This window comes from Dasania sp. GY-MA-18, assembly GCF_024734385.1.
Lineage (GTDB): Bacteria > Pseudomonadota > Gammaproteobacteria > Pseudomonadales > Dasaniaceae > Dasania > Dasania phycosphaerae.
Map to the genome: position 1 here is coordinate 1 of NZ_JANHAP010000009.1, position 115343 is coordinate 115343.

Annotated in this window: 114 protein-coding genes and 1 pseudogene (1 of these 115 running past the window's edge); 82 read left to right on the top strand and 33 right to left on the bottom strand. The window is 46.3% G+C overall.

Annotation, left to right across the window (positions count from 1 at the left end):
• The 16 genes and pseudogenes from NO559_RS11380 to NO559_RS11460 form a co-directional block, all read left to right on the top strand.
• The coding region (locus NO559_RS11380; RefSeq protein ID WP_258331962.1) for a cytochrome c at positions 1-503 on the top strand (503 nt) is incomplete at its 5' end.
• A 55-nt stretch (positions 504-558) separates the two neighbouring features.
• Positions 559-909: a hypothetical protein gene (locus NO559_RS11385; protein ID WP_258331963.1), complete on the top strand. Its 351-nt coding sequence runs from the start codon at positions 559-561 to the stop codon at positions 907-909.
• Positions 910-1003: 94 nt separating this feature from the next.
• Entirely contained in the window at positions 1004-2371 is a 1368-nt protein-coding gene (locus tag NO559_RS11390) for a TolC family protein (RefSeq protein ID WP_258331964.1), read from the top strand.
• On the top strand, positions 2364-3908 hold the full coding sequence (locus tag NO559_RS11395) for an efflux RND transporter periplasmic adaptor subunit (protein ID WP_258331965.1): 1545 nt from the start codon (positions 2364-2366) through the stop codon (positions 3906-3908). The genes NO559_RS11390 and NO559_RS11395 overlap by 8 nt, the downstream gene beginning before the upstream one ends.
• Positions 3901-7107 carry an efflux RND transporter permease subunit gene (locus NO559_RS11400; protein WP_258331966.1) on the top strand — a complete coding sequence of 1069 codons (3207 nt, stop codon included), beginning with the start codon at positions 3901-3903 and terminating at the stop codon, positions 7105-7107. The genes NO559_RS11395 and NO559_RS11400 overlap by 8 nt, the downstream gene beginning before the upstream one ends.
• 254 nt (positions 7108-7361) lie before the next feature.
• On the top strand, positions 7362-7697 hold the full coding sequence (locus tag NO559_RS11405) for a hypothetical protein (RefSeq protein WP_258331967.1): 336 nt from the start codon (positions 7362-7364) through the stop codon (positions 7695-7697).
• Positions 7698-7929: 232 nt separating this feature from the next.
• Positions 7930-8790 carry a hypothetical protein gene (locus NO559_RS11410; RefSeq protein WP_258331968.1) on the top strand — a complete coding sequence of 287 codons (861 nt, stop codon included), beginning with the start codon at positions 7930-7932 and terminating at the stop codon, positions 8788-8790.
• Positions 8787-10748, top strand: a complete 1962-nt coding sequence (locus NO559_RS11415) for a 2Fe-2S iron-sulfur cluster-binding protein (RefSeq protein WP_258331969.1) — start codon at positions 8787-8789, stop codon at positions 10746-10748. The genes NO559_RS11410 and NO559_RS11415 overlap by 4 nt, the downstream gene beginning before the upstream one ends.
• Positions 10749-10752: 4 nt before the next feature.
• Positions 10753-11508 (top strand): hypothetical protein, encoded by a 756-nt coding sequence (locus NO559_RS11420; protein WP_258331970.1) that lies wholly within the window; start codon positions 10753-10755, stop codon positions 11506-11508.
• A complete protein-coding gene (locus tag NO559_RS11425) occupies positions 11505-12299 on the top strand; it encodes a cytochrome C (protein WP_258331971.1) in 795 nt (264 codons plus the stop codon). The genes NO559_RS11420 and NO559_RS11425 overlap by 4 nt, the downstream gene beginning before the upstream one ends.
• A gap of 15 nt (positions 12300-12314) precedes the next feature.
• Positions 12315-13538: a hypothetical protein gene (locus NO559_RS11430; RefSeq protein WP_258331972.1), complete on the top strand. Its 1224-nt coding sequence runs from the start codon at positions 12315-12317 to the stop codon at positions 13536-13538.
• A 15-nt stretch (positions 13539-13553) separates the two neighbouring features.
• Positions 13554-14153 (top strand): HyaD/HybD family hydrogenase maturation endopeptidase, encoded by a 600-nt coding sequence (locus tag NO559_RS11435; RefSeq protein WP_258331973.1) that lies wholly within the window; start codon positions 13554-13556, stop codon positions 14151-14153.
• Entirely contained in the window at positions 14150-14605 is a 456-nt protein-coding gene (locus tag NO559_RS11440; protein ID WP_258331974.1) for a hydrogenase expression/formation protein, read from the top strand. The genes NO559_RS11435 and NO559_RS11440 overlap by 4 nt, the downstream gene beginning before the upstream one ends.
• A gap of 9 nt (positions 14606-14614) precedes the next feature.
• A complete protein-coding gene (locus NO559_RS11445; protein ID WP_258331975.1) occupies positions 14615-14872 on the top strand; it encodes a twin-arginine translocation signal domain-containing protein in 258 nt (85 codons plus the stop codon).
• The gene (locus NO559_RS11450) at positions 14873-15607 is read left to right on the top strand and encodes a hydrogenase small subunit (protein WP_258332158.1); all 735 of its coding nucleotides are present in this window, start codon (positions 14873-14875) and stop codon (positions 15605-15607) included. It abuts the gene before it with no gap.
• A 112-nt stretch (positions 15608-15719) separates the two neighbouring features.
• Positions 15720-16964: pseudogene (locus NO559_RS11460) on the top strand (nickel-dependent hydrogenase large subunit); the annotation flags it as partial.
• Positions 16965-17192: 228 nt separating this feature from the next.
• On the opposite strand, the gene NO559_RS11465 reads toward NO559_RS11460, so the two are convergent.
• On the bottom strand, positions 17193-18206 hold the full coding sequence (locus NO559_RS11465) for an IS110 family transposase (RefSeq protein WP_258331976.1): 1014 nt from the start codon (positions 18204-18206) through the stop codon (positions 17193-17195).
• A gap of 40 nt (positions 18207-18246) precedes the next feature.
• On the opposite strand from NO559_RS11465, the gene NO559_RS11470 reads away from it, so the two are divergent.
• The 10 genes from NO559_RS11470 (at position 18247) to NO559_RS11510 (ending at position 27787) form a co-directional block, all read left to right on the top strand.
• Entirely contained in the window at positions 18247-18888 is a 642-nt protein-coding gene (locus NO559_RS11470; protein WP_258332159.1) for a nickel-dependent hydrogenase large subunit, read from the top strand.
• A 271-nt stretch (positions 18889-19159) separates the two neighbouring features.
• Entirely contained in the window at positions 19160-19387 is a 228-nt protein-coding gene (locus NO559_RS11475) for a HypC/HybG/HupF family hydrogenase formation chaperone (RefSeq protein ID WP_258331977.1), read from the top strand.
• On the top strand, positions 19380-19769 hold the full coding sequence (locus NO559_RS17040) for a hydrogenase maturation nickel metallochaperone HypA (protein ID WP_268905126.1): 390 nt from the start codon (positions 19380-19382) through the stop codon (positions 19767-19769). Before NO559_RS11475 ends, NO559_RS17040 begins: the two co-directional genes overlap by 8 nt.
• Positions 19762-20544, top strand: coding sequence for a hydrogenase nickel incorporation protein HypB (gene hypB, locus NO559_RS11480; protein WP_258331978.1), 783 nt, complete (start codon positions 19762-19764; stop codon positions 20542-20544). Before NO559_RS17040 ends, hypB begins: the two co-directional genes overlap by 8 nt.
• Complete coding sequence (gene hypD, locus NO559_RS11485; RefSeq protein ID WP_258331979.1) at positions 20525-21649, top strand: hydrogenase formation protein HypD; 1125 nt, start codon at positions 20525-20527, stop codon at positions 21647-21649. Before hypB ends, hypD begins: the two co-directional genes overlap by 20 nt.
• A 1-nt stretch (position 21650) precedes the next feature.
• Positions 21651-23993, top strand: a complete 2343-nt coding sequence (gene hypF / locus NO559_RS11490) for a carbamoyltransferase HypF (protein ID WP_258331980.1) — start codon at positions 21651-21653, stop codon at positions 23991-23993.
• Entirely contained in the window at positions 23990-25006 is a 1017-nt protein-coding gene (gene hypE / locus NO559_RS11495) for a hydrogenase expression/formation protein HypE (RefSeq protein ID WP_258331981.1), read from the top strand. The genes hypF and hypE overlap by 4 nt, the downstream gene beginning before the upstream one ends.
• A 121-nt stretch (positions 25007-25127) precedes the next feature.
• On the top strand, positions 25128-26492 hold the full coding sequence (gdhA, locus tag NO559_RS11500; protein ID WP_258331982.1) for an NADP-specific glutamate dehydrogenase: 1365 nt from the start codon (positions 25128-25130) through the stop codon (positions 26490-26492).
• A 115-nt stretch (positions 26493-26607) separates the two neighbouring features.
• The gene (locus NO559_RS11505; RefSeq protein WP_258331983.1) at positions 26608-26862 is read left to right on the top strand and encodes a DUF5676 family membrane protein; all 255 of its coding nucleotides are present in this window, start codon (positions 26608-26610) and stop codon (positions 26860-26862) included.
• A 376-nt stretch (positions 26863-27238) separates the two neighbouring features.
• Entirely contained in the window at positions 27239-27787 is a 549-nt protein-coding gene (locus tag NO559_RS11510; protein WP_258332160.1) for a class I SAM-dependent methyltransferase, read from the top strand.
• 173 nt (positions 27788-27960) lie between these two features.
• Here the strand turns inward: NO559_RS11510 and NO559_RS16990 are convergent, their stop codons facing one another.
• The 4 genes from NO559_RS16990 to merR are packed head-to-tail and all read right to left on the bottom strand — an operon-like array spanning position 27961 to position 29302.
• Positions 27961-28176, bottom strand: a complete 216-nt coding sequence (locus tag NO559_RS16990) for a GDCCVxC domain-containing (seleno)protein (RefSeq protein ID WP_309149069.1) — start codon at positions 28174-28176, stop codon at positions 27961-27963.
• A complete protein-coding gene (gene merP, locus NO559_RS11515) occupies positions 28173-28457 on the bottom strand; it encodes a mercury resistance system periplasmic binding protein MerP (RefSeq protein WP_258331984.1) in 285 nt (94 codons plus the stop codon). The genes NO559_RS16990 and merP overlap by 4 nt, the downstream gene beginning before the upstream one ends.
• A 12-nt stretch (positions 28458-28469) precedes the next feature.
• Positions 28470-28820: a mercuric transporter MerT family protein gene (locus tag NO559_RS11520; protein ID WP_258331985.1), complete on the bottom strand. Its 351-nt coding sequence runs from the start codon at positions 28818-28820 to the stop codon at positions 28470-28472.
• Between the two features lie 44 nt (positions 28821-28864).
• Positions 28865-29302, bottom strand: coding sequence for an Hg(II)-responsive transcriptional regulator (gene merR / locus NO559_RS11525; protein WP_258331986.1), 438 nt, complete (start codon positions 29300-29302; stop codon positions 28865-28867).
• A gap of 672 nt (positions 29303-29974) precedes the next feature.
• Between merR and NO559_RS11530 the strand changes: the two genes are divergently transcribed.
• The 4 genes from NO559_RS11530 to NO559_RS11545 all read left to right on the top strand — a co-directional run bounded on the left by NO559_RS11530 (position 29975) and on the right by NO559_RS11545 (position 32192).
• A complete protein-coding gene (locus tag NO559_RS11530; protein ID WP_258331987.1) occupies positions 29975-30253 on the top strand; it encodes a type II toxin-antitoxin system RelE/ParE family toxin in 279 nt (92 codons plus the stop codon).
• 9 nt (positions 30254-30262) lie between these two features.
• Positions 30263-30550: a HigA family addiction module antitoxin gene (locus NO559_RS11535; protein ID WP_258331988.1), complete on the top strand. Its 288-nt coding sequence runs from the start codon at positions 30263-30265 to the stop codon at positions 30548-30550.
• Between the two features lie 144 nt (positions 30551-30694).
• The gene (locus NO559_RS11540) at positions 30695-31354 is read left to right on the top strand and encodes a hypothetical protein (RefSeq protein WP_258331989.1); all 660 of its coding nucleotides are present in this window, start codon (positions 30695-30697) and stop codon (positions 31352-31354) included.
• Between the two features lie 286 nt (positions 31355-31640).
• Complete coding sequence (locus NO559_RS11545; protein WP_258331990.1) at positions 31641-32192, top strand: PEP-CTERM sorting domain-containing protein; 552 nt, start codon at positions 31641-31643, stop codon at positions 32190-32192.
• Between the two features lie 74 nt (positions 32193-32266).
• Here NO559_RS11545 and NO559_RS11550 read toward each other — a convergent pair whose 3' ends face one another.
• The 3 genes from NO559_RS11550 to NO559_RS11560 form a co-directional block, all read right to left on the bottom strand.
• Complete coding sequence (locus NO559_RS11550; protein WP_258331991.1) at positions 32267-34150, bottom strand: aminotransferase class I/II-fold pyridoxal phosphate-dependent enzyme; 1884 nt, start codon at positions 34148-34150, stop codon at positions 32267-32269.
• A gap of 154 nt (positions 34151-34304) precedes the next feature.
• Positions 34305-35762: a diaminopimelate decarboxylase gene (lysA, locus tag NO559_RS11555; protein ID WP_258331992.1), complete on the bottom strand. Its 1458-nt coding sequence runs from the start codon at positions 35760-35762 to the stop codon at positions 34305-34307.
• A gap of 175 nt (positions 35763-35937) precedes the next feature.
• Positions 35938-36834, bottom strand: a complete 897-nt coding sequence (locus NO559_RS11560) for a LysR substrate-binding domain-containing protein (protein WP_258331993.1) — start codon at positions 36832-36834, stop codon at positions 35938-35940.
• A gap of 314 nt (positions 36835-37148) precedes the next feature.
• Between NO559_RS11560 and NO559_RS11565 the strand changes: the two genes are divergently transcribed.
• The 11 genes from NO559_RS11565 (at position 37149) to NO559_RS11615 (ending at position 55263) form a co-directional block, all read left to right on the top strand.
• The gene (locus tag NO559_RS11565; protein WP_258331994.1) at positions 37149-39554 is read left to right on the top strand and encodes a TonB-dependent receptor; all 2406 of its coding nucleotides are present in this window, start codon (positions 37149-37151) and stop codon (positions 39552-39554) included.
• Between the two features lie 224 nt (positions 39555-39778).
• A complete protein-coding gene (nhaC, locus tag NO559_RS11570) occupies positions 39779-41287 on the top strand; it encodes a Na+/H+ antiporter NhaC (protein WP_258331995.1) in 1509 nt (502 codons plus the stop codon).
• Positions 41288-41461: 174 nt separating this feature from the next.
• A complete protein-coding gene (locus tag NO559_RS11575) occupies positions 41462-43066 on the top strand; it encodes an ABC-F family ATPase (protein WP_258331996.1) in 1605 nt (534 codons plus the stop codon).
• A 431-nt stretch (positions 43067-43497) separates the two neighbouring features.
• Positions 43498-44055, top strand: a complete 558-nt coding sequence (locus tag NO559_RS11580; RefSeq protein ID WP_258331997.1) for a hypothetical protein — start codon at positions 43498-43500, stop codon at positions 44053-44055.
• Between the two features lie 74 nt (positions 44056-44129).
• Entirely contained in the window at positions 44130-44753 is a 624-nt protein-coding gene (locus NO559_RS11585) for a hypothetical protein (RefSeq protein ID WP_258331998.1), read from the top strand.
• A gap of 227 nt (positions 44754-44980) precedes the next feature.
• Positions 44981-48355, top strand: a complete 3375-nt coding sequence (locus NO559_RS11590) for a DUF2126 domain-containing protein (RefSeq protein ID WP_258331999.1) — start codon at positions 44981-44983, stop codon at positions 48353-48355.
• Positions 48356-48527: 172 nt separating this feature from the next.
• Complete coding sequence (locus NO559_RS11595; RefSeq protein ID WP_258332000.1) at positions 48528-51092, top strand: circularly permuted type 2 ATP-grasp protein; 2565 nt, start codon at positions 48528-48530, stop codon at positions 51090-51092.
• Positions 51089-51988 carry a transglutaminase family protein gene (locus tag NO559_RS11600; protein ID WP_258332001.1) on the top strand — a complete coding sequence of 300 codons (900 nt, stop codon included), beginning with the start codon at positions 51089-51091 and terminating at the stop codon, positions 51986-51988. Before NO559_RS11595 ends, NO559_RS11600 begins: the two co-directional genes overlap by 4 nt.
• A 1-nt stretch (position 51989) precedes the next feature.
• On the top strand, positions 51990-53441 hold the full coding sequence (locus NO559_RS11605) for a circularly permuted type 2 ATP-grasp protein (protein WP_258332002.1): 1452 nt from the start codon (positions 51990-51992) through the stop codon (positions 53439-53441).
• A gap of 3 nt (positions 53442-53444) precedes the next feature.
• The gene (locus tag NO559_RS11610) at positions 53445-54404 is read left to right on the top strand and encodes an alpha-E domain-containing protein (protein WP_258332003.1); all 960 of its coding nucleotides are present in this window, start codon (positions 53445-53447) and stop codon (positions 54402-54404) included.
• Positions 54405-54465: 61 nt separating this feature from the next.
• Complete coding sequence (locus NO559_RS11615; RefSeq protein WP_258332004.1) at positions 54466-55263, top strand: transglutaminase family protein; 798 nt, start codon at positions 54466-54468, stop codon at positions 55261-55263.
• A gap of 599 nt (positions 55264-55862) precedes the next feature.
• On the opposite strand, the gene NO559_RS11620 is transcribed toward NO559_RS11615, so the two are convergent.
• From NO559_RS11620 to norR, 4 genes are all read right to left on the bottom strand, one after another.
• On the bottom strand, positions 55863-56735 hold the full coding sequence (locus NO559_RS11620; protein WP_258332005.1) for a DMT family transporter: 873 nt from the start codon (positions 56733-56735) through the stop codon (positions 55863-55865).
• Positions 56732-57187, bottom strand: coding sequence for a GNAT family N-acetyltransferase (locus NO559_RS11625; RefSeq protein ID WP_258332006.1), 456 nt, complete (start codon positions 57185-57187; stop codon positions 56732-56734). The genes NO559_RS11620 and NO559_RS11625 overlap by 4 nt, the downstream gene beginning before the upstream one ends.
• A gap of 72 nt (positions 57188-57259) precedes the next feature.
• Positions 57260-57823 (bottom strand): Crp/Fnr family transcriptional regulator, encoded by a 564-nt coding sequence (locus NO559_RS11630; protein ID WP_258332007.1) that lies wholly within the window; start codon positions 57821-57823, stop codon positions 57260-57262.
• Positions 57824-57827: 4 nt separating this feature from the next.
• The gene (norR, locus tag NO559_RS11635) at positions 57828-59402 is read right to left on the bottom strand and encodes a nitric oxide reductase transcriptional regulator NorR (RefSeq protein WP_258332008.1); all 1575 of its coding nucleotides are present in this window, start codon (positions 59400-59402) and stop codon (positions 57828-57830) included.
• 173 nt (positions 59403-59575) lie between these two features.
• On the opposite strand from norR, the gene hmpA reads away from it, so the two are divergent.
• Positions 59576-60760, top strand: a complete 1185-nt coding sequence (gene hmpA / locus NO559_RS11640) for an NO-inducible flavohemoprotein (protein WP_258332009.1) — start codon at positions 59576-59578, stop codon at positions 60758-60760.
• A gap of 81 nt (positions 60761-60841) precedes the next feature.
• A complete protein-coding gene (locus tag NO559_RS11645; RefSeq protein ID WP_258332010.1) occupies positions 60842-61123 on the top strand; it encodes a DUF1971 domain-containing protein in 282 nt (93 codons plus the stop codon).
• Positions 61124-61797: 674 nt separating this feature from the next.
• Here the strand turns inward: NO559_RS11645 and NO559_RS11650 are convergent.
• The 3 genes from NO559_RS11650 to NO559_RS11660 are packed head-to-tail and all read right to left on the bottom strand — an operon-like array spanning position 61798 to position 67621.
• Positions 61798-65448 (bottom strand): ATP-binding protein, encoded by a 3651-nt coding sequence (locus NO559_RS11650; RefSeq protein WP_258332011.1) that lies wholly within the window; start codon positions 65446-65448, stop codon positions 61798-61800.
• Positions 65438-66127, bottom strand: coding sequence for a DUF4194 domain-containing protein (locus NO559_RS11655; protein WP_258332012.1), 690 nt, complete (start codon positions 66125-66127; stop codon positions 65438-65440). Before NO559_RS11655 ends, NO559_RS11650 begins: the two co-directional genes overlap by 11 nt.
• A 21-nt stretch (positions 66128-66148) precedes the next feature.
• Complete coding sequence (locus NO559_RS11660; protein WP_258332013.1) at positions 66149-67621, bottom strand: Wadjet anti-phage system protein JetA family protein; 1473 nt, start codon at positions 67619-67621, stop codon at positions 66149-66151.
• 253 nt (positions 67622-67874) lie between these two features.
• Here NO559_RS11660 and NO559_RS11665 point away from each other — a divergent pair, with 253 nt between their 5' ends.
• Positions 67875-68711 carry a M48 family metallopeptidase gene (locus tag NO559_RS11665; protein ID WP_258332014.1) on the top strand — a complete coding sequence of 279 codons (837 nt, stop codon included), beginning with the start codon at positions 67875-67877 and terminating at the stop codon, positions 68709-68711.
• A gap of 89 nt (positions 68712-68800) precedes the next feature.
• On the opposite strand, the gene NO559_RS11670 is transcribed toward NO559_RS11665, so the two are convergent.
• Positions 68801-69313 carry a DUF3087 domain-containing protein gene (locus NO559_RS11670; protein WP_258332015.1) on the bottom strand — a complete coding sequence of 171 codons (513 nt, stop codon included), beginning with the start codon at positions 69311-69313 and terminating at the stop codon, positions 68801-68803.
• A 120-nt stretch (positions 69314-69433) separates the two neighbouring features.
• On the opposite strand from NO559_RS11670, the gene NO559_RS11675 reads away from it, so the two are divergent.
• The 4 genes from NO559_RS11675 to NO559_RS11690 all read left to right on the top strand — a co-directional run bounded on the left by NO559_RS11675 (position 69434) and on the right by NO559_RS11690 (position 73055).
• On the top strand, positions 69434-69967 hold the full coding sequence (locus NO559_RS11675; RefSeq protein ID WP_258332016.1) for a hypothetical protein: 534 nt from the start codon (positions 69434-69436) through the stop codon (positions 69965-69967).
• A complete protein-coding gene (locus tag NO559_RS11680; protein ID WP_258332017.1) occupies positions 69964-70656 on the top strand; it encodes a hypothetical protein in 693 nt (230 codons plus the stop codon). The genes NO559_RS11675 and NO559_RS11680 overlap by 4 nt, the downstream gene beginning before the upstream one ends.
• Before the next feature lie 93 nt (positions 70657-70749).
• The gene (locus tag NO559_RS11685) at positions 70750-72552 is read left to right on the top strand and encodes a DEAD/DEAH box helicase (RefSeq protein ID WP_258332018.1); all 1803 of its coding nucleotides are present in this window, start codon (positions 70750-70752) and stop codon (positions 72550-72552) included.
• A gap of 131 nt (positions 72553-72683) precedes the next feature.
• Positions 72684-73055, top strand: coding sequence for a cupin domain-containing protein (locus NO559_RS11690; protein ID WP_258332019.1), 372 nt, complete (start codon positions 72684-72686; stop codon positions 73053-73055).
• 49 nt (positions 73056-73104) lie between these two features.
• Here the strand turns inward: NO559_RS11690 and NO559_RS11695 are convergent, their stop codons facing one another.
• On the bottom strand, positions 73105-73416 hold the full coding sequence (locus tag NO559_RS11695) for a hypothetical protein (RefSeq protein WP_258332020.1): 312 nt from the start codon (positions 73414-73416) through the stop codon (positions 73105-73107).
• A 257-nt stretch (positions 73417-73673) separates the two neighbouring features.
• On the opposite strand from NO559_RS11695, the gene NO559_RS11700 reads away from it, so the two are divergent.
• On the top strand, positions 73674-75104 hold the full coding sequence (locus NO559_RS11700; RefSeq protein ID WP_258332021.1) for a DEAD/DEAH box helicase: 1431 nt from the start codon (positions 73674-73676) through the stop codon (positions 75102-75104).
• A gap of 699 nt (positions 75105-75803) precedes the next feature.
• Here the strand turns inward: NO559_RS11700 and NO559_RS11705 are convergent.
• Positions 75804-77246: a nitrogen regulation protein NR(II) gene (locus NO559_RS11705; RefSeq protein WP_258332022.1), complete on the bottom strand. Its 1443-nt coding sequence runs from the start codon at positions 77244-77246 to the stop codon at positions 75804-75806.
• 171 nt (positions 77247-77417) lie between these two features.
• Here NO559_RS11705 and trxC point away from each other — a divergent pair, with 171 nt between their 5' ends.
• The 4 genes from trxC to NO559_RS11725 all read left to right on the top strand — a co-directional run bounded on the left by trxC (position 77418) and on the right by NO559_RS11725 (position 80684).
• Positions 77418-77855, top strand: coding sequence for a thioredoxin TrxC (gene trxC, locus NO559_RS11710; RefSeq protein ID WP_258332023.1), 438 nt, complete (start codon positions 77418-77420; stop codon positions 77853-77855).
• Positions 77856-77977: 122 nt separating this feature from the next.
• Complete coding sequence (locus tag NO559_RS11715; RefSeq protein WP_258332024.1) at positions 77978-79138, top strand: hypothetical protein; 1161 nt, start codon at positions 77978-77980, stop codon at positions 79136-79138.
• 51 nt (positions 79139-79189) lie between these two features.
• Positions 79190-79945 carry a hypothetical protein gene (locus tag NO559_RS11720; RefSeq protein WP_258332025.1) on the top strand — a complete coding sequence of 252 codons (756 nt, stop codon included), beginning with the start codon at positions 79190-79192 and terminating at the stop codon, positions 79943-79945.
• Between the two features lie 67 nt (positions 79946-80012).
• The gene (locus NO559_RS11725) at positions 80013-80684 is read left to right on the top strand and encodes a lipopolysaccharide assembly protein LapB (protein WP_258332026.1); all 672 of its coding nucleotides are present in this window, start codon (positions 80013-80015) and stop codon (positions 80682-80684) included.
• Positions 80685-80709: 25 nt separating this feature from the next.
• Here NO559_RS11725 and NO559_RS11730 read toward each other — a convergent pair whose 3' ends face one another.
• Positions 80710-81663: a DUF1853 family protein gene (locus NO559_RS11730; RefSeq protein WP_258332027.1), complete on the bottom strand. Its 954-nt coding sequence runs from the start codon at positions 81661-81663 to the stop codon at positions 80710-80712.
• A 289-nt stretch (positions 81664-81952) separates the two neighbouring features.
• Here NO559_RS11730 and NO559_RS11735 point away from each other — a divergent pair, with 289 nt between their 5' ends.
• Complete coding sequence (locus tag NO559_RS11735; RefSeq protein WP_258332029.1) at positions 81953-82348, top strand: DUF4124 domain-containing protein; 396 nt, start codon at positions 81953-81955, stop codon at positions 82346-82348.
• Positions 82349-82358: 10 nt separating this feature from the next.
• Here the strand turns inward: NO559_RS11735 and NO559_RS11740 are convergent, their stop codons facing one another.
• A complete protein-coding gene (locus NO559_RS11740) occupies positions 82359-82661 on the bottom strand; it encodes a helix-turn-helix transcriptional regulator (protein ID WP_258332031.1) in 303 nt (100 codons plus the stop codon).
• A 509-nt stretch (positions 82662-83170) separates the two neighbouring features.
• Between NO559_RS11740 and csrA the strand changes: the two genes are divergently transcribed.
• Positions 83171-83368, top strand: a complete 198-nt coding sequence (csrA, locus tag NO559_RS11745) for a carbon storage regulator CsrA (protein ID WP_258332032.1) — start codon at positions 83171-83173, stop codon at positions 83366-83368.
• A 91-nt stretch (positions 83369-83459) separates the two neighbouring features.
• Here csrA and NO559_RS11750 read toward each other — a convergent pair whose 3' ends face one another.
• Entirely contained in the window at positions 83460-83858 is a 399-nt protein-coding gene (locus NO559_RS11750; protein WP_258332033.1) for a DUF3127 domain-containing protein, read from the bottom strand.
• An 869-nt stretch (positions 83859-84727) separates the two neighbouring features.
• On the opposite strand from NO559_RS11750, the gene NO559_RS11755 reads away from it, so the two are divergent.
• The 11 genes from NO559_RS11755 (at position 84728) to NO559_RS11805 (ending at position 90484) form a co-directional block, all read left to right on the top strand.
• Entirely contained in the window at positions 84728-84940 is a 213-nt protein-coding gene (locus NO559_RS11755) for a hypothetical protein (protein WP_309149070.1), read from the top strand.
• 163 nt (positions 84941-85103) lie between these two features.
• On the top strand, positions 85104-85442 hold the full coding sequence (locus tag NO559_RS11760; protein WP_258332034.1) for a YggL family protein: 339 nt from the start codon (positions 85104-85106) through the stop codon (positions 85440-85442).
• 70 nt (positions 85443-85512) lie between these two features.
• Entirely contained in the window at positions 85513-86016 is a 504-nt protein-coding gene (locus tag NO559_RS11765; RefSeq protein WP_258332035.1) for a M48 family metallopeptidase, read from the top strand.
• A gap of 40 nt (positions 86017-86056) precedes the next feature.
• A complete protein-coding gene (locus tag NO559_RS11770; protein ID WP_258332037.1) occupies positions 86057-86671 on the top strand; it encodes a PolC-type DNA polymerase III in 615 nt (204 codons plus the stop codon).
• A gap of 78 nt (positions 86672-86749) precedes the next feature.
• Entirely contained in the window at positions 86750-87373 is a 624-nt protein-coding gene (locus tag NO559_RS11775; protein ID WP_258332038.1) for a hemolysin III family protein, read from the top strand.
• A 25-nt stretch (positions 87374-87398) separates the two neighbouring features.
• Complete coding sequence (locus NO559_RS11780; protein ID WP_258332039.1) at positions 87399-88154, top strand: DUF4197 domain-containing protein; 756 nt, start codon at positions 87399-87401, stop codon at positions 88152-88154.
• A 192-nt stretch (positions 88155-88346) separates the two neighbouring features.
• The gene (locus NO559_RS11785; RefSeq protein ID WP_258332040.1) at positions 88347-88637 is read left to right on the top strand and encodes a hypothetical protein; all 291 of its coding nucleotides are present in this window, start codon (positions 88347-88349) and stop codon (positions 88635-88637) included.
• Positions 88638-88684: 47 nt separating this feature from the next.
• The gene (locus tag NO559_RS11790) at positions 88685-89038 is read left to right on the top strand and encodes a hypothetical protein (RefSeq protein ID WP_258332041.1); all 354 of its coding nucleotides are present in this window, start codon (positions 88685-88687) and stop codon (positions 89036-89038) included.
• Positions 89039-89042: 4 nt separating this feature from the next.
• The gene (locus tag NO559_RS11795) at positions 89043-89603 is read left to right on the top strand and encodes a CBS domain-containing protein (RefSeq protein ID WP_258332042.1); all 561 of its coding nucleotides are present in this window, start codon (positions 89043-89045) and stop codon (positions 89601-89603) included.
• A gap of 19 nt (positions 89604-89622) precedes the next feature.
• A complete protein-coding gene (locus NO559_RS11800; protein ID WP_258332043.1) occupies positions 89623-89928 on the top strand; it encodes a cytochrome c in 306 nt (101 codons plus the stop codon).
• A 181-nt stretch (positions 89929-90109) separates the two neighbouring features.
• Positions 90110-90484, top strand: coding sequence for a hypothetical protein (locus NO559_RS11805; RefSeq protein WP_258332044.1), 375 nt, complete (start codon positions 90110-90112; stop codon positions 90482-90484).
• Positions 90485-90581: 97 nt separating this feature from the next.
• Here NO559_RS11805 and NO559_RS11810 read toward each other — a convergent pair whose 3' ends face one another.
• The 4 genes from NO559_RS11810 to NO559_RS11825 all read right to left on the bottom strand — a co-directional run bounded on the left by NO559_RS11810 (position 90582) and on the right by NO559_RS11825 (position 95238).
• Positions 90582-93110: a TonB-dependent siderophore receptor gene (locus NO559_RS11810; protein ID WP_258332045.1), complete on the bottom strand. Its 2529-nt coding sequence runs from the start codon at positions 93108-93110 to the stop codon at positions 90582-90584.
• A 354-nt stretch (positions 93111-93464) separates the two neighbouring features.
• Entirely contained in the window at positions 93465-93773 is a 309-nt protein-coding gene (locus NO559_RS11815) for an AzlD domain-containing protein (RefSeq protein WP_258332047.1), read from the bottom strand.
• Entirely contained in the window at positions 93766-94494 is a 729-nt protein-coding gene (locus NO559_RS11820) for an AzlC family ABC transporter permease (protein ID WP_258332048.1), read from the bottom strand. The genes NO559_RS11815 and NO559_RS11820 overlap by 8 nt, the downstream gene beginning before the upstream one ends.
• 6 nt (positions 94495-94500) lie before the next feature.
• Positions 94501-95238: an HAD family hydrolase gene (locus tag NO559_RS11825; RefSeq protein WP_258332049.1), complete on the bottom strand. Its 738-nt coding sequence runs from the start codon at positions 95236-95238 to the stop codon at positions 94501-94503.
• A 408-nt stretch (positions 95239-95646) separates the two neighbouring features.
• Between NO559_RS11825 and recA the strand changes: the two genes are divergently transcribed.
• Both recA and NO559_RS11835 read left to right on the top strand, forming a co-directional pair.
• Positions 95647-96711, top strand: coding sequence for a recombinase RecA (gene recA, locus NO559_RS11830; RefSeq protein ID WP_258332050.1), 1065 nt, complete (start codon positions 95647-95649; stop codon positions 96709-96711).
• 36 nt (positions 96712-96747) lie between these two features.
• Entirely contained in the window at positions 96748-97308 is a 561-nt protein-coding gene (locus NO559_RS11835; RefSeq protein WP_258332051.1) for a regulatory protein RecX, read from the top strand.
• On the opposite strand, the gene NO559_RS11840 is transcribed toward NO559_RS11835, so the two are convergent.
• The gene (locus NO559_RS11840; RefSeq protein WP_258332052.1) at positions 97305-97559 is read right to left on the bottom strand and encodes a hypothetical protein; all 255 of its coding nucleotides are present in this window, start codon (positions 97557-97559) and stop codon (positions 97305-97307) included. The genes NO559_RS11835 and NO559_RS11840 overlap by 4 nt on opposite strands.
• A gap of 320 nt (positions 97560-97879) precedes the next feature.
• Between NO559_RS11840 and NO559_RS11850 the strand changes: the two genes are divergently transcribed.
• The 6 genes from NO559_RS11850 to NO559_RS11870 all read left to right on the top strand — a co-directional run bounded on the left by NO559_RS11850 (position 97880) and on the right by NO559_RS11870 (position 103461).
• Positions 97880-99175: a hypothetical protein gene (locus NO559_RS11850; protein WP_375542739.1), complete on the top strand. Its 1296-nt coding sequence runs from the start codon at positions 97880-97882 to the stop codon at positions 99173-99175.
• Positions 99172-99660 (top strand): hypothetical protein, encoded by a 489-nt coding sequence (locus NO559_RS11855; RefSeq protein WP_258332053.1) that lies wholly within the window; start codon positions 99172-99174, stop codon positions 99658-99660. The genes NO559_RS11850 and NO559_RS11855 overlap by 4 nt, the downstream gene beginning before the upstream one ends.
• Positions 99661-99732: 72 nt before the next feature.
• Positions 99733-100956, top strand: a complete 1224-nt coding sequence (locus tag NO559_RS11860) for a site-specific integrase (RefSeq protein ID WP_258332054.1) — start codon at positions 99733-99735, stop codon at positions 100954-100956.
• Entirely contained in the window at positions 100953-101300 is a 348-nt protein-coding gene (locus NO559_RS11865) for a RecX family transcriptional regulator (RefSeq protein WP_268904979.1), read from the top strand. The genes NO559_RS11860 and NO559_RS11865 overlap by 4 nt, the downstream gene beginning before the upstream one ends.
• A 5-nt stretch (positions 101301-101305) precedes the next feature.
• Positions 101306-101446 (top strand): hypothetical protein, encoded by a 141-nt coding sequence (locus NO559_RS16995; protein ID WP_309149071.1) that lies wholly within the window; start codon positions 101306-101308, stop codon positions 101444-101446.
• Positions 101447-102564: 1118 nt separating this feature from the next.
• Positions 102565-103461 carry a LysR family transcriptional regulator gene (locus NO559_RS11870; protein ID WP_258332055.1) on the top strand — a complete coding sequence of 299 codons (897 nt, stop codon included), beginning with the start codon at positions 102565-102567 and terminating at the stop codon, positions 103459-103461.
• Here the strand turns inward: NO559_RS11870 and NO559_RS11875 are convergent.
• The 7 genes from NO559_RS11875 to NO559_RS11905 are packed head-to-tail and all read right to left on the bottom strand — an operon-like array spanning position 103458 to position 109727.
• Complete coding sequence (locus NO559_RS11875; protein ID WP_258332057.1) at positions 103458-104159, bottom strand: L-threonylcarbamoyladenylate synthase; 702 nt, start codon at positions 104157-104159, stop codon at positions 103458-103460. The genes NO559_RS11870 and NO559_RS11875 overlap by 4 nt on opposite strands.
• A complete protein-coding gene (locus NO559_RS11880; RefSeq protein ID WP_258332058.1) occupies positions 104146-104805 on the bottom strand; it encodes a Sua5/YciO/YrdC/YwlC family protein in 660 nt (219 codons plus the stop codon). Before NO559_RS11880 ends, NO559_RS11875 begins: the two co-directional genes overlap by 14 nt.
• Positions 104798-105403, bottom strand: a complete 606-nt coding sequence (gene leuD, locus NO559_RS11885; RefSeq protein WP_309149072.1) for a 3-isopropylmalate dehydratase small subunit — start codon at positions 105401-105403, stop codon at positions 104798-104800. Before leuD ends, NO559_RS11880 begins: the two co-directional genes overlap by 8 nt.
• Positions 105404-105410: 7 nt before the next feature.
• The gene (locus NO559_RS11890) at positions 105411-106760 is read right to left on the bottom strand and encodes a 3-isopropylmalate dehydratase large subunit (protein ID WP_258332059.1); all 1350 of its coding nucleotides are present in this window, start codon (positions 106758-106760) and stop codon (positions 105411-105413) included.
• Between the two features lie 11 nt (positions 106761-106771).
• Positions 106772-107914: an amidohydrolase family protein gene (locus NO559_RS11895; protein ID WP_258332060.1), complete on the bottom strand. Its 1143-nt coding sequence runs from the start codon at positions 107912-107914 to the stop codon at positions 106772-106774.
• The gene (locus NO559_RS11900; protein ID WP_258332062.1) at positions 107911-108627 is read right to left on the bottom strand and encodes a TenA family transcriptional regulator; all 717 of its coding nucleotides are present in this window, start codon (positions 108625-108627) and stop codon (positions 107911-107913) included. Before NO559_RS11900 ends, NO559_RS11895 begins: the two co-directional genes overlap by 4 nt.
• An 11-nt stretch (positions 108628-108638) precedes the next feature.
• The gene (locus tag NO559_RS11905) at positions 108639-109727 is read right to left on the bottom strand and encodes a LeuA family protein (RefSeq protein WP_258332064.1); all 1089 of its coding nucleotides are present in this window, start codon (positions 109725-109727) and stop codon (positions 108639-108641) included.
• A gap of 173 nt (positions 109728-109900) precedes the next feature.
• On the opposite strand from NO559_RS11905, the gene NO559_RS11910 reads away from it, so the two are divergent.
• The 8 genes in view from NO559_RS11910 to NO559_RS11940 are tightly spaced (at most 11 nt apart) and all read left to right on the top strand, a layout consistent with a single transcriptional unit that may run on beyond the window.
• A complete protein-coding gene (locus tag NO559_RS11910) occupies positions 109901-111037 on the top strand; it encodes a citrate/2-methylcitrate synthase (RefSeq protein WP_258332065.1) in 1137 nt (378 codons plus the stop codon).
• 9 nt (positions 111038-111046) lie between these two features.
• A complete protein-coding gene (locus NO559_RS11915) occupies positions 111047-112204 on the top strand; it encodes an MFS transporter (protein ID WP_258332066.1) in 1158 nt (385 codons plus the stop codon).
• Positions 112201-112797, top strand: coding sequence for a nitroreductase family protein (locus tag NO559_RS11920; RefSeq protein WP_258332067.1), 597 nt, complete (start codon positions 112201-112203; stop codon positions 112795-112797). Before NO559_RS11915 ends, NO559_RS11920 begins: the two co-directional genes overlap by 4 nt.
• Entirely contained in the window at positions 112781-113041 is a 261-nt protein-coding gene (locus NO559_RS17045) for a transposase (RefSeq protein WP_375542740.1), read from the top strand. The genes NO559_RS11920 and NO559_RS17045 overlap by 17 nt, the downstream gene beginning before the upstream one ends.
• Positions 113025-113723: a hypothetical protein gene (locus NO559_RS11925; protein ID WP_258332068.1), complete on the top strand. Its 699-nt coding sequence runs from the start codon at positions 113025-113027 to the stop codon at positions 113721-113723. Before NO559_RS17045 ends, NO559_RS11925 begins: the two co-directional genes overlap by 17 nt.
• 9 nt (positions 113724-113732) lie before the next feature.
• The gene (locus NO559_RS11930) at positions 113733-114596 is read left to right on the top strand and encodes a phosphate/phosphite/phosphonate ABC transporter substrate-binding protein (RefSeq protein ID WP_258332069.1); all 864 of its coding nucleotides are present in this window, start codon (positions 113733-113735) and stop codon (positions 114594-114596) included.
• An 11-nt stretch (positions 114597-114607) separates the two neighbouring features.
• Complete coding sequence (locus NO559_RS11935) at positions 114608-115339, top strand: phosphonate ABC transporter ATP-binding protein (protein ID WP_258332071.1); 732 nt, start codon at positions 114608-114610, stop codon at positions 115337-115339.
• A protein-coding gene (locus tag NO559_RS11940; RefSeq protein ID WP_258332075.1) for an ABC transporter permease crosses the window boundary here: on the top strand, positions 115266-115343 show its 5' portion. Its footprint extends 1047 nt past the window's final position; the window shows 78 of its 1125 coding nt (coding positions 1-78); its start codon is at positions 115266-115268; its stop codon lies beyond the right edge, outside the window. Before NO559_RS11935 ends, NO559_RS11940 begins: the two co-directional genes overlap by 74 nt.

Here is a 115343-nt window from a genome sequence, read left to right on the forward strand (position 1 = left end):
GGGATTTTGCCCAAGGTAGTAAGGCATGGTCCGAAAACTGTGCGCGTTGCCACAACATGCGTAGTCCCTCTGACCTTCGCGATGATCAGTGGGTTACAACTGTGTTCCATATGAGAGTGAGAGCAGGACTTACTGGGCAGGAGACACGCGATATTCTGACTTTTTTACAAGGCTCAAATGCCAGAGTGGAAAATATCGATCTGGGTAAAGTTGAGTCCACGACAGCTGATTCTGCCAGCATCTCAGGAAAGCAGATTTATGAAAGCAATTGCCTTGCCTGCCACGGCGCGAACGGCAAAGGCAACATACCAGGGGTACCTGACTTTAACGCAAAAAATGGCCGACTATCGAAAAGTGATAGTGAGCTACTCAGCAATATCATCACTGGCATTCAAAGTCCGGGTAGCTCAATGCCAATGCCGCCGAGAGGTGGAAATAATCAGCTCTCGGATGCTGACCTGAATGCAGCATTGAAATATATCAAAGCAGCATTTTCTGAATAGCATTGAGCGCGACTAGGTACGTGCTTAATCAATTTTTATTAAAGGAGTACTTAAAATGTTAAACAGAATTATGAAGGTAACTTTTCTGGTGGTTTTTGTAGGGCTTTTAGTCGCCTGTTCTGGCAGTCAGTTTTATCACGAAAACATTATGAGGGGTAAGGTGGTCGGCATCGATAATGACGAAGTCGTTGTCTGCATAGGCAGTGAGGATGGCGCTGAAACGGGGCAAGAACTCCAGGTATACCGTTATGTTTGGGAAGGTGCTGAAGAGGAAGGTGATGATGACTATCGAGTTGATTATGTTGGCACCTTACAGATCAAGTCCGTAGTTAATGGCCATTTTGCACGGGCGATAAGCATGAAGGGCAATGTTAAGAAGCACGACATTGTAGAACTAAAAAAATGATGAAAAAGAAGCGAGACCACAGAGGCATGTTTTCATTCTCTACTCCCAAGCAGTTTGTATCGGCTTGGGGGCTCGCACTGGAGGATGAATCACAATGAAACGACATATTAGTTTCTATTCGAGGGCAGCGATCTGCCTGTTGAAGCAATTTGCGCGAGTAACAATCCATCGGCGTTGGCTGCTCTTAAGTGCAATCGCTTTAGGTGCCGCGAATAGCACTGTATACGCCAACGAATATGGCAGCGCTCCGGTATTGTCCGCGGGTTCTGCGGTTGAAGCCGCAATCCGGGACAACCCCAACCTTGCCGAGATGCAAACACGCTATGAAGCGTTGGCGGAAATCCCCTCACAGGTGGGCACGTTGCCGGACCCGATGGTTAGTGTCAATGCGATGAACTTCCCCACCGACACCTACGAACGGGATCAGGAAGCGATGACACAGTTCCAAGTAGGGTTCAGTCAGGTCTTTCCTTTTCCAGGAAAGTTGAGTTTAAAGGAAGAGGCCGCCGAGTACGATGCGCGGGCGGCGGGGCATTCTGTCGATGAGTCGCGTTTGCAGCTTATAAAGAATGTGAAGAGCAAATGGTGGCAGCTCTACTATATGGATCGTGCCCTAGAGACAGTGGACAGTAATCAAGCTTTGTTGCGTCAGTTTATTACCGTCGCTAAAACCAAATACGAAACCGGTAAGGGCTTACAACAGGATGTTTTGCTTTCACAGCTGGAACTCTCCCGATTAATGGATCAGGAAATTCAGCTAGAAGCCATACGGCGCAACCAGGCCATACAGCTCAATATCTTGATGGATAGACCTGCTAACGATCCTATAACGCTACCGGATAAGGTATCTAAAATGATGCCAAATCTTGTTGATGAGAGTGAGCTTTACCAGAAAGCGGCGTCCGTGCGACCGCGCTTGAAACAAATGGAAACGCAGATTGATGCTGCGAAATCCCGTCTCGATCTGGCCAAGCGCGATTATTATCCTGATTTTAAACTGGGTGTGACCTACGGTGATCGAACCGGGGACAATCCATTACCCCGAGGTAGAGCACGTTCAGATTTTGTTTCTGTCATGGTGGGAGTAAAAATCCCGCTCTACGCTGGCCGGAAACAATCCAAGGCAGTTTCTCAGAAAAGTTTAGAACTACAGAAAAACCGCTACGCACTGCTTGATGAAAAAGGCCTGGTGACGGCGGCAATTTCATCCGCCGTTACAGATTATCACCGGGCAAAGAAACAATATTCGCTCTTTGGTAGCGGTATTGTTCCGCAAGCTCAACAAACGGTTCAATCAATGTTGGCCGGTTACCAGGTCAGTGAAGTGGACTTCCTGAACTTGGTGCGAAGCCAAATGACCCTTTTTAATTACGAACTGCAATACTGGAAGGCGTTAAGCGATGCCAAGCAAGCATTAGCCCGCCTTGAGGCCGCCGTTGGCGAGGAAACTGTTTATGAGTAAATCTACCCTTTTAATCGCCATACTAATGCTAGGCATTGGGCTTGGTACTGGCTACTGGTTGTCCGGTAATAGCAGCTCGACAGTGGCAGTAACAGAGCAGGATAAAAAGCCTTTGTTTTACCGCGACCCGATGAACCCGAGCATTACATCGCCGGTACCAGCAAAAGACTCCATGGGTATGGATTACATACCTGTCTATGCGGATGAAGATAAACCATCGTCCGAACGGAAAATCCTTTTCTATCGGAACCCAATGAATCCATCAGTGACTTCGCCTGTACCGGCTAAGGATTCGATGGGAATGGATTATGTGCCGGTTTACGCCGACAACGAAGCCAGTGAAGTTGCAGGTACAGTGAAGATCGATCCGGTAGTGGTTCAGAATATTGGTGTTCGTACCGCCATAGCCAAGCAGGAGCCAATCAGCCGAACCATTCGTGCTGTTGGTCGAGTGGATTTTGATGAGGAGAGTATGGCGCGCTTCCATCCCAAAGTTGAAGGATGGATTGAAGAAATCCGTGTTGATAAGACGGGGCAGAATGTGGCTAAGGACGATATTCTGCTTAGTATTTACTCGCCTAAGTTGGTTTCGACTCAGCAGGAATATTTATTGGCACTCAATAACCTGTCTGCTTTGAGTAAAAGCCAATTTGAAGAAATCAGGCAAGGTGCAGAGGATCTGGTAAAGAGTTCTCGCGAACGTTTGGAATTACTGGACGTGCCTGAGCATCAGATTCAAGAGCTAGAACAAACCCGAAAAATTAAGAAAAGTTTGCATATACATTCACCGGTAGCCGGTACGGTTATTCGTATTGGCTCCCGCCAAGGGCAATATGTTACGCCAAAAACCGAGTTGTACATGATGGTTGACCTTAGCCAGGTATGGGTTTACGCCGATGTCTACGAATACGAACTACCCTGGGTCAAGCTTGGCGATGAAATTGAGATGACCTTGGCATCCGTACCCGGTAAAACCTTTAAAGGCTCTCTGGCCTATATCTACCCCTATGCGGAATCGAAAACACGGACCACGAAAGTACGTTTGGTGTTTGATAATCGTGAACTGTTACTGCGCCCGGATATGTTTGCGGAGGTCAGCATACAATCCGATACGCTGGATAACGCCGTCGTTGTACCCGCTGAATCGGTTATCCGCTCCGGTGGCAGGACGCAAGTTTTTGTTGTGAGAGGCCCCGGTAAATTCGAACCGAGAACCGTTAAGTTGGGTATTGAGTCCAGTGGCCAAGTGGCTGTACTGGAAGGTGTTGCGGCGGGCGAGGAGGTCGTGACCTCCGCCCAGTTCTTGGTAGATTCCGAATCCAAGTTGCGGGAAGCGACGGCCAAAATGATGGACGCGCTAAACAACTCTGAAGGTACTTCAGAAGATGATTCGAGGAGCGTGGAAAGCCACAAGGGGATGGTTCACGGCAGTGAGGAGATGACTGATCACTCCCAGATGCAGATGGAAAGTCACGCTGATATGGAAATGGATGAGCAGATAGATGGCTCAGGGCATGGAGTGCATGACCATGATTAATGCCATTATCAATGCCTCCTTGCGCGATCGTTTTATGGTGCTGATCGCGACTGTCATTATTGCGCTAGTCGGCTTGTTTGCTTATAAAAACGCCCCGCTGGACGCAATACCGGATTTATCGGATGTACAGGTCATCATCTTTACCGAATATCCCGGTCAGTCGCCACAAGTAGTAGAGGACCAGGTTACCTACCCGCTAACTACGTCGATGTTGGCGGTACCTCGTACCAAAGTGGTTAGGGGATACTCGTTCTTTGGTCTTTCCTTCGTGTACATCATTTTTGAAGATGGCACCGATATGTACTGGGCACGTTCTCGGGTGCTGGAATCTATTAACTATGTCAGTGGCCGATTACCGCAAGGCATTACACCGACGTTAGGGCCAGATGCAACAGGTGTTGGTTGGGTCTACGAATATGCACTGGTGGATAAAACGGGTAAACATGACTTAGCCCAACTCCGCTCTTTGCAGGATTGGTATTTACGTTACCCGTTGCAGACCGTTGAGGGTGTTTCAGAAGTCGCCTCAGTGGGAGGCTACGTTAAACAATATCAGGTAGAAGTCGATCCCAATGCCTTGTTGCGTTACAATATCCCGCTGAACAAAATTAAGATGGCCATCAAAATGTCCAACAAGGATGTGGGTGGGCGTCTGGTTGAGATGGCGGAAACCGAATATATGGTTCGGGGCCTGGGTTACATACAGTCGATTGATGATCTCAACAGTATTCCAGTAGCTGTTGATGCGAACGGTACGCCCATACGCCTACAGGATGTGGCGCATGTTCAAATTGGCCCTGAGCTGCGTCGAGGTCTCGTAGATTTGAATGGCGAGGGCGAGGTTGCCGGTGGTGTGGTGATTATGCGCTTCGGCGAAAATGCTCTGGCTACTATCCAAGCGGTGCGAGCTAAGTTAGAGGAATTGAAAGCCGGTTTACCAGACGGTGTAGAGATTGTCCCAGTCTATGATCGTGGTGACTTGATCGAGCGTGCAGTAAAAAGCCTGAACACCTCACTGATGCAGGAACTGATAATCGTCAGTTTAGTGGTTATCCTGTTTCTGCTACATGCACGCTCGGCTTTCGTGGCGATCATTACGCTGCCATTGGGTATTTTGATGGCTTTTATCGTCATGCGCCTCCAGGGGCTCAACGCCAATATTATGTCCTTGGGTGGTATTGCTATTACCATCGGCACCATGGTCGATGGGGCTATTGTGATGGTTGAGAATGCGCATAGTCGGTTAGCCGAAGCCAGTGAAAAAAAGGCAAGTGAAGGAAAAGGCAGTGAGCTGACACTGGATGAGCGCTGGAAGACGATTGGCGCGTCCTGTCATGAAGTCGGCCCGGCCCTGTTTTTCTCTCTGTTGGTCATTACAGTATCGTTTTTACCGATCTTTACTATGCAGGCCCAGGAAGGTCGGCTATTCAGCCCGCTGGCCTTTACCGCTACTTATGCTATGGCCGCTTCGGCAATTTTGGCTATTACCTTAGTACCAGTGATGATGGGCTATCTCCTACGAGGGAAAATCATTGCTGAACACAAGAATCCGATTAATCGGGCACTACATGCGTTGCATAAACCTGCGTTGACGCTGGCGATGCGGTGGAGAAGCATTACTTTAATTGTGGCTGTAGGCTTGTTGGCAGTGACCTACTATCCCTATTCCAAGCTGGGTAGCGAGTTTATGCCACCGTTGGATGAAGGCGATATTTTGTATATGCCGACTACCTTCCCTGGCATCTCCATTACCAAAGCCAAGGAGTTGTTGCAGCAAACCGACAAAATATTATCGACATTTCCTGAAGTGCATCATGTGTTCGGCAAAGTAGGGCGCGCGGAATCTGCAACAGACTCGGCACCTTTGGCCATGATAGAAACCACGGTTCGATTAAAACCGAAAGAGGAATGGCCAGACCCCAAAAAATCAACCAAAGACTTGATGAATGAAATGGATAAGGCGATTCAATTCCCTGGATTGGCTAACGCCTGGACAATGCCGATCAAAACCCGAATCGATATGTTATCGACGGGTATTAAAACGCCTATTGGTATCAAAGTCTCTGGCCCCGATCTGAATGTCTTACAACAGGTGTCTCAGGATATTGAGCAAGCCATGAAAACATTACCGGAGACTACTTCGGCCTTTGGTGACAGGGCAGTTGGAGGCTATTACCTGGACTTTAACATTAATCGGGAAAGCGCGGCGCGCTACGGGCTAACGGTTGGAGCGGTTCAGGATATTATTCAAAGCGCGATTGGCGGTATGAATATCACCGAAACTGTCGAGGGGCTTGAGCGGTATCCGGTCAATTTACGCTACCCGCGTGAGTTGCGCGATGACCTGGAAACCCTCAAGCGTGTATTAATACCCACGCCTACGGGCACTCAAATTCCCCTGGCGATGGTGGCGGATATTGACTATCAACGGGGTCCTCCGGTCATTAAAAGCGAAGATGCGCGGCCTAACGCCTGGATTTATGTTGATATTTCCACTTCGGATATCGGTGGTTATGTTGCCAGGGCAAAACGTGTTTTGGAAGAGCAGGTCACAGTGCCCTCTGGGTATACCATTACCTGGTCAGGGCAATTTGAGTACATGGAACGTGCTGCTGAGCGCCTGAGCATTGTGGCACCAGCAACGCTGCTTATTATTTTCCTACTCCTGTACTTCAATTTCCGAAACATCACCGAGCCATTAGTTGTGATGATGTCGATTCCGTTTGGTCTCGTAGGCGGAATCTGGCTTATCTATATCAATGATTACAATATGTCGGTGGCTGTTGCTGTGGGCTTTATTGCGTTGGCAGGGATGGCGGCAGAAATTGGTGTTCTGGTCTTAAGCTTTATTGATGTCGAGATCGCCAAACGACGCGCCGAGTCGAGGCAGTTGCTATCGCTAGAGGAAATAAAGGATGCGGTACTGTCAGCAACGTCAAAGCGGGTACGACCTGTGGCGATGACGGCCATATCCACGATGGCTGGACTGATTCCTATCATGCTAAGTAGCGGCACTGGCTCCGATGTTACGCACCGTATTGCCGCGCCGATGTTAGGCGGGATGTTGACGGTCATGATACTGAATCTTTTGGTACTGCCTGTGATTTATAGCCTTATTCTACAGCACCAAGAGAAACGCCGAGAGCTACCTACGAATACCGATTATCAAGCGTTAACTAAAGAAGGAGATACTGCGTGATCATAGCGATTGCTGTGTAACGCCTACCGACCAGAAATGAGATAGAACGAATTTGATGGCGCTAGCCTATACGGCCAATGTCATTGAAGTAACTGCGCTTAATACAAACGCTTCGCCAAATATAGCGATTCTGTTATGTAAGGCGCACATTGACATATTAAAGGAGAACATGATGAAACTGTTAAAAAATGCACTGTTAATCACGGCACTGGCTGTTGCACGCACTTAGCGTCGTTAATGCCCAGCATATGGGTATGTCTGAGAAACAGATGAGTAGTATGCAGACGCATATGAAAGAAATGAATACGTTACTGCAAAATATTAAGCAGGAATCCGACCCGGGTAAACGAGAAGTCTTACTTGAATCGCATGCGAAAAGTATGGAAAATATAATGGCTATGATGAAGGACAAACCCCATGCAATGGGACACGGTAAAAAACAAGGCCGGATGATGAAAAAAGGGTGTGCGGACGAGGGCGCTCGTTTCGACATGATGGAAAAACGTATGGAAACGATGGAACAAATGATGGAACAAATGATGGGCCATACAGTGGAAAAATCAAAGTCCAAACATAAACACAAAAAATAGATAATTGTACAAAGCAACCTTTTTGTTCGCTGAGCTTGCTTTGTAGGCATTTGATAAAAGGCCATCCGTCCTGGAGTAGGAGCATCCAGGTAGTACGGTTGAACGGGAAGGTATTCCCTGAGTGCCTTCTTCTTATATGCCGACAACATTGGTGTCAAAGCGTTTCTGTCATATTAAGATGTGGAGTCGCTTTGGCATTGTAAAAAACCGCAAACAAGAAAGGAGTGTGTTGATGCACTACCCCATAAAAGTACCCAAGCAATTGCTCGCGCATAGCCTGTGTTTGGTGATTACGATGATCAGCATGACAGCCTGCGCGGCTAGCCCAGATGAAAAAATAACACCGTCACAGTCGCCGCCGTCTGACCCTAACTCAGCACCCGATGGACCCTCAGCAGCAGTACAGTTTGACAAGATCCAGCAAACCCTCGGGCAGATGAATAACACGTTGAATAAAGCGCGCTCGGATGCACCCAGCGCCAAGGTGCCAGTGGCGAATGCGCCAGCACCCAAGGTAGCGAACAATGCCATGGAAATGACAAGCGATACACCTCAATCCCCATCCTCTATGTCCAAGGGTAAAATGATGAAATCGATGCCTTCCAATAAAACACCTGCCAAGAGGGGGATGGGTATGTGCAAAGGGATGATGTGCAAAAAGATGATGATGGGCATGTCGATGATGGGAGAGCCGCCTGCTCCTAAAGCGACTTCACTGCAAGCCCGCGATCCGTTGCCGGGTTATCCGAATGCGCCTCACCTCTATCATTTGGGGGAAGCGGATTTTTTTCTTGATCACGCGCAACACCTTGCTTTATCCCCTCAGCAGAGCGCGTCGTTGTCGGCGATCAAAAACCGTTGGACGGCGCAAGAAAAGGATATCGATGCACAGATTTCACAACAGGAACAGGCGCTTTGGCAAGCCACCGCAACAGGGCAACCTGACATTGTAGGTATTCGTAATAAAGTGACTGATATCGAAGCATTAAACAGTCAGTTCAGGTTGGCGTTTATTACCAGCGTAGGGAAGGCCGTGGCCGTTCTAACACCTGAACAAGTGGCGCTACTGATGCAAGCAGAGCAGTCCCAATGAGCGTGACGATGACAATACACCAGCGGCCGATGTTATTAGTAAAACATCTGTATACAGACCTGTGGGCACTCATACCGGTGTGCCTGGTCGGGGTTTTTTTAAGCTTGCCGGTGCACGCTCAGTTGTCGGACGAGGAACATCAAAGCCACCATCCGGACTTTTACGGCGAAAAGCAGCCCCAGGCCAACCAAGCCCAACAGACTAACAGCGCTGCACCTAATGCACCACAGTCAGCAGGCATGGGGAGCGGCATGGGCAAAGGCATGGGCAAAGGCATGGGAAAAATGATGGATACCATGATGGAAAAAATGGGGGCACCAAAACCCAAGGATCTGTATCCCTCGTTGATGCGCCTACCGGATATGCCCGCCGAGCAGCGCGATAAAGTCGAAGGCGATGCACAGCGGCGCATGGTAGAGGGGACCGTGATCATGCAGCAAGGGTTCGGTGCGCTGAGTCAGGCGAATGCGCGGCAAGATTTTGCGCTAATGCAGTTAGCGGTGAGCGATATTGAACAAGGGCTGGCGCAATACGACAGTGGGTTGGCGGCCAAACGGGCGTTGGCAGAGGGGCAAGCGCCTAGAAATATCGCCCTGCAATGGTTCAAACGCGAAATGAATTTGTTGCCAACCCTTTCCAATGATGAGCCGTATTTTTTTATGGGGATGTCACCACTACACACAAGCGTTATGATGATTTTGTTGTTGTTTGCTGCACTGATGATATGGATGTATCTGTTTAAAATGCGACGGGCAGCAGCATTGTTAGATGAATTACGTCACCGGCCAGTGGTTCCCGCTGCTGTGCCTGAACAACGTGATTCAATACCGTCCATTAACACGTCTAACGATGAAGAGTCGATCAGTGATTTGACGACGACACCTTTGGTGGAACCCACCAAAGGCAATCGATATACGGGTCGATTAAAGGTCGTCGGTATTTTTTCCGAAACACATGACGTGAAAACATTCAGGTTAGCGATGCCCACTGGGGAGCCGTTGCCGTTTACCTACGAACCGGGCCAGTTTCTGACGTTTACCTTGACGATCCCGGAGCAGGGTAAGCCGGTTAAGCGCTCCTACACCATTGCTTCCTCACCCACACAGCGTGATCACATCGAATTGACCATCAAACGGGAAGATCAGGGTCTAGTGTCGCGGTATATGCACGATACGGTGGTGTTGAGTGACCTATTGGATGTGAAAGTACCGAGCGGCCGATTTTATTTCAATGGCAGCGATACCGATAATGTTGTTTTGATCTCAGGTGGTGTGGGAATTACGCCAATGATGAGTGCAGTACGTTACTTGACGGATCAGTGTTGGCCCGGCGCGATTTACTTTCTGTTTTGTGCTCGTACCAATAATGATTTTATTTTCCAGCAAGAGCTAACGTATTTGCAAGCACGACACAAAAACTTGCACGTCCTTGTGAGCATGACACGAGCGGAGGGTACCAGTTGGATGGGGCCGCAGGGCCGCTTTACACCGCAACTCATTAATGATTTTGTGCCGGATATTGTGTCAAAGGAAATTCATATTTGCGGTCCTCAACCGATGATGGATGGTGTGACGTCGATGCTGAAGGAATTAGGCGTTCCCGAAATGCTCATCAAAACCGAAGCATTCGGTGCTGCCCCGGTCGCGAAAAAATCATCGCCCTCTGCGTCGACAGCCACTGCACCGTCGTCTGATACGGCAATCACAGCGCATTTTTTGACTTCACAAAAAACCGCCACAATGACGGCCGATGAAACGGTGCTGGAAGCAGCCGAGGCGGTGGACGTTGAGATTGAGAACTCATGCCGCGCTGGCAGTTGTGGAAGCTGCATGGTCAAGCTGGTGTCGGGCAGCGTGGTGATGGACGTTGATGACGGATTAGAGGAAGAAGACAAGGTTCAGGGGTATATTTTGGCCTGTCAAGCCATCCCTTCCACTGATATTGAGGTGGAGGCGTAACGGTATGAATACGCAAGAACGTCACCTCGTCACCGGCTTATTGGTGTTAATGCTACTACTCTGGGCGGGGTTTGTTTGGCACCGTGATCCGGCGTTTCCAGGCAGTTTTACCGGCGGCATGCTTGGTATTGCCGCTGCGGCGTTTATGTTTGTGCCCTTTGTGTATCTGGTGATCAAACGCATCAAACCGCTAAAAAAATGGGTTACCCGCCGCGTGTCGATGCCCAAACTTTTGTTGTGGCATATCTATGCCGGGATCATTGGTCCGATCCTGGGACTACTGCACAGTGCGCATCGCTTTGACAGCACTGTGGGTATCGCGTTGATCTTACTGATGTTCATTGTGGTGATCAGCGGGTTTGTCGGGCGCTATTTGCTAGGCCACATCTCGTCGGGTATTCGCGCAAAAACAGTGTTAAGGAATGATTTGTACCAGGAATTTCAGCAGGCTTCTTCAACGCTGTGTGATCAAGATCAGTGCGATCACGCTACGCGCCTGACCAACACACACCCGTCGTTATTGCCGGCGATGAGCCTGGCGGGATGGCATGAGCGGTCAATAGGGGATAGCCCTGCCGAAAAAATACCCCGTTTAGTGGATGCGCTTTCTGATATTGATTACAGCATCGCGATGCACGATATCATCAAGCGATGGTTTAAACGCTGGCTGAAATTTCATATCGTTATCTCCTGCACGCTGTATGCGCTGTTGATTTTTCATATTGCGGCTGAAATCTATTTTGGATTGAGGTGGCTATGAAGACAACACTATTGCTCGTGGTCGGTATTGGCGTGGTTGTTGCGCTGTTGAGTCACTATCTCCATTCACCGGAAGTAATGGCGGACATTGGCTGGGAACAAACCGTAGTACCTGGCAAGCTCAGTACTGCTCATGCGTTTTTAGACGACAACTGCGAAGCCTGCCACACACCGGTTCAGGGCATCGTGCGTGACAATTGTGTGGTGTGTCACGCCGATGATACCCACATTTTGCAGCGTCAACCCACCGCTTTTCATGCGGACATTAATGAGTGTGCAGTTTGTCATACAGAGCACCAGGGCCGCGAGTCCAAGATTTCAACGATGGATCATTCTGCACTGGCCACCATAGGACTGGATACGTTGGGGCAGTTCAAAGACCCCAATCATGAAGGCGTTATTGCAAAAGCGTTTCTTGAAGATTTGCTGGACTCGGGCAGAAGGCCAGGCCCATTGTTCGTACACCCTGATGTGTTGGCGCAAGAAGCCCTGTTGAATTGCAGTACCTGTCACGCCAATGATGATCGGCACTTGACCCTGTTTGGTCAGGACTGCGTGCAATGCCATCGTACCGATCAGTGGTCATTGCCGGAGTTTTTGCATCCCTCTAACCAGTCCCGTGATTGTAATCAGTGTCACGAAGCGCCGCCCAGCCATTATATGCAGCATTTTAAGATGATTTCAGCCAAGGTGGCCGGCGAACCCCACGCGCCCGTTGAACAGTGTTTTGCCTGCCATCAAAGCACGTCCTGGAACGATATCAAACGCGCTGGCTGGTACAAGCACCACTAACACAAGGAACGATGTATGGCTCTTAACAGTATTGCCCTCGGTGTGACCTTTTTGATTGGGGTAATGTTATTTCACCGGCGGATGATTGGGTCATCACAATGGCGTGCCACCGTCACGCCGCTGGCGTCGATTATTGGCAGCGGCTTTTTGATTATCGCACCGTTGTTGCATTCTGTGATGGGAAAATGGGCGTTACTGGGTATCGCGGGGCTATCCATTTTTGCCTATGGGCTGGGGTGGATTATTCGCTATAACATTGTCAATGCCGAACCGGCCCTGCAACGTGAAAAACAGGGCGTCATCGCGTGTCTGGAGCAGGCCGCCCAATGGAGTTTAGGGGTCGCGTTTGCGATCTCCGTGGCGTTCTACCTCAGCTTATTCATTGCTTTTATGTTTGATCGGATCGGCATCGTTGATGTTACTGCCTCAAAGTGGGCAACCACCGGGTTGTTGATGAGTATTATGGGCATTGCCTGGTGGCGCGGTGCACGCGGACTCGAATCGATAGAGCTGTTCGCGGTCTCGATCAAACTGGCCATCATCCTGGGGGTACTGGCCGCCTTGCTGGCCTATGATGTGCAATCCGGCACCACCTGGTTTGCCCACGACCCGATCGCTGACTTTACTACCGCACAGACGCTGGCGATGTTGGCCGGGATGTTAATGGTCACCCAAGGGTTTGAAACGGCCCGTTTTATGGGGGGGCAATATTCTGTAAGGCAGCGTGTAAACGCAGTCAAGTACTCCCAATGGATAGCGATTGCCTTGTACGTCACGTTTATCGGGCTTACCTGTCCTATCTTTTTGACCTATCCCATTGTTGAACTCAATGAAACAACCATCAGCGAGACGCTGGGCCAGGTGGTGTGGGTATTGCCCCTGTTACTGTTAGTCGCCGCCACGGCGAGTCAACTCAGCGCTGCCCTGGCGGATACGATTGGTGGCGGCGGCCTGTTGAAGGAACTGGTCAAGCTCCGCTTATCGACCAACGTGTATTACATGCTGATCATTGTGTTGGCGTTGATTCTGGTCTGGGTCGCCAATGTCTTTGAAATCATCAACTTCGCCTCCAAAGGCTTTGCCCTGTATTACCTGATCCAGGTGTTGATTGCATTGATACTGATGATCAGACAACCCCAGCACAGCGCCTGGAAAGGCTTGATGTTACTGGTGGGTGGTGTGATGGCCGGGCTGTTGGTCTTTGTTATCGGCTGGTCGATACCGGCCCCTCACAGTTGAGCGTAGGAGCCCTGAATGGAGATGACAGCTAACGAAAAACCGACTGGTCAAACCCAGAAAAAGGAGAGCGGTTCGCAAGAAGCAATGCAGTATAACGGCATAATCACCATCATTGGTGTGGGTAATCTGTTGCTCAGTGACGAAGGGGTGGGCGTGCATGTGGTGCGAAGTTTGACCGAGCAACTGGAGCACGACCAGCGGATCACGTGTATTGATGCGGGCACGCTGAGTTATGAATTACTGGAGTGGGTAGCGACGGCAGACGCCGTGTTATTAATCGACGCGGCTCAACTGGATGCACCCGCTGGCACAGTCGCGCAGTTTACCGATCACCAGGTGGAAGCGCATTTTGCGTTGGCGTCCTCCCAAACCGTCCATCAAATCAGCGTGCGTGATGTGCTGAATACGGCGCGCATTTTGTATCAGCGTCCCCGGCACTGGACCCTGATCGGGATTCAGCCGAGCATCATGACCTGGGGGGACACGCTGAGTGAACCGGTCACGCAAAACCTGCCTACGGTTTTTGCCGCTATCGCAGATACCTTACGGCATTGGGGTGTTGAAGTAGAAGATACTCTACATCCATCTTGCCACTTTTCAGGAGTAGAACAGTGACTCTGGATACAGACATTATTTTCACTACAGAACAACAGAAAACCACAGGTAATGTGTTGCCCCTACTGCACGAAATTCGCCACGCACTTGATACGTTAGTCGATGAAAAAAAACCTACAATCATCGACCTGCGGCGCATTCCCCTTAGTGCAGACGACGAAGAAAAGCTTGAGACCTTTTTAGGGACAGGCGAGGTAAGAGCAGAAATAAGTGCATTGGGGCCAACCGTCTTGCAAGAAACACTGTATTCAGGTGTGTGGATTGAGACTCACTACAACGAGCATGACGAGGTGATGGGAAAATTTATCACCATCGCCACGGCGCCACACATACTGCTGGCGCAAGACAGTGATATGGAAGCCGGGTTGACGCGCTTGACTCATGACCTGGACACACCTTTACCCTCAACAGGAGGATCATCACCTGATGATCCTCCTGTTGAACAACGTTAGGAGTTCTGCATGTCTTCTTCAATCTCGCTGGGCGAACGTTTATCGCAACAAGGGGTTAGCCGCCGAACCTTTGTTAAATTTTGTGCGACGACGGCTTCGTTACTCGCGCTGCCACAAACGGCGGTGCCGCAAATGGTAGCAGCACTCAGTGCCGCCAGACGTCCATCGGTGATCTGGTTGCCGTTTCAGGAATGCACCGGGTGTACAGAGGCGATATTACGCTCCCACGCACCCACCCTGGAAAGCCTGATTTTTGACAGTATCTAGCTGGATTATCAGCACACCATTATGGCGGCGGCGGGCGATCAAGCCGAACGCTCACGCCATGATGCCATGCGTGACAACAAAGGGCAGTACCTGCTATTAGTTGATGGATCAGTGCCGCTTGGGAATAAAGGGTATTCCACCATTAGTGGGCAAAGCAATGTTGACATGTTAGTGGAAAGCGCCAAAGATGCTGCTGCTATTGTTGCCATTGGTACCTGTGCCTCGTTTGGCGGCATTCCCAAAGCGAACCCTAATCCAACCGGCGCGGTCTCGGTCAGCAATATCATCACTGATAAGCCGATCATCAATGTCTCGGGTTGCCCCCCCTTGCCAATTGCCATCACGGCTGTGTTGGCCCACTACCTGACCTTTAATACGCTACCAGCGTTGGATTCTCTTAACCGACCGCTGGCTTTTTTTGGGGATACTATCCACGACCGGTGTTACCGACGCCCTTTCTTTGAACAGCGAAAATTTGCCAAATCCTTTGATGACGAAGGCGCTAAAAATGGTTGGTGTTTGTTTGAGCTTGGCTGTAAAGGCCCGGAAACTTATAACGCCTGTGCCACGGTGAAATGGAACCAGGGCACCAGTTTCCCCATAGAATCCGGTCATCCTTGCCTGGGCTGTTCAGAACCGGATTTTTGGGATCACGGCAGTTTTTATCAATCACTCTTTCCGTGGGAGCGTTATAAAGCCAAACCGGGGGCAGGCAAAGGTGGGCCCAATCATTGAATATTGACATTAACTGGCAGGAACATGAGCGATGAGTGAACAAAAAAGTACTGATCGACTGGTGGTTGATCCCATCACGCGGATTGAGGGACATTTGCGCATAGAGGCGGAAATGGACGGCAATACGATTAAACAGGCGTATTCATCAGGTACCTCGGTGCGAGGTATTGAACGGATTTTACAAGGTCGTGACCCGCGCGATGTATGGGCCTTTGCGCAGCGCATTTGTGGTGTGTGTACCCTGGTTCACGGTATGGCCTCCATTCGCGGTGTTGAGCATGCGATACGGTCGGCCTGGCAATCTAACGCGCCGTTAGGGGTTGCGACCGGCAAGCATGGTCCACCAGGCCTGTCACCTATGGCCGCATCCGGTCCTGACGGAATGTCTATGCCGCACCCGGCAATGGGACGAGGGCCGAACAAAAGTGGGATGAAACACGGCCCACCCAAAGGGCGTGGCCATGCGATGGCCTCAAGCGCGGCGCCTGCGGACATGGCCATACCGCCCAACGCGCAGTTGATCCGCAATCTGATGATCGGCACGCAATTTGTGCATGATCATGTGATGCATTTTTATCACCTGCATGCACTGGATTGGGTGGATGTATTGTCGGCACTCAAAGCCGACCCCACAAAAACCGCCGCGTTAGCGGGCTCACTCAGTCGTTATCCGCGTTCATCGCCTGGCTATTTTCGCGACATGCAAACCAAACTCAAGGTGTTTGCTGAGTCTGGCCAACTGGGAATTTTTGGTAATGCCTATTGGGGGCATCCAGGTTACAAGCTACCCCCGGAGGTCAACTTGATGGCGCTGGCGCACTATCTCGATGCGCTGTCATGGCAGCGGGACGTGGTCAAAGTACACACCATATTTGGCGGAAAAAACCCCCATCCCAACTTTGTGGTCGGAGGCGTGCCATGCCCCATCAATCTGGATGCCGATACGGGGATCAATACGCGTCGACTGGCACAATTGCAAGAAGCAATCACATCGATGCGTACCTTTGTCGATCAGGTATATCTGCCCGATATACTGGCGATTGCAGGCTATTACAAAGAGTGGGGTAGCCGGGGAGAGGGGTTAGGGAATTTTCTTACCGTAGGGGATTTACCGTCGAACGGTATGGACGACCCGTCATCGTTTTTGTTTCCCCGAGGGGTGATTTTAAACCGCGATTTAAGCCGCGTGTATGACGTCGATCTAACTGATCCAGCCGAGATACAAGAGTTTGTCTCTCACTCCTGGTATGACTACCGCGGTGGCAAACAGCAGGGCTTGCACCCATGGTCAGGCGAAACAGACCTCAATTATTCGGGCCCTGCGCCGCCGTACAAACACCTGGATGTGAATAACAGTTATCTATGGACTCTCCTCGGTTTGCAAGTAAAAAAGACAAAAAACTTAAGTCGACTGCATATATCTATTCGGCCCTGTGGATACCCACTGACCCAGATGACATTTGCGCGTAAACACCTCATTATTCAGGCGGTCTCAAACAACCAAAACTGTTATCAGGTCTTATCTACGCACGGTCGATGCCGTTTTCATCTAACTTACTCTGCAATCAAGGATTGCCTCTTAATTTCAACAACAGCAAATGTTTTCTTTTTTAGCCATAATAGCCCAAAGCATTCTTGCTTGCTTTGCCGCGTAAGCCACTGCTACAACGTTGTCAGGTTTGTTTTTTCTGAGTTTCTCTATCCATTCGGTGTGAGCCCCCCTTCCTTTGGTAGACATTAACATTACCGTTCTTGCGCCATGCACCAATAATGTCCGAAGATATATATCACCTTTCTTCGTGATTCGGCCTAACTTTGATTTTCCACCAGATGAGTATTGCCTTGGCACCAAACCCAGCCATGCTGAAAATTGCCTACCATTCTTAAACGTTCTTGTATCTCCAGTTGTAGCCACCACTGCCGAAGCTGTTAGTGCGCCAATGCCATCCATTTTCAGTAACTCTTTAGAAACAGGATTAGAACGCGCCCATCGCTCGATTATTTTGTCAAATTGTGCAATTCGATCTTCTTCTCTCAATACCGCTGCATAGAGGTCATGTATGATCTCTGCTAGTAGAGGGGAAAGACGTCCTTCTCCTAATACCACAGACAGTTCTTTTTTACATTTCGCTCGTCCCTGGCTGAATACATAACCAAATTCTGCTAAGTGCCCTCTGATTTGATTCATTAACGCTGTTCTCGTAGAGATGCTTTTTGAGCGCACTCTATGCACTACGAGTATTTCTTGTTGGGCCTCTGTTTTAATGGCAACAAACCTAGCATTAGGCCTGCCTATAGCTTCACAAATTGCGGCAGCATCGTTTAAATCATTCTTCTCCTTAATCAGGTAAGGTTTAACGTATTTTGGGGCTATTAGATGTACATTATGCCCTAGTTTGCTTAATTCTCTTCCCCAATAATTACTGCTACCACATGACTCAATACCGATTGTTGCAGGAGGTAACTGTGCAAAAAATCTGAGCATGCTCTGGCGCTTTAACTTTTTCTTTAAGGAGTTATTACCATACTGGTCGACGCCGTAAGCGACAAAAATGTTTTTAGCAATATCTAACCCTATACGAACTGTTGCGTTTTTCATGATTCCTTCTCCTTTCAGAGTGACACTCAAAGGGTAGACGCTGAAGGTAGAGGAGAGTCCATGTCATTATTCGTGGCTAAAGAGTCCCCGTTGGCGGGGCAAGCCGATGGAGGTGGGTCCCTTGGCTCGGGTACTGATGATGTATGCCACCGGCGATGCGCAGGCCAGAGAATTGGTTGACAGCTCGTTAAGCCTGCTGAAGCTGGATCAGCGCGCGCTGTTTTCAACTTTGGGCCGCACATTGGCGCGCGCGTTAGAAACGAAAATCCTGTGTGACAATCTGCAGAGCTGGTATGACCGTTTGGTCGCCAACATTAAACAGGGTGACACCCGAACCTTCAATGAGCGGTATTTTGATCCTGCTTATTGGCCTAAGGAAGGCAAAGGTATTGGCATCATGGAAGCCCCACGGGGGGCACTCGGTCATTGGATCGTGATGAAAGACGGCCTGATCGATAACTACCAATGTGTGGTGCCAACCACATGGAATGCGGGTCCGCGTGACCCCAATGGGCAGACGGGAGCCTATGAGGCTGCGTTGCAAGATAACCATACCTTGGTCGATCAAGCACAGCCGCTCGAAATTTTACGTACCTTGCACAGTTTTGATCCGTGTTTAGCGTGTGCGGTTCACCTGATGGACGCACACGGCAATGAGCAACTAAAAGTCAAAATCCGATGAATTTGGCTGTCCCACAAACAACACTTTGGAGAATGAAATGGACAATATAACGACCCGTCGACAGGCACAAAAAAGCCTTGGTCGTCTCTATCTATTACTAGGTATCAGTGGTCTGTTGCCGGCTGTGTTTGCGCATGTTGGCCCTGTCGGCGAACACATTCATTATGCCGGGGCGGCGCTTCACACTTTAGTGCTGATAGCGCTCGCTGTGGCAACACTTGTGTCGACGGGTCTGTACTTAACCCGTAAAAGAACACCGTAGGGGAATGCGATGTGCTTGTCCATACCCATGCAAATCGTCGACATTGACGGGTTAACCGCGCAGTGTACTGCCAAAGGTGTCAATCGTTCAGTCAGCCTGTTTTTGCTGCAAGATACGCCGTTGGTAGAAGGCGACTATGTCATGGTGCATGTGGGGTATGCGCTTGAACGTATTTCCCTGGAAGACGCCCAAGTCACCTGGGCGTTACTGGATGATATGGTTTCAGCAGATGCATGAGTTCAGTATTTGCCAGAGTGTGCTTGAGCAAGTTGAACAGATAACCCGGCGTCATCATGCCCGGCGCGTAACGCGTATCGTACTCAGCGTGGGCCCGCTGTCCGGGGTGGTTGACGTACTGCTACAACGAGCCTTTGACGCATTGCGCCTTGGCAGTGTGGCTGAAACGGCTGTTCTGGATATTCACACACCAGCAGTCATTGTGGCGTGCCCGTCGTGTAAAAAAGAGTCCCGCGTACCGACTAACCGATTACTCTGCCCACACTGCCAACAATGGCAGACAACGTTGGTCAGCGGAGATGAGCTGGTGTTATTGCGCATTGAATTTGCCCCTAACACCTTGTCTGACAATGGTCATTCTGTGGAGAACGAACATGTGTAACACCTGTGGTTGTGATGCCAACGATCATCAACACAAACATCATGCGCCTTCAGCATCGGTTCCGGAGAGTTCGGAGTTGTATACCGCTATTCTGCAACCTGACGAGATCGTAGCAGCCAGGAATCGGCAGCAGTTCGAGCATCACCGAGTGCTGGTAGTGAATCTGATGTCGTCGCCGGGCAGCGGCAAAACCCAGCTGATCGAACAGACTATCCAGACACTGAACGATGAAATTACAATCGCCGTTATTGAAGGGGACCTGGACACCGAAAACGATGCCCTGCGCATTCGTCGCCATGGCGTTCAAGCCGAGCAAATCACCACTGGCACAGCCTGCCACCTGGATGCGGCGATGATTGAAACCGTATTGCCGAAGTTCTCACTCGATACCATTGATATTCTCTTTATTGAAAATGTCGGTAATTTGATTTGCCCGGCCTGTTTTGATCTGGGCCAGGATGCCAACGTGGTGTTGTTATCGGTACCCGAAGGGGATGATAAGCCGGAAAAATACCCGGTCATGTTTCGCGCCGCTGATCTGATGCTGATCACCAAAACGGACTACCTGCCCGTCGCGACGGCATTTTCAATCCACCGGGCGACGCAGTCATTTCGAAACGTAGGTGGTCGAGCCCCTGTGCAGGAACTGGCGGCGCCGTTGGATAGAGGGGTGTCAGCATGGATTGACTGGCTGTTGAGCGCCTATGCACAGAAATTCACTGCACTATCCACCCCATCACCCTCGGAGACCGCTGATGCGCCGCCAAAGTGTTGAAACATTAATAGCAGGGCTTGATGCGATGCATCCCGAGCGCCCCTTTCGGGTAATGAATGTCTGTGGTGGGCATGAACGGAGCATCACCCAGGCAGGGCTGCGTAGTCTGTTGGATAAGCATATCGAACTGATTCCCGGACCAGGATGCCCGGTATGCATTTGTCCTGAAGAGGACATTGCGCAAGCAATCCACCTGGCGTTAAACGAACAGGTTATCCTGCTGAGTTTTGGCGATATGTTGCGGGTACCCGTTTTTTCACACACCGAAGGGCCACGGTCATTGTTAGCAGCAAGAAGCCAAGGGGCGGATGTCCGACCGGTGGCAAGCCCGCTGGATGCGGTGGCCATCGCACGTGCGAACGTCACACAACAGGTCGTGTTTTTTGCCGCAGGGTTTGAAACGACCATGGCACCGGTGGCGGCGATGGTGGCCGAAGGTGTGCCGGATAACTTAACCGTGTTGCTGTCGGGTCGATTAACCTGGCCTGCGGTCGCCATGCTGTTGAGCAATGACGAACAGGCCTTCGACGCACTGATTGCGCCGGGGCACGTTGCCACGATCATGGGCTCGGACGAATGGGCTTTTGTAGCCGAACAGCATGGGCTGCCCACAGCCATTGCCGGCTTTCATGGTGAAAGTGTGCTTGCGGCACTGCAATGTCTCTTGCAACAACGCTCTGACAATCGCGCACAGCTAGTGAATTGTTACCCCGAAGTGGTAAAACCGCAGGGCAATACCCAAGCGCAGCAATTACTGCGTGAAGTGATGGTGGTATCAGCGGCGAACTGGCGGGGGATTGGTGTCGTGGAGGACTCTGGATTTACCCTGCGCCCTGAATTCGCCACTGTTAATGCCCGTGTGCGGTTTTCCGAACTCACTGACCAAAGCAGTTTTACCCCGTTAGCTCCTCCGGCAGGGGCGCGCTGCGCTGATGTGGTACTGGGACGGTTATACCCGGATCAATGCCCGCTATTTGGCAACGAGTGTACGCCCAGGCACCCGATTGGCCCTTGTATGGTCTCGGATGAGGGAGCTTGCCGGATATGGATGAGTAGTGGCATGCGCAGTGTTGATGAGTCCAAGCCAACACCGGAAGGGGTTTAACGTGACGTTGCAAACCATCGTGTCACCGCTGATCCCTCAGCCTGCTGATAGTGCGGCTCAATTGGCATGTTTTATGGGTATCGTACAGGGGGTAGGGTTTCGGCCGTTTGTGTATCGTCTGGCCATTGGCTACGGGTTGACCGGGTGGGTGCAAAATCGGGTGGGCGCTGTCTATGTCCATGTCGAGGGTGATCGTGCTTGTCTGAACACGTTTTTTCAAGAAATTGTCGTTAACGCGCCAGGTCATGCGTCACCCTTGCTGCACACGCTTCAGGACGTACCCGTTCGTCATTATGACAACTTTGCGGTGTTGAGAAGCGCGAGTGAATCCCATGGCCCCATTACTGTGCCTCAGGATACCTACCTGTGCACCGCTTGTATTAGCGAGTTCAACACGCCTGAAAATCCGCGTTATCAGTATCCTTTTATTAACTGTAGTCATTGTGGTCCGCGTTATTCCATTATTACCGGGATGCCTTATGACCGATCCAATACGTCAATGACCGCTTTTTCCCTGTGTACACGTTGTGAGGCAGAATACAGTGACCCGACTAATCGCCGTTTTCATGCTGAACCCATTGCCTGTCCGACCTGTGGTCCGAAGCTAACGGTCAAGGATCATACTGGCCATGATCTTGGTGTGGAAAGCACATCGGTGGTGTCTTTTATCGCTGAACAACTCACCGCTGGTGCCATTGTCGCGATGAAAAGTGTTGGTGGCTACCATTTATTGTGTGATGCCACCAATGACACGGTCGTGAGGCAATTGCGTTTGAAAAAAAACAGATTGCATAAGCCGTTTGCTGTGATGTATCCCGAGCCACAGGGCAACGCTGTCTCTACGATGTTGGCATCCGATGTCTCGTTTACTGACGACGAGTGGCGCACACTTTGCAGCGATAGCCGTCCCGTCGTCCTGTTGCCTAAACGGGCATCATCACTACTTGCTGACGATGTAGCGCCAGCGCTTGCCTGCCACGGCGTTATGCTGCCTTGCAGTGCACTGCACCGATCGGTGTTGGATATGGTTAACCGTCCCCTTATCGCGACCTCTGCCAATCTTAGCGGTGAGCCAGTCGTTATCAATGAGCAAGCGGCGCACAAAAAGCTGCGTGGCATTGCCGATTATTATGTGCATCACGATCGCCCGATAGTGCGGCCTCTTGATGACAGCGTAATAAAAACGTCAGCCGGTGCATTGCGCCCAATACGGATTGGGCGGGGAATCGCTCCTCTGGAATTGACCTTGCCGGTGGCCATTGACCGGCCAACCCTCGCCGTCGGTGCACACCAGAAAAATACGGTATCGCTCGCCTGGAATGACCGCTTGGTGGTATCACCACACATAGGTGATTTGACGTCAGTGGCCAGTCAACAGCTGTTTGATGAAACCATTACCGATCTGCAGCGATTGTATGGAGTCTGTGCTGAAGTGGTGGTTTGCGATAAGCATTCCGGCTATGCCTCCACTCGATGGGCGGAATGCTCTGGCCTGGACGTAATGCGTGTCCAGCATCATGAGGCTCATGCATCGGCCTGGGCATTTGAATACGGCGTGACCGAGGCCAGTGTTGTATTTGTTTGGGATGGTGTTGGGCTGGGTAACGACGGTCATTTGTGGGGAGGCGAAGTGTTTTATGGTACCCCCGGGCACTGGCGCAGAATGGTCTCCTTCAAACCCTTTACACTTCAAGGCGCTGAGCAAGCAGGACGAGCGCCATGGCGAAGTGCAGCGGCGTTATGCTGGCAGGAAGGTGTGTTGTGGCCGGGGTTGGAACACTGCGATCCTGATGGATGGGTGCACCATGCCTGGCAACAGTCTATTAACTGTCATTCGTCGTCGTCCGCCGGCCGCTTGTTTGATGCCGCTGCAGCCTTCGGTTTGGCGGTGTACACGACCACGTATGAAGCGCAGGGACCGATGATGTTCGAGTCATTGGTTACAGACAAACCTGCAACGATCTCACTACCGATAGTACCTGTCAACGATAGCTTTTGGCAGATTGATTGGGCCCCTTTATTGCCCCTGTTACTGGATACTCAGTGTTCCGCCAAGCACAAGGCAGAGATTTTTCATGCTTCGATGGCAGGTGTAGTCAGTGAGGTTATTGGGCTGTTGGGTCCCCATTTTCCCTTTGAGTGCGTGGGGCTTACTGGCGGAGTCTTTCAAAACCAGACGTTAGTGTCCTGGATACAGGACACCACGGAAGACCAGGTGTTCAAAATCACGCTACCCCAAGAATTACCCGTTAACGACGGGGCCATTAGCATTGGACAAATCGTTGAGCACATTGCCACATCCACATGTATGTGCAATGCCTTAACGACGGAGATGACAGAATGACAGAAGAATACATTTCATTGGCACACGGCAACGGTGGTCGTCTGACGCGTGAATTGATAGACAAGGTATTTGTCCAATATGGCCAACACCCTTTGCTCGATACCGTAAACGATGCGGCCACGATGTCTCTGCCTAACCAGACGATTTGCATGACCACTGACAGCTTTACCGTACAACCGCTGGAATTCCCTGGGGGTAATGTAGGGTCTTTGGCTGTTCATGGTACCGTAAATGACCTATCGGTCAGCGGGGCAACTCCTTTGTATCTAAGCACCAGTTTTATTATTGAGGAAGGTGTCTCGATGGCGTGTCTGATTCGGGTGGTAAAGGCGATGGCAGAGGCTGCCCACAAAGCCAATGTCAGTATTGTGACCGGGGATACCAAAGTGGTGCCTAAGGGACAGGGTGGTGGTATTTATATCAACACTGCAGGGATTGGCCTAAAAAGGACTCATACCCAATTTGACATCAAGCGCCTATCTGCAGGCGATCATATTGTGGTCAGCGGACCGATTGGTGATCACGGCGTTGCTGTGCTACTGGCAAGAGACGAGTTTGGTTTGGACAGTCAGCTCATCTCTGACTGCGCATCTGTCTATCCATTCGTTGAAGCTATCGATACCATCGACGGCGTAAAATTCCTGCGTGACCCCACTCGTGGCGGAATTGCCATGGCTATGCACGAAATGGCACAAGCGACCAATTTATCCATCCGATTAAATGAAGCAGCTATACCTTTGAGTGGGCAGGTTGAATCAGTTTGCAACATGCTTGGTTTCGATCCCTATTACCTGGCCTGTGAAGGGCGCGTTGTCGCCGTGGTAGCCCCGGAAGTGAGTGAAGAAGTAGTCAGGCGTTGGCAGGTCTGCGAACACGGGCAAAATGCAGCGACCATCGGTGAAGTGTTACCCCGCCAAGAACAATATCACTGCCCTGTTAGTTTAGTCACCCACATCGGAGGCGAGCGGCTGTTGGATGAATTGGAGGATGATCCTCTGCCCCGTATCTGTTAGCGAATCGATGATAAAAACGACAACCGTTTATTTCACGGATACCTTTATGTCTTAAATAGAGTACTTGTACACAGTAAATTCTATGAAATAGCACTAATTCAGAGTTCTAAAAGAGTTGATTATGAATAATTTAATAGCGCACGCGAACGAAAAAATTGAGATGTTTAACCAAGGTATTGTAGAAAGAAACCCCGCTGAATATGAATTTCATCAGGCTGTTAGAGAGTTTACTGAATCAGTGATTCCCTTTTTGATGAATCATGAAAAATACTCTGACGGTCATATATTGGAGCGTATGACTGAGCCTGACAGGATTGTGATTTTCAGGGTGTGCTGGGAAAACGATGAAGGCCATATCTGTTGCAACCGAGCGTGGCGTGTACAGTTTAATAACTCAATTGGTCCCTATAAAGGCGGGTTGCGCTTTCACCCCAATGTATCCCAAGGTGTATTGAAGTTTTTGGGTTTTGAACAGGTCTACAAAAATGCGTTAACAGGCTTGCCTATGGGCGGTGCGAAGGGCGGAAGTAACTTCGATCCAAAAGGAAAAAGTGATCGGGAAGTGATGCGTTTTTGTCAATCACTTATGACTGAGCTGTCTCGCCATATCGGTGAAGATACTGATATACCCGCTGGGGATATTGGTGTGGGGGCACGAGAAATAAGTTATTTATTTGGCCAATACAAGCGACTAAACAACCGATTTGTGGGTACATTGACGGGAAAGGGGCTTTCCTTTGGCGGCAGTTTAATCAGAGCCGAAGCGACAGGCTACGGCGTCGTCTATTTCACGCAACATGTTTTGCATCAACATGGTCAATCTTTTTCAGACAAGACTGCTGTCATTTCGGGTTCAGGTAATGTCGCCTTATTTTGTGCGGAAAAATTGATTCATCTGGGGGTAAAGGTTGTCACACTGTCAGATTCCAGTGGTTTTATTCACGACCCTGATGGTATTGATCTTGAAAAACTACATTGGTTGAGAGAGTTAAAGTTCAACAAAAGGGGACGTATCAGTGAATATGCGCAGCAGTTCAGTACAGCCAAGTATTATCCGGACCAACGTCCCTGGGTCATTCCGGGGGATATGGCATTTCCCTGTGCCACCCAAAATGAGCTGGACTTGAACGATGCAAAAGCACTGGTAAGCAACCATATTCTGGTCGTTGCTGAAGGGGCAAACATGCCCTGTACATTGGAAGCAGTGAGGTTTTTCGAAGAAAAAGAGGTGCTATTTGCACCTGCTAAAGCGGCTAACGCGGGCGGTGTTGCTGTTTCCGGGCTGGAGCAAAGTCAAAATTCACAACGGTTTGCGTGGTCTAGAGAAGAAGTTGATGAACGATTGCAGCAGATCATGGCACACATTCATAAACAATGTGTTGAATACGGTAAGGGAGAAGGCGATACCATTAACTACGTTAATGGTGCCAATATTGGGGGGTTTGTAAAAGTGGCTGAGGCAATGCTTGCGTATGGGATCGCATAATATTTTGTTAATCATTCTGTTGTTGATGTCCCAAAGGGCGAACCGTTTGGCGAGCATTTAATTATCAATAATCAAGATAGTTAGTAGTAAAAAATACAACAATGAGGGAAGCGTTATGAATATTCAAGCGATGAAATTTGGTGTTGCATGTGCGCTAAGTGCGTCGATACTTTGGATAGTATGTAGTGTTCTAGTTATGGTTTTTCCGTCGATGATGCTTTCGATGTCGGGTGACATGCTACATATGGACTTGATGGATACGAAATGGCATTTAACACTGTGGGGTTTTGTTCAAGGACTGTTGGGCTGGTTTATTGCAGCGGGCGTAGGTGGTTGGCTTATCGCAGCAATGTACAATCGTTTCATTTGATTGATGGCCGTTATACAGCCCCAGTGATCTCTACAAACTATTGAGCGAATATAGTAATACAATGATGTGGTTTCGGTTTTTCTATTTCTGATGTTGCCTTCTGTTCAGTATTTACCTCGTGTTGCTCATGTGCATGGAATGCCGATAGAAATAATGGAAGAAGCACAATGTAAGGGACTCTTTGTATTCGTTGTGTTGTCTTATTAGAAAATACTAGGTAACGGTATTCCAGTGGCTATCTATTTGGAGGTCAATTAAGTTGAAGAATAATGAGTTACCAGATAATTACGTTACAGCATTGAGAATTCCTTGGCTTACATCGATCTATGATCCAATCGTTAGATGGACAACCAGAGAATCACGAGTTAAAGGCGAGTTGATTGATAAGGCTAAGCTAGGAGCTGATATGACAGTGCTCGATCTAGCATCGGGTACTGGTACTCTGGCCATAATCATCAAGCGAAAGTTTCCAGATGTTGATGTGGTGGGTGTGGATGGTGACCCAAGAATACTTCAAATTGCCAAAGCCAAGTCAGAAAGTGCTAACGTTAAAATAGAGTTTGATCAAGGATTGGCAACTCAGCTGCCTTATGCTGATTCAAGCTATGATCGAGTATTTTCCACGCTGTTTTTTCATCATTTAGGTCATAGCGACAAAGCCCGTGCATTCGCTGAAATTTTCCGAGTACTCAAGCCTGGTGGACAATTGCATGTAGCGGACTGGGGGAAGCCGACTAATTTCCTTATGCGGCTACTGTTTTACCCTATTCAATGGCTGGATGGATTTGCCAACACGAAGGACAATGTAGAAGGCCAATTGCCGAACATAATTCAACACTCTGGCTTTAATGATGTTCAAATCGATAAGCAATTTAGTACAGTATTTGGCACGTTAACACTTTACCGAGCTTTAAAAGATGAGTGATTTTAATTGATTGAAATTAAGGCTATCTGTCAGTCATGATGAAGCTTGGTAAAAGGAATTAGCAATTCTTGTTCGCATCGTGCGAAGGGCACTGATGGACTTCAGAGGAGGTATTTACCCTTGTTGCAGTCGCCTTTGCATTTCATTAGCGGGTACTAAGATATAAATTTTTGTTATGAGCAGCATGACCTATTTTCTTGAATAGGCGGGCAAGGTACCGTTCCGTAAGAGCAGTAGACACAACAATCTCCCTGTTTGGGTTTTAGTACTGCATGGCACTCGCTGCATTCATAAAACCATTGGCAAGCATCGGTGGGCATGGTTTCCAGCTTTTTATGACTGCAGTGAGGGCAAGTGATTTCTGAGTCTAACTGAATATCTTTACTCATGACTCGTCAGTCTGCTTAATGGTGGATGGGTAACCGGCATTGGTCGTGGCGTTGATCAGCGCATCTGGACTAGTCAGTTCATCATCAAAGTTGACAACGGCTTGCTTGCCTTCATAGCTTACATCTGCATCAGTGACACCTTTGACGTTTTTCAGTGCTTTCTTGACAGTAATAGGACACATAGCGCAATTCATTGTAGGTAAATTGAGAATGACGGTCTTGGATTCTGCCCAGGTACTGAGACTTAAAGCCATCAATACAACTAACACGATCTTGTTCATAAAGTAGATTTCCTATTCCGCGATTAGCGGTATCCAGTAAGGGCTGACGACGAAAAGGGTGGCCAGCAGCATGGCAGTCCAAAAGATGATCTGGCGTCTTCTTCGAGTCTGGGGGATTGCGCAGGCCGAACCGGGCTCGCACTGCTCGATAGGGCGATGCACTTGCCAACCCGCCCACCCAAATAATATCAATACCGCCACAATGAATAGGGGCCGATAGGGCTCAAACTGGGTTAGATTACTGATCCACGCGCCACTGATACCCAGTGAGATCAGCAAAAAAGGTCCGACACAGCAAAGTCCGGCACCAAGGGCTGCTGCAATACCGCCGATTACCGGCCAGTTGGAATTCTGATTGGGCATTTCCGCTCCATACAACAGTATACAGAGCCATTATAAACCCCGTACTAAGGTACGGGGTCAAGTGGTGTTCTGGAAGGGAGCAGGGATTCGATTATAGGGCAATGGGATTCATCCGGGTTGTTCTGGCATTGGATGACTAAATTGTTCAAAACGGCTTGAAGGCTCTGTAGATCCTCGATTTTTGCCTGCACGGTATCCAGTTTTTGCTCCGCCAGGTCTTTTACTTCATGGCAGGACGTTTCGCTCAACGTTAGTAGCGTAGTGATTTCATCTAGTGTAAACCCCAACTCTTGTGCGCGCTTGATAAAGAGTATGCGCTCCAATGTCGCCTGAGGGTATTTCCGGTACCCGTGCTCTGGCTTAGTCGGCTGCTCAATCAGGTTTCTCCGTTCGTAGTAACGCACGGTTTCTATATTGATACCTGCGGCCTCCGCCAGTTTCCCAATGGTAAGAGCTGAGGGGTTAGATACAGTTGTACTCATTGCTATCCTAATTAAGGTCTATTGATACCGGTTGGACAATAGTGAGCTTTCAGGTTCACTCCGATATGTTAGAGCAATAGCTTCAAGCAAGGAAATGTTAGCCTGGAACTGTAGAGGTGTTTGGAGCTAAGCAGGTTGTCAGAATGTGGGGTAGGAAATGAGCCATTGCGTTTATGTGAGAGGGGGGATGGTGTCAGAGGCCGGGCTGGAACCGGCACGTCCGCGAAGGCAATGAATTTTGAAAACAGGGCAAGTGTGTAGGTGTATGTTAGTTGCTTTTGTAATCTAGTGAATTTTCAGGAAATACTCTGCCTTTGCAGAAAAAAGTGTAACAAGAAGTGTGATAATTCTTAGCTTTATTGTATAACTAATTGATTTTATAGGGTTTTATACCTTTGCATCATGGGGGTGTGCTGGGCAGTGGCGGTAGGTGCAGTCATTTAAGGCTTCGTCATTATTTGAGGTGAAAGATGGAATAGGGGGCAGATATTACGATAAATGGGAGTGGATTTGTATGGGGTGGAGTCAATTGCCTAGCTGCTGGTAAAGAGTTTAAGTGCTCAGGGATTAAATAGTGGGATTATAAATTAGAGGCTCTAGCGCTTAGCTGTCGCTTTGTATGGTTTGCTTATGCTGTTTGACAAGTGTAACGTTACGGGTTACATTTTGCCCATGATCCTATCATTTAAGCATAAAGGCTTAGAGAGATTATTTAAAACTGGCCGAACATCAGGTGTTCAGGTAAAGCATGCCAAGCGGTTGCAGCTGATATTAGGTCGGCTTAATGCTTCGGCGTCGCCAAATGATATGAATTTACCAGGCTTATACCTGCACTCGTTATCTGGCAATAAGGCTGATATTTGGTCGGTAAGAGTGAGCGGTAATTGGCGGGTGACTTTCCGTTTTAATGGCGAGCATGCCGAAATCGTTAACTACGAAGATTATCATTGAGGTGAAATAATGTTAATGCACAACCCCCCGCATCCTGGCGTAATTATTAAAGAGTTATGTTTGGAGCCACTAGGCTTAACCATAACTGATGCGGCTGAGGCTTTGGGTGTCAGCCGCAAAACTTTATCGAGCATCATTAATGGTAAGGCTGGTATCAGTCCGGAGATGGCCGTTCGCTTATCTATTGCGTTTAATACTTCATCTGAGAGCTGGCTAAATCAGCAAACACAATATGATTTGTGGTTGGCTGAACTTAGCCGTAAAGATTTAAATGTTACGCCTTTGAATGCGGCGTAATAATAAGGGTGCTAACAAATCCCCCCTCTTTTGAACAAAAAGTGAATGTTACCCGGCACCCCTTGCAGTAGCAGGTAGCTATAGCTTTATTTGATGCGCAAGTTAAACTTTAATGGTTTGCTTATTTAAGCTTATGGGGGTTCAGTGCGTAAATTAACCTTACATATACGGCTATCGCTAGGTTTGCAATTTATTTTGTTGGTGGAGGCGGTAGTCGCTTTTTGGCATCAGCAGTGGCCTACGGGTTTAATTACAGCCGCTATTTTATTGGTAACTTTAACGCCAATTTTTATCAGGCGTTTTTTTAAAATTTTTATCCCTCCTGAGTTTGTACTGTTCGTTATTATCTTTGTATTCGCATCGTTATTTTTAGGCGAGATCCGTGATTACTATACGCGCTATTGGTGGTGGGACATTGCCTTACATTCTAGTTCTGGCATCTTACTCGGAATTGTGGGCTTTTTATTGGTGCATGTGTTGAATGAAACAGAAGATGTGGGGCTTTATATGAAGCCTGGCTTTGTTGCCTTTTTCTCGTTTTTATTTGCGGTAGGGATGGGGGCGATTTGGGAAATATTTGAGTTTTCTATGGATGGTTTATTTGGCATGAATATGCAAAAGCCTATGCTTGATGACCCTTCAGGCTTGACTGACACAATGTGGGATTTGATTGTAGACACTATAGGCGCGCTGATTATTTCGGTGCTGGGTTACAGCTATCTTAAAACGGCCAAAAATCAATCTTTTCTTGAACGTTGGATTAATGCGTTTATCAAAAATAACCCGCAATTGTTTAAGCGTTAAGTTTAGCACTGGCTATCAATTAGGCTTTGCCGATAGGGGCTGCATAGGGTTAAAGGCCAATGTTAGAGCTGTTTGGTGCATGCGGTTACTGGGTGTGGCAAAGGGTATTATACGGTTTCTAAATTATCGTTCTTGGGGATAAAAGGCTGGGATGTGTCAGCAAAATTTACAGTTTGGGTGCGAGCTTAGAATAAGTTCTTTAAAATCAACTGGTTAAAATTTGGCCTCTGTTTTGCTTGTTTATTATGCTTATTAGATTTAACCAATTCACTGCAAGGACAAAACAATGATTACAATGCAAAAACTTAAGTCAATCTGCATTATCTGGATGTTTGCCGGTGCTGCTAATGCGGGCCTATTGGGTGATACCATTGACTGGCAATACTACTCATACGGCGGTGCTTATAATGGACTAGGTAGCCCTGGCTCTTTTGTTGCTGGCAGTTCTACCAGCGCATTTAGTGGCTATTTCACCTTGAGTGCCACCGACACACAAATCATCTTTGATTACGATGGCTCTGGAACGTGGAGTAGTTCTTCTCAGTCATATTCGTCCGGTGGTTTGACGATTGACAATGGTATTTTACTTTACAATATAGACTCTCTGCTTACCGGCGTGACTATCAACGGTAGCACTAATATGGCAGGTTTTTCAGCTTCCAATATTACCTTCAACAACAATGCTATTGCGATTGACTGGGAAAACCTATCATTCAACGCTAATACTTCGGTGGTGTTGGACATCAACAGCACAAATGTCCCCGAACCAGGTTCACTGGCTTTGCTGGGTTTAGGTTTGGCTGGGCTGGGTTTTTCTAGAAGGAAAAAAGCCTGTTAAGCGTAAGCTGCAGAGTTCGATAAAGGGGCCTTGTTTGGCCCCTTTTATTTTTGAGATCGATTAATTTTTTAATATTACTTGCGCACCAAACGCAACATAGCTTCTTCATCCATATAAACTAAACCGTGCACTTCGGTTACGTGTTTGCCTTTAATCAGCTGTAATAAGTAATCGGCTATGCCTTGGCTAATGACTTGGCCGGGTACTAACAAGGGTATGCCCGGTGGGTAGGGTACTAGCTCATCGGCGCTAATGCGGCCTATTAGGCTGGGGTTTACTTGCTGGCTTTCAGCCAATAAAGGCAGGTCTTCGGTGGCGCCAAAGTAGGCGTCTTTAGGTAAGCATTTGAGTTCACTCATGGCGGGCAAGGGGATGACCTTGGTGTTGTTACTGGGCGCTTTGGCGTTGCTGGCCATTTGTTGCAGGGCGTGTATGAGGCGTAGCACTTTGCTGTCGGTAGAGCCTAAGGTGACTAATACCGAAACTGTATTGTGAGTGGTTTTTTCTACCTGTATACCGTATTGCTCAAATAATAATTGTTGCAACTGTTTACCACTATAGCCCGAGGCACTGGTGTTTATGGTGACCTTGGTGGGGTCTAGGCGAATATTATCGGCCCGCACTTCGGGGGCAAGTAAGTCCTCTAATTCCAAAACTCTAAACACTTGGGTTTGATTGATCTCTGTGCGCAGCCGTTTAGCCATGGCTAGGCAGCGGCTGAGTTGTTGATAGCCTTCCATGCTCATTTGTTTGCGGGCCACATCCAAGCTGGCAATCATTGAATATTGCGGGCTGGTGGAGGTGTGCATATTGATATTTTCTTGAAAGCGGTGCTCATCAAAGTCAGGGTCGGCCACGTGTACCATGCTGGCTTGCGAAAAAGCCGACAACATTTTATGGGTGCTTTGGGTGACGTAGTCGGCACCGCAGTCTAAGGCATTGGGCCTGAGGGCAGGGTGAAAGCGCCCGTGGGCATACCAGGCTTCGTCTATCAGCACTTTAATATGCTGGGCGTGAGCCGCCTCAATAATCGGAGCTAAATCGTAATACAGACCGTCGTAAGTGCAGGAGGTGAGCACTAACAGTTTGGCGTCGGGGTGAGCGTTTATGGCAGCTAAAATATCGTCGCGGCATACCGGCCCATAAACGCCGTACTCCGGTTGCAGGCTGGGGTTGAGGTAGATGGGTTCTATGCCAAACATAATCACCGCGTGGTGCATGGATTTGTGGCTGCCCCGGTCTAATAAGATTTTGCCGCCACCGCCCAGCAGTTGTTGCACCACCACCTTGTTAGCGGTAGAGGTACCGTTGGTAACAAAAAACGTGTGTTTAGCGCCAAAGGTTTTTGCTGCCAGCTTTTGCGCCTCTTGCATAACGGATTGCGGATCCATTAATGAATCCAGCGATTGTACCGAGCAGGACAGGTCGGCATTAAATACATGCTCGCCCATGAGCGCATAAAAGTCCGATACCCAGGGGCTGCTACGCAAGCTATCACCACCGGCGTGTCCGGGTGTGTGCCAGGAGTCTTTGGCGCTGTAGATGTATTCGCGCAGGGCATCGGCAAAAGGCGTGCTGGCGCGTTTTTGCAGGGCGGCTTGTACTAGCCGATATACATTATTGAAATTGTGTTCGTCGCGGGCAAAAAGCTCATCAAAGCTATCGTCTATAGGGCCAGCATCAACTACCGTTAAAAATTGCGACAGTTCAACGCGCAGTTTCTTTAGCTTTAGCGCTAGTTGTTGGGCCTGCTCTATAGCGGCAGCATCGATGATTACCGCTTGCAGCAAACCATCATCGCTAGCCAAGCTGACAGACTGATCATAGCTGCTGGCTATAAAGCTGATATTAAGGTCATTTTTTTGGTTGAGCGCGCAGCTATTAAGTTGTGCACACCAGTGCTCACGAAAGTCTTTGTCATTACTAATAATGGCGACATGGCAGGCAATAGCAGTCATAGGCAAACTCTCATTGCGAAAATTACAGAGTGGTATTTAAGATTAGCACTGCTGGCTGATTATGCTATTGCATGCGCGCAGTAGGGAGAGTGAAGCCAATCGCCAGCGCTGGGCTAGCGATTAGCTCTATGGGCTAGTATCTGTAGACTAGAGGCTAGGATTCATACACCTCAAAGCGCAATAAATCCTCGGGCTCAGAGCGTCTGCGTATCAATTTGCTGCCTTGTTGCATATCGGTCATCACCGCAGCAGCAGAGGCGCGGCCGCAGTATTCGTTCATCATTTCCAGTGCATAAGCGCCGGTATCTAACAGGGCGATGATGTCGCCGTTTTGGGTGTTGGCGGGTAGCTCGCGCAAGTTGGGTTGATGTACTAATACCTGCTCCAAAGTGGCATGGTGAGCGCTAAGCGCAGGCTCGGCAGCGAGTAGGGATTTAACCCGGCCTTCGCCTTCTACATCGTAATAGGTGTCGGTACTATCACAGAGCGGCCCAGCCATGCGGCAGAGCTTGGTGTCTTTATCGTCGGCGCGGCTGGCGTTAAGCATGTGAAAATACCAGCCTGAATAAATATCAAACAGGATGTTATAACCGGCATCTAAATAATAAACGGGGTGGTCGCTGCGTTGTTTTTCACATTCTATACGGCTAAGCAAAATGGCGGTGTCGCTCATCATGCTGCGGCCAGGCTCAACAATAAGTTCTATATCAGTACCCAATGCATCGGTCATAGGTTGGATTAAAACTTTCGCTATGGTTTCAAAATCTACATCGGTGCGATAGTTTTCCTGGTAGTGCTGGGCTACGCTATGCCAGTTTTCCTCTGAACTACTGTAGTTTTTAGGGTAGCCGCCACCCAGATTAATATGTTGTAAAGGGTAGGGCATTAAGGCGCTAACTTCTTTGGCGTAAGCGATTAGAAACTCCGCTTCTTTTTGATAGGCGTTAAGGTCGGTGACCTGTGTACCTATATGGGCGTGTATGCCAGTCATGGTTAAAAAATCGGGGTTGGCATTGATTAGCGCAATGGCAATGCGCTGCTCTTCGCGGGTCATACCAAATTTGGAACTGGAGGTGCCGGTTTCCCAGCCTGCGGCAGCGCCACCTTTTATTTCGGGCACTATGCGCAGAGTAACATTGGCTTTTTTGTTTAGCGCTTGCGCTACCGATAGGATGCGCTCTAGTTCGGCAATAGAATCGACGTTGATGGCTTTAATGTCTTCGGCGATGACTTGTTCTAACTCTGGGCGTAATTTGGCCACGCCATTAAACACCATCTCTTTAGCACTGTAGCCAGCAGTTTTGGCCTTAAAAAATTCACCTCCCGAATTAATTTCTATGCTTAAGCCTGCGTCTTTAAAAACTTGTAACACAGCAATATTGGCATTGGCCTTACTGGCAAAACAAACCGTGGTGTTGGCGTGTACGCGGCGAAAGTTGCTTAAAATATCATTGGCATTTTGGCGTAGCTTAGGTTCTGAATACACATATAAGGGCGAGCCATATTCTGCTATCAGCTCAACGGTGTTTACCCCGTCTATATACAGTTGGTTGTTTTGGCTGGTTAAATGGCCGGGGCGGCCCCAGGGGTGTAAAGCAACAGCTTGTCTCATTTGTCATACTCAGTTGCAGTGTTTGGCAAACACTATAAATTAATAAAATGTGAAACTGAGCCTACTGTCGACTTTTTTTAAAATAGCCACAAGAGACATTTTTTAAGGTGGCTTGTGATTTATATTCACAAGTCTGTTACATCTGCTTAAAAAATAATCTTTTGTGGCTGTGGACTTAGGTGGGGATAGTCATATTGGCTTCGCTCAGTAACCAATCTATAAAAACTTTGCAGCGCTCGGATAAGCTTTCTTGTTGGCTGGTAATTAAATGGTAAGAAGAAGGGTCGTGAATTTTACTGGCAAAGGGCTGTACTAATACTCCAGAGCGTAAGTCGTCGGCACAGGTTAGGTTATCGCCCATGGCTACGCCTAGGCCGTGCCTGGCGGCAATCATTTGATGTATGGTACTGGGTATAATCATGCTGTCATTCGCTTCTATGCCGGTGACGCCCTCTGCTGCTAGCCAAGTGGCCCACAGGCCGTCATTGCCTTCACTAATTAGGGTGTGCTGTTTTAAATCTACGGGCTTAAGTAGTTTGGGCTCTTGCTCTAAAAGTTTAGGGCTGCATACGGGAAAGCTTAAGGTTTCCACTAATAATATTACATCGCGGTACTGCCACTGGTCGGCGTTCCCCCAGCATATGCATACGTCTAAATCGGGGTTGTAGGCGGCTTCCATATCATCAGAAGTTAACAGGTTGATGCGCAGCTTGGGGTATAGGGCTTTAAATTTATGTAGCCTGGGCATTAACCAATAGGCGGCAAAGGCGGGCGGAGTGGAGATGGCTAACTCGCCACTGTAATCATCTTGTTTTAAATCTTTTACCGAGCGGGTGATTAGCTCCAGTGCTGAACTGACCGCGGGTAACAGCGCTTTGCCCTCGGCGGTTAAATCTACTTGCGTGGTCGATCTATCAAAAAGTTTTACCTCTAAATTGTCCTCTAACAGTTTGATTTGTTTACTCACTGCGCTGTGGGTAACGCAAAGCTCGTCGGCGGCGCGCACAAAGGATAAGTGTTTGGCGACAGCAGAAAATACCCGCAGGGCATTAAGGGGAGGCAGTTTGGTCATAGGGCGTCAGTTACCAATGTTTGTTAAGGCTTATATTAAAGCGTTGCTTGCGCTAATGGCCCGCCAGTTAGGGCTAGGTCATAAAACCAGTGTATGAACTTCATTATTTTTAAACAAGGCTAAAGCCCCAATATAGCCGCTAAGGCAGGGGCTTACTAGCTAGTGCCTTTTAGTCACATCTGCGGTGTTTTCTTTTCACTATTCAGCAGCGTCTAGCCCTGATTACTATAGTGGCCGTTATATCAATTAGCTTAGTGCGGCTTATGGCGGCTAAGTGTTGACCTTAAGCCCAAAACAATAACAAGGGATAAGCAATGTTTAATAAAAAACTTTTAACCCAAGCCATTATCGTAGCCTCCGCCAGTAGTATGAGTGTTGCTGTGCAGGCGCAAAGCGCACTGGAGGAAGTGGTAGTAACCGCTACCAAGCGTGCAAAAAGCCTGCAGGATGTTGCCATAGCGGTAACCGCCATGGGTGAAAACGAGTTGGACGAATTTAATATCGCCAACTTTGATGACTATGTGCGCTACTTACCGGGTGTTAACTCCGCAGGCCGTGGCCCTGGCCAGTCCTCGGTGTTTATACGCGGTATGGCTACCGACTCTTCCGATCAAACCTCTGTTGAATTTGGTGCCCCCATCCCCAACGTGGCCTTGTATTTGGATGAACAGCCAGCCAGCTCTACCGGCCGCAACTTAGATGTGTACGCGGCTGACTTGGAGCGAGTAGAGGTACTGCCTGGCCCGCAAGGTACTTTGTTTGGCGCTAGCTCGCAGGCCGGTACCATACGCCTAATTACCAACAAGCCTAATTTGCAAGAAACCCAGGTGAGTGTGGATGTGAGTGTGTCCGACACCCACAAGGGTGAGTCCAGCCACAGTGAAGAGCTGGTGCTTAACTTCCCATTAATTGAGGGCAAGTTAGCGGTGCGGGGTGTGTTTTATAACGCAGTAGACGGCGGTTATATAGACAACGTCTATGGCGAAACCTCCTTTGGTCCCGGCGATGTGGGTTTTCCAACGGGAGCCACCACCACCGTTGCTAACAACGCTGATTTTGTAGAAGACGACTTTAACGATACTCAATACACCGGCTATCGTTTTGGCGCAAAATACAATATTAATGACGACTGGAGTATTTTGGGCCAGTTTATGCACCAAGAGCTAGAGGCCGACGGTGTTTTTGACCACGCCCCCAGCAAAATTGATGATTTACAAACTCCCGGCGAGGCACCTACCGGTGTAGGCATAGGCGATTTAGAAGTTACCCGCTACTTCCCCGATAAGTTAGATGATCAGTTCGAGCAAATTGGCGTTACCGTTGAAGGACGCATAGGCCAGTTAGATGTGGTTTACGCGGGTTCTTATTTGGATAGGGAAGTGGTTAACAGCTTTGACTACACTGGCTATACCCACGTGGGTACCTTCTCTTACTACTACTTATGTCAGCCCAGCTACACCCATTGTGGCAGCCCCATACAGGGTATGCCCGATAGCCAAGTGAACAACACCCGGCAAACCAACGAGCTGCGCATAAGCTCAGACTTTGATGGCGGAGTTAATTTTATTGCCGGCCTGTACCACGACGATGCTAAAACCGAAGTCGATAGCAACTTCTATGTGCAAGCGGTATACGATAGTGAAGCTTTCCATATTAACCGTCCTTTACCGGGTTCAACCACGGTAAACCCCGACTACCGGCCACGGGGTATTACTTACACCAACGATATTACTCGCCGCGAAGACCAGCGCGCCATTTTTGGTGAGGTGAATTTTGATATCACCGAGCAAGTATCGGCCACCTTGGGGGCTAGATATTATGAAATCGATATCTCCATGTTGGGTTCTACCAGCTTTGCCAGTGCTAAGCAGTGGAATGCCGTAGACGAAGATGATAACGGCCGAAACTACGATGAAATTTTTGCCGATCACCTACCCTATGAGCAAGATGACACCATCTTTAAGGCCTCCTTGGAATACACCCCAAATGATGATCAGTTGTATTACGTTACCTACTCTGAAGGCTTTAGACCCGGTGGTTTAAACCGTCCCCCGGAAAGCGCTTTTGTATCGCAAACCTACGATAGCGATGAAGTTACCAACTATGAGTTTGGCTGGAAAACCACTTGGCTAGATGGCCGGGTACGTTTTAACGGTGCGCTGTACTTTATTGATTGGCAAGGCATGCAAGTGGGCATTACCGATTTTGAAAACGTCGGCGTGGTGACCTTTGTTAGCAATGTATCTGACTCTGAAATTTACGGTTTAGAAGGTGATATAACTTTTGCGGCCACCGATAACTTAATGCTATTTGCCTCGTTCTCATTGTTAGATACCGAGATGACTAAAGTCTCAGAGGGCGGTAGCCAAATTGCCAAAGAGGGCAGCGAAATAGCCTTAGCGCCACCGGTGCAACTTAACTTACGCGCGCGCTATGAGTGGACTATAGCGGATATGGAATCGCATGCGCAGCTGGTTTACTCCTACACCGACGAGCAATACAGCTCGGTGATAGAGGCAAACCGTTACTTACAAGACTCTTACCAAACCGTAGACGCATCCTTTGGCATGGCCATAGATGAGCACTGGGGCGCAGAGTTATTTGTAGAGAACTTAACCGACGAGCGTGCTGAGTTGTTTATTAACTCCTTAGATACCAGCTTGCGGATTACTACTAATCGGCCGCGCACGGTAGGTTTACGTGTGTCTTACGATTACTAAAACCTAGTTTCATAGTGCTCTCATGAGTATGTCCCTGTTGACCATAGCTTAGCCCGCTAAGCTATGGTCTTTTTTTAGATTTTTATTTTTGCCATGTAGGTTGGCGCGCCTATGCGCTGTGGCTCAGTTACTACATATAACAGTAATAATAATTTTTTGTGTCAATCCCAGAGGTACCCCCATGCTTAACGTTTATCTAATAATTACTAGCGAGGGCGTTTAATATGTCTAGTATTAAAGCGCCTACTCGTTGGGATATTGCGATTACTTTAGTTTTGTTGGTGAGCTTATTATCGCTATCCGTTTATTTTTTTGGTGAGGATTCCTCCCTAGGCCCCAACCAAATTGTATTGACCTTGGTAGCAGCGGTGGTGGCCTTAATCGGCGTTAAAAACGGCTTGTGTTGGGAAGATATAGAACAGACCATTATCAGCTCAGTATCGGCCGCCTTAATGGCTGCGCTAATACTGTTATCGGTAGGCGGCTTAATTGGCAGTTGGATATTATCGGGCACGGTGCCCAGTATGATTTATTACGGCGGTCTGTTGCTAAGCCCTGAATATTTTTATGTGGCAGGCTGCTTGTTATGCGCGTTGGTGTCTTTTTGTGTGGGCAGCTCCTGGACTACCGTAGGCACCATAGGGGTAGGGGTAATGGGCACGGCGGTAAGCCTGGATATGCCGGTAGAAATTACCGCCGGTGCGATTATTTCGGGCTCGTATTTTGGCGATAAAATGTCGCCCATGTCTGATACCACTAACCTGGCCCCAGCGGTAACCGGCACCGACTTGTTTACTCATATACGCAGCATGATGTGGACAACCTTCCCCAGTATATTGATCACCTTGGTGATATTTACCGTGCTGGGTTTAAATCATGAGCCCGATGTTGTTGATGGGGTTATAGATAGCTCACTGTTTTCTGCCGGTTTAACAGATACCTTTACCATTAATCTATTTATGCTATTACCAGTGGCCTTTGTGGTGTTTATGGCCATGAAAAAAGTGCCAGCCTTAGCGACAGTGTTAGCGGGTACCATGGTGGGCTGTGTGTTTGCCGTGCTGTTTCAAGGGCCGGTGATTACCCAGTTTGTAAATGACGCCAGCCTCAATACTTTTGAGGCCATGGTAAAAGGCACCTGGACGGTGTTGTTTGATGGCTATGTGTCCAATACTGGCGACAGCAAAATCGACAGCCTGCTATCGCGCGGTGGTATGTTCTCTATGTTGCACACCTTATGGCTAATTATTGCAGCCATGAGCTTTGGCGGTATGATGGAAAAAACCGGCATGTTACAAAAAATGGTGCGCGGCTTATTGGCCCTGTCGGTATCCAGTGCCGCGCTGGTAGCCAAAACCATAGTCAGTTGCATAGGGGTGAATGCCATAGCTTCCGATCAGTATATTTCTATCGTTATGCCTGGCCGTATGTATAGCGATGAGTATAAAAAACGCGGCATAAAACCCGAAGTGTTATCACGGGTGCTGGAAGATGGCGGCACCATCACCTCACCTTTAATACCCTGGAATACCTGCGGTGCGTTTTTAATGGGCACCTTGGGGGTAGCAACCATAGCCTATGTACCTTATTGCTTTTTTAATTTAATTAATCCACTGATGTCTATAGTGCTGGCGTATTTGGGTATAGGAATGGGCAATGATGAGCCAGTGGCTAGCGGCGCGGTAGCTAACAGCCAAGAGAATAACAGTGTACTTGAGGGCGTTAGCCGTTAACTCAAAAGCTAATCACAGCCTGAGTTGGGCGGCTTTCATGGCGGCCTAGCCCTCGACAATAGCCGCCTAAGCCTATATAGTGCGCGGCCCTTTTTTAGCTATTGTGGCTTAGCTGCTTGCTGCCATGCATACCGTTTAGGCTATGCCTCTAGCCTTTATATTCTGGATTTCCGCTTGATTACCACTGCAAACATCACCATGCAATTTGGCGCTGAGCCTTTGTTTGAAAATATCTCTGCCAAATTTGATAGCGGCAACCGCTATGGCTTAATTGGTGCCAATGGCTGCGGCAAATCCACCTTTATGAAGATACTCAGCGGCGCGCTGGCCCCTACGGCGGGTAATGTGTCTATTAACCCCGGCGCTAAAATGGGTGTGCTCAGCCAGGATCAATTCGCCTTTGAGGCCTATAGTGTGGTGGATGCGGTAATTATGGGCGACACCGCCCTGTGGCCTATTAAGCAAGAGCGCGACCGCCTCTACAGCCTGCCAGAAATGACCGAAGAAGAGGGCATGAAGGTGGCCGAGCTAGAGGTAGAATTTGCCGAAATGGATGGTTACAGCGCCGAAAGCCGCGCTGGCGATATTTTGCTAGAGGCAGGCATAGCCGAGGAGTTTCACTTTGGCTCTATGACGCAAGTGGCCCCCGGCTATAAAGTACGCGTGTTATTAGCGCAAGCCTTATTTGCCAACCCCGATATTTTATTGCTGGACGAACCCACCAATAACTTGGATATACACACCATTAACTGGTTGGCTGGCGTGCTTAACGAGCGCAAGTGCACCATGATTATCATCTCGCACGATAGGCATTTTTTAAACTCGGTATGCACGCATATGGCCGATATAGATTACGGCGAGTTGCGTATTTACCCCGGTAACTATGAATACTTTCTAGAGGCTTCATCTTTAATACGCGAGCAGCTATTAACTGAAAACGCCAAAAAAAGCGCCGAGATGGATGACCTGCAAGCCTTTGTTAATCGCTTTTCGGCTAATGCCTCTAAGGCCAAACAGGCCAGCTCGCGGGCCAAGAAGTTAGAAAAAATCACTTTAGATGAAGTAAAAACTTCCAGCCGCCAAACCCCTTCGCTGCGTTTTAAGCAAAGTAAAAAGCTACACAGGCAAGCGCTGGTGTTAGAGGACTTAGGCCACGGCTACGATGGCGAAACGCTATTTAGCAACGGTAATATTATTTTAGAAGCCGGTGCCAGGCTGGCGGTTATAGGCGAAAACGGCGCGGGTAAAACCACGTTTTTACGCTGCCTAATGAACGAGCTGCAAGCCAATAGCGGTGTGATTAAATGGTCAGAAAACGCCACTATAGGTTACTGCCCACAAGACAGCAGTGCTGATTTTGACTCCGACTTAAATCTATTTGATTGGATGTCGCAATGGCGCACCCCTAAGCACGACGACTTAATGGTACGCGCCATGTTGGGCCGCCTATTATTTACCGCCGACGATGCTAATAAGCAAGCCAGAGTTTGCTCTGGTGGTGAAAAGAACCGCCTATTGTTTGGCAAGTTAATGATGATGGACACCAACGTGTTAATCATGGACGAACCCACCAACCACTTAGATATAGAGGCCATAGAGGCTCTAAATATCGCCCTTAAAAATTACGATGGCACATTAATTTTTGTTAGCCACGACAGGGAGTTTGTTTCATCCCTAGCGACACGTGTTATAGAAATTAAAGATCAAAGCGTCATCGATTACCAAGGCACTTACGACGAGTACTTGGCCAGCCAAAACAAGAGTCAAAAAGTCGCTTAGTGTTTGTGGCTTTCGCTGTCATACCGGCTTGCAAGCCGGTATCCAGCTATACCATCCTCATCTAGTTGTACTGCACTCGATTCAGTACCCCGTACCCGTCATACCGGCCACCGAGCCGGTATCCAGTTCTAGCAGCAAGCCAGTTGCCCGCAAGACACGCCGTGAATACATCCGTGTACCCAAAACACTCGTGTTACTCGTGGGGCAGGCTCTAGGCTAGGCGCTGGCATCCATGCCAGCGACTGTCTTGCAAACAACTGCCTTGCTGCCTGCAATATCGCGGCTTGAAAGGATGGGGGCTTCAGTCAGTTGAATTATTTATGTGCATATTCACACTTTTGGCTGTAGATGTAGACTTAAAAACCTAAATGTAGCCATAATGGTTATATCTGGAAATTATATAAATATATTATTAAGCGAAAGGGATATCGATGAGGTCGGGTTTACTAATCAATGATGAACCGCTAATAAAGTTAGGGCATCGGTTGCTATGCATGTTCTTTGCAGCTTATGACTTTGAAGTATTCTACCGCGAATCCGATCCTGTTTTAAGAGACTCTGATCCTTTAGATGATTTTCGTCAATTCGAAGAAACCGAAATATCTGAAAATCTTCTTACTCTTGCTGCCTTGGCTAGAGCGTGTGATGACGAGTACGGCCTTCTCGGCATAGCTGAGAGTGCGTTTCCACAAGGTGTAGGTACATTGACTACCGATAAAGGAGTTGGGCTGTTAACACTAAGAGAAGCGTGCAACAAAATAGTCCACGCTCAATCCCTGACTTATGATTTAGCCAAAGGTACAGAAAATCCTATTTGGGGAAAATGGCACCAAGATCAAGGACATACGGTAACAGACAGTTTCAAGGCTCCAGCAATAATAATTAAAGGAATGCTCCAAAATGGGAACGCATGCGAAACACGTATTGAATTGGTTCCTTTTATCTATGGCGTATCAATAGGGAATATAAGTCAGTGGAAAATCGCTTAACAAACCAAGGTGTTTTCTTTTAGGGGGCGAACGCTCTGTCGCAGCGTCGCTGTTTGAAGTATTAGGGATTCTATATGGTTACGATTTTTGAAGGTAGCGTTAATAATAACTGTGTTCGTTATGAGCATCATTCTTTAGTTATGTTCTATTTAGATCAGGCTCAGAGTTATGCTGATGTTGCTTTGAAAGCTCACTCTGATGGTACGCTTCAGTCGGATTCAATTGTAGCGATTATTTTTTCGGCGATGTGTGTTGAGGCTTTCGTCAACGAGACAGCAGAAGGTCTTTTTAGAAAAGAAGATCTCGATGATTTTTCATTTCTGAGGGGCCAATTTAAGAAAAGAGGAAAGTCGTCATCTCTGGTTAAGAAATTAGCCCTCATTTTTTGGCAGGCTTTCCAGATTGATGCGCCTCGCTCACTGCTAGATTCAGTAGAGGAATTAGTCAAACTCAGAAATAATCTAGTGCATTACAAACTGACGGATACCGCTACTAAATTCGTCTATCCGCCGTTAGTTCAGAGAGAGAGTTCGGGCGGAGAAATGATGACCGTTGTTGAATTTGTTCAGGAGCCTAAGGCAGTTATCGCGCCATTTGTACAAGCCGTCACTGGGAGTGCGGCTAAAAGAAGTCTTGATGCTGCAATTTCAGTCTTAGACTTTTGGAATGAAAACATCAATGATAGAGAAGAGGGTTAGTAAGGCCATAGCTCTTAAAAAAACAACCATGAACAATCAGCAGCTATCGAGCTCTGATAATTGTATCCTAAATCACATCCGCTACCCCCCCCAACATCCCAAAAAGCTTTATTCCCAATATAGGTCTATAGTTAAGCCACTATAATCACCCCATTAACCAGCAGTAATAAGGGTTTAAACCGAGCCACTAGCGCCACAGGCCATGCTCATCACCAAAGGTTCGTTTGATGTCTATCACCGTTGCCTTAAACCACAAAACCCACTACAAGTACGACCGCAAGGTGGCGCTGTCGCCCCATGTGTTTCGTTTGCGGCCAGCGGCGCATAGCCGTACTCAGATACAGGCCTATACCCTAAACATTATCCCCAAAAACCATTTTATTAGCTGGCAGCAAGACCCTTTTGGTAACTATTTAGCGCGGGTGGTTTTTCCAGAAAAAACCGATGAGTTTTCCTTTGAGGTGGATGTAATCGCCCAGCTGTTGGCGATTAACCCCTTTGACTTTTTTGTGGAGGAATATGCCGAGGAATATCCCTTTGCCTATGAGCCGCAACTTAAAAAAGAACTAACCCCTTATTTTGAATGTGAAGACAATAGCCCAGAGCTATTAGCTTGGCTTAAGCCCTTTAGGGAGCATAAGGGCAATACCGTCTCGTTTTTAGTGAGCCTTAATTCGGCCTTACAAAAACACATAGCCTATACCATACGGCTGGAAGCAGGGGTGCAAAGCTGCGCCGAAACCCTCACTAAAAAAACCGGCTCTTGTCGTGACTCCGCTTGGGTATTAGTGCAGGCCTTGCGCCATTTAGGTTTGGCGGCGCGTTTTGTTTCCGGTTACTTGGTGCAGTTAGCTTCAGATGTGGCATCGCTGGATGGCCCCAGTGGCCCAGCCGAAGACTTTACCGATTTGCATGCCTGGGTAGAGGCCTATGTGCCCGGCGCAGGTTGGATAGGGCTGGACCCCACCTCGGGCATTTTTGCGGGTGAAGGCCATATACCGCTGGCCTGCACCGCCCATTATAAAAGTGCGGCACCGGTTACTGGCGGCACCGATGAGTGCGAGGTGGAATTCAGTTTTAGTAATAGCGTCACCCGCATACATGAAGACCCACGGGTAACCAAACCCTATAGCGAACAGCAGTGGCAGGCCATAGATCAGCTGGGTGACTATGTGGATGGCCTGCTGCAAAAATACGATACCCGCTTGACCATGGGCGGTGAACCTACTTTTGTTTCTATAGACGATATGGAGGCCGATGAGTGGAACACCACCGCCGATGGCCCTCACAAGCGTAAGCTTGCGGAAGATTTACTACTGCGCCTGCAAACACAATTTGCTCCCGGTGGCTTTCGCCATTATGGCCAGGGCAAGTGGTATCCGGGCGAACCTTTGCCGCGTTGGCAGCGGGCCTGTTACTGGCGGCGTGATCAACAGCCCATTTGGCAGGATGCTGCGTTGCAGGCCAGCTTAGAAAAAGACTATGGCGCCAAGCTAGAGCATGCTACTGCCTTTATTAATGCTTTAAGCAGTATCTTGGGATTGGATGCCAGTTATATTAAACCCGCCTATGAAGATGGCCTGTATTTTTTATGGCTGGAGGGCAATCAACCCGCCAGCCTAGACCCGACTAAAGCCCATTTAAAAGATTCGCGCGAGCGGCAAAAACTCGCGCAAGTGCTCAATGCTGATTTAGGCAAGGCGGTGGGCTATGTGTTGCCCCTGGCTTGGGATTTAAGCCTACAAGGCTGGCGCAGCAGCCGCTGGCAGTTGCGGCGTGAACATTTGTTTTTAATACCGGGTGATTCCGCCATGGGCCTGCGGCTACCTTTAGAGCGTGTTTATGGCCAAGCGCCCAAACCTGAGGAGGCGCTACAGCCGCGGGATTTATTTGAAACCGTAGTGCCTTTGCCTAGCAGCTTTAGCCAGCCAGCCTCGTTAAGTGCTAACACTAAAGAGCTTAAAGAGCCCATTAAAAAACCAACCGCTAAGGCTGGGCCTGAAAAAAAATCTAACACTAGTGAGAATGTATTAACCGCGCTGGCGGTAGAGCCACGGGATGGAAAATTATTTATTTTTATGCCGCCGCTGGCTTACCTAGAGCATTACTTAAGTTTACTCGCCGCCATAGAGCAATGCGCCAAAGCTATTAATATGCCAGTGCTTATCGAAGGCTATGGGCCGCCCGCTGATAATAGGCTGAGTAAATTTGCCGTCACCCCAGACCCGGGAGTAATAGAAGTTAACATACACCCCGCAGCCGATTGGCAGGGCTTAAAAGATATTACCCACACGCTATACGCCGAGGCCAGGCTGGCGCGGCTAGGCACCGAAAAATTTATGCTAGATGGCCGCCACTCCGGCACGGGCGGCGGCAACCACGTTACCCTAGGTGGCGCTACCCCAGCCGATAGCCCCATGTTGCGCAGGCCCGATGTGCTGCGCAGTTTAATTACTTATTGGCAGCATCACCCCGGTTTATCCTATTTGTTTTCGGGTTTGTTTATAGGCCCTACCAGCCAGGCACCGCGGGTGGACGAGGGGCGCCATGAGTATTTATATGAGTTAGAAACTGCCTTTAGCCAAATCCCCAAGGGTGAAGTACCACAGCCTTGGCTAGTGGATAGATTGCTGCGCCATTTGTTGGTAGATATTACCGGCAACACTCACCGCTCCGAGTTTTGTATAGATAAACTTTACTCCCCCGACAGCGCCACCGGGCGCATGGGCTTGGTGGAGTTTCGCGCCTTTGAAATGCCACCGCACCCGCGTATGAGCTTGGTGCAAATGTTATTGCTGCGTACCTTGGTGGCTCGTTTTTGGCAGCAGCCTTACCATCATCCCTTGGTGCGCTGGGGCACTGAACTGCACGATAGGTTTTTACTGCCCCATTATGTGTGGGCCGATATACAGGATATTACCGAGGATTTAAAACAGGCGGGTTTTGATTTTAAAGCCGAGTGGCTGTTCCCCTTTTTAGAGTTTCGTTTTCCTGTGTATGGCCGCCGCCAAATTAAAGACATAAGCATAGAGTTGCGCACCGCCATAGAGCCTTGGCATGTATTAGGGGAGGAGGTGAGCAGCAGTGGCACTTCGCGCTTTGTAGACTCATCCATAGAGCGCCTGCAAGTTAAAGTCAGTGGCCTAACCGATAGCCGCTATATCCTGTCGTGTAACGGTTACCGACTGCCGTTAATGAATACCGGAGTGCAGGGTGAGTATGTGGCTGGGGTGCGGTTTCGGGCCTGGCAGCCGCCTTCGGCTTTGCACCCTATGATACCCGTGCACTCACCGCTGGTTATAGACTTAATTGATACCTGGTCGGGCAGGGCGGTAGGCGGTTGCACTTATCATGTTAGCCACCCCGGTGGTCGTCATTTTGAAACCTTCCCGGTCAATAGTTTAGAGGCCGAAGGCCGCCGCTTGGCGCGCTTTTGGGATATAGGCTACACCCCCGGCAACTTGGCAGCCCAGTTCTCAGGCCTAAGCAGTGCGGGCTATTTTACAGCCCAAGGCTCAACGCCGGGGCCTATAGCGCCGCCCGAAGATATTATTGAGCCCGAGTACCCGCACACACTGGATTTGCGGCGGGTAAATATATAAGTGGCCGTTTAAACCGGCCTGTGGGTTTGCTGGCTTAAACACTGCCAACTAGACTTTACTGCGGGTATAGAACTACAGCTAAAAAAACAAGAAAACACTATTAGCCATAAAGCGTTTAAATTGATTCAAGTAGTAGCAGTTGTAACGATAATCACCACAGAAGGATTAACGATTGACTGATGAAGCCGAGGTAGCAACTCTAGGTTCGCAATTAAGCAGTGGCTATGGTGCATTGCAGGGCGCGGCCTATGATGAAATGTGGTCTAAGGAGGCAGGCCAAACCCTAGAGCATTGGCGGCCATTAATTCGCTCTTTAGAAGCCGTAGGCGATAAGGAATTGCAGCGCAGGCATATGGAGGCGCAGCGGTTGTTACGTGAAAATGGCGTTAACTACAATGTTTACCACGATGCCGATGAGTTTTCGCAAACTTGGCAGTTAGATACCGTACCTTTATTAGTGCCGCAAAAAGATTGGGATCAGCGCGAGCAGGCACTGGCGCAAAGGGCGACATTATTTAATCTTATTTTGCAGGACCTCTACGGCGAACGCCGCCTGGTTAAAGAGGGCTTAATCCCCGCCAAGTTACTGTATAGCAATAAACATTTTTTACGCCCCTGTTATAACCTGCCTCAAGAGGCCAGCGCGCTGACCTTTTATTCTTGCGACTTGTCGCGCGGCCCTAATGGCCAGATGTGGGTGCTGTCCGATCGTACGCAAACACCTTCAGGTGCGGGCTACGCGCTAGAAAACCGTATAGTGATGACGCGTTTATTTCCCGATACCTTTAGGGAAATTCAAGTGCATAGGCTGTCGTTATTTTTTCGCACGGTGCGGGAAAGCCTTAGCAAGTTAACCCCTAACCGCGAAGACCCACGCATAGTCGTACTTACCCCCGGCCCCGATAGCGAAACCTATTTTGAACACGCCTACCTAGCCTCTTACCTGGGCTACCATTTAGTGCAAGGCAACGACTTGGCGGTTAAGGATGGCAAGGTCTGGCTTAAATCCTTAGAGGGCTTAAAGCAGGTTGATATAATTTTTCGGCGTTTAGACGATAGTGACTGCGACCCCTTGGAGCTGAGTGAAAGCTCCAAACTAGGCATACCCGGTTTATTACAAGCCGTGCGTGAAAAACAAGTGGTGATTGCCAATCCCTTGGGTTCAGGCGTATTAGAAAGCCCAGGTTTATTACCTTTTTTACCCGCTATCGCCAAAAGCTTATTAGGGGAAGAGTTAAAAATCCCCTCTGTGGCAACCTGGTGGTGCGGGCAGGAGAAAGAGTTGCAATATGTGTTGGATAATTTACCTAAGCTGGTGATTAAATCCATTAGCGAAAGGCACTCGGGAGTTTTTTGCCAAGCATTAGATAAAGCACAGTTAGATGAGCTGCGCTCACGCATAAAACGCAATCCCCATTTATATGTGGGGCAAGAGCATTTACATTTTTCTACGGCGCCCACCCTCATTGATAATGTGCTTAAGCCTAGGCTGAGTGTTATGCGCAGTTTTTTGGTGGCAACCGAAACTGGCTATGCCGCTATGCCGGGCGGCTTAACCCGGGTAGCACGTAAAGCCGATAGTTTTTTAGTGTCTGATGCGCAGGGCGGCATTAGCAAAGATACTTGGATACTCAATGATGCCCCCGATAAGCAATTAAGAGTATGGCCACAAATTGTTCATACGGGTCAATTTGATAATGAAGAGGAAGAAGTGTTACCCAGCCGCGCCGCCGAAAACTTATATTGGGTGGGGCGTTATATAGAACGTAGCGAAAGTACTGCAAGGTTACTGCGTACCGTTATTGCCAACCTTAATGATACTGATGACTATGGCGACGACAGCGACAAAGCCTGCCTGCACATACTACTGCAAGCCCTAACCACTATGACAGGTACGGTACCGGGCTTTCTTGGTGATAAAAGTACATTGTTAAATCAACCCTTTGATGAGCTTAAATCCCTGATCTTGGATAGCAAACGCATGGGCGGTTTGGCTCAGGTATTAAACAGTTTTGTGCGTTCGGCCTTTAGCGTACGTGATTTATGGTCTAATGATACTTGGCGCACCATAGATGATATAGACGAAGAGTTTAATCAATCACAAGCAGAACCCATTAATTTATATTCCTTACACAGTCGTTTAGATGAAGCCGTGTCTTATATTATGGCCTTTATAGGTTTGGCCGGTGAGAGCATGTCGCATGATAATAGCTGGCATTTACTGGATATAGGCAGGCGCATAGAACGGGTATTAATGCAGCTTAAACTACTGCGCTTTTGTTTAACTGAAACTCAAGACAAAGTGGTAGAGCATTTGCTGTTGGAGTCCTTGCTAAATACGCAGGAAAGTTTAATTACCCATAGGCGGCGTTATAGAAAATCGCAAAGTATAGAAACAGCCTTGGAGTTATTGTTATTGGATCCAACAAACCCACGCTCCTTAGCTTTTCAAGTTTTTCGTATAGAGCAATTTGTTAATGGTTTACCACGCAGCAATAAAAAACAGCATTTAGATGAAGAGCAGCGGCTATGTTTGCTGGCCACTACCCGTGTCAGGGTTGCTAGGGCCAGTGATTTAATCGCAGTCAATGGCAGTGAGCGTACCGAGCTAAAACTATTTCTTGATGAGATAGAACAAACCATTACAGCGCTGGCAAAATCTTTACACCATACCTACTTTAGTCATACCCAAAGTGCGCAGCAGCTAACCACTATACGCCTGGAGATAGCGCCATGAAGTATCGTGTTAGTCACACCAGTAAATATATTTATAGTGAGTCAGTCAGCCGCTGCCATAATGAGGTGCGCATGACGCCGCTAAATAATCGTAACCAAAGTGTAGAAAAAACCAAAACTAAAATATTCCCTATGCCACAAAAAACCTTTGAGCGCATAGATTATTTTGGTAACAAGGTTATTGGTTTTGATATACACAGGGAGCATAAAAAACTCACCGTTACTGTCATCAGCGAGGTGCAAACCCTGCCACCAGCTAAGCCCAGTGCCGAGTTTGAGAAAATGCCCTGGAATCAAGTGCGCGACATGATGCACAGCTCCAGCAATAGCCTGGACATACTGGCTAAAGAGTATTTATTGGCTTCGCCGCTAGTGCCCTTGGAAGATGAGATACAGACCTATGCGGCACTCTCTTTCCCCGAGGGCAGGCCTATTTTTGAGGCCTTACAAGATTTAACCAAACGCATTTATAAAGATTTTAAATACGAGCCAGGTTTTACCACCATTAGCACACCGCTGGCCGAGCTTATGCAGCATAGAAAGGGCGTGTGTCAGGACTTTGCCCATTTAGAGATAGCCTGTGTACGCAGCATGAATTTACCCGCTGCTTATGTCAGTGGTTATCTGGAAACCGACCCGCCTCCCGGCAAAGTTAAGCTAGTAGGCTCGGATGCCTCCCATGCTTGGTTGACTGTTTATATCCCCGGTTTTGGTTGGCAGGACTTAGACCCTACTAACAACCAACAACCCAATGAGCGTTACGTGACCGTTGCGGTGGGGCGTGATTATGCCGATGTCACTCCTTTAAAAGGCGTTATTTATGGCGGTGGTGCGCATAAGCTAGAAGTAAAAGTAGATGTGGCGCCTATGGCTATGGCCCATCAGGAGGGGGCATGAAATGACCATAGAATGGAAAAATTATCAGGCTGAAAAGTTTTATGATGAACTGATGATAGCCAGCAATAAAGCCCGCCCCTGTGGTAAAAAGCTGGCAAAGTATTTGGCCTCTTTATCTAATAGCGATTTGGAAACGTATCGCATCGCCACCGAGCTTTCTATTAAAGAAATAGGGGTTAGCTTTACCGTTTATAATCAAGAGGAGGGCTCTATAGATAGAAGCTGGCCCCTGGATATATTTCCGCGCATTATGACTAAAACAGAATGGCAGAAAATAGAGGCAGGATTAAAACAGCGGGTACAAGCACTCAATTTATTTATTGCTGACTTATACGGTGAACAGCGCATTTTAAAAGATGGCATAGTCCCCAAAGAAGTATTTAAAAATTCCAAAAACTTTCGCGAGCAGTGCATAGGGGTTAAACCGCCCTTAGGTATTTGGGCGCATATATGCGGCAGTGATTTGGTGCGTGATAAAGATGGGGTGATGTATGTGTTAGAGGATAATCTTAGGGTACCCTCTGGTGTTTCATATATGTTAGAGAACCGCTTAGTGATGAAACGCGTATTTCCTGAGCTGTTTGAGGATTACAGTATCTTACCTGTAGATGACTACCCCTCTAAGCTATTTGATATGCTAGCCTCTATTTCACCGCGCCCAGCTGATTACCCCGAGGTGGTGGTGTTAACGCCCGGCATTTATAACTCGGCCTATTTTGAGCATGCCTATTTAGCCCAGCAAATGGGCTGCGAGTTGGTTGAGGGCAGGGACCTGGTGGTACACGACGATGACTGCGTGTATATGCGTACCATGCGCGGCCTTAAACGGGTAGATGTGATTTACCGCCGCATAGATGATTTATTTTTAGACCCAGAGGTATTTAATAAAGAGTCTACCTTAGGGGTGCCTGGGCTAATGCGCGCCTGGCGTAAAAACAATGTCGCTTTGGCCAACGCCCCCGGTGCAGGGGTGGCAGATGATAAGGTGGTGTATGCCTTTGTACCAAAAATTATTCAATACTATTTAGGTGAGGAAATAAGCCTGCCTAATGTAAAAACCTATATCTGCATGTATGAGGAAGATAGAAAGTATGTGCTGGCAAACTTAGACAAGTTGGTGGTAAAACCAGCCAATGAATCCGGTGGCTACGGTATGTTGGTGGGGCCTTCCTCTACCAAAAAACAGCAAAAACAATTTGCGGAACTGATTAAGTCCAACCCCGGAAATTATATAGCCCAGCCTACCTTGAGCCTGTCTACCGTGCCTACCTTGGTTAAAAACAAAGTGGAGCCTCGTCATGTGGATATGCGCCCCTTTATTTTAAGCAGTGATAGGGTAGAGGTGACCACCGGCGGCCTTACTCGCGTGGCCTTGGTGAAAAACTCCTTGGTTGTTAACTCCTCCCAAGGTGGCGGCAGTAAGGATACTTGGATAGTGGATGAGGAGGCCTAGTCTATGCTCTCTCGCGTGGTTGAAATGATTTATTGGACGGCTAGATATTTAGAGCGCACTGAAAATTTGGCCAGGCTGATTAACGTTAACTCCAATTTATTACTGGATTTACCCAAAAGCATTGCCCCAGGCTGGGAGCCTTTAATTAATATTACCGGCACCAGAGAAAGCTATTTAGAACAGCACGATGATTTTAATGAGCGCACGGTGTTGGCTTATTTGGTTAACCAAAATAATAGCCCTTCGTCTTTGGCCAAAGCCTTATCAGGTGCCAGAGAGAGTGCCAGAACCATACGCGATGTGATTCCGCGAGAAAGCTGGGAGCAAATCAACGCCCTGTATCTCTATGCCAAAGACAATAGTAATAAGGTTTTTGTTAAATCACAGCGCTTTGAGTACTTAAATAATATTATTTTACGCTGTCAAACTCTTAATGGCCTATTCGCCGGCACCATGAACCAAGATGAGGGTTATTCATTTTTATTAATAGGCCGCAATTTGGAGCGCGCCGATATGACTACGCGTATTATTGATGTGCGCTCTGCTGATTTATTAGCGGATGAAAATCAAAGCCTGCAGCCCTTTGATCTTATTCAATGGATGAGCGTTTTAAAATCTTTGTCGGCTTATCAAATGTATAGGCGTAGTATGCAGGTTAAAATTAATCGTTCGGCGGTATTAAAGTTTTTATTTCAATCAGAGGTATTCCCGCGTGCGCCTTATCACTGTATCGCCAAAGTAGAGTTTAGCACTATGGATCTGCCTAATAATGAAGCCCCTCTGCGGCTTATAGGCAGAGTAAAGCGCGATTTAATTGATACAGATGTAGGTAACTTAGAGCAAGAAGCGTTGCATGAATATATAGACCAACTGCAACTCAGTTTTATTAATATAGGCGATGCTTTTAGCGAGCAATATTTTTTATCAGGCAATATGCAGCATCAGCAGCAGGCTGATTCATGAACTTGGTTTCTACGATAAGTTTTTAGCCAGTTATTCAAAAACGAATAAGGATGCATCAGCGATGTGGTTACGTACCAGCTGCGAATTAAATTTTGTTATTCAACAACCCACCCCTTTTGTGTTTATGTTAAGGCCGCGCAGCGGTGCCCAACAATGGGTGGCGCGAGAGGAATATGCCATAACACCGCATTTTCAGGCTGAGGAGTACACCGATATATACGGCAATCTGTGCCAGCGCTTGATTGCCGAGCCCGGCAATTTAACCGTGCGCACCAGCGCCGATATTATGACCAGCGCCAAATTGGATGAAAGCCCAGGAGCGCCGTTTACCTTAATACAGCATCTGCCTGAACAAGTATTAATGTATTTATTGCCCAGCCGTTACTGTGAGTCCGATAGGTTTCATGAAATGACTATGCCTGCGGTAGAAGGGCAATTGGCGGGTTATGACCAAGTAGCGGCTATTGTTAATTGGGTGAGAAATAATATTAGTTACAGCCCCAGCCAGGAGAATTGGCCCATCAGTGCCACCGAGGTTAATCAAAACGGCCAAGGGGTGTGCCGCGATTTAGCGCATGTGGCAATAGCCATGTGCAGAAGTATTAGCATACCCGCACGCTTGGTGGTGGGTTACTTGCATCAACTGCAGCCCATGGATTTGCACGCTTGGTTTGAAGCCTATGTGGGTGGCCGCTGGTACAGTTTTGACCCCACTCAAGCACAGCTAAAAGGCGGCTATGTAGCGGTGGGCTTTGGCCGCGATGCCGCCGATGTAGCTATTTATAATCAGTTTGGGCCGGAAACTTTTGCCCATAGCCAAAAAATCACCGTTAAATTGTTGAACAACAATGATCACTAATTTAATAGGTTTTTTGGTTTATTTTACAGCGCAGGACTAAGGCGCATATCAATATGCTAACCTACCCGGTCATGCCGGACTTGATCCGGTGCTAGGCTACACCGTTCTTACCTTGGTCATACCGGACTTGATCCGGTGCTAGGCTACGCCGTTCTTACCTTGGTCATACCGGACTTGATCCCACTAGTGTCCGGATAAAGTACCATTCCGGTCATGCTGGGCTCCGACCCAGCATCCACGAAAACTGAAATACCCGAGCAATCCTCAGCGTATGATTAAAATGTGCTGTCAAAATAGTCATTTTTTAAAAAACCTGTGTCAAATACATACTACGAACTTCGTAAGCCTATGGGTACCGGCTCAAGGCCGGCACGACAGCCTGAAAGTGAGTCATAAATCTAAGCGGCGTGCATTCTACTCTCTATTTGTAGTGTCAAATACATGCCAATACGATTTTAACCGGACACTAGTGGGACTTGATCCGGTATCCACCTAATCTTGCCTTTCGGACTAATAGGATCCGAGTCATTAAAAGCTAAGCCCATGTGTATGGGTAGTTATTGAGCCCAATTAATTTTACCCCTAAGCTGTTTCTTATTTTACTTATTGCTAACTGCAGCGGTCGACTTGAGCTTGCCCAAACTCTGCAAAACGATAGGCAATACAATAAGTGCGATTCCCAATAACGAAAGCCCATCCAAATATTCCTCAAAAAACAACATGCCCAGCAGGCTAACAAAGATCAAACCCGAATATTCAATAATGCCTAAGTAAGAGGAGGGCGCGCGCTGATAGGAAAACACCGCACTGCCGTGATAAGCCAAAGTAAATATCGCGCTTACGGCAATTAAACCCAGTTCTATGGCTGACACAGGTTGCCAAAATAACAGCGCCAATAGCCCTGCTAGGGGTAGTGATAAGAGATTGGTCCAAAATAGGGTAATAGTTACGGGTTGATCCACCGGTAATTTTTTAACCAGTATATTAAACAGCCCCCAAGTACAGGCGGTGCCCAAGGCAAACAAAGCGGCCCAGTGAAATTGTGAGGGCCGCAACACTATGAGTACGCCTATAAAACCTATAACCGTGGCGATGGCGTGGGCGGGCTGTACTTTTTCTTTGAGTAGCCAAATAGACAGCGGCAACATAATTAAAGGCGCGGCATAAAACACTGCATTGGCCGTGGCCAAGGGCAGGTGGGTGAGGGCTACCATTAGGCAGCCGCTACCTATTAATACTAAGTGTGCTCTAAGCAGGGTGATGGCAGGATGCTGTAGTTGGCGCTGGTTGCTGTTATAGCGTAAGTAAAAAGGCAGTAATAAAAGCAGGCAGCACAGTTGCCGTATCACTATGTATTGAAAGGCTGACACGCCACCGGCTAATAATTTTACCGCAACATCGGATAACGAGGCGGCAAAATTTCCCGCCACTAATACCACAATGGCTAGGGCGGTTACGCTAAGGCGGTTCACGGCTGAGGGCTGCGGCGCATGTCTATATGCGGTATACCATCTTCCAAATAGCTGTCGGAAAAAGCCTTAAAGCCAAAGCGGCCATAAAACTCACTCAGGTGTAGCTGCGCGCCTATATCTATAGTGCAAGCGGGCCACAATTGTTGGCATTGTTCTATGGCTTGCTCAATAAGCTGTTGGCCCAAGCCACCGCCACGGTGATCGGGGTGGGTGACTACACGGCCTATGCTGACGTGATCAAAAGAGATGCCGGGGGCCAGCAGTCGGCTGTAGGCGGCGAGCTGTCCGTCTTTGTAGCCTAATAAATGATAGCAGCCGGGGTGCCTGTCTTTATTATCCAGCTCGTTATAGGGGCAGTCTTGCTCGACGATAAATACATCCACCCTAAGCTTAATTAGCTCATAGAGTTGCTCGGTATTGAGTTGCTTAAAGGGTAGGCATATCCAGTTCATAAGACGCTCGTTAACAGTGGTTTTTCTGTGGCGCACTTTAGCGTTTAAACGCAGTATAGACCTTAACCTTTGTTAAGATCTTAGTCTTTTTTTTATGCGGCTTAAGCTGATGGGGGTAATGCCTATATAAGAGGCGACTTGGTAATCTGTGAGTTGCTGCTCTAGCTCGGGGTAGTTTTCGCTAAACAGCTTGTAGCGTTGTTCGGGGCTGTGCAGCAGCATGTAGCGCTCTTTACCTTCTTTGTATAACAGTTGGTTTTCTATTAGCTTTTGATAAAAGGGGTGCGCTTGTTCACGCCATTGTTGCACCTGTTTTATCGGTACGCGCAACAGTTGACAGTGTGTAAGGGTGGCGACCATATAAGGTGATGGTTGCTGGGTGAGTAAGCTTTCAAAACCTACAATAAAATCCCCTTGCCAATAAAACTCCTTGCTAAAGGTTTTGCCTTCATCGGTAAGATAATAAGCTTGGCATAGGCCGCTGACTATATAGTAGGCGTACTCTATGGCTTGTTGCTGTTTGCACAGCAGGGTTTTGGGTGCTAGCGCTATTGCTTCGGCGTACTGGCCGTAAAGCTGTGCTTGTTGGTCGTTAAAGCCTTGCTGTTGTAGCAGCGCGATATAATCCTTATTCATGCGGCTATAGCTCTAGGCGTTTTTTTAAACGATAAAAATTACTGCGGTCCATACCTAAGGCTTGTGCAACCTGTGCCTGATTACTTTGGTATTGCTTTAATAGTTTTGTTATAAGTTTTCGCTGAAAATCATCAGTGGCTAGTTTGATATTTATAGGCTGAGTTGTGGTGTTAGTGCTAGCTATGTTTTCTGCGCTACTGTAGCTGATGTGCGTTGCTGCGGCAGTACTTTGTTGATCGCTGTGTTGCTCTATACCTAAATCATCGGCGGTAATTTGTAACAAAGATGCGGTGGCTAAGGCATTATTTTTCGCTTTTAAAATGGCGCGGCTAATGCTGTGCTCTAACTCGCGTATATTGCCAGGCCAGTGGTAGTGCAGTAGTTGTGTTTGGCTGTGTGGGTCTAGGCGCACCGCTGGCAAGCCCAAGCGTCGGCGCTGCTGCTCTATAAAAAAACCTGCCAGTAATAATACATCGCGCTTACGTTCACGCAGGGGGGGTACATGTATGGGGTAAACGCTTAGGCGGTGGTAGAGGTCAGCACGAAAGCGCCCGGCTGACACTTCCTGTGGTAGTTGCCGGTTGGTGGCGGCAATAATGCGTACATCAACCGATAGTGCTTGGTCGTTGCCTATGCGCTGTATCTCTCCGCTTTGCAGAGCGCGTAATAATTTTGCTTGTGCGGCTATGGGGATTTCACCTACTTCATCAAGAAACAGGGTGCCGCCGTTAGCTAGTTCAAATTTGCCCGCCCGCGATTGCGTAGCGCCAGAAAACGCGCCTTTCTCATGGCCGAATAATTCACTTTCAATCAGGTTTTCGGGCAGCGCTGCACAGTTTACATACACCAAGGCGGCATTGGCTCTAGAGGAGTGCTGGTGAATTTGCTGCGCGACCAGCTCCTTACCCACGCCGGTTTCGCCGCAAATTAATACAGATAGATCTGATTCGCCTACGGTAGTTATTTCACGGCGTAGCGAAGCCATGGCGGGGCTTTTGCCTATCATCGGTTGGGCACTGCGGTCGGCTAATACCGATTGCACGACTTGGTGTTCGTGTTGAAGTTGCGCCTCTAGGCTGTGTATTAAATCGGCCGTTTTCACAGTGGCTTCTGCTAAGCGTATAAAAGCCTCTAGTTCTTGGGTGTTGATATGGTCAAAGGTACCCACCTTGAGGGCATCCAAGGTTAACACCCCCCAAGGCTTGCCGTGTACATGTAGTGATACCCCCATGCAGTCATGTACATGTAGGGCAGTGTCTTCGCTGGCAATTAAACCATCGTAGGGGTCGGGCAGCGGCGAGTCGGCATCAAATCGCAAGGGCGCACGGCTAAGCAGTATATGGGCTAGGCGGGGGTGTTGGTCTAGATCAAATTGTCGGCCTAGGGTGTCTTCGCTGAGTCCATCAACGGCTAATGGGATTAGGGTTTGCCCCTGTAGCCTAAGCAGGGCGCTGGCATCACAGGGGAAGACTTGTTTAAAGGCGCGCAGTAGCCTTTGCAGGCGTTCCTCTTCGGGTAAGGCTAGTGATAGGTCGGTGACGATGGCGAGTAGCGACTGGGTAAACTGGCTTGTTGTCATTTTGATCTCTTTGTTGTGTGAGTGACCGGATTTTGTTTTTGTCAAAATGACAACGTTAGTTTATTTTTCTAATTAAATCAACGGATTATATGTTGGTATGGTTCTTGATATAGGTCTTGCTAGTGGCGTTTTAATTAAGGTCGCCCTTGTATTTATACCCTTAGGAGAGTGCAATGTTGTCGCAGCAAAGTAAAGATTTGGTTAATGCCTCACTACCGGCCGTAGGCCCTAAAGTAGACGAGATTACAGCGGTGTTTTACCCGATAATGTTTAGCCGTTACCCCCAGGTAAAAGCCTATTTTAATCAGGCCCACCAGGCCGAAGGTAGCCAGCCTAGGGCTTTGGCTAATGCGGTAGTGGCCTATGCCACTAATCTGGATCGCTTAGAGCTGCTGGGTGATGCTGTTGCATTAATTGTGCAAAAGCATGTATCGCTTAATATTTTGCCTGAGCATTACCCAATTGTAGGCGAGTGTTTGTTGGCGGCCATAAAAGAGGTGTTAGGGGATGTAGCCAGCGATGAAATACTGGCCGCTTGGGGCGAGGCCTATCAGCAGTTGGCCGATTTATTAATAGCAGCCGAAGAGCAGGCCTACCAACAAAACGAACAGCAGCAAGGAGGCTGGCGCGGTGAGCGCGAGTTTATCCTGCGCCGTAAAGAGCAAGAGAGTGAAGTGATCAGCTCTTTTTATTTTGAACCAGCCGATGGTAAGGCTATAGCCAAACATTTAGCCGGTCAGTACACAACGATAGTATTTAGCGTGAACGGCGAAACCCTGCGCAGAAATTATTCATTATCTAACCAGCCCGGCACCGACTATTACCGTATTAGTGTAAAGCGCGAGCCCGGCGGTGTGGCCTCAAATTATTTGCACGATCACCTTAGTGTGGGTGACAGAGTGGCTTTAACACCGCCCGCAGGCAACTTTACTCTCAATCAAGAAAACCGTCCGGTGGTATTGCTTACCGGTGGCGTGGGTATTACTCCCGCGATGAGTATGCTTAACCCGGCATTGGCCAGCGGCCGCGAGGTACACTTTGTGCATGCCGCGATTAATGGTCGCCACCATGCGTTTAAAGAGCATGTTGACCAGTTGGCGGTGCAGCACAGTAATTTAAAAATTAATTATTGCTATGAAAAACCCAGCGCTGAAGATAAACCCCATGCCCAAGGTTATTTAAACCGCGAGCTGCTAGCAGATATGCTACCCAGCGATAAAAATATAGACGTGTACATGTTAGGCCCTAAGCCTTTTATGCGAGCCAGTTATAGCGCGCTAAAAGCTTTAGGTGTGCCGGTAGAAAATATTCAATATGAATTTTTCGGCCCGCTAGAAAGCTTAGAGCCCGCGGCCTAAGTGTTTGTTAATGCTAGCTGCAGTGCATAATGCTCTGCGGCTAGCTAATAATATGACTAAAGAAAAACAGCGGAGAATACGATGAAAGATTTACCCACTGATGTAGTCGCCTACAAGAAAACTCCAGAGTTTGATGAGAATACGGTGCCCAAAGGCCTATTAAAAGCCCACCAAACCAAAGAGGGGGTGTGGGGTAAAATCATCATACTGGCGGGTCAACTAGAGTACCGCATACTAGCGCCGCAAAATGAAACCCTGGTGTTAAGCCCAGCGCAGCACGGCGTAGTAGAGCCCACGATGCTGCACCAAGTAAAACCCCTAGGTCCAGTAAAATTCTACGTGGAATTTTACCAACGCCCTTAAGCCTAAACATTAAGTGGATGCTCCACTCGTCGTACCGGCCTTGAGCCGGTAGCCAAGAGCACCAAGGCGAAATTACCATCGAAAATAATGGCTAATAAAACACTATTTCTAGTATTTATTAGAGCGAAATAGTCGAATTAAATAGAAACTCAGTTTATCTGGATGCCGGGTCGCGGCTCCATTAGTGTCCGGTTAAATTACTATTTCGGTCATGCCGGGCTTCGACCCGGCATCCACGGAAACGGAAATATCCTAGCAGTCTTCAGCGTGTGATTAGAATGCGCTATCAAAATAGTCATTTTTTAAAATCTGTATTAAATACATGCCACGAACTTTGTAAGTCTATGGGTACCGGCTCAAGGCCGGCAGAGCCTACCCCGCGAGCATCGCGAGTGCTTTGGGTACGACAGCCTGAAAGTGAGTCATCAATCTAATCGACGTGCATTCTATTCCCTATTTATAGGGTCAAATACATACGATTACGATTTTAACCGGACACTAGTGGGGTCGTAGCCCGGCATGACCGAGGCTGTATTCCTATTGGGACGTCGTCAAAGTCATGGGCGCCGTCTGAGTAATAAATTTTTAATATATTACAACTGTAAATCATTAGTTGAGACTTTTTATCAAGAGACTCTTTATCTAGTGACTTGCAACTAGGAACTAGTGACTCCTTAACCAGCCACTGTTATCTCTTCCATAAAATCCAACATACCCTGTTGCCTAATCGTTTTTCTATGATTGGCCCATAGCGTTGCGATTTTCTCTTGGTTACAGGTTTTTCTGTCTACCAGTACCCGGGTATTTAATTCGCCAATTTTTTCGGTGGTGGGGCATTTGCTAAACACCACTTGGTTGCTGATTAAATCCATAAACGGCCCCGACTTGCTGGTGGGCATAATAAAAATTAGCTGTAGGCCCAAGGCCTGTGTTAAATAGTTGATCACCTCGCGGGAGCGGGTTTCATCCATTTTTGAGAAGGCTTCATCCACTAACACCATGCGGCAGTGGCTATTGCCCTCGTTAAATTTAAAGGCCGAGGTGACTGCCGCGGCGCGTATAATATAGGCTGGGGTTTCTAACTGGCCACCCGAACCGGTGCCGTATTTGCTTAGTGCTATGGGCTCTTTGCCTTTGGGGGTTTTGTAAATCTCGTAGCGGCGGTAGTGGCGGTAGTCGCTAATACGCTGCAACTCTTGCAGGGCAAATTGGCTGTCTTTATCTAATAACATGCTTAGCAGTTTGTCGCGCACCAGGCAGGACTTATCGCTTAGCGCCGCGTCAAATAAGGTGCTGCCATCACCCAGGTTAGGCATGTCTATGACTTCTTTAAAAAATCGCCAGTACTCTTGGTATTCGGGCACCCAGTCGTAGCCAAAGCTAAACTGCTCTTGGTCGGAGCCAAACACATGGTGTTCTAGCTCTTGGTTTAGGTCATCCAATATGCGCTTGCCATCGTTTATGGATTGGTAAATAGAGTGGCACAGATTGGTTACAAAAGCGGTGTTAAAGCTTTCTTTTAGGCTGGCAATTTTTTCGTGTTTTTCTACTAGCACATTATTTTTTAGAGCGTTATATACCCCGGCAATTTGTTCTAGCAGGGCGGCCATGTTTTTAAAGTGCTCGGCATTATGGGCTTCGCCGCCGTGGTTGAAATAGACAATATTGTTGTAAGCGTTGCTGTGTTGGTTGTGCTGAGTAATGGTTTCGTAGAGCTGGCGGTCGGTTTTATCCAGGCGAGCTAAGCAGTCGTGGTTATCGGCCACAAAGGAGTATTCGTCCATGGCGGCTTTAGCGCGCTGCTCGGCTTGCTCTAGCAGGGTTTCGGCATTAAAACGTGGGTATATATCGCTGGCTTTTATTACTTGGGCTTCTTTGGCCTCTTGCTGCTCTTGTAATTGCTCACGCTCGTTTTCAAATTTTTCTAGGTTGTATTCAAACAGGCGTATTTTGTCTTTATAGGCGCCGCATTGCTCGCTGAGCTGTTGCAGGCTTTGTTCTATGCTTTGGTACTCGGCTTGTTTGCTGTGTAGTTGTGCTTCCAACTCTTCAAAATCGCTTAGGTCTAGGTTGGCCAATTGGTTTTCGGCCATGTCCAATTGCCTATAGTAGGTGAGCATATTGCTGATGATGTCGCTGCACTGCACCGCTTGTATGTGGTTGACCAATTCGTGTACACGGGCGATATCTTGGTAGGCCTCTTCTAGTTGGTGGCTGTGCTGTTCTAAGTTTGTTAGCTCGTTTTGTTTGGCGGCTAGGGCGCGTTCGCGGGCACCTTGGCCAAACACTAATTGGCTGTCGCTAACATCGCAGCGGAACATGCTATAGCTACCCGAACCCAAACCATCGGCGGTTAAGCCGCGGGCGGTTTGTTTTAAGGCCTCTTCATCCTCTACACGTATTACCGCACCATAGGAGGCTTTAATAAAATACTCGGCCACTTTGTGCTCAAAGGCCATGACTTCAACAATAGAGTCTTTAGACAGGCTGAGCTTGCTGGCATCGCGCTGGGCTTTAGCGCCCTGAATAATTTTAGCGCTGTTACGCTTGCCCTTAATAGAGCGCACTATACGTATGGCCTGGGCTTCGTATTCGGGTTCCACAATAATGGAAAAACGGGCACCACCTATATAGCCCTCTATGGCCATTTGCCACTGCGGGTCTAACACCTCTACATAGTCGCATAGCACGCAGGGTTTAGCTTGGGGGCATTGCTGCTCTATGGCGGCAATGGCTGCCTCCACATGGGGTGGGTAGCTCACTCTGTGGTTGGCCAGGTGTTTTACTTCGCTGTGTTTACTGTTGAGTTGGGTTTTAAGTTTTAACAGCTGGTCTTTTTTGCTTTGCTGTAAGGATAGCAATTGGTCGCGTATGCTAACGCCGCTGCTTTCGCGTTCGGCCTGATGCAAAAACTGGCCCAATTGGCGGTGGCTGCTTTCTAACTGACTAACATCGTTAAGTTTTTGCTCTAGCGCGCTAATGCCCACCCAGTCTTTGGTTAGCACTTGCTGCATATCCAGGCCGGTGTCGCTGGGGCCGTCTATTACGGCTTTTAATAATTTGCGAAAGGCCTTGCTGTCCAGGTTGCTAATGTCTAAGCCCAGTGAAACTTGTTGTAGCTTTTGTGCCAGTTGGTTGGCGGCTTGGTGGTTTTTAGCAAACTGCTGATCTTGCTCTAGCAGGGGTTTAACCTGGGCGACTAGTTGCTCTTGGTAGTTTTTGATATCGCTTTCTAGTTGGTCTTTGTTTTTTAGAGCATCTATGCCGCTGCGCTGGGCTTCTAATTGCACCAACTGGCTGTGCAGTAATTGCTTGGCCTGTTGCGCTTTGTCTATTTGTTGCTCAGTGTCGCTAATGGCTTCTAAATTGCGGCGCTGATCGTCTTTTTGTTTTAGGTAGCTTTGTTGTTTAACCAATAGTTGGCGGGTGACCTCGGCATACTCGCCGCTGCAATGTTGGCCCCAGTCTTCTATATATTGTTGCGCCGCGTTTTGAGCGTCTTCCAGGTTAGTAATCGCGGTTTTAATGCCGCGAGTTTCTTCGTCCATACTGTGTATGGTTTTCATTAACTCGGAAACTTGTTTGATATCGTCGGATAAATCTTTAGGGTCTAGTATTTCTTTGGCGACGAACTCGGTAATACTTTTTACCGGCTTATAGGCCATAAAATTAGAGAAGGTACGGGCCGCATGTTTGGCCTCTCTATCGCTTACTGCACCTTTTAAACCTTTAAATGCGCCGTATAGGCGACGCAGGTAAGGGCCTTTTTTGTCGTAGCTTTCCACCGCATCTTTGCCTAGGCGTATGCGTAGTAGGTTGGCGATGTCGGTAATGGGGACTATGGTTTTGCCCGATTTTTCTTCTTTAACAAAATCGCTGAGGCTAAGCTCGTGATTGGGGATAATTAAAAATAATAAATCATCCTGCCGTGCCTGGCGGCTGGCGTTGGCTGTGTCTATGCGCGCTCTTACACACATCACGGCGGTAAATACCTCGCCGGTTTCGCCCTGGGTGGGGTGAAACACGCCGGCAACATAGCCATCGGTTAAATGGGTGCGGGCATAGCTGCCATCGTCGCAACCCAGTACATAGGAGGCCAGGGTGCGCACTTGCTTGCCGCCGCGGCCGCGTTGGGTGGTTTCATCTTGGCCGGGGTTGTAAGTAAATAAGTTTTCATGGGCGGCAGTCATGAGTGACTGTATGCCATCGGCAGCGGTAGTTTTGCCCGAGCCATTGCCGCCAGAAAATAAATTGATGGGGCCAAAATCAAATTCTAAGTGTGGGATATTACCCCAGTTAACGTATATGCCGCGCTTACAAAACATCGGTGGCTTCCTCGCTAGGGTTTGTTGTGGTGGCGCGGCTAGGCGTAGGGCTTTGTGGGTAGAGGCTGTCTAGCACCTCGCTGCTAACAAAGCTGGTAATGCTGGGTTGTATGCTAATCCAGCTTTCGGCGGTTTCTAAGTCGGACTCGGCATTAAAGTTAATTAAGCGCAGTTGTCGCAGCCGTTTAAAAATAGCTTTGCGCTCACCTAGGTTGTCGGGCAGTGAGCGGCGCAGTAAGTTTTTATGGGCTATGGCCAGGCCCTCTAAGGGTAATAACACGCAGCCTTTCTCATCCACTTGGCCTTCGCGCAGGCATTTTTCGTATTCCACCCGCAGCACTAAAATTACCGCCACTTCCTGTTGGTTGGGTTTAACTCTAAAGCCTTGGTTAAAAGCCTCGCTCTCGCTATCTATCATGCCGGGTACGCTGGCACCCGGTGGGTATAGGCGCACAAATTTAAATTTGCTGTCGTGTTGTATGCGTACTTTTAAGGGGGCCAAATAATCTTCTACTAGTTGCTCGCAAATAATATAGCGGTCGTAGAGTTTGGCTTCGATTTGGCTCTCGTCGCGGCTGATCACGCCGTAGTCTAATAGGCGTATGAGTAACTCCGAAAAATCATCGGGGTTGAGGTTAACTGTTTTTAGGCTGCTGGCTATTAGCTCGGACAGGATCATATTGGGTTCAGTCGCTAGTTTCTAGTGAGTTGGTTTGTTGAGTAGCTCTATGGTGAACTCGTCGTAGGATTGATAGTACTCAGAGTTGCTGACGGTGTTACCAGTGGGGCTAACTTTAAAGGCTAGCTCAGAGCTGAGGTTGTTAATCGCCCCCACTTCTATAACGTGAGCCATGGCCAGTAAATCGTTAGCATTGTCTATGGGCAGTTGCTTGGTAGAGATGCGGCCGCCATCGCGTAGGGCGTTAAGCACATAGTGGTGTACTTGCTTGCCATTAATAATAAAGGCTTGGTCCAGCAGTTGTTGAATCATGATTTCGCGCTGGGCATCACTATCAATTTCGCCGTGCTCTTGTACGCTGCTATCTACCCATTGTTTTTGTTTACGCTCTTGCAGCTTAATAGCTTGCGGGTCTATTAATTGTAATTTGAGTGTGGCCATGGCTAGGCTGGCCTTGTTTAAACGCTGCGTATAATCCTCATTATTTAAATCAGCCAGTTCGCGGCAAACCTCGACTAAATCATTATTGTGCTGGCTATTGATATAGCTGATTTGCCGTATGATGATGTCGGCCCGTTTGGTAAAACTGTGCAGGGCGCGGCGCAGGGCGGGCAGCATAATATCGGCGGCGTTGCGCATGCGCTGCTCTATGGTGTCTAACACATACCATAAGTAAGATTGTTCGGGTTGGCACAGGTCGGGCAGGGTGCGGCGCAGTTGTTGTTCGGCCTCTTGTTTAAAGGCTTTGTTTTTACGGCGAATTTTGGAGATGACTTTATTAATATCGTCGCGGTGTTTTTCTACACTATCGGCCGACAGGCGCACGGCTATATCGGGCTGAAAGCGCTTTTCCATAAACTCAAAAAACTGATCGCTGGCTTGTTGCACCAGTTGCTGGGCCTCTACCTCGCGCACCAGTTCGCGCTTGCGCTCCTCCAACTCTGAAATGACATCGGTAAAGTCGGTAATGATGCGCTCGGAGTAATCAAAGGCGTCTAATAGGTCGTACACCTCGCCGCGATTAATAAACGCCTCTAAGGCATTTAAAGTATTGCGCGTGTTGCGGTGGCGGGTGCGGATTTGGCTGTGGTCGGACTCCACCAGCGCCAGCGAAAAAATACGCCCCATACGGGTAAAGGGGTAGGTGGATTGCAAGGTGGCGGCATCCACTTGGCACTCTAACCAACCGGCATCTAATAATTGTTTGAGCACCCAGTTGGCCTGCTCGCGGTGATTTTTAAAACGCTGCTCTTGTTCTAGTTCTGGCCCCTGTTCTTCCGGGCTTAGGGGCTCGCCCTCAAACACTAGGTTTTGTGAGCGGGCCAGCGCCTCTTCTAAAATCTCGATTAACTGGCTGCGGTTTAACGATAAGCCATAGTCGGCGCTAGAGCTGTATTGGCGCTGATATAGCAAAGCCAGGCACTGCACCACCTGCTCGCGGTATTTGCTAGATAAGGGCTTAAAGAACTGTAGGCGTTCATCGTTAAAAAACATGATGAGTCTTAGTGAGTGGGTGGCAGTGGCGGTTTCAGAGCGCCTGTGTTTTTGAGGGCTGATTGTAACCGAAGCCCATGGGTGAGAGTAGGGCTTAGTACTATTTGTGTGAGCTGTATGGGCTTGCAAAAGCGATAGTCGGGGCTGCCTGTTTTTTGTACTAAAAACTTACCTGCACAGCCGCGAAAGCCCGCTAGATATTCTGCCTAATGGCGTTAAAATGGCTAAACGCTAACCCAATAAAGGATTGACCATGCCTAAGCTTATCACTGCGCTATTAGTGAGCGCCTTACTCAGCGCCTGCGCCACCTCGCCCACGGGCCGTAAGCAATTGATGATGGTGGACAGCAATCAAATAGCACCGGCGGCGGCTGAATCCTTTGAGCAAATGAAACAGCAAGAGCCGCTGGAACGCGGGCAGGCCGTGAACCGCTACGTACACTGCGTAATAGATCCTCTTATTGTTGAGGCCACTGCCGACTACGAGTTTTTACCCCCCAACTGGGAGATAGCCGTATTTAGCAGCGACACGGTTAATGCCTTCGCCATGCCCGGCGGCAAGGTGGGGGTATATACCGGCCTGCTGCAATTAGCCGAAACCCCCGACCAGCTGGCGGCGGTAATGGGCCACGAGATAGCCCATGTAATTGCCCGCCACTCTGCCGAGCGTATGTCTACCGCCCAGCTGACAGTAATAGGTATGACACTAGCAGGTATAGCTACAGCTAATAATGAACAGCAGTCCATTATTATGGCGGCACTAGGTTTGGGCGCTTATGTAGGCGTGCAACTACCCTTTAGCCGCACCCACGAAACCGAAGCCGACGACATAGGTCAGCGCCTAATGGCCAAAGCCGGCTTCGACCCCGCCCAAGCCGTGCGCCTGTGGCAACTCATGGCAGCCAACGGCAAAACACCACCGGAGTTACTCTCCACTCACCCCGACCCCACTAACCGCGCCGAGCGCCTGCGCCAAAACCTCAAAAAAAAGCGGCCCTTATACCTGCAAGCACAGGCGGCGGGTAAAAAGCCGCAGTGTGTAAAGCCGGTGATACCTGAGGCGGTGAAGGTTGAGGCTAAGGCGGGGTAGTAAGGGGGTTATTACTTCGCTTGGTGTAAAGCTTCGCTCGTTGTTTTACTAGCGGCTGGCGATTATAAATTAGTGCTGTCTGTATAGGCTTATTTATACGCTAGCAACAGCGCCCGTTTATAATCCCCTGCATCAACACTTATGGCAAACTGCGTCAGCCAGTTTTGCAGCTCTGCTTGCCACTGTTTAAGTTCTTCCATTACCAAGGTGTTGTCGTCCAGTGTCCACAGCTGTTCACAGCCTTGGTAGTAATACTGCAATATGAGTAGGGCGGTGGCATCGCCTTGCGCGGCGGCGTCGCGTATTTTTTTGAGTTTGCGGTTGATTTGGTTGAGTTCTTGTTTTAAATCCCATACATAGCTTAGCTCGCTCATATAGGGGTGGCCTTTATAGTGGCGCAAGATCGCTGCGCTAATGAAGGCGGCCAGGGCTACGCCACTGAAGTTCAGCCAAAAATTATCCCCCGTATTTGCATCGCCCCATAAGGCGACAAATAGCGTTGAAAGGCTGAGGGCTAAGATGACTAGCGCAGCGACTAAGGCTATGCCTACGGTTTTATAGCGCTGTTTGTATTGGCTTTTATCTACGGGCTTAAACTGCACAGTTATTGCTCACATTATGGTTGTCGATGAGTGGGGGATTATATAGGTTTAAAGCGCCTTTGTTTGCATAGACTATTTTTTGCGCTACACTGTCCTTTATCCTAGGACTAAGGACGGATAATGAAAAGCCAAGATATTTTACTGCTGTTGAAGCTGATAAGCCTGCATCGCCATGATGAGGTGTTGTCAGAATGGTTTAGTGCGCGCGGCTTAGCGGCAACGACGGGGATTAGTAAAACAGAGGTCAACGCATCACTTAACCGCAGCATTGCTGTTGGTTTGGCAAAATATGACCGGCATACGCAGTTGCCCAAAGTAAATATTTCTGCCCTTTATGGTTTTATTGCTAGTGGTTTGCGCTATGTTTTTCCCGCTAAGCCAACAGCCCTTGCAAGAGGCTTGTTAACAGGATTTGCTGCGCCGGGCTTGGAGGGTTTGGTCGCTTCGGTACAAGGCGAGTATTATGTGTGGCCCGATGCAGAAGGGCAGAGCAGGGGGCAGGCTATCAGCCCGCTATATAAAACTGCTGTATTTGCCGCTAAGCAGGACGAGTGGCTGTATCAAGTTATGGCCTTGATTGATGCTATACGCTTGGGCAGTGCCAGAGAAGCGGCTGTTGCTAAAGCTGAGCTAAAAAGGAGGTTAGCTATATGAATGCACCAGTTTTGGAGGATATGCTAGCAACTGTTGCCAAAGCCTTGGGTGATGTCTTGCTTAGAGATGTGGTATTCGTTGGTGGTTGCGCAACGGCATTATTGGTAACTGATGAGGTTACTAAAGAGGCTGTACGCTATACCGAAGATGTCGATTTAATTACCCAGGTGATGGGTTATAGCCAGTGGCTAAATTTGCAGGAACGGCTTAAAAATCGTGGCTTTTCAGTCAATCAAAATGATGATGTGCTTTGCCGTATGCGCTTAGGTGATTTAAAAGTAGATTTTATGCCTGATGATGAAAGCATTTTCGGTTTCAGCAACCGTTGGTATCGTAGTGCAATTGCTTCCGCTAACGATGTTGTTCTTAGCTGTGGCTGTGTGATTCGTCTGGTTGCCCCGGTCCACTTTTTGGCGACAAAAATGGAAGCCTACAAGGGCAGGGGGAATAATGATCCGCTTTCTAGTCACGATATAGAAGATATTTTAAATGTTGTTGATGGACGAATTGAACTCTTGAGTGAAGTGAGTAACGCAGATATAAAATTAAAGCAATATATTGCCGAAAGTTTTTCTCTGCTGCTTAAACATCCTGGCTTTGATTATGCGGTTCAGGCAGCAGCAAAAAATAGCGAGCAACGTGAGAATATTATTTTTAAGCGATTGGAAGGATTAGCAGCTATTTGTTAATCAATCCTTCACCATCCATTATCGAAATTCAAACACTACAAATTTCGAGTACTCAACCGATGCAGAAACCACAGATTATTAAATAAAGCTATTATGCCCGTCACGCTACGCCCCTATCAACAACAAGCCGTGGATGCCACGCTTAAGCACTTTCGCGCTAGCGATGAGGCTGCGGTGATCGTGCTCCCTACTGGCGCCGGTAAGAGCTTGGTGATTGCTGAGTTGGCGCGTTTGGCTAAACGCCGAATTTTAGTGCTGGCTCATGTTAAAGAGTTAGTGGAGCAAAATCACAGTAAATATGAAAACTACGGCTTTAAGGCCAGTATTTTTGCCGCCGGCCTTAAGCAAAAAGAGGCCGATACGCAGGTGGTGTTTGGCAGCGTGCAATCGGTGAGTCGCAATTTGGCGGCTTTTGATGATCACTTTTCGCTGGTAATTATTGACGAGTGCCACAGGGTGTCTTTGGATGCCGACTCCCAGTATCAAACGATTATCAGCCATCTCAAAGGCTTTAACCCGCAGTTAAAAGTGTTGGGCTTAACGGCCACGCCTTATCGTTTGGATACGGGCTGGATTTATCAGCAGCACATACCCCAAAATGCAGTTAAAAACGCCGAGGCCTGCGCTTTTAAAAGCTGTATTTTTGAATTGCCGTTACGGCAGATGATAAATGAACATTTTTTAACCCCTGTGACGCAGCTGGATGCCCCCGTGGCTTTATACGATTTTGAGCAGCTGCGCCCAGCGGGGCAGCAGGGTTATTTTCAACCCAGCGAGGCTGATTTAAATCGGGTGCTAAAAGGCGCTAAGCGGGCCACCGCTCGCATTATTGCGCAAGTGCTGGAATTGGCCAGCGATAGAAAAGGGGTGATGATTTTTGCAGCTACCGTGGCCCATGCCCGTGAAATACTCACCTACCTGCCGAAAGAGTGCAGTGCAATTATTTTGGGTGATATGAGCAACCGTGCGCGCGATAGCGTAGTGCAGGCCTTTAAAGCCCAACAGATAAAATTTTTAGTGAATGTGTCGGTGCTGACGACGGGCTTTGATGCGCCACATGTGGATTTGATCGCGATTTTACGCCCCACTGAGTCGGTGGGTTTATACCAGCAAATTATAGGCCGCGGCCTACGCTTAAGCCCCGGCAAAGCAGATTGCCTGGTATTGGATTATGCGGGCAACCCCCACGATATTTTTCGGCCAGAAATAGGCCAGCCTAAACCCGATAGCAATGCCGTGGTGGTGACGGTGCCTTGCCCCCTATGCCAGCACCAAAATCAATTTTGGGGCTTAGTGGATAGTGATGGTGATTTGGTAGAGCACTATGGTCGCCGTTGCCAGGGGCTGGTTGCCTCAGCGCTTGATGTTGCTGGGGGGGACTGTGATGTTGAGCCTGCTAAACAGCAATGCGATTTTCGCTATCGTTTTAAAGAGTGCCCCAACTGTAATGCAGAGAATGATATAGCCGCAAGGCAATGCCATCACTGTGAATACTTACTGGTAGATCCCGATCAGCAGTTAAAGGCGGCGCTGCAATTGCGCGATGCCAAGGTGCTGCGTTGCAGCGGTATGAGTTTTGATCAGCATAAAAACGCTAAAGGTAAGTCGCGCTTAAAAGTCACTTACTATGATGAAGACAGTGCCGAGCTGGCTGAGTATTTTGCCTTTGATAGCCCAGTTCAACGCAGCGTTTTTTTACAGCAGTTTTGCCGTCAGCATCTTAAAGATCGCCAGCAAATACCGTCAGTGAGCAATGTAGATGAGGTGATAGCGCAAGCCCAGCTGTTTAGAGCACCAGACTTTGTAATAGGTCGCAAGCAAAAACACTATTGGGAGATACGCGAAAAAATTTTTGATTACCAAGGTCGCTACCGTTTAGCCAATGCATTGTTGTAATTGGGGGGGGGTGACTTTTTTCATTTTGTCTAGGGTTTATTGGTTCCTACTGTGAACAGGCATTTTCCCTGGGGGTAATGGCTTTGCCCTATAATCCCCGCCGCTAATCAACGTAGTAATCAGGAAACACCATGACACAAAAAATAGTCCGTATGGATAAAAACGTACAATGGAATTTTGGGCCTTACCCCCAGGGTGAAATTACCGACAGCCGTACCACTGCCCAGCAAGCCGATCACAGTTATTTGGATGATGAGCAAAGCAGCGCTACATTTTTATACGCGGGTATTTGGCGCTCAGAACCCTGTACCTTAGAGCATGATCATCAAATTGATGAAATGTGCATGATAGTTGCTGGTCACGCGACGATAAAAGATTTGAATAGCGGCCAAGAGGAGCAGGTGAGCAGCGGGGATGTGTTTTTAATGCGCCGTGGCTTTAAACTGCAGTGGGATATACACAGCGACTTAACGAAATACTACATGATAGTTAAGCCGCAATAAGTAAAAACATTGCCAAGCTCGTGCTGGCTAGTAGGGCCTTAGCAGTTTGCTAAGGCCTTGCTGGATTTAGCGATTTATTAGCAAAGCTAGCCAGCAGTGCTTTTAAAACATAGGCTCCCAGGCCGACGACTAACACCCTAAACCCCAGTGGCTGCTCATGGTAACTAAAGCCCTGCATTATGCTGCGGTATAAATCAGCCGTGCTTAACTCTGCTAGAGGTTGGTAGGCGACGGGGTGACAAGCCCATAGCAGTATTAACAAGCTGGCCACTAGGCAGTAAGCACTGGTTAGGCGCAGGGCCTGTTCTATACAATCTTTTTCATAAAGATACAGCAGTTCTTTTCTATAGCATTTAGTCATGAGGGCTTACCCCTGCAGCAACTGATATTGGGATTAAAGCGAAAATAGCGCAGCTATGGCAATGAGGGATTAACGCAGAGTGATAAGTAGTAGCCACAGCATCGTTAAGGCCTAGTCGCTATAGCGCTGCGGTTAATGATTTATGTGAATCCTTGATGGGCTATAAATGTTATCCTTAGCGCTATTGCCGCCGCGTATAGCTGGGGCTACCCACACTCCCGCCTTTGATTGCGATTATCCGTTTATAGAGCTTAGCCATGACATTTAAACAACTGGGCTTATGCCCCCCGATTTTACAAGCCCTTAGTGAGCAGGCTTACAGCAGCCCGACGGCAATACAGGCGCAGGCGATACCAGCAGTGTTGGCGGGCAGGGATGTGTTGGCAACGGCGCCTACCGGTACCGGTAAAACCGCCAGCTTTGTGTTGCCACTTTTGCAGCGGTTACAACCAGACCCCGCCAGCAGTGAGCGTAAACGCCGAGCCAAGCGTTTACGAGCCTTGGTATTGGTGCCCACCCGTGAGCTAGCTATACAGGTGGCCACTAATATTGAGCAGTATGGCAAGCACCTCAGTCTAAAAACCATAACCATGTTTGGCGGTGTTGATGGCCAGCAGCAAAAGCAGCAACTCATTGAAGGGGTAGATATTGTAGTGGCCACACCGGGTCGCTTACTGGATATGGCCCAGCAGCGGGCGCTGCATTTTGATGAATTGCAAATGTTGGTGCTGGATGAGGCCGATCGCATGTTAGACATGGGCTTTATAGGCGATATTAATCGAATCATTAGCCGCCTACCTGAGCGCCGTCAAAATTTATTGTTATCGGCCACCTTATCGGATGAGGTTAGGCTATTAGCCAAAACTGCCATTCACAACCCTGTAGAGCTTACTGTTGCCCCTGATAAGGCTGGCACTAGCCATATTAACCAGTGGTTAGTGAGCGTAGATAAGGATAAAAAATCAGCCTTGCTTAGCCATTTAATTACTGAGCAGGCTTGCAGCCAAGGCCTGATTTTTATACGCACCAAGCATGGCGCGGCTAAGTTAGTTAGCCAGTTAGAAAAGCGAGGTATTAAAGCCGAGTCTATACACAGTGGCCGCAGCCAGGCTATGCGCACACAGTTATTAGCGGATTTTAAAGCGGGGGCAATTAATTTTTTAGTGGCCACCGGTATAGCGGCTCGCGGTATAGATATCACTGAGCTGCAGTGTGTGATTAATTATGATTTACCCGACGATGCTGATGACTATATACATCGCATAGGCCGTACTGGCCGTGCGGGTGCCAGTGGTGAGGCGATATCACTGGTCTCAAAAGATGATTTTAAAAGGCTGTGTGCTATAGAGCGTAGCTTGGGGAAAATTATCACTCGCAAAGTTATTGTGGGTTTTGAACCCGTTAAAGACTTGCCCGCCTCTAACTTGAACTTTTCGCTTAAAAATACCACTAGAGATAACAGTCGCACAAAAAAGAGCAGTAATGAAAAACCGGTGAAGAAAAAAACTACGCAAAAACGCAGGGCTGAGCCTAGCAATAAAGCTAGCCCTAAGCTCAATGAAAAAAGCAATGTGTCACATCAGCAAAAACCTATACAAAGTAATGAGCGGCCTGTGGCCGGCGAACCTAAATCTAAACGCAGGCCATTAACGGGCATGAAAACTAGCGGCTGGGCTAAGCGCAAATAATATTTGTTGAATAGGAGATGAATTGCTCCTCCTGTCATGCCGGGCAGCGCCCCGGCATCCATCAACTACTATTTGCAATAATACGCTTATCGATAAGCTCAATGACTGTTTATCGTATTTGGTGTTAGCACGCCGTTACTGTTTATAGATGCCGGCTCAAGGCCGGCATGACGGGGCGTGGGGTTGATTCGTAAATAATATTTGTAGGATAGGAGATGAATTGTTGCTCCTGTCATGCCGGGCAGCGCCCCGGCATCCATCAACTACTATTTGCAATAATACGCTTATCGATAAGCCCAATGACTATTTATCGTATTTGGTGTTAGCACGCCGTTACTGTTTATAGATGCCGGCTCAAGGCCGGCATGACGGGGCGTGGGGTTGATTCGAAAATAATATTTGTAGGATAGGAGATGAATTGTTGCTCCTGTCATGCCGGGCAGCGCCCCGGCATCTATGAGCTAGGCGTTACTGTTTATGAATGCCGACTAAAGGCCGGTGTGACGAGCTGCATGGTGACTCAGACTGGTTGCTGCAAAGTTTTCTAAAAGAAAACTTTGCAAAAATTTTAAAAAAACACTTGCATGCTAATGCCACAAAAAGAAAATGCCGCAGCTTGCAGCTTGCAGCTTGCAGCTTGCAGCTTGCAGCTTGCAGCTTGCAGCTTGCAGCTTGCAGCTTGCAGCTTGCAGCTTTTAACTATTTCTGCGGCAGCTGAAATTCTATATGAAAGGTTGTTCCTACATCCACATCGGAGGTGACAAAAATATGGCCCTGATGATGTTCAACAATTATGAATTGTGAGAACGACAGTCGGTTTTCGGCTTCGGTACTTTTGGGGTTGATTCTATCGTGGAAGAAGGGCTCAAAAATCTCGTGTTGCTCTTTACCGGTTAGGCCCAGGCCGTTGTGCTGTATTTTAAGCCACAGTGAGTCATAGCAAGTGAGTAGTTTGATTTTGATAGTGGGGGTATCGTTTCTGTCGCTGCTGGCTAGGGCGTGGCAGGCGTGGCGAAATAGGCTGAGGAATACCTGCTGTAACTCTGTTTTATAGCAAGGTATGGCGGGCAGGTCTGCTTGGTACTCTCTTTCTATAACTATATCTTTAAAGTGCAGGCCGGATGGGTCCGAAAAGGCATTGCCGGCCAGCTCCAGGGTGTGATCTATTAACTCGGTAAGGTTTTCTGGTCTTTTCTTTCTATCGTTGCTGTGGGCAAACTCTAATAGGTTGCGAATAATTTGCGAGGCTTGGTTGGCCTTGTCTATGGCATCGTTAAGGTCAGCAGCTAAAGCGGGGTCGCTGGGGTTGATGGCTTTTTGTATGCTTTGTAAATCTTTAAAAATAGCCTGCAGTGGGGTGTCTATGTCATGGGCCATGGATGCGGCAAGTTCACCCATGGATGACATTTTATCTCTTTGTATGAGTTTGTTTTCGGCGATGGAGCGCTGGGTTACATTGTCTATTAATATCACTACCCCAGCTTCGCTGTGATCTTTAAGTGGGTAGATAGTAATATCAAAATAATATTGCCCGCGCTGGTTATGTTTGATGGTGGCGGGCTTTTGTTCGTTGATAACTTCTTCTATTTGCTGCCTTGAGAGGGTAACGGCTGGGTAGGCATCCCAGAGGTCTTTGCCCAGTACTTTATCGGCGCTAATGCCGGTAATTTCTTCGGCGCAGACATTCCACTGGGTAATTTGCATGTGGCTGTTTAGGCCTACTAGCATGGAGGGCATAGAGGCTAAGATATTTTTAATATAAGTTTCCGAGGCTAATAGCCGCTCGCTGGTTTTTTTGTGCTTTTCAACTTCATCTAGCAGGCGCTGGTTGGATTCAGCCAAGGTAGCGGTGCGCTCTTGCACTCTTTGCTCTAAAGCTTCGCGTATTTCTCGCAGTGCGCGGTTGGCTTTTTTAGTTTTGCGGCTGCTAAAAAACAAACTTATAGCCGTACAAGATAAGAGTATGATGAGTACGCCGCTGGAGAAGTTGGCGATGTATTGCCAGTTGGTGCGGCCATCTTCTTTAAAATAGCTGATAGGGCTGGCGTAGGCGCTGCTCAGGCTTAAAACTACTAAAAGCAATACTAAACTGCTGTATGCACTGCGTAATAAGGTTTTCTTTATTGATTGATTTTTAGCCATATTTTTACTGCGGTCAGTCTATAGGTATTGGTGTAATAATAGGTCATTGCCAGTTATCTGTCTTTTTTGGGGAGGGGGCTGGCGATGTTGCTATTGTATAATGGTATAGCCTTAATTAGGGAGTAGTTTCTTTAAACCGGCTATTTAGTCATTGCTTGAGAGTGTATGTTTATGTCTGTTATCAATTTAACTTGCCCCGGCTGCAGCACTAAAAACCGCCTGCCAGAGCAGCGCTTGGCCGATAAGCCCAAGTGTGGCAAGTGTAAGCGGCCCCTGTTTGTAGCTAAGGCGGCAACCCTGACGGCGGCCAATGTAGCCGCTATGCTCAACCATAACGATATACCCGTGCTAGTGGATTGCTGGGCGCCCTGGTGCGGGCCTTGTAAGGGCTTTGCCCCGGTGTTTGAGCAAGCCGCTGCAGACTTAGAGCCTAAACTGCGCTTAGCTAAACTCAATACCGAGCAACAGCAAGCTATAGCGGCAAGATGGCAGATACGCTCTATACCTACCTTGATTTTATTTAAAGGGGGTAAGGAGCTGGCGCGGGTATCGGGCGCTATGCCTTTGCCGCAGTTAAAACAGTGGCTGGCACAGCAGGGTGTGCTGTAATAACTGGACGGATGCAAAAATCATCGTAAACTGTATTAATTGCTTATAGGCCAACGCTTGTGATGGCTGGGCTTTAGTACAATGTTGACGTTAGAAATAATAATAAATCATGGAGATAGCCAATGAAGTTGCCCTTATTACTTTCATTGTTGTTGCTAACAGCCTGCTCGGTTAATAATCAGGTGCCTATGGCAGAGTACCAGCAGGGTTTGGCCAAACTGCCACCAGTAACGGTATTTTTCAAACGCCCCGATGATGATTTTCGGCAAGCCTGTGAGAGCTTTGACAGGGGTTCCTTGCTGGATCACTGTTATTTAAATCAGCTTAATCTTGAGAAGTTCTATAGCGAATTAAAGGCTGCGGATGTTTTTGAAAATGTTTTATACGCCAATAAAGACGTGGGCTATCAGCTGCTGTTGTCTACTGCGCGCTACCACGATGAAGATGCCGAAGAATTAGGTAGTGCGGTTACTGCGGGGCTGACCTTAATGATAGCCCCCATGATTATGACGCAGCATATCAAGGTGAATGTGGCGCTCAATTGGTATGGCTATGCGCTACAGCAGTTTGAGTATGAGCTGCCATTAGAACTCAGGGTTTCAATACTCAATACGCAGCAAGATATGGAGCGTGATATTGCCAAGAGTATTGCTTCACATTTGCTTAACGATATACAAAAAGGCGATTATTTTAGCGCGGCGTATTTGGCGCAGGCCTTGCAGTCCAGTGATTATGAGGCTGAGTTACAAACGCCGGAAGTGGCTAGCAATTATCAGCGTGATTCTATAGGTTATTATCATCACCCTTTTCAGGGCGCACAGCTTCGATATATACACCAGTCTAATAATATGGATTATATAGATGTGTTTGTGTACCCCGTACGCTCTCCTTATTGGGAGCAAGAGCGCAAGGATTTGTTGGCGAAAGAGGCTGATCACGTTAAAAAAGATATAGAGCTAACTCATAAAGAATTAGAATTTAGCGATACCGCATTTAATAATTATCAATTTAGACGCTTGCCCTTAGCTGGTGGTGAGCTAGAGCTGGTCTATTTTGAAAATGAATATATAGATTTACTGCAAAACAATAACGCCTCTAAAACCTATATCATGATGTTAGGTGATAAGTTTATAAAAGTACGCCATACAGCTATCAAAGGGTATAGTCAGCAGGAAGAAGTGGATAATTTTGTAACGCAGCTGTTAAACGCAACCAAGGTGCCGCAAGAGTCTGTGTTTATGGCCAAGCTGCGCAAGCAATGGCGCGATCAAGGCAGTTTGTAGTTTTCGCACTAATAATCCCAGGGTGTATGCGCCAGGACATGGAATGTTGTGATGAGTAAATTATATTGTTTGTTAGCTCTGTTATTGTTACAGGCTTGCAGTGTCCATAATCATGTAGCCAATAGAGATTGGCATGTAGTTGCTACTGAAAATTTTATCATCTATACCGATAGCAATGTTGAGTTGGTGGCTGAGCTCGCGAAAGACTTGGAGCGTTTTCGCATAACAGTGCCTAATTTAACCACGGCAAGCTTGATGGAAGATAAAAAGCTAATAATTTATGCCGCCGGCAGCCAAACTACCTACCGGGCTCTGGTGGGTGATGAGTTGGCCAATAAGACAGCGGGCAGCTTTCAACCTAATATGTATGGCGATATTGCCTTTGTGAATATGAGTGCCTATGCCAATACCCGTAAGCATAAAAGTTATTGGGTGAGGCGTTTTTTGTTTCATGAGTACACCCACTTTCTGGCCCATACAAACACCCCTGTAAATTATCCCTATTGGTATATCGAGGGTTATGCTGAGCTATTGTCTACCATGGAGTTTGATGGCAATAAAATTAATCTAGGGGGCATCCCCGCTGAACGAGAATACGATCTAGTCGTTAATGGGCTTATGGATGTGCAGGCACTGTTAACCGCCCAGCGTGGTAGCTTAAATAAACATGACAATGCCGGTCTTTATGCCAGTGCTTGGTTGTTTGTGCATATGTTATCGATGAAGCCGCAGTATCAAGAAAAAATCCCTGATTATTTATTGTTACAAGCGAAAAGCGAAAAGCAGCAATCCTATTGCCGCCTTTGAGCAGGGCTTTGGGGTTAGTGTTGAGCAGGCCGACAAGGACTTAAAAGCCTATCTTAAAGGTAAAATCGTGCGGTATAACTATGTTAATGATAGCGGTTTTGAAGAGTTTGACGTGGCGATAAAGCCCTTGGCTAAATATGAGGTGGCGATTAACTTGGGTAGGTTGCATGCCTTGTCAGGTAAAACGGTGGATCAACTTATGGCGTTTAAGCGTGCTTTTGTTGATGCAGATAGTAGCGACAGCGCGTTTAATTACGCCTTGCTGTTGGCCTATATACAAGAAGATAGGCTAGAGGATGCGCAGCAGTTGGCTGAGTCATTACTTATCAAAGACACTACCGATCCATGGCCATTATTTGTAAAGGCTGAGTGGCTAAGAAAGCAAGCCCAGCTGCAAGGCCAAGATAGGCGCGCGCTACTTGAGCAGGCTTATTATATTTACAAACATTTGCTGGATGAGGATAGGAAAAACGCCGCACTTTGGTATGGCTTGGGCATGAGTGCCAGCCAGCTGATGGTAAAACCTGCTGTTTATGCGCGTTATTTTGGCCAAGCTTACACGATCAATGCGCGCTACCCGGCGATTATTAATGCTTACTTAGACGCCTTACATGAGGCAGAGGACTGGCCAAGTCTAGTGGCTGTAATCAGGCCTATAATTGCTCGCAGCCCCGATGTTAATACGCGCTTAATGCTTAAGCAGTATATGGACTACGCCGAAAAACAAATGCTTAATTAGTGGGCAGTGCTGGCTCCGTTACTGCCTAATTCAGCCAAGGCCACGCGTCGGGCACAATAAAACAGCGGCTATGTTCCTGCCACTGCTGTTGCTGTTCCATTTTGGCTACTAATATGGGTCGCGTATGCTTACCGGGTTTGTGGCTGGGGGCGGTAAAGTGACGACTTAAATACTCAGCGATAGCTTGCTCATTTAAGGGTTGCTGTGCGTGCTGTGCTGAGACTAGGGCCGGGGCTAGCCATAGCTGTTTGGGTAATGGCAGCCAATAGCTGTTGGCTGGCTTTAGATGCTGTAAAAAATCGCTAAGGTAATACCATTTACCGCGTAAATGGTCGGCATGGCTATGGGCTGGCGCTGGCAGCTCGGTATGTGCGGGGTAAAAGAGGTAGCCCTGTAATTGTAAGGCGGGGCTGATATGCGCTGGGTTTAACCCTTGTTGCTGTAGCGCAGCACTACCTTGCGCGGTACTGGCGAGTTGTAGCTGGTGGTCGCGCAGGCGCTTTAGCTTTTTGTCTAGCCTGTCGTTGCAGTTAGGCCCTATCCACTGTTCCCATTCACTACTACTTCTGCCTTGCTGTGGGCTGGGCAGGCCTAAATAAAATTTTACTGCGGCTTCTATATGATAAAGGCCACAGCTAGATTCGGTGATTAGGTCGTACTCGCCATAGGTTTTGCCGTTATGGCTGACCTGTAAATTTTGCTGATGCAGTTGTAGGCCGGGGTAGTGCTGCCAAAAGTAGGCGCATAAGGCCTCATAGTAAATACCTAGCCTAGGGCTACGCAGCTGGCTTAGGTGTTGCAATAGTGTTTCTGGTTGCTGATCGAGTGCGCTTAGCCAAGCGCGCAGTGTCTGTGTTTGATGAGCAAATATATTAAGCTCGGCCTGCGAGCTTGGTAATTGTGCAAGCAAGGGCGGGCTGGTGCATAGCCAGGCTAAGTCTCTAACGGGCTGGTGCTGTAATTGAAAAATATTATGCATGTGTGCAGTTTACCTAGCCTTTTGCTGTATGCGTAACGCTTATTGCGAGTTAGTAGGGTGGCGCTTAGTTTTTAATAATTGTTTTCTGATAGTAGTTATCCGGCAATAGCTTGCTAAATATATGCCTTAAACAATTGATTACTATTTGTTGAATTTAGTACACTTTGCCACGCGCGGCAGTATAGCAATAACAGCCATGGCTAATAATAATGATAAGGCTCTATGCCCGCAGGTATGACCAATGTTTCAAGCTAACTAACCTTATATGATGATCGCATGGAGACGTAGCGTGCATAAATTTTTAGTATTATTTTTATTTGTGACTAGCCAGGTATGGGCTGCAGAGTTTTACCAGTGTAAAGATGCAAAAGGTCGCCCAATATTTAGCCAAACGCCTTGTGCAGTTGATGCTAAAAAACAATATGTGAATGAGCCAGGGCTGAAAAGCGAGGCTCAGTTAAAAAGACTGGCCGCCAGTAAAAGAGCGGATGATATTAGGCGCAAGCTAATCCCCGAACAGTACCGCACGATTATGGCCATGCGTGAGTATAGGGATAATGAGCTTAATGCCAGCACTGATAGCGATGAGCAAGCAGCTATAAACCAACGTTATGAAGAAAAAATTAGTGCCGCCCGAGCCAAGGTTAAACAGTTAGAGCAAGAGTTAAGCAGCCTTGATTTTTAACGGCTCAAGGTTACGATTTTTTGTTGGCGGCGTTAATTTCTAACAGCGCTATATAAATATCCTTTTCTTTACTGCTGAGTTGTTGCCATAGGTTTAGCACTTTTAAATTGCGGGCGTCTAGTTCACCGTGCAAAAAGCTGGGCTCTATGCCCAGCGTTTCTACTATAGTCATCATCTTCTCAAAAGAGATATCTTCTCCGGCTTTGGCTTTACTAATGGTACGGCGGGTGAGTTTGGTGATGCGTGCTAATTCCGAGTCACTAATACCCTTCATATAACTGCGTATTAATTTGCCACGAGCACTGTTGGTCACGTTTTTTGCCTGCGATTGATCATAAATGCTTAGGGCTGCTAGCCCCCGCTATTTATAGCTATAGCTAAATATAATGAGCTATTCAATATTACTCAGGGAGCCAGCGCTAAGCGGAGGTGAGCTAAGCCGAGGTTTTAAAGCTTTTACTTGTAAGCGCGTGTTTAACCTGGTCAGTTAGTTATTAAAAGAAAAGCTAAAACTTATAATTTGTTATAAGCAGAATGTTTGCTGTCTTTTAGGGTTATATGGCTTGTGCTCTATGTGCGCAATATCCTTATTTTTTAGTGCTTTTTGTGTTTTTTGGGCGCAAATTTCTTTTTGAAATCAGAAAGTTATTGCTCATGCCATTTGCATCTATTATTTTCACAGGCTTGGCTGTTTAGGACTGCCCCTTTTAGCGATTTAAATGGCTATGGGCGGGCTTTCAGTAGTGAGCTAAAGAGCACTGGCGGGTGGGGCTGGCCCCCATATGTTGCGGTGCGGCTGTTTTATAATAATGGGTACATAATATGTTGGTGTTAACTAGGCGTGTAGGCGAAACTTTAATCATAGGAGATGATGTTAAAGTCACAGTATTGGCCAGTAAAAGCAATCAGGTTCGTATTGGTATTACTGCCCCCAAAAGCGTGGAAGTACACAGAGAAGAGATATACGAGCGTATACATGGTGTTGGTAACAAAACCAGCGAGCACGAGTCAATTGATTAAGTTTGTTTTTCATTTTGGCAACAGCTGAACTAAAAAGAGGAGCATAGGCTCCTCTTCTTGTATCTAGCGATTGCTGTGCAAGCCAGCTGGTTTAAAACGGAATGTCATCATCAAAGTTATTAGCCTGTGGTACAAACCCGGCCTGCTCATAACTATCTAGTGGTGGTGCCTGTTGATCCATGGCGGCGTTCACACTTTCTATGCGCCAAGCCTGTAAGCTAGTGAAACATTTTTCAGGGCCGCCATTGCCTGACCATAATCGGCCCGATAAATTAAACTGTACTTTTATTTCATCGCCTATTTGGTAGCTATCCATTAGTGCGCATTTATCTTTTATTAACTCCAACGCAACGTGGTTGGGGTAGGCGCTGTTTTCACCTTCGCCAGTGAGTTTAATTACAAACTCCCGCTTGGTAAAACCGTTGCTGCCGTATTCAGTGGTGGCGCCTATAGAGTGGATTAGGCCCTGTATTTCAAAACTTGTAGACATGGTGGGTTCCTGCAAAATAAGTGGCAGGATATTAGCACCTTTATAAAAGCTTATTAAGCATTGTTGCCAATAAAGTCGGCCTGATTATAGGCGTGGTTTAGTTATTAAACACCCTATTTGTGGGGGAGATTAGTGTAGGCTAATCTTTATAATGCGTTCAGCAGGTTTTAGTGTGGTGGGATATTTCTGTTTATTAAATGAGCAGCGGGGTGTTCCGATACGTCTGTTATGAGCTACTAAGGCTTAGTAGCTGCGCTGAATTTTTGTCAATACACTAGGGCTTAAGCTATAGTGGCGGCTGTTTATTAGCCAATAATACGGCTAAAGTATTGGTTAGCTGCGTATTTCAGCGTATGATTGGCCACTTTATTGTTCATGGTTTAGCCATATTGTGGCTTAGGTTGATTTGCAGCCTATAGTGATGGCGCTAATGAAAGTACAAGTTTAATGTATATATTGGGTGTCGCCAGATGCTCTGAGCTAACTAAAGCCCTCTGTGGGGCTTGAAAATAGAAGGCTTTCAAACGTTATACCGTTTGCTAATTCTGTAAAAAATGGATTGCCCTTAAGGTTGCTCGCTAATGCTTAGGTCTATTAGCCTGCGTGCCGCCTAGCTTATCGTTCGCTATATGGCGTTAGAAGGATCTCGTTCCAGCGTTAATAGCGGTTTGCTTGGTATTTCGGTGCTAATAATGGCTGAACTGCTAAGAGCCTGTGCCGTTATTAGGTGCACAGCTAATAATAATGGCGTGATAGTGCGCTGATTTCACAATGATAAATAATGAGGTGTAAAACTGATTACTGTAGTTAAGAAGTGGTTTCGCGATAAAGAGTATGGTTTTCTCGAAAATGGCGATGGCCCAGATATTATGGTTCGCAAAGCCGATTTGCTGAATTGCCAGTTTTTAAAAGTGGGTGTACAGGTAGAGTTTGAATGCCACCCCAGTAAAACAGGCTTAACTGCCAAAAAGGTCAAGCTGAAAAAGGCCGGTGGCGGTAAGCAGGGCGGTAATGGTAATAATGGCCATGGCAATGATAATCGCGGCAATAAACAGCCTTTTCGTTTTGGGGTAATGCAGTAGTAGGCATGGCCTGCTAGTCGCGGTTTTTGTCAATATACCCACTAAGCTAAAACTGCTATGATGCCCGCGTATTAGCCTGCCTGTTTGCTAGCTTATAACGCGGGCTACTCGTTACTTACCCAGCCTATATCCCTAGGCGCTTTAATTGTATTAGGCCAACACCATGAGCAAAGAAATTGTTAGAAGCCGTAGGCTTCGCAAAAAACTGTATTTAGATGAATTCGCCGTTTTGGGCTTTGAGTTTAGCTGCACCATTAACACTGAGTCAGAGGCTGATTACGAACAGTTTTTTGATAGCTTCGCCGATGTGGTTGAAAGCCGTGATTTATTTGTGAGCCTAGATGGTGGCCAAGATAAATTAACCGGCTTTGTTTCTGCGGGTGGTCGTTATGACTCGGCTACTGATGAAGACAGAAAGGCCATTGAAGCGGCCTTAAACTCGTATAGCATTATGAGCGATGTCAGCATAGGCGAGCTAGTTGACGCCTGCTACGAAGACTAAGCACAATTGTTAAACATAGCCCTTACTCGCCAATAGTAAGGGCTTTAAACCTAGTTGCTAGTTCTTACTTATGTCCATACGCAAATACCTAGGTCATTACCCTCCGCAAATCATTCAACAGGTAGAAGCTCTGTTGGCGCAAGGCCGATTGGCCGATATGTTATTAAGCCGTTACCCTAAGGTGCACACAGTCGCTAATAATCAGCAGCTGCGTAGTTATGTGCAGGCTATCAAAACCCAATATTTAAAAAAGTCTTCGCCATTAAGCAAGGTGGTATATGACGGCAACCTGCATGTTTTACACAATGCTTTGGGTATGCACAGCAGTGTATCGCGGGTGCAGGGTGGTAGGCTGAAAAGTAAAAATGAAATACGCATCAGCGCTGTGTTTAAAAATGTACCTGAGCCATTTTTAAAGATGATAGCGGTGCACGAGTTGGCCCACTTAAAAGAGTCAGATCACAACAAGGCCTTTTACCGTCTGTGTAATTATATGCTGCCTGACTATCAACAGTTAGAGTTTGATACTCGCCTTTACTTAGTGCAGCTAGAGTTAAATGGCCCCCTTTATTAACAGCCTATGCCACTAATCAATGCAAAGAGCCCGGTGAAAGATGCAGTGTAATGCCAATGATATAGTCGTCTTAGATTTTGAAACCACCGGCCTATCCCCCTTGCAAGGTGATAGGGCCATAGAGATAGGTGCGGTGCGTATAGCCGGTGGCGAGGTGGTTGATCGTTTTCAATCCTTAATGAACCCAGGCTTTAAGGTCAGTGGCTTTATTAGCAATTACACGGGTATTAGTAATGCAATGCTACAACAGGCGCCGCCCTGTGCTGAGGTGATGGCCGACTTTGCTGACTTTATTGGCGACAGCAATTTGCTTGCCCACAATGCCTCTTTTGACAAACGTTTTTTAGATGCTGAGCTGGGGCATATTAAACGCCGTTATGCGGGTGAGTTTAGCTGTTCCTTATTATTGTCGCGGCGTTTGTATCCGGCAGCGCCTAATCATCAATTGGCGACTTTGTTGAAGTATGCCAATATTGCTGCCGACGGTGATTTTCACAGAGCTTTATACGACTCAGAAATGACCGCCAAGTTATGGCTGGCTTTATTGCAAACCATTAGCGAACGCAGCGGCCTAAGCCCGGTGCCTTTCGCGCTAGTGAAAAAATTGGCAAAAGTGCCGAAAAAATCAGTGCCTGAGTTTTTAGCGCAATGGTAGTAAGGTCTAGCCGCTAAAGCTATAGAGATAGCACAATGGGCTAGTAGCCGTCGTTGCGGCTGCGTATTAGAGGTGGCTATGTATCACGGTGAGAAACTTAACAGTATCACACATTTAATCGGCGCTGTGCTGGCCTTAATTGGCTTTGGCGCTTTACTAACGATTAGCATACAGCTGCAAAGCTGGCGTCATATACTCAGTTTTACGGTGTTTGGGGTGACCTTAGTTTTGCTCTACACCATGTCTACCCTGTATCACAGTTTTCACCCGCCCAAGCTTAAAAAAATATTTCAAAAGCTCGATCATATCGCTATCTATTTGCTAATAGCTGGCACCTATACTCCCTATATGTTGGTGTCGTTGCAAGACGACGGCTTAGTTATGTTGGCGGTGGTATGGGGCTTGGCGTTAGTGGGGCTGTTGTTAGATGCCTTGGTGCCCAAGCGTATCGTCTGGTTGCAGATTATTATTTATTTGGTGATGGGCTGGGTTTGTACCCTGCAATATCAAGCGCTACAGGATAGTATGGCAGCAGCTGGTGTACGTTGGCTTACCGCTGGGGGCGTAGCCTATACCGTAGGTATTGTGTTTTATTTATTGGGCAACTTAAGTCAGCTGCGACATGCTCATGGTATTTGGCATTTGTTTGTTTTAACCGGCTCGCTGTGCCACTTTATCTCTATTATGGGCTATGTTAGATAGAGCGAAATAAAATGAGGGCTCAGGTATGAGGCGCATTACAAACTATAACACTCTGGCGATAGGGCTATGCCTATTAATGCTGTTTGCCAACTTGGCCCATGCCGAAGAGAGCTGGTGGCAAAAGGGGTTAAATACGCTTAAAGGTATAGAGGTAGATCAGCCTGCTGTTACTGAGTTAACAGCTGCTGAGCTCAGTACTGCCTTTAAGCAAGCGCTGCAGTTAGGTTCTGAGAAAGTGGTGGCGCAACTGGCTAGGGCTGATGGTTTTAATAGTGACCCCCAAGTCCATATACCGCTGCCAGCCACTATAGAAAAAGCCAGGCCCTTACTTGATAAGGTGGGTATGTCGGCGACGGTAGCAGAGCTAGAGCTAAAATTAAATCGTGCCGCCGAGCAGGCTACCCCTAAAGCCCAAGCCTTGTTTGTGCAGGCCATTAAGGATATGAGCTTTGAGGACGTGCAGGCGATTTACCAAGGCCCCGAAGATTCAGCAACCCAGTATTTTAAAGATAAAATGCAAGTCTCACTGGCCGCCGAGATGCAACCCATAGTCAGCAATAGCTTGGCCGAAGTGGGGGCGGTAAAAGTTTATGACCAGCTGATTAGCGATTATAAAAATATACCCTTTGTGCCAGACTTAAAAGCAAATCTAACCGAACATGTGGTTAATAAAGGTATGGATGGCTTGTTTTATTATTTGGCAAAAGAAGAGGCGGCCATCAGAAAGGACCCGCTTAAGCAAAGCACGGCACTGCTAAAAAAAGTTTTTGCCAATCAATAAATACTTATAGTTGTACAGCGATATCATGTGCTAATGTTGCGTAGACAGTACGGAGCATCTCGGCTACTATCGAATCTCTTATTGAGTCTATATCGCATAGTTTTTGGAACTCATTGTTAGCGATACCGTCAAAGCAAATAAGGCGTACAGCAGGCAGTTGTTAACTGCCCATAACCCAGCAAAGTATTTTTCATGGCACAGTTGTTTTTATACTTAACATTGTTTCTCGCGGCTAGCGCCGGTGCAGATGCAGGCTATCCCGCCAATGCGGATGGTTTGCTGGATAGCAATGTTGTTTGCATGGATCAGGCCAGGGCAAATGCTGCTAATGAGCTTGATAGCCCCGAAGAAGACGGCCTAGCCGCCAAACCCTTTACCCTAAAGCCCGCAGCTAAAGGCTGTATAGCTACCGCCCAGTATTTTCTATACTCGGCTTACCGCACTCATAATAGCATTCGCGCCCCTCCTTTTTTCCTAAGTTAATTTTGCACCGGCTAGCCGGAACATTTTTTACTTAGGAGTACATTCTAATGATTGTATCTATTACCTTTCGTCATGGAACGGAGGATAAACGCCTGCGCCATCATATAGGCCAGGAATTATTATCCTACTCGCTCTATGCCTCTAATATCACGCGTATTCAGGTTGTGTTTAGTAAAGAAAAACAACATGGCAATAGCGATGATGTTATTGCTTGTCATATTTCTATACATATTCCTAATAAACATCCCATCGATATTTATGCGTACCAGCCTAGTAAGGAGCTGGCTTTTGATCGCGCGCAAGAGCGCACTATCATCAAATTAATACACATAAATAATAGCCATACGCGCTGCCTAAAAACCTACCAGCATGCAGCCATACATGCAGCCATAGGAGCCTAGTAACATGAAAAAATTAAATTTCTTTGCCAGTAACACTATCAATGAGTTAGCCCGGCCCATGATGGCCAGTGAGCTGACGGAGTATTCACCCGCTTTAACCATCTTTAATGATTTTGCTGAGCATGAGCCTTTGCTAATCGCCGCCACGGCTACGGCGCTAGAGGCGGAAAAGCTTATGCACAGCTCGCATGTCAATGTGATGTTTGTGGTTGATCAAGCGGATCATTTTAGTGGCATTGTTAATAAAGAGGATTTGAGTGAGCAGGAGATAGTGAAAAAACTGTCTCAGGGTTTTAAACGTAACGAACTATTAGTGAGCGACTTTATGCGTAGTAAAAGCGAGCTAAAAGCTTTTGACTATGCCGAGCTGTCATTGGCCAGTATAGAGGATGTGATTCAGGCTTTTAAAAACAGTGGCCAACAGCAAGGTCTGGTAATAGATAGAGAGCAGCAGCGTATTCGTGGGGTGTTATCAACCAGCGATATTGCCAAAAAGTTGCACTTGCCTACTGATATAGAAGTTAGGTCTAGTTTTACTCATGTACTTGCTCACAAGCAGCACTAATTATATTGCGAGGTTAACAATGAAATTATCAGTAAATCGTTACTTGCTGGTGGCTTGCGCTAGCTTAGCTAGCTATAGCGCGGTGGCCGTAGATGTGAGTGCAGGTAAGACTAAGTCGGCTATGTGCGCCGCTTGCCATGGCGCGGCGGGTATTTCCGCCGTTGCTAGCTACCCCAATTTGGCGGGGCAAAAAGCGCCCTATATAGAAAAGCAACTCAAAGCTTTTCGCAGTGGTAGCCGCAGCGATCCGGTGATGTCGGCCATGGCCAAGCCTTTAAGCGATGCGGATATAGCTAATTTGGCTGCTTACTTCGCTAGTTTGTGAGCGGCAAAGCGTTAAGCTGCTTTTATAAAGGCCTATAACTGTGCGAGCTGTTTTTTTGGCTCGCATTTTTACCCTTGCTACACTTGCCTATCACATACGGGGCAGGGCATGATGCCTTGGTCTGAATATTAACAATCTGAGTATTAACAAAGCTGAGTATTAATAAAGATAGGTTTAGTGTATGAGTACAGCCCCTATTACCTGCATTATCAACGGCCAGGCCTATAAGTTAAGCGCGGATGACAGTCTGGCGGTGCAGCAAATGCCGGTGGCTGACCGACAGCAGTTATTGGCTTTGCTAGAGTTGGTGCAGCGTTGTGATCAGCAATCCAAAGCAGCTGTGCAGCAGGCGGTGCAAGCGGCCAGTGCGCAGGCTGATGGTGCTAGCATTAAGGTGAAGCCAGAGCGCTTGGGTAGTGGTGATATAGACGCTTTAATGGCCAGGTTAATACAGGAAGAGCAGCAACACAAAAAGCCAGTACTCACCAAAGCGCGCGTATTACGCAATACTTTGCTGCTAATGGCAGCCATTGTTTTGTTAGTGCTGATTTTTTGATGGCTCTAACTATAGCGGTTATTAATAGTTAAAACTGCAGATATAAAAAAGGCCCTTAGGGCTAAGCCTAAGGGCCTTTGTTGAGTGTTACACGCCGTTAAAAGTTATAGCTCACGCCGCCGTAGTAATAAGCGCCATTAAAACCAAAAGGGGCGGAGCGCCGTGAGTAGGTAAATACCCCAGGGCTGTTAACTATGGGTGTGCCACCACTTTCTAGGGCACCACCGCGGCTATTACCTATTTCGTTTTTATCGGGGTAAACGTCAAAGATATTATTGCCGCCTATATTGACGCTCCAGTTTTCATCTATTTCATAGCGCACATTTAAATCGGTGAGTATTTCGGCGCTGTAGGTTTGTTCCTCGCCATCTAGCACCGTGTACTCGCCGTAGCGGTTAAAAGCTAAAGATACCTGCCAGTTATTTTTAACATACAGCGTGCTTAAAGAGATGCGATCCTTAGGCTGCCACTCTTCAATGATGGAAATATCCTGGTCGCTAAATACCACATTGGCGGGTATTTCTGCCAATGAATCAGGGCTGTATATATCGGTTACTTCGGTATCGGTAAAGTTAGCGGCTAAGGTAACATCTACCGAGCCAGATAAAATTTCCCAGCCACTGTATGTGGCAATAATGTCCACCCCTGTGGTTTCAGTATCGGCACCGTTTAAGAAAAATTGTGCCGAGCCGGCACCTGCTGCAATCAGGGCATTATCTAAGTCTGTGCTGAGGCTGCCATCTAATTGATTACTAATAACGATGCGATCTTCTATATCAATAGAGTAGTAATCGATAGTGATACTGATTTGCTCGCTGGGGCTTAAAATAATACCGAAGCTAGTGTTGACGGACTCTTCTTCTTTTAGCTCGGGTATGCCTATATCTTTGGCTACTTGGCTGTCGTTTCTAAACGTACCCACTTGCACAGGAATTTGTGGCCCCATAGGGTTGCTGGGGTCGCTAACAAATTGGGTACCTATATTATTAAAATACAGTTGCTGCATAGAGGGGGCGCGAAAGCCGGTACTGGCGGCGGCACGTAAACTCACCATATCGGTAACGGCCCAGTTACCGGCCAGTTTAAAGTTGGTGGTATCACCAAAGCCATCGTAATCATCATAACGTGCAGCTGCACTGATTATTAGGTCGGAGTTAACTTGATATTCGCCGTCTATATAGGCCGACATAACATCGCGCTCTTCATCCACCGACGAGCTGGGGCTAATGCCGGGGAAGCCCTGTATGCCACCACTGGCGTCTTGGGCGTAGAGTGAGGTGGCACCGCTGGTGTCAAAATCGCTATAGGCATAGGCGTCGCCGGGTTTAATTTTATAATCGTCGGTGCGCATTTCGGCACCAAAGGCCAGGCTTAACTCGCCTAAGCTGTGTGTAAAATCCAAGTTGATGGTTTGCAAGCCTAGCTCTAAGCCATAGGCATCAGCTGAGCGAGGTATGCTGGCGCGTATCTCGGCATCACTCATGCCTTGGCCGAAGCGCAAAAAGTTTACATAGGAATAGTTAATCGAGTTGTTGGTGCTGTAATCAATTTCATTGGTGCCGTCGGTGTAAGAGATATCCATGGACATGCCATTATCGAAATCCATGGTGTAACCCAAACTATACGACATGTCATCAATCTGTGACTCTATTAAGGGCAAAAAGCCATTGGGGATTACGTTGTTACCATCGGCTAAGTAAGACCCTGAGCCAGAGTTCGGGTTGCGATAAAACGCACCCGATTCATTTTCACGGCTGGAGTAGGTGATAAAACCATAGACCTCACCTTTGCCTAAAGGGTGGGCGGCATTCAGGGTGGCTGCATACTGTTCGGACTCGGCATCACCTATGCGAAAGGTGTCGCGATCAAAGGTGATTTCACGGGGGTCGGTAATTTCAAGAAAACCATTGCCATTACTATCGCTAAGCGCATCGCAATCTTCAAACACACAGGTGCCTTGTTTGCCGGCGCGGTTGGTGTTACCGCGGTCGCGAAAATTAAAGGTGGCATTGATAAAACCGCCGTCACCAATGGCAAAGCCTTTGTTAACGTCTAGGTTAGTGGTTTCACCATCGCCTTCTTTATATTCGCCGTAAGAGAGGCTGACCTTGCCGGCCTCGTCAGAGTTTTTAAGAATAATATTAATCACCCCGGCAATCGCATCTGAGCCGTATTGGGCGGCAGCACCATCGCGTAACACTTCTATGCGTTCTATAGAGGCGGCAGGTATCGCATTCATATCTACCCCTGCGGTACCGCGGCCTACTGAGGTGTTGATGTGTATTAACGAGGCCTGATGGCGGCGCTTGCCGTTAATTAACACCAGTGTTTGGTCGGGGCCTAAGCCGCGCAAGGTGGCTGGCCTTAGGGCATCGGTGCCGTCACTAATGGATGAACTGGAGAAGTTAAAGGAAGGCGCCAGTGATTGCAGCATGCGGCCTACTTCAGTATGGCCAGTAGTTTCTAAAGCGTTAGAGCTCAGCACGTCTACCGGTACGGGTAGATCTTCGGCGGTGCGGCCTTTTACCCGGGAGCCTATAATCACCACTTCTTCTAAAGTGGGTTGGGCACTTTGATTTTGCTGGGCTAAAGAGGTGGGGGTGTAGCTTAGTATGTGTCCTGCCATAACCGCAGATACTGCTAAGTATAACGATGATTTCCTATGCGTATTCATATGCCATTCTCCCGGGGGCGCGTTTAATGACTGCCATTATTGTTTTAACTAAAAGGCTAAACCGAGAAGCTACTAATGCTGCGATATGAACGCGGTTATCAACCCGCCTTACGCCATGGTGCCGGTGTAATAATGAGCGCGGTTGTCAAAAGTGATTAGGCCATTCTCTGTTCAGCACAACTTTAAGCCTAGTCGTTTTTTTATACAGGGCTGGTGGGATCAGCGCCTTTTTTAACACTCAATTGCTATTAAAAATATTTTTTATAGAGATATTTTATATGGAGTGGTGAGCCAGCACTGTAAGGCTTATAAGTACTGTCCTAAAGCGATAAAAACAATAAAGCTTAAGCTAACGGTAAGCAGCATCTGTTGGGTGCTAAGCATAATCAAAATGGCCACGACTGCGGCCCATATATAGGGGTTGTGTAAATGCAGCGCCAGCTCCCCGGCAGGCATAAACAGTATGGGGGAGGCAATGGCCGCCAGTACGGCGGGGGCCGAGTAGGATAAAAAATGCTTGGCCTTATAGCCCAGCCGTATGGGTAGCTTGGGCTCTAAAAAAATATAGCGGCAGCCAAAGGTAATCAGGGTAAGTAGTAGCAAGAGTTCAATCATCAGCTTGTTGCTCACTTTGTACTAACGAGCTAGCTTGCTGATCGATTAAGGGTGACAGTAAATACGCTAAAGCCATAGCAATTAACGCGGCCAACAGTAAAGCGCCGGGCAGTTGCAGCCAGCTAAACAGCACTGATAACAGTGCGGCGATTAAGGCTGCCAATAAGCTGGAGCTGTTTTTGATGGCGGGGATTAGCAGGGCAATAAACGTGGCGGCAATTACAAAATCCAAGCCCCAGCTTTCCAAGTCGTTGAGCTGTTGGCCTATGACTATGCCCAGCAGTGTCCACAAGTTCCAGCTTAGGTAAAAGCCCAAACCCGCACCCAGTGCAAACCAGCGGTCAAACTGGCCGCCCTTGGGGGAGGCCAGTACAAACATTTCGTCGGTTAACAAAAAGCCCAGGCTTAGCCGCCAGGGCAGGCTGAGTTGCGCGATATGTGGCCGCATGGCCATACCGTACAGCAAATGGCGCGAGCTAATCATAAAGCTGGTTAATAAAATGCTGAGTAGCCCTGCACCGCTGGTTAGCATGCCCAGCACTGCCAGTTGTACGGCACCGGCAAAGACCAGTGCCGACATGGCTATGGCCTCACTGACCCGCAAGCCCACCTCTATGGCTAGTGAGCCTGCCAATATCCCCCAAGGTAATACCGCCAAGCTCAGGGGCAGGCCTGCGATCAGGCCCTTATAAAAGCTGTGGCGGTAGGCGGCGTTAGGCATAGCGGTTTAGTGGGGGTGTAATTCGCGGATTAGCGCCGGTATCTCGTCGGGGCTAATCAGGGTGTGGTGAGGGTTAATGCCCAGCTCGGCATCTAGCGGCTGCTGATGTTGTATCCATACCGAGGTGATATTGGCACTGTGGGCACCGGCGATGTCGGCGGCTAGGTTGTCACCCACATGTATAGCCTCATGGGCCTCGCAGTTGGCTAGAGTTAATGCTTTCTCAAAAATAGAGCGGGCAGGCTTTTGCTCGGGTTCTTGGCCGCCAATAATTATATGGTCTACATAGTCGGCTAGTTTCAGCTTATCCAGCTTGGGGATTTGCGAGTATTCAGGGCCGTTGGTAATCACCACCAGGGTGAATAGCTTTTTGGCGTTGATTAAAAAATCAACAATGCCGGGGTAGAATTTTAAGGCGGCTAAGCGCTCGTTATCAAAGCAATCCAATAGGCGCTGGGCGCTAGCATCGGGCACTTGGCTGATGTGCTGCTCAGCCAGTAAATCGCGGATCAGTTGCAGGCGAAATTGTTGCTCGCTGACTTCAGCTATAGGCAGGTATTTGGCTGCTTGTGCCTCACTCCACTGCCGATAAATGCCCGCTACATAAGCCTCGGCAAAGCCTTGGCCATCCTTAGCACCTACGGTTTGTTGGGCTAGCTGGCCTAGGCGCTGGGTGGCTTCAGCATTGGCGGCTAGGGTGTCGCATAGGGTTTCATCCATGTCTAGGAATAGGGCTTTTAGCATAGTGGACTCCGTGGTTACTGGGCGAACCGGCATTATACGGAAATCCGCCACGAAAGCCTTGCCGTGCAGTGATTATTAATGGCCTGGCCGCCTGCATAGAGTCGTAGCTAGCGCTGATCAAATCCCTTAAACTAGGCTGGCAATTTAGCCCCTGGGCCGCAGCCCGAAAAAAGGGCTAAAAAGTGCAAAAAGATGTTTGCCAAAATAACTGTTTATGTGTACAGTTCTTTTCACTGTTTGCCTATACAGTGTTTTTGCAGGGTTAAAGTGGCGTATAAGCTGCTGGTATATAGGCTGAGAAGGCACCCAGTAAAAAAGCAGGCAGCAAGCAAAAGGTAATATGCGAGCTTGAGCTAAGCCGTAAACGATTAACAAGATCTGCGATCTACAAAAACAAGAGAGTGAATTATGGATACCAATAAAGAAAAAGCCCTACAAGCAGCACTAGGCCAGATTGAACGTCAATTCGGTAAGGGTACCGCAATGCGACTAGGCGATAAGCCTGTAGAGCGCATACCGGCTATTTCTACCGGCTCTCTGGGTTTGGATATCGCCCTAGGCATAGGCGGCTTGCCTAAAGGCCGTATTGTTGAAATTTATGGCCCTGAGTCTTCAGGTAAAACCACACTGACCCTGCAAGCTATCGCAGAGTGTCAAAAGCAGGGCGGCACCTGTGCTTTTATTGATGCCGAACACGCCCTAGACCCTATTTATGCCGAGGCCCTGGGTGTAAACCTAGAGGATCTTATCGTATCGCAGCCCGATACCGGTGAGCAGGCCTTAGAAGTTACCGATATGCTAGTGCGCTCCGGCTCTATAGATATGATTGTTATCGACTCCGTAGCCGCGTTAACCCCCAAAGCTGAAATCGAAGGCGATATGGGCGACCACCATGTAGGTTTACAGGCGCGTTTAATGTCACAAGCCTTACGTAAGCTTACCGGCAATATTAAAAACAGCGGTTGTTGTGCCATCTTTATCAACCAGATCCGCATGAAAATAGGGGTGATGTTTGGCAACCCTGAAACCACCACTGGTGGTAATGCCCTTAAGTTTTATTCTTCGGTGCGTTTAGATATACGCCGCACCGGTGCCGTTAAAGATGGCGAAGAAGTGATAGGCAACGAAACCCGCGTTAAAGTTGTTAAAAACAAAGTATCACCACCGTTTAAGCAGGCTGAGTTCCAAATCCACTACGGTAAAGGTATTTACCACATGGGTGAGGTTATAGACTTAGGCGTTAAGCTTAACTTGGTGGATAAGTCTGGCGCTTGGTATGCCTATAAAGGCGACAAAATAGGCCAAGGTAAAGCTAATGCGGCGCGCTTTTTAAGCGATAACTTGGAAATAGCCAACGAAATTGAAAAACAAATTCGTGCTGAGCTACTGGTTGCACCCATGAGCAACGCTGAAAAAGCCGATGTGGCCAGCAAGGCCGCGGCAGCAAAAGCAGAAGCTGTGGCGGCTGAATAAGCCTGCCTGAGCTGGCTAACTAGCGGGCGTGCTGTTATGGAAAATTATCATCAAGCTGATGACGCGGCACGCGAGCTAGAGCCTGAACAAAGCTCAAAAAAAAGCCCCAAAAAAAAGCCTCAACTAAAGCCCGAAAATCCCTCTCGTGATATACGCCTGGCAGCAATGAACTTGCTAGCTAGGCGTGAGCACGGTTATCAAGAGCTGCTCACCAAGTTGGGTAGCAAGTTCTCTAAATCTGAACACCATCCTCCAGAGCTAATTACAGAACAATTGCAAATCCTGCGTGAGCAGGGCTTGCAAAGCGATGAGCGTTTTGTGGAAGCGTTTATTAATAGCAAAAAAAACAGTGGTAAGGGCCCTATGGTGGTGCGGCAACAGCTGCAGCAAAAAGGCTTAAAGTCCGAGCAAATTACCTTGGCCTTAGAGGCGGTAGAGGATCAGTGGTTTGCACTGGCTCAGGCCTTATATGAGCGTAAATACCAAGGCCAGCCTATTGTTGATCATAAAGAAAAAGCTAGGCGTATGCGTTTTATGCAAAGCCGGGGTTTTAGCTTTGATCAGTTTATCCACTTGTTAGATCTTGCTAAGGTTTAATCCCGCTTGGCTTCTTGTGCCGCCTTTGTGCAAAGGCGGCTTGTATTAAAATGACAATATTCTTTATTGCCTCTTTTCCCAATAGCTAAATCGTATCTAGGCTTGCCATTGCTGTCAGTCGATAGCTTGTTTATGGCCGCATAAGTGCCTAGCCCGGCAGTATAAAAATTGAATGGGTTAAGCCTATGTAGCGGGTTTTTCATAAAAAAACACTGCTGGAGTCCTGCATCAAATGTGGGCGGGTTCATCACAATAATATGCTTATAGTTTAGTTATTTGGGATGTGTTCCCTATTCATTAGATCGTGGGCTATATGCCCAGCAAGCTGCTTATAAGCCTGCCTTAATGGCGACACAGGCTTGGGTTGCTACTAGATTAAACAGCGCACTTTAAAGCGGCAATTTTGTAGCCCTGGCTTTTCTGCTTGCTTGTCGCAAATAAACAGATTTGGTCGTATTGGAGCAACTGCTCATTTTATTTTTTCGTTAGGATGGCTCCCGCAGTGCCAATTTTGGCTATTAATTTAAGGTTGTTTTTAGGTACGGGCGGTCTATTGATGAGGTAAATAGCAGTGTTTAATGAAAATAATAAAATAAAAGATTTTGATGCTGAACTCTGGAATGCCATGCAGGCTGAGAAGGTTAGGCAGGAAAAACATATTGAGCTGATTGCATCTGAAAACTATACCAGCCCTTTGGTTATGCAAGCCCAGGGCTCGGCGCTAACAAATAAGTACGCCGAGGGTTACCCCGGCAAGCGTTATTACGGTGGCTGTGAACATGTCGATGTTGCAGCTGGCGACAGGCCAAAAGATATTATGGAGAAGCTTGGGTTGTCAAAAGGACAGTTTGATAGTAGAAAGAGAAATCTTCTCGATCCCTATGATCGTAAGTTGCCTCATAGTGGTTTGTCACTTCAAAAAGCTCTATATCAGTTTCTTCCGTTAAGCTGCTTGCTAATTATATTTGCATTCTCAGCCCGTCGTGAGCATGAAGTGTTTGGTTTGACCACAAAATCCTTTAAGCAAGATGGTAGTTGTTGGCGTGTGAAGTTCTATGTGGGGAAAACTGATCGTGAAGAAGATTGGTTTGTGCATACTTCGTTGGTCGGAAAGGCACTTAAAACACTGGAAAGACTAAGTGCTGGCGGTAGATGTGAAAGTGACTCTGATTCACTATTTCGATTTAATGATACCTTTGAGCGCGCTCCGGTCAATATGGATAGATTGACAAGGTCCATTGACAGTTTTCAGGATTTTATAGGTGTTGAATGTGACGAGAATGGAGAGCGATTTAAATTCAGTGAGCACCAATTTCGTCGTTTCTTTGCCATTATGTTTTTTTATCGCTACGAAAAAGGCGGTGATGCCGAAGCACTAATGCATGAATTAAGGCATGCCGACTGGTCTATGACACAGATCTACCTGACAGAGCGGGAAACAGGGCGAATTTTCAGGGAGGTGGAGCAGGAGTATATCGCCAGAAAGCTAGCAATGTCGATAGAGGATGGCGGTATCTCTGGGCCAATAGCAGCAGAGTTTAAGGATAAGTTGTTATCTAATGGCGGTATCAATGTTGTCCCGGAGAAGCGAAAAGAACTGGCAATGAGTGTCGTTGAGGTAGGTCAGTTAACGTTGGAATTCATAAGTGAAGGGCTGTGTTTGGGGCACTCCCCCGGTAGAAAACAGCTAAGTAGTTGCTTTAGTGATGGTCATGTTATGTGCCATAAGGCGTCTGCAAGTTTGTGCGAAGGTTGTCCCAATCTATTCAGTGTTGATGATATTAAAAACGATATTTCCTCTGAGGTAATACAAGGCGATGATTACGGAGATTCAATCATACTGAACGCGGTAGTGGGAGAACAATGAGCACTGAAACGCCTAAGGCCTTGGTGGATCAAGCAGAAGCTGTTAAGTATGAAGCCTCCAGTAATATAGCCTCAAAGGTTGATTACTTTGAGGAAGAGGTCAAACGGCATAAAAAGAAAAAACTGCCTATGGGTGGGTTGCCAAAGTCTCTTAACGCATTTGTTGAATGGGAGGTGGAAGGTTTAGAACCTGTTAATCGCAGCACTATATATCAGTCTCACAACAGGCATTTTAAAAATAGAATTGAAAAGCTATGCAAGGAAGTTAAGAGCCCTAAAATTCCTTCTAGTGTTGAAGAGGCTTATAAGAGCGAAATCAAAGAGCTGGAGAAGCAATTGTCTACGTTGGCCGGGGTCAATTTGGAGTTGCATGCAAAGGTCACCGATCTTACTGAACAAATAGCAAGTGTCGTGGAAGACAGGGATGCTGAAATAAAGCGGCTTAAAGGTATTGTCAATCAGTCAGGAAGCCTGAGGTCGATATGATGAAGGGTAATCAGGGTAGAATTCGAGAAGACTTGGTGCTCGCAGGAGTTTTAGATCTATTGGTTGTCTTTCATGTATAAGCTCATCTACACCCAGGAGGACTATGAATGCAGAGGTGTCGAACTCCCTGGGTTGCCCTTCTTGATTGATGAGAAAGGTGTTCCGCTGGATGAATTCAATCAGTACATGATATATCTGGCCACAATAAAGCGGCGCAATATTGAAAAGACAATCGGTGGGATTGCTTACAGTGTGAAAAATATGCTCAATAGAATACAGCGTGTTGAGCGTAATAAGGGATTTAAGTGGGATCGATTAACAGACAGTATCCTTATTCTTGTAAGGGAGAGCTTGATAAAAACGGGTACTGATAAAAAAAATGATATAAAAAACGAAACAATCAATGAGTATATTAGTGATTTTATTGGTTTTCTCTGGTGGGTGGAAAATACGGCTGGTTTGAGGTCGGGGATGATAGGTATTAACGACATAGGGAAATCAAAGAGGAAATACCGTATAGCATTAGAGCCCGGTACTGGCAGCCGAAAGTACTCCATACCTTTTTTGCTGAAATCCACAGCCGGCAACCGAGGCCCCAAAGGAGATAGTATCGCTTGGGATAATGCACTTGATATGGTTATCAATCATGATATAGATGGCTGTGATTTTAAATCAATAGCATTAAATCATCGCGATGAAATACTGATTAGATTGTTGCGTGAATCAACGCTGCGTCGTGAAGAAGTGGTTTATCTAGAGGTTGATCAATTCCAAGTTACTCCTAGGCCTGGCGAAAAAAGAGTGGCTATAACGCTGAAAAAAACAAAAATTTATAAAGAGCGTGATATTAGTATTTATGTTGATGGTTTATGGCAAGACATTCAAGAGTATATCAATACCTCGTTAAAAGTATTGCTGCCTAAATCAAAAAAAGGCCAGCCTCTCATTCCTTCATTGAAAACGGGTAGGCGGCTTGAGCCTAATTCAATCAATGAAATATTAAAAAAATATGGCATAAGGCCTCATGATGGCCGGGCGCTTGGCCTGACCGAGAGGTTTATCGATTTAGTCGAAGTAGGTATTGGTCAGCAAGAAGCTCTATTAATTGTCTCTCAAGAAGCAGGTCATTCATTAAACTATGACAACAAGACACTCCTTAAGCATTACTTGAGGGCGCAGGAAATTGTTAAAAGTACTAATAAGCCTCCCAGGTCTCAACTAGAAACAGAAAATATTAACCTAAAACGCGAGCTTGCATTAACTCAAGCTAAATTGGAAAAGGTTATGGTGAAATGATTGGGTTTGTTGAGGGCTTCAGGAAGGAAAAGGAGAAAACGCCAGCAGATATAAGGTATGCGGCGATAAAGTTATTAGTGCGCCGAGAACAGTCCCTGTCGGAGCTAACCACAAAACTTACTCGGAAATTTCCTGGTTCTAAAGTATTGATCGAACAGGAGCTAGAGGAATTAGCCGAAGAGGGTTTGCAGGATGATTTGAGGTATGTTGAGATGGTAGTTCGGTCAGGTATTAATAAATACCATGGCCCATTACGTATTAGAGCTGAGCTACGCCAAAAAAAGTTAGTGACTCAATCATTGATGAAGCCTTCGCTGAAGAAGGTGCCGATTGGTCAAAGTTGATAGTCATGTTAGATAAGAAAAAGTATGGGAGTGCCCCTATGCCTAAAGAACCGAAAAAGTTTTTAAAGCGGTTACGCTTCTTCCTGGGTAAAGGCTATAGTTCTGAATATATTGATTTAGTAATAAGAGGAAAAATGCTTGAGTGAACTTCTCTGAATTGATTTAACTGTGCCCGAATTTTATCTGGCACTGCCTCCATTGTGCAGTAACTTCTATAAAGTTTCAAACCAAAGTCTTCAAATCGTGATATCGCCGAAGCCATGGGGCTGCGAGTTCGCTGATGATAAACGAGCTCTGCAACTTCGGGAGGAGCGAAAAGGCAGCTTGTAGTGCAATATGACAAAACACCGGATCAGATTAAGATTCGCGAGTTATAGCGTAAGTTTAAAAGTCTTGAGGAGGATAAATAGATTTTTAAAAAAGCCTCAGTTCCCTTGATGCCGGATTCGATCAAAGGTTTTCGCTGATTCAAAAACTATCAAGATAGATGGTGAGTTAAGCGACTTGCGAGTTTTTAATCTTCATTGTGGTAGCTTTTGCTGCTGTTGTGAGCGGCCCAATATGATCTCGCCAGAACGTCTGCGCTTAAGCGCTGGCTTGGTATCAAACTGATGAAACAAGAATACCTGGTCAATCGTCATCGACCACATCAATATAACAATGGTTGATCGCCCGAAATGATCGAATAAAGATATTGGTAAACTTATATCGGGGGGGTCAGTTTTAGTTGCATAGTACAGTCACGTGTTTTAAAAACTTTACTGGCTGATATTTGTAGGGAATATGGAAGTATTTGCGGAACGAGGAATTCTAAATTTTGTGAGGCAGTTTGCACTTTTAGAAAACTGGAGGTATAAATCTATGATATCTTCCTCTATTTATTCAAAAACTAAGGATAATGGTGCGCTGTCAACCAATAATCTTATGCATGAATCCTGGGTGATTATCCGTTTCTGTGTTCGGCGATAAGATAGTTTTGCACGATGATAATCGCAGCCGCTTATTATTTGACAAGCTGCAGATGGCGTAGATTAAAAATCTCATGTTGATTATATTCGTGTGGAACGAGTCTAAAAATTTAAAATTGACATGTATCAAGCCCATTGGAAGAGTTGAGTCCTGTTAGGCCTGCAATAGAGATTTTCTCTGTTTGGCATATAGAGGAAGGTTTTAACTAAATCAACACTAAATCGTAGTGGGTAACAGGTAAGCAGCAGGATATATGTATATATCTTGCCATTTTAAATCGCAAGGAAGCATTTAGATGAAGTTTAAGATTGATGAATTATTAACCTTGAAATCAGTAGTGGACCATGGTGGTTTTAATAGGGCTGCTGGAATATTAAATAAAACACAATCATCAGTTAGTCAGAAAGTGTCGCGGTTAGAAGATAAAGTTGGCACGCTTCTCATAAAAAGAGATGATGGCTGTTCTTGTACAGAAGCAGGCAAGGCTATTTACAACTATGCATCTATAGTTGAGGCAAAAGAAAAAGAAGTGGTCACAGAGCTGGAGCATATTATAAATTCCGCTAAGCCGGGAATCCGGCTGGTAATAGCTAACGCTTCACTAATCCCATTGATTAAAAATATTCTTCATGATTTCTTATTAGATAGCGATGATTTTAATTTTCAGCTGCATATTGAGCCTAGTAGGAAGGTAGTCAGTTCTATATTGGATGGCTGTTACGATATTGGGTTCGGTTTTTTTCAATCTAATATGGATGATTTTGATTGTATTCCTGTACGTGAAGATGATCGATTCCTTGTTGCATTTGAAGGTATTGAGGATATCGAAGAGTTACAGCGGGGTGATTTAAACGTGCTAAAGAAAAAGATACTGATAGCCACTTACTTAGATGATCATTCCAACAGACCTGCGCCCAAAAAGCTGCGAAGTAATTTCAGGCTCGTATGGGAGATTAGTGATATAGGCTTTAGAGAAGAGCTTATATCTAAAGGGGTAGGCCTCGGATATGTTGATCGTGATTTTCTCAACAGAAATAAAAATGCCATTGTGCTTAACAATTACAGCTTTGGGGAAATAAATAGGAAGTGTGGGTTCTTTTATTTGAAAAATTACACACTTTCAACCCCCTTTAATAATTTTATAAATATTATTAAAACTGGCACAGTGGAGTCGTTTGAGGAATGTACTTAGTCTAACTCAAGAAGTTCATGACCGGAGCTTTCTGATTTTTCATTTGTAACAGATTTATAATGAGCTTCGGTAATACTGTCATCTATTTCAGCAAGCATTTTCTTAAGTGTAGCTTTATCTACGTCACCCTCCCTAACAAGAAGCGGTACATTACCCAAAAGATCAATAATGCTATTAGCATCCTGGCTGATTAATGTGCCGTCATTAACCATTACATCCACTTTTCCTCCAAGGTCGTTATAGGCCTTTTCATATTCTCTTACGTTACCGCCACCGCTTAAATTTGCAGACGTTCCTGCCAATGGAGCGCCAACACTTTCGATAATAGCATTCAGTAAATCTTGACTTTGGTTGGCAATGGCAACTGTATCAATACCGCTTGTAATATAGTTGGGCACTTTATTGTTTTTTCTACATATGAAACTAATATTTCCTGGTAGGCATTTTTTTATTAATGCTTCTGATACACTTCCTATCTTTACGTATTGAAGAGCCATTTTAACATTTGCGCAACATAGCGTAAGCGGCTTTCTATGGTCGCGGTGTTTTGCTTTATATATTCTCTTTACTCCTTCCTTATTGTCATATCGTGTAAAAACGTTGTAATTAGTTGCAGTGGGTAGTACAACTACAGCGCCATTGTTAATGTGGATAGATATTTCACTGATTACTTCTTTGCAAGCATTATACTGAAGCATTTTCTTGGACCTCTTTATACTTAATAAATTCACTTTTAATTAGGTTGTGATTAACGCCCACTCGCCGAATATTCTTAAGTGCTAGGTTGACGATTGTTGTTGCACTACGATGACTGTTTTCATAGGCGCAGGCACCTTCGTTGTAGGTATAGTCAACTTTTTCTGTGATAGCTTCCCCAACGTCATCAATTTGATATTGATTTCCCCGTCCTGATAAATTGCCGGATGAGCCTGTCAACAGAATTTCCTCTTGGTAAGCCAGATTAACTAGTCTTTCTAAAAATTTCCCTGTATTAAGAAATATTGCTACAGTTTCGTTTAGGGTTGCTTGTTTATACACAAATTTTGGTAGTCGCTTTAACATCTTTGATTCAGGGTTTACAGGAAGGATGACAGCAAGTGTGGTTCTGCTGGATATGTCTTTGATCCATTGCCTGGTTGTTGAATCAATGAGCGATATTTCATCCACGACATCCAAATTGCCAACGATAATTGCTGGGTTTGATAAATCTCTGCCTTTCAGTTCATACATCTTTCTCATAGATTCTTCACTGTGACCTACTAGACCGAATCCTATGTCTGCCTTTATTAAGCAAAGGCCGCTATTTTTTATAGATTTTAGTGCATTTTCTACTTCACTATTCATTTGTGTAGCTCTCATCAAAAGGATTATTAATTTCGTATTTTTCTATGCTTGCAATGTCGGCTAAAGTTTCATCGATATGGTCACTTCCTGACATTATTTTTTGTTTGTCATTACTATCAATATAAAATTCTATATTGCGTTTGAAGCTACTATCTTCGATCACTAATTGGTTAGAAGCTAAATCGACACCTATATTTAAATTATTTTTCAAATGAGTTTCAAGAATATTGACTACGTTATGATCTACTATGATTGGTAGAAGGCCATTCAAGATTGCATTTCTATAAAATATAGGCCCATAACTTTCAGCAATAATGTAGGCTATTCCATAATCCATAAGGGACCAAACGGCGTGTTCACGAGAGCTGCCACACCCAAAGTTTTTTCCTGTTAAAATACCGTTTATTTTCGCATATCGTGGATCATTTAGAATAAAATCAGAGCACGGTGTACCATCTGGCTGTTTAGATCTTCCAGAAAATAATCCGGCTCCTAAGCCTGATTTAGATACAGTAATCAATTCATGTTGCGGTATTATTAGGTCAGTATCGATATTGTCTTCTAAAAATGGTGCAAACTGTGCTTGCGTAAACATCATGGTCATTTCACTCTAAATCAGCTGGGTTACAGATTTCACCTTTTACAGCAGAGGCAGCAACTACTTGTGGGCTGGCAAGGTGTGTTTTAACCCTAGGTCCTTGTCGCCCTTCAAAATTTCTGTTTGAGGTTGATACTATTCGCTGCCCGGGTTTTCCCATATCGCCATTAATACTTACACACATGGAGCAACCAGGCTTTCGCCATTCAAAACCGGCTTCAATGAATATGCTGTCAAGGCCTTCGTTCTCGCAGTCACGTTTCACTTTTTCCGAGCCAGGTACAACGATTGCTGTAACATCATTATTAACTTTATGCCCTTTAATGATTTCTGCAGCGGCTTTTATGTCAGAGTAACGCCCATTCGTACATGATCCGATAAACGCCAAATCAATTTTTAATCCTTTGATTAACGTGTCTGGTTCTATACCCATATAATCATATTTTTGTGTGTTACTTAATGTCATTTGGGGTATGGTGTCATTAATAGATATAGTGTCTTCTGGGTTTGTCCCCCAAGACACTTTGCAGCTTATATCACTAACATTGATAGATATTTTCTGATCAAAGTCATTAATTAGCCTTTCATTTAGTGAATTAACGACATCTCTAACCTTATTCATATTATGTGATTTGTAGAATTGAATCGTTGTCATGTCAGGTTTGAAATAGGCATATCTTGCACCCATCTCAATGCCCATGTTACAGATAGTCGCTCGTTCATCTATAGATAGCTTTGAATCTGTCTGGTCAAAAAACTCGATTGCATAGCCTTCGCCAAATCGGGAACCATGCTTTTCCAATATCTCCAATGCTATATCTTTCGCGGTAACATGTTTGTTTAGTTTTCCGGAAATTTCTATTTGCAACTGCTTAGGCTTTTGCATTGCTAAAGTTTGTGTTGCGAGAACATGCTCAACTTGACTAGTGCCGATACCCCAAGAAATACACCCTATAGCACCTAAGGTGCAGGTGTGGCTGTCTCCACAAACGACAGTCATTCCAGGCTTCACCAACCGCTGTTCCAAAGCTATTACATGGACTATTCCATGCTCATAACTGTTTGTATCGAGAAGCTTAAAATCGTATTTAATAGAGTTATCTCTCATTGTCTTAATGAGTTTATAGCTCTTTTCATCTATGTCCTTATCATCATTAGTAGGCACGATATGATCAATCGTGCCTACTGTTCGAGATGGGCGCCTTACTGTTCTCTTTTTATCCTCTAATCCTGAAAAAGCTTGCGGACTAGAGACTTCGTGTAAGAGGTGAAGATCTATGTAAAGTAGATCTTCATTTTCTCTTTCGGATATAAGATGCTGGTTCCACAACTTTGAAAAGTAGTTACGTGCCATCATTCATTCAACTGTTAGTAAATGTTGTAGAAGTTTTGTGCGTTGGTACCAAAAATTTTCTTCTTGTCTTCATCCGAAAATTTCTTATTTTCTTTCAAGTCGGTAAATGCTTTGCTTAATGATGCTCCTTCATAGTGAACGTGAGGAAAATCTGCAGCGCCAAGAATGCGGTCAACACCAACAGTATCAACGAAATCATTAAGGTTTTCTTCGTCACCTTCTACAGTGAAATATATTTGATGTTTATTAAAACACTCTGTAGGAGAGAACTCTGAGGGCCATGGCTGAGCAGTAGGTGTTTTGTGCCATTTTGCCATACGTTCTAATGCAACTGGAAACCAGTTGACGCCAGCTTCAACAAACGCAACTTTAAGATCGGGGAAGCGATCAAAAATTCCGCCAGATACAAAGGAAAAGAAACCAAAAACTGAGCTAAGTTCAAAGTTAAGTACAATGGATGCTGCAATACTGTCGCAGGTATTGTGAATGCCCGTGTGAGACCAGCCTACATGAACGGAAATGGGCATATTGAGTGACTGGATTTTCTCAAAAATTGAGTAGTACTCTGGGCTATGGAGTGGTTTACCGCGCACAGTGCCTAGCATCATAATAGTTGAAGCGCCCATTGCGCTAACGCGCTCTATTTCCTTGACGGCCAGTTCTGGGCAGTTCATGGGTATCAATGCCGCCCACCTTAATCTATCGGAGCGCTTTCCACAGGTTTCAGCCATAAAGCTATTCCATGCACTCATTAGAGCTGCTTCGTAATAAGGGTCATCGGTGACCGGATGCAGGAAAAGTGTGCTATAGATAACTGATACATCAAGACCAATCGTATCCATGGAATCGCAATATTCTTCTACGTCTAACAGCCCCTGAACATTTCTTGTTACCGGTTTTGTCTCTACAAAATCAGATTCAAGAGGCGTGCCGTAGCAGGAGCTGTTATTGCCCCAGAGCTTAGGTCTTACAACACCGTCGATAAGCCAAAGCTTGGTTCTTTTTGGTGACCAAGTCACGTTTGTTCCTACATCAACGATAATAGGTTTTCTATGATCATATTTTTTATCAAGGTACTTAAATACGTCAAGCCCTTCTTCTATATGTGAATCTGCATCGATAAAGGGTCTTGATGGATCTTTAAATTTTGCGTTCATTTTTCTACTCCGTTAATTATTTGACAATAGTGATCATGTAATTTATTCCACTGAACTACACCTTGCTTTACGACGGGCATGGCCATCGAATCAAATTCAGGGCATTGATATTGATATTTTTCTATTAATGCTTTTCCTTCCTGTGCGTGTTCAATGTCTAGGGCGCCATGAAGATCAAACCATTCCATGTCTATATCTGAAATACAGAATTTATCTTGAATGAGGCTTTTTGAGCTAATAGCGGATGTGGGTACCTGTTTTTCATTAATATATATTGAGAGCAGTGCCAACATTGGATCGCTGTATTTGCATCGGTTTGTTAAGTAATCTATAAAAATTTTTACTGAATCCGATACCTGGCTTTTTCTGATATCATCCTCAGTTGCACCACAGGCAATTGCGAACCTTTTCATTAGGTTGTAATGACTGTCGCTGCCATCTTTGATGGATGTCTCTTCGGCTATTAGCTGATCTATCATTGCTTGTCGAAGAGTTTCATTTTGTGTGTTGCTATGTATTGCGCTAAATACTATGTTTTGTAGGTATGTTTGATGATATTTTTGGATGGCCCATCTTTTAACAAGCTCTAGATTGTTACAGTTTTGTAGGGCGTTAACAAAAGCTTCTCCTGCACTTTTATTTAAATCTATATACTCATCTATTTTCATAAATAGATTGTTACTAAATTTTTTTGGGGAACTAAGGTCATTCATTTGTTTTTCCTTTAGGTCGTCTCGTATTCAATTTCATTTCGTTTCTTATAAGTTGTGCTACTCCCTGAGTGCTTGCTTTTACTAATGGTCATCTTCCTTCCAAAGTCCTCTGGGTGTACGTATTCATAGATCTCTCTGTCTTTAAGTAAGCCGTTAATGTGAATTCCTGCTTGAGTAGAAAATGAATTAACGCCAACAACTGGCCGGGTTAAAGAGATGGGGATTTCTAGCATTTTAACTAGATCTTTTGATAGGGGATACAGCTTATCTAAATTGATATTGGTGTATGCATTATATTGTTCTTTCTTATAATGTAAGACGGCAGCGAGCTGCTCGATTGGCGTATTTCCGCATCGCTCACCAATACCTAATATTGTGGTTTGAATAGTGTTTGCCCCTGCTTCTATAGCTACTAAGGCATTAGCCAGGGCTAATCCAAGATCATCATGGAAATGACCTGATACATCTACGCTGTCATCAACTAGCGTTTTTATAAATTGTATATCTTTTGAAGCGTGGCTGGGTGTTGCGCAGCCTACAGTATCAGCATATACAACAGTTTGATATCCTGAATCTTTAAGCGAGCATAAAATCTTTTCAAGATTTTCATGGCTGGCTCGAGATGAGTCTTCAAGGCCAAGTGATATCTCATTGAAGCCGCATTTTCTGGCTTTTTCTATTCCTCGTTTCGCATTTTCAATTTCATCTTCGATTGTATACCTTCTTTTCTTTTTTATATGTATATCTGATGAACTCAATAGCAACTGTAATTGAACATTCTCTTTGTTAGTAATGCATTTTGAAGTTGTTTTAATGTCACTATCAGTCGGTCTTGAAAAAACAGTGAGTGTTGGTCTCTCATCTATTACTGATAGTGATTGACATAATTTGTAATCCGTTTCATTAGAAACAGGAAATCCTGCTTCAATATAATCAACATTCAGGTCGTGTATCCTTGTGAAGAGACGCAGCTTGTTGATGAAATTCATTTCATGACCTGGAGCTTGCTCACCATCCCGAAGAGTTGTGTCTAGTATTTTTATATGACGAACAGACATCGTTACCATCTCCTTTTTCTTGTATATTTCTATTGGCTTCATGTCCAATTCATATAAAGGTATCAGCTCGTATAAAATTAAGCACTACCAAGTACTCTCGATATTCTCTTATTTTTATTAGGATAAATATTCTTAATAGATTTATTAGTTTATATAACTATCGCTTTGTTAAATTTTTCATTAGATTAGACGCTCAAACATTGCGGAGGTTAAAGATGTCAGAAGTTAAGATTAATTCTGGTTTGGAAGGTGTTGTTGTTGGCGAGACAAAAATTTCAGACGTTGATGGTGTTGGTGGTCAGTTGTTTTATAGAGGTTATGATATTAATTACCTTGTTACCAGGAACTTCATTGATGTTTCATGGATGTTGGTTTTTGGTGATTGGCCGAGTAGTGATCAACATCAAGCATGCAACCAGTTTTTATTGGACAACTGTATGCTGACAGAAGAGCAAAATAATCTTTTGATGGCGATGCCAAATAATATTCACCCAATGTTGGTTTTGCAGTCATTTGTTCCAACGCTTAGTCCTTCGGATATGGATTTAAGTAATCGTCCCTCGGAAGATGAAGATGCGTGTTTAGGACTATTCATTACAGCAAAGATAGCTGCTCTGATTTCATCGGTATACCGAAAGGATAATAATTTAGATCGAATAACCGCACTGGAAGGAAATACAATTAACGAGCGTTTTTTTTATCTGTTTCATGGCCGTTTGCCCAGTGATAGCGAGATCACAATCCTTGATTGTGTCCAGATTCTTCAAATGGAGCATGGGTTTAATGCGGGTACTTTTGCCGGCAGGGTTTGTTCTAGTACTAAGGCTCCCATCTCGTCAAGTATTTCTGCATCTATAGGTACGCTTTATGGTGTGTTGCATGGCGGGGCTGACGAAGCTGCTCTAGCGATGGCGGAGGATATAGGGAACTTAGATAATGTTGAACCCTATATTGACAAAATTTTATCCCAGGGCGGGAGAGTGATGGGAATGGGGCACAGAGAGTACAAGGTGGTGGACCCTAGGGCGAAAATACTCAAGCCTTTAGCAATGTCTCATTGTGAGGATGATGATGCCGAAAGCTTACTTAATATTCTTATTAGAGTTGAAGAAGTATGTAGAAATCGTTTTTCTGAAAAAGGTAAAGATATTTGGGCAAACGTTGAGTTCTACAAAGGAGCCGTATTCAACAGTTTAGGAATTCCTAAGAAGTATTTTACTTCAATGTTCGCGATGAGTCGTGTCTATGGGTACGTTGCACATTTCTTAGAGTTCAAGAAGAACAGTCGATTAATCAGGCCAAAAGCACTCTATGTGGGAAAATATATTAACTCAAAAAGTAACATAGAATAGCGATAAAATATGACACACTTTTATCTACTAATAGTACTTTCAGTCAGTATAAATATTGGTTTCGGTATGGTTGTGCCGATTATGCCATTGTTTCTCAGCTCATATGGTATACCTGAAACAATGTTAGGCTTGCCTTTTATTACGTTAGTAATTGGACGTATCACGTCAAAGTACTTCGTAAGTGGTTTTGTTAGATGGAGGGGTTCCCAATGGGTTCTGTCTTTGTCATTTTTTTTATACACAGGTGTGTTTTTATCTTACACATATTTTGATTCATATTTTGCATTTATTCTTATTAGGTTCGTTGAAGGACTTGTCGAAGGTGCTGCAGTAATTTGTCTTAGTGATCTTGCAATGCATTTAACAAAAGATAGAGATGACCGGGGAAAATGGATGGGTCTCTTTGGTTCTTCCTTTGGTGTAGGGATGATTCTTGGCCCATTTATTGGAGGGTTGGTAGTCTCTTATTTTGACTATCGAGCTGTTTTCTATGTTGGGGCTTTCATCGCTACAGTTGGTTTACTAATATCATTGTATGGCTGGATTTTTCACAGAATTGAAACAAGAAAAAAAGTAAGCCAAAAATACAAACACCCTAACATTGTGCTATTAGCTGCATATATTCCAAGTATTATCAGACGGGCATCTCTTTTTAGTTTTATGATAATTCTGCCATTTCACTTAGTAAATTATTTAAATTTTGATATTAATCAGGTCGGTAATATTTTTGCTTTAGCGGGAATTATTACTACTGTTCTAATGCCGTACACCGGTCGCTTATCGGATTACTTTAATGGAGTAAGTCTTTCTTTTTTTGCCTTGGTTATCATGGGTTGTTCGATATTGCTTATAGGTTTTGTAGATTCTGAAATGTCTTTCATAATGCTGTTTGTTATAGAAACGTTGGCGTTTTCAGTCATGATGCCATCGGGATTGAAGGTGTTTGCAGATTTATCAGACTCTCTTGAAAACAGGATTGAGATAATAGGTTATCTAACAATTGTGACAGAAATAGTTACCTTGTTGATAGCGATTTTTATTCCATTGATTATTGCTAAAAATACAACTTATGGCTTCCATTATTTAGGAGTTGCAGTTCTTTTTTCTTCGTTCGTATTTTATATATTTACAAGCAATCCATACAAAGAAGTTGGAATTAATACATGAATAATATTGAGGTTATTATGAATATATGTGATAGACGATCAGCTATTAAGTTTTATGATTCGCCAGTTCCCGATGAAATCCAAGATAATCTTTTTGAATTCTTAAGTTCTGTCCCGGATCACAAGTCACTTAGGCCGTGGAGGTTTGTTGTTATAGATGTAAGTAGTTATGACGATATATGCGCTCGGTACAGAAAATTGGCTGGCATTCAATGTGATCTTCCTAGTATTTCTATAGATATGCTTAATAGAAAGCTAAGGCGTTCGCCGCTCATTGTAATAGCTATTCTATCACCAGATATGAATAAAAAGGTGTCTTATCAGGATCAAATAATTTCCGCAGGTATTGCAGCTTACACAGTATCAATTTCCGCAATGACACTAGGACTTGGGTGCTTTTGGTCAACTGGAATTTTAACAAAATCAAAAATATTGAAGAATATTATTAATTTAGATAGTGGTGAGGAGATTATTGGTTTTCTAAATATAGGGTTTCCAATGCTTCTTAGTGAAAGGGATAGGAATATTAAAATTAATGATTTTGTGGAATATTTTAGTTTAACTACGGAGAGTTGTTATGGGGAAGAGATATAGTTCAGAAACTATTGTAAAAATAGTTATAGAAAAAAGAAGCGGGATACCAATACATCAAATATGTGAAAAGTATGCTATTAGTGAGTCGACATTTTATAGATGGCAGTCAGAATATGCCAGTCATATACATGATCAGTCAGATAATCAAATCGTGCGTAGGTCCATAGAGGAGTTGTTGGCAGATATAAGGCTAGAGGTTAATCTATTAAAGCGTCGGATAAGTAAATATGGATCCAGTGTCTAGCTTAATAAAATTCCAAAAACGACTCACGTTTCTTGTTTTACTTCTAGGTGTTTGTATTGTTTGTGATGCTAGGTCTATAACACGACTTCAGTTTAGGGAGGCTGAGAATGATGAGCAAACATTTGCTATAAGTAATTTTAGCTATTTCGATAGCGATATATATCTACTTGGCTTGTATGAATGTAGATGCAATAACTCTAACACTAATTCATTCGAAGGATATATGGGTTACCGGGGTTTTAAGGATTTAGGTTCTAAGACGCCATTAGGCATAGTTGGTCGATATCAAGAGTGGTCAGATGGAAGTAGTAACTCTATAGGCGTTGAATATGTATTCAATCGAAATTCATTGATGTCTAATTTTCTTAAGCAATACGATGTAAGCACATTTTTACAGTTTTTTATTAAGGATGGATACAGTGAAAGGGGAAAGGTTGAAATACAGCATTACTACAGCATTAAGAATATATTATCTTCTCGATCATCTATAAGGGGATATAACATTATTCATGGTTATTCTTCAAACAGTGATAAATATGTATTAAATAGTTGGTTTGATTATATTTATCGAATGAGTGATGATTTTGATTTATTGCTAAGGGTTTCTTACCTTTCAGATGATCTTCCTCAATCCGGAAGACAGGGTGTTGCGATTGAGTATGGGGTTAGGGTTAATTTTTAGGGTGAGACTATGAGTTATCATTTAATAAAAGTAGTTGCAGTATTATCGTTTGTTGTGTCGACGAATAGCTATGCCTCTGAGGCTGTTAGGATAGGTTTTGTTCCATCAAGAACATCTAATACTGTATCGGTATCGACAAAAGAGTTAGTTAATTATCTTAGTTCAAAGACAGGGTATAGGGTTACTGCTACTACTCTGAGTAACTACTCATCTCTTGCGATTGCAATGAAGACAGAAAGGGTGGATTTAGCTTTTGTGGGTCCAATAAATTATCTTTTAATAATGAATATCACGGATGTTGATATTCTAAGTGCCTCCGTTCGCTATGGTAAAAAGGGGTATAGGGGCCTTTTAATAGTAAAGTCAGATAGTGATATTCATAAAATTTCTGACCTTAAAGGCAAATCGATAGCCCTTGGCGATAGGTTGTCCGCATCCGGCTCTTTGTATCCTAAGTCAATCTTTAAAGAAAACAATATAGATCTAAAAGAGGATTTGAGAGCTGTTCATATTAGTAATCCCACATCAATCGTTATGTCTGTTTATAAGGGTAAAGTTGATGCAGGTGCAATCTTTCAGGACGCAAGATTAAATAAGGATCTTAAATATATAGCGCCAGATGTGATGAGTAAAACACGCGTTATATATACAACGAGTGTTATTCCTGCCGACTTGCAAATAATAAGAAGCAATGTTCCAGACGAGATAAAAAGTTCGTTGAAAAAAGCACTTTTAGATGCTTCCAAAGATCCCTATTCATCCCAGTGGCTATATGAACTCTATGGTATCGAATCGCTAGAGCCTGCATTTCCAGAGGAGTATGAAAAATTAAAAGCTGTTATGAAGCATGTTGAGCCAGAGATATTTAAGTAAGGATAAATCGTATGGATATAAAAGTTAGTGGCCTTAAAGTCAAATATCCTCGCACATCAGGATATGCACTAGAGATTGATTCGCTTGAAATTCAACAGGGTACCTTTCTTGCTGTGATAGGTGAGTCAGGTTCTGGAAAGACTACTTTTTTAAAAGCACTGTCCGGACAAATTAAATGCTATACCGGATCTATAGATATAAAAATAAAAGACGAAATGAATAATAGAGATCTATCTGCAAGCAAACATAGTTCTTTGATCTATCAAGGTGATGCTTTGTGCGATACCTTTAATGTTCTAGAGAATGTTCTTATAGGAAGATTGAATCATCAATCACTGATAAGAAAGATTTTTATGCGTTACAGTAATCATGATATAGATGTAGCGCTTGAAGCTATTAGGAAAGTAGGGATGGAAAAATATGTCTTCCGAAAAGCTAGTGAATTGTCTGGAGGCCAGCGTCAGCGCGTATCAATAGCTAGAGCAATAGTTCAGGAAAAACCCATTCTATTAGCAGATGAGCCTATTGCATCATTAGATCCAATTAATGCTGATCGTATAATTCAGCTGTTATCAGATTTGGCACATTGTGAAAATATGACTGTTATTGTTAACCTGCATCAGATGAATTTGGTGAATAAATATTTTAATAATATTCTCGGTCTCAAAAATGGAAAAATCCAATGTTGCTCAAAATATGGTGATTTCAATCAAGCTGGTATGGTGGAAAAATTTTATGGGTAAGCAA

What these genes read in the sequence shown, in the direction of transcription:
- NO559_RS11385 (WP_258331963.1), top strand. Translation starts at nt 559, where the DNA reads ATGTTAAACAGAATTATGAAGGTAACTTTTCTGGTGGTTTTTGTAGGG.
- NO559_RS11390 (WP_258331964.1), top strand. Translation starts at nt 1,004, where the DNA reads ATGAAACGACATATTAGTTTCTATTCGAGGGCAGCGATCTGCCTGTTG.
- NO559_RS11395 (WP_258331965.1), top strand. Translation starts at nt 2,364, where the DNA reads ATGAGTAAATCTACCCTTTTAATCGCCATACTAATGCTAGGCATTGGG.
- NO559_RS11400 (WP_258331966.1), top strand. Translation starts at nt 3,901, where the DNA reads ATGATTAATGCCATTATCAATGCCTCCTTGCGCGATCGTTTTATGGTG.
- NO559_RS11405 (WP_258331967.1), top strand. Translation starts at nt 7,362, where the DNA reads ATGTCTGAGAAACAGATGAGTAGTATGCAGACGCATATGAAAGAAATG.
- NO559_RS11410 (WP_258331968.1), top strand. Translation starts at nt 7,930, where the DNA reads ATGCACTACCCCATAAAAGTACCCAAGCAATTGCTCGCGCATAGCCTG.
- NO559_RS11415 (WP_258331969.1), top strand. Translation starts at nt 8,787, where the DNA reads ATGAGCGTGACGATGACAATACACCAGCGGCCGATGTTATTAGTAAAA.
- NO559_RS11420 (WP_258331970.1), top strand. Translation starts at nt 10,753, where the DNA reads ATGAATACGCAAGAACGTCACCTCGTCACCGGCTTATTGGTGTTAATG.
- NO559_RS11425 (WP_258331971.1), top strand. Translation starts at nt 11,505, where the DNA reads ATGAAGACAACACTATTGCTCGTGGTCGGTATTGGCGTGGTTGTTGCG.
- NO559_RS11430 (WP_258331972.1), top strand. Translation starts at nt 12,315, where the DNA reads ATGGCTCTTAACAGTATTGCCCTCGGTGTGACCTTTTTGATTGGGGTA.
- NO559_RS11435 (WP_258331973.1), top strand. Translation starts at nt 13,554, where the DNA reads ATGGAGATGACAGCTAACGAAAAACCGACTGGTCAAACCCAGAAAAAG.
- NO559_RS11445 (WP_258331975.1), top strand. Translation starts at nt 14,615, where the DNA reads ATGTCTTCTTCAATCTCGCTGGGCGAACGTTTATCGCAACAAGGGGTT.
- NO559_RS11465 (WP_258331976.1), bottom strand. Translation starts at nt 18,206, where the DNA reads ATGAAAAACGCAACAGTTCGTATAGGGTTAGATATTGCTAAAAACATT.
- NO559_RS11475 (WP_258331977.1), top strand. Translation starts at nt 19,160, where the DNA reads ATGTGCTTGTCCATACCCATGCAAATCGTCGACATTGACGGGTTAACC.
- NO559_RS17040 (WP_268905126.1), top strand. Translation starts at nt 19,380, where the DNA reads ATGCATGAGTTCAGTATTTGCCAGAGTGTGCTTGAGCAAGTTGAACAG.
- hypB (WP_258331978.1), top strand. Translation starts at nt 19,762, where the DNA reads ATGTGTAACACCTGTGGTTGTGATGCCAACGATCATCAACACAAACAT.
- hypD (WP_258331979.1), top strand. Translation starts at nt 20,525, where the DNA reads ATGCGCCGCCAAAGTGTTGAAACATTAATAGCAGGGCTTGATGCGATG.
- hypE (WP_258331981.1), top strand. Translation starts at nt 23,990, where the DNA reads ATGACAGAAGAATACATTTCATTGGCACACGGCAACGGTGGTCGTCTG.
- gdhA (WP_258331982.1), top strand. Translation starts at nt 25,128, where the DNA reads ATGAATAATTTAATAGCGCACGCGAACGAAAAAATTGAGATGTTTAAC.
- NO559_RS11505 (WP_258331983.1), top strand. Translation starts at nt 26,608, where the DNA reads ATGAATATTCAAGCGATGAAATTTGGTGTTGCATGTGCGCTAAGTGCG.
- NO559_RS16990 (WP_309149069.1), bottom strand. Translation starts at nt 28,176, where the DNA reads ATGAGTAAAGATATTCAGTTAGACTCAGAAATCACTTGCCCTCACTGC.
- merP (WP_258331984.1), bottom strand. Translation starts at nt 28,457, where the DNA reads ATGAACAAGATCGTGTTAGTTGTATTGATGGCTTTAAGTCTCAGTACC.
- NO559_RS11520 (WP_258331985.1), bottom strand. Translation starts at nt 28,820, where the DNA reads ATGCCCAATCAGAATTCCAACTGGCCGGTAATCGGCGGTATTGCAGCA.
- merR (WP_258331986.1), bottom strand. Translation starts at nt 29,302, where the DNA reads ATGAGTACAACTGTATCTAACCCCTCAGCTCTTACCATTGGGAAACTG.
- NO559_RS11530 (WP_258331987.1), top strand. Translation starts at nt 29,975, where the DNA reads ATGATCCTATCATTTAAGCATAAAGGCTTAGAGAGATTATTTAAAACT.
- NO559_RS11535 (WP_258331988.1), top strand. Translation starts at nt 30,263, where the DNA reads ATGTTAATGCACAACCCCCCGCATCCTGGCGTAATTATTAAAGAGTTA.
- NO559_RS11545 (WP_258331990.1), top strand. Translation starts at nt 31,641, where the DNA reads ATGATTACAATGCAAAAACTTAAGTCAATCTGCATTATCTGGATGTTT.
- NO559_RS11550 (WP_258331991.1), bottom strand. Translation starts at nt 34,150, where the DNA reads ATGACTGCTATTGCCTGCCATGTCGCCATTATTAGTAATGACAAAGAC.
- lysA (WP_258331992.1), bottom strand. Translation starts at nt 35,762, where the DNA reads ATGAGACAAGCTGTTGCTTTACACCCCTGGGGCCGCCCCGGCCATTTA.
- NO559_RS11560 (WP_258331993.1), bottom strand. Translation starts at nt 36,834, where the DNA reads ATGACCAAACTGCCTCCCCTTAATGCCCTGCGGGTATTTTCTGCTGTC.
- NO559_RS11565 (WP_258331994.1), top strand. Translation starts at nt 37,149, where the DNA reads ATGTTTAATAAAAAACTTTTAACCCAAGCCATTATCGTAGCCTCCGCC.
- nhaC (WP_258331995.1), top strand. Translation starts at nt 39,779, where the DNA reads ATGTCTAGTATTAAAGCGCCTACTCGTTGGGATATTGCGATTACTTTA.
- NO559_RS11580 (WP_258331997.1), top strand. Translation starts at nt 43,498, where the DNA reads ATGAGGTCGGGTTTACTAATCAATGATGAACCGCTAATAAAGTTAGGG.
- NO559_RS11585 (WP_258331998.1), top strand. Translation starts at nt 44,130, where the DNA reads ATGGTTACGATTTTTGAAGGTAGCGTTAATAATAACTGTGTTCGTTAT.
- NO559_RS11590 (WP_258331999.1), top strand. Translation starts at nt 44,981, where the DNA reads ATGTCTATCACCGTTGCCTTAAACCACAAAACCCACTACAAGTACGAC.
- NO559_RS11600 (WP_258332001.1), top strand. Translation starts at nt 51,089, where the DNA reads ATGAAGTATCGTGTTAGTCACACCAGTAAATATATTTATAGTGAGTCA.
- NO559_RS11605 (WP_258332002.1), top strand. Translation starts at nt 51,990, where the DNA reads ATGACCATAGAATGGAAAAATTATCAGGCTGAAAAGTTTTATGATGAA.
- NO559_RS11610 (WP_258332003.1), top strand. Translation starts at nt 53,445, where the DNA reads ATGCTCTCTCGCGTGGTTGAAATGATTTATTGGACGGCTAGATATTTA.
- NO559_RS11615 (WP_258332004.1), top strand. Translation starts at nt 54,466, where the DNA reads ATGTGGTTACGTACCAGCTGCGAATTAAATTTTGTTATTCAACAACCC.
- NO559_RS11625 (WP_258332006.1), bottom strand. Translation starts at nt 57,187, where the DNA reads ATGAACTGGATATGCCTACCCTTTAAGCAACTCAATACCGAGCAACTC.
- NO559_RS11630 (WP_258332007.1), bottom strand. Translation starts at nt 57,823, where the DNA reads ATGAATAAGGATTATATCGCGCTGCTACAACAGCAAGGCTTTAACGAC.
- norR (WP_258332008.1), bottom strand. Translation starts at nt 59,402, where the DNA reads ATGACAACAAGCCAGTTTACCCAGTCGCTACTCGCCATCGTCACCGAC.
- hmpA (WP_258332009.1), top strand. Translation starts at nt 59,576, where the DNA reads ATGTTGTCGCAGCAAAGTAAAGATTTGGTTAATGCCTCACTACCGGCC.
- NO559_RS11645 (WP_258332010.1), top strand. Translation starts at nt 60,842, where the DNA reads ATGAAAGATTTACCCACTGATGTAGTCGCCTACAAGAAAACTCCAGAG.
- NO559_RS11650 (WP_258332011.1), bottom strand. Translation starts at nt 65,448, where the DNA reads ATGTTTTGTAAGCGCGGCATATACGTTAACTGGGGTAATATCCCACAC.
- NO559_RS11655 (WP_258332012.1), bottom strand. Translation starts at nt 66,127, where the DNA reads ATGATCCTGTCCGAGCTAATAGCCAGCAGCCTAAAAACAGTTAACCTC.
- NO559_RS11660 (WP_258332013.1), bottom strand. Translation starts at nt 67,621, where the DNA reads ATGTTTTTTAACGATGAACGCCTACAGTTCTTTAAGCCCTTATCTAGC.
- NO559_RS11665 (WP_258332014.1), top strand. Translation starts at nt 67,875, where the DNA reads ATGCCTAAGCTTATCACTGCGCTATTAGTGAGCGCCTTACTCAGCGCC.
- NO559_RS11675 (WP_258332016.1), top strand. Translation starts at nt 69,434, where the DNA reads ATGAAAAGCCAAGATATTTTACTGCTGTTGAAGCTGATAAGCCTGCAT.
- NO559_RS11680 (WP_258332017.1), top strand. Translation starts at nt 69,964, where the DNA reads ATGAATGCACCAGTTTTGGAGGATATGCTAGCAACTGTTGCCAAAGCC.
- NO559_RS11685 (WP_258332018.1), top strand. Translation starts at nt 70,750, where the DNA reads ATGCCCGTCACGCTACGCCCCTATCAACAACAAGCCGTGGATGCCACG.
- NO559_RS11690 (WP_258332019.1), top strand. Translation starts at nt 72,684, where the DNA reads ATGACACAAAAAATAGTCCGTATGGATAAAAACGTACAATGGAATTTT.
- NO559_RS11695 (WP_258332020.1), bottom strand. Translation starts at nt 73,416, where the DNA reads ATGACTAAATGCTATAGAAAAGAACTGCTGTATCTTTATGAAAAAGAT.
- NO559_RS11700 (WP_258332021.1), top strand. Translation starts at nt 73,674, where the DNA reads ATGACATTTAAACAACTGGGCTTATGCCCCCCGATTTTACAAGCCCTT.
- NO559_RS11705 (WP_258332022.1), bottom strand. Translation starts at nt 77,246, where the DNA reads ATGGCTAAAAATCAATCAATAAAGAAAACCTTATTACGCAGTGCATAC.
- trxC (WP_258332023.1), top strand. Translation starts at nt 77,418, where the DNA reads ATGTCTGTTATCAATTTAACTTGCCCCGGCTGCAGCACTAAAAACCGC.
- NO559_RS11715 (WP_258332024.1), top strand. Translation starts at nt 77,978, where the DNA reads ATGAAGTTGCCCTTATTACTTTCATTGTTGTTGCTAACAGCCTGCTCG.
- NO559_RS11720 (WP_258332025.1), top strand. Translation starts at nt 79,190, where the DNA reads ATGAGTAAATTATATTGTTTGTTAGCTCTGTTATTGTTACAGGCTTGC.
- NO559_RS11730 (WP_258332027.1), bottom strand. Translation starts at nt 81,663, where the DNA reads ATGCATAATATTTTTCAATTACAGCACCAGCCCGTTAGAGACTTAGCC.
- csrA (WP_258332032.1), top strand. Translation starts at nt 83,171, where the DNA reads ATGTTGGTGTTAACTAGGCGTGTAGGCGAAACTTTAATCATAGGAGAT.
- NO559_RS11750 (WP_258332033.1), bottom strand. Translation starts at nt 83,858, where the DNA reads ATGTCTACAAGTTTTGAAATACAGGGCCTAATCCACTCTATAGGCGCC.
- NO559_RS11755 (WP_309149070.1), top strand. Translation starts at nt 84,728, where the DNA reads ATGGTTCGCAAAGCCGATTTGCTGAATTGCCAGTTTTTAAAAGTGGGT.
- NO559_RS11760 (WP_258332034.1), top strand. Translation starts at nt 85,104, where the DNA reads ATGAGCAAAGAAATTGTTAGAAGCCGTAGGCTTCGCAAAAAACTGTAT.
- NO559_RS11765 (WP_258332035.1), top strand. Translation starts at nt 85,513, where the DNA reads ATGTCCATACGCAAATACCTAGGTCATTACCCTCCGCAAATCATTCAA.
- NO559_RS11770 (WP_258332037.1), top strand. Translation starts at nt 86,057, where the DNA reads ATGCAGTGTAATGCCAATGATATAGTCGTCTTAGATTTTGAAACCACC.
- NO559_RS11775 (WP_258332038.1), top strand. Translation starts at nt 86,750, where the DNA reads ATGTATCACGGTGAGAAACTTAACAGTATCACACATTTAATCGGCGCT.
- NO559_RS11780 (WP_258332039.1), top strand. Translation starts at nt 87,399, where the DNA reads ATGAGGCGCATTACAAACTATAACACTCTGGCGATAGGGCTATGCCTA.
- NO559_RS11785 (WP_258332040.1), top strand. Translation starts at nt 88,347, where the DNA reads ATGGCACAGTTGTTTTTATACTTAACATTGTTTCTCGCGGCTAGCGCC.
- NO559_RS11790 (WP_258332041.1), top strand. Translation starts at nt 88,685, where the DNA reads ATGATTGTATCTATTACCTTTCGTCATGGAACGGAGGATAAACGCCTG.
- NO559_RS11795 (WP_258332042.1), top strand. Translation starts at nt 89,043, where the DNA reads ATGAAAAAATTAAATTTCTTTGCCAGTAACACTATCAATGAGTTAGCC.
- NO559_RS11800 (WP_258332043.1), top strand. Translation starts at nt 89,623, where the DNA reads ATGAAATTATCAGTAAATCGTTACTTGCTGGTGGCTTGCGCTAGCTTA.
- NO559_RS11805 (WP_258332044.1), top strand. Translation starts at nt 90,110, where the DNA reads ATGAGTACAGCCCCTATTACCTGCATTATCAACGGCCAGGCCTATAAG.
- NO559_RS11810 (WP_258332045.1), bottom strand. Translation starts at nt 93,110, where the DNA reads ATGGCAGGACACATACTAAGCTACACCCCCACCTCTTTAGCCCAGCAA.
- NO559_RS11815 (WP_258332047.1), bottom strand. Translation starts at nt 93,773, where the DNA reads ATGATTGAACTCTTGCTACTACTTACCCTGATTACCTTTGGCTGCCGC.
- NO559_RS11820 (WP_258332048.1), bottom strand. Translation starts at nt 94,494, where the DNA reads ATGCCTAACGCCGCCTACCGCCACAGCTTTTATAAGGGCCTGATCGCA.
- NO559_RS11825 (WP_258332049.1), bottom strand. Translation starts at nt 95,238, where the DNA reads ATGCTAAAAGCCCTATTCCTAGACATGGATGAAACCCTATGCGACACC.
- recA (WP_258332050.1), top strand. Translation starts at nt 95,647, where the DNA reads ATGGATACCAATAAAGAAAAAGCCCTACAAGCAGCACTAGGCCAGATT.
- NO559_RS11835 (WP_258332051.1), top strand. Translation starts at nt 96,748, where the DNA reads ATGGAAAATTATCATCAAGCTGATGACGCGGCACGCGAGCTAGAGCCT.
- NO559_RS11855 (WP_258332053.1), top strand. Translation starts at nt 99,172, where the DNA reads ATGAGCACTGAAACGCCTAAGGCCTTGGTGGATCAAGCAGAAGCTGTT.
- NO559_RS11860 (WP_258332054.1), top strand. Translation starts at nt 99,733, where the DNA reads ATGTATAAGCTCATCTACACCCAGGAGGACTATGAATGCAGAGGTGTC.
- NO559_RS11865 (WP_268904979.1), top strand. Translation starts at nt 100,953, where the DNA reads ATGATTGGGTTTGTTGAGGGCTTCAGGAAGGAAAAGGAGAAAACGCCA.
- NO559_RS16995 (WP_309149071.1), top strand. Translation starts at nt 101,306, where the DNA reads ATGTTAGATAAGAAAAAGTATGGGAGTGCCCCTATGCCTAAAGAACCG.
- NO559_RS11870 (WP_258332055.1), top strand. Translation starts at nt 102,565, where the DNA reads ATGAAGTTTAAGATTGATGAATTATTAACCTTGAAATCAGTAGTGGAC.
- NO559_RS11875 (WP_258332057.1), bottom strand. Translation starts at nt 104,159, where the DNA reads ATGCTTCAGTATAATGCTTGCAAAGAAGTAATCAGTGAAATATCTATC.
- NO559_RS11880 (WP_258332058.1), bottom strand. Translation starts at nt 104,805, where the DNA reads ATGAATAGTGAAGTAGAAAATGCACTAAAATCTATAAAAAATAGCGGC.
- leuD (WP_309149072.1), bottom strand. Translation starts at nt 105,403, where the DNA reads ATGATGTTTACGCAAGCACAGTTTGCACCATTTTTAGAAGACAATATC.
- NO559_RS11890 (WP_258332059.1), bottom strand. Translation starts at nt 106,760, where the DNA reads ATGATGGCACGTAACTACTTTTCAAAGTTGTGGAACCAGCATCTTATA.
- NO559_RS11895 (WP_258332060.1), bottom strand. Translation starts at nt 107,914, where the DNA reads ATGAACGCAAAATTTAAAGATCCATCAAGACCCTTTATCGATGCAGAT.
- NO559_RS11900 (WP_258332062.1), bottom strand. Translation starts at nt 108,627, where the DNA reads ATGAATGACCTTAGTTCCCCAAAAAAATTTAGTAACAATCTATTTATG.
- NO559_RS11905 (WP_258332064.1), bottom strand. Translation starts at nt 109,727, where the DNA reads ATGAAGCCAATAGAAATATACAAGAAAAAGGAGATGGTAACGATGTCT.
- NO559_RS11910 (WP_258332065.1), top strand. Translation starts at nt 109,901, where the DNA reads ATGTCAGAAGTTAAGATTAATTCTGGTTTGGAAGGTGTTGTTGTTGGC.
- NO559_RS11915 (WP_258332066.1), top strand. Translation starts at nt 111,047, where the DNA reads ATGACACACTTTTATCTACTAATAGTACTTTCAGTCAGTATAAATATT.
- NO559_RS11920 (WP_258332067.1), top strand. Translation starts at nt 112,201, where the DNA reads ATGAATAATATTGAGGTTATTATGAATATATGTGATAGACGATCAGCT.
- NO559_RS17045 (WP_375542740.1), top strand. Translation starts at nt 112,781, where the DNA reads ATGGGGAAGAGATATAGTTCAGAAACTATTGTAAAAATAGTTATAGAA.
- NO559_RS11925 (WP_258332068.1), top strand. Translation starts at nt 113,025, where the DNA reads ATGGATCCAGTGTCTAGCTTAATAAAATTCCAAAAACGACTCACGTTT.
- NO559_RS11930 (WP_258332069.1), top strand. Translation starts at nt 113,733, where the DNA reads ATGAGTTATCATTTAATAAAAGTAGTTGCAGTATTATCGTTTGTTGTG.
- NO559_RS11935 (WP_258332071.1), top strand. Translation starts at nt 114,608, where the DNA reads ATGGATATAAAAGTTAGTGGCCTTAAAGTCAAATATCCTCGCACATCA.